We start from the raw sequence: 112,145 nt of genomic DNA, 5'->3' as shown, positions 1-112,145 counted from the left end.
CCAGCGGCGATCTGCAGCCTCTGGTGACCCAGGCCGAGCTGATTGTGCTGGGCACGCCGATGGCGGCGTTGCGCGGCGGCCTGACGATGCTGCGCGATTGCCAGGTGCCGGTGGCCTGGCTCAGCAAGGGTTTTGAAGCCGTGCCCCCTGGCGCGCCCGCCGGCAGCCATGGCCTGCTGGGCAATGAGGTCTGCGCCCAGGTGGCACCCGCGCTGCATGCCGGCGTGCTGAGCGGCCCCAGCTTTGCGCAGGAAGTGGCCCAGCACCAGCCCACGGCCTTGGTGGCAGCCAGCCGCCATGCCGATGTGCGCGATGCGCTGGTAGCGGCCTTCCATGGCGACAACCTGCGCGTCTATGCCAATGAGGACATCAGCGGGGTCGAAGTCGGCGGCGCCGTCAAGAATGTGCTGGCGATTGCCACCGGTCTCTGCGATGGCCTGAATTTGGGTCTGAATGCCCGCGCCGCCCTGGTGACGCGCGGTTTGGCCGAGATGACGCGCCTGGGCGTGGCGCTGGGCGCGCACACCGATACCTTCATGGGTCTGTCGGGCCTGGGCGATCTGGTGCTGACGGCCACAGGGGATCTGTCGCGCAACCGCAAGATCGGCCTGTTGCTGGCCCAGGGCCAGAGCCTGGAGCAGGCGGTGCAGTCGCTCGGCCATGTGGCCGAAGGGGTATACAGCGCCCGCACAGTGCTGCAGCGCGCCCAGAAGCTGGGCGTGGAGATGCCGATCACGGCCGCCGTCGTCGCCTTGCTCGATGGCAGCCTGTCGGCCCCCGATGTGGTGCAGGCTCTGATGGGGCGCGAGCCCCGCGCCGAATAAAAACTCCCGGACTGCTCTTCAGGACTTGGCCAACAGTCCGATCAGCGCCGGCAGCATCGCATCGCCATGCCGGGCCTCGACCTGGTTCTGCAAGGTCGTGGCGGCCGCATCGGCAATCAGGCTCGCGGCTTCGGCATCGTGGGCCATCGTCGCGTAGTAGCTCAAATCCTTGGCCGCGTTGGCGATCGAGAACGCAATGCCCGAGGGGTCGTCCGCCAGGATGTAGGACTGCAGACGGTCCAGCGCCACACCGGCGCCGCCCCCTGCGGCCAGCACGCTGTGGAAGGCCTGCATGTCCATGCCCTGCTTGCGCGCGCAGGCGGTGGCCTCGGCCAGCAGGCTCATCTGGCCCACCGAGACAAAGTTGTGCAGCAGCTTCATGCGGTGGCCGTCGCCCAGCGCACCCACATGGGTCACCTGGCTGGTGAAGGTGGCCAGCACCGGCTGCACCTGGGCCAGCACGGCGGCATCGCCGCCGACCAGCAGATTGAGCTGGCCGTCGTGCGCCTGCTTGGAGGTCTTGGTCATCGGCGCATCGATGAACTGGCCGCCCGCAGCCTGCACCGCCTGCGCCATGCGCACCGTCGATGCGGGCACAGCGGTCGAGCAATCGATCACGATGGTGCCGGGGCGCAAGGCCGACAGCAGGCCCTGCGCGCCGGTCAGCACGGCTTCGACCTGGGGCGAGCCGGTCACGCAGAGGATGACAACGTCGCAGTGGCTGGCCAGCTCGGCCGGGGTCTGGCAGGTGCGGGTGCCCAGGCTCAGCAGCTCCGTCAGCGGCTGGTTGCCGGGGTGCTCCAGCACATAGAGTTGAAAGCCTTTGGCCGCGACGTTGCGGGCAATGCCGTGGCCCATCAGGCCGACCCCAATCAGGCCGACGACCGGCTGGGAAGTTTGCGATGGCATGGAAATCTCCTGGCGATGTGCACAAGTAAGCGATGTCCCGAGCGTACCGCAAGGCCTTTGGGCCATGGCGGCCGCATGCGTGGCCGCAGTCAACTTGGCGACCGGCTGCCGCGTCCCTCTGTGCCAGACCAGACAGACACAAGCCTCGTACCACCTGCGGGGCAGTACGAGGCCTGGCGGCGGCGGGGTGGCCCGCTATCAGCGTTGTGGGCGGCCCCGCTGGCGCCTGCGGGCCTGGGTCCACACCAGCGCGATCGTCAGCGCCGACAGGATTGCCATCGCCCAGTTGCCAAGGGTGGGCACCTTTTCCGGGGTGGGCTGGGGCTCTGGATCCAGCGGGATGACTTCGGTGGTGATCTCGGCCTCTGCGGTGGCCGTGCAGCCCGTGCTGGCGTCGCAGATCGCACCCGGGCCGGGCTCGATGGTGGCGACGCTCGCCAGGCTGCCCGATGCGGCCACCGTGCCGGAGAGGCCAAATACCAACTCGCCGCCTGGAGGCAGGTCAAAGCTGAAAGGCGCATTGCCCAGATCGCCGGGGCAGACCGCACCGTTGGCGGCGCTGCAGGACCAGGCTGCTTCGCTCAGGGCCGTGGGCATCTCGTTGCTGAGCGTCACCAGGCTGGCATCGGAGGGGCCCGGGTTGCGCACGGTGATCGTGTAGTTCGCCGTCTGTCCTGGGGTGTAGCTGGGCTTGTCGATGGTCTTCTGAATGGTCAATGAGGTTTCGCACATCAGGCTGTCTGACTTCAGGTGCGCCAGCAAGCCCGATCCCCAGCCACCATCGACCACGGAGAAGATCAGCGTGTTGAGGCCGGTGACCCACTGGCCGTTGAGCGGGGCCGTCCCGCCGGTGCCAGGGGCATAGCTCCCGATGGGCAGCGGTTGAAAAACACCGTTGATGGACACACCGAGCATGCCGTCATCTGCGTAGTAGTCCATGCTCAGCTTCAGCGCGCTCGGCGGAATGCCGGCAGGCAAGTTGAACTGCATGCGGTAGTAGTTGGTGACCAGCGGGTTGAACGGATAGGGGCGAGGGCGGGTCGTGGCGTTGGCCAGCGGCGAGATCCAGTTGGTCTGGCCGCCCAGGGCGCTGCCCGACACCCAGTCGGCAGGTATCGCCGCAGTGTTGGGGACGGTGGTGGGTTTCCAAACCGCCGTGGGGCTGGGGCCGAGGGCGCCCGTCGGATCCGACTGGCTGGATGACACCCACCACTGCAGGTCCTCGCCGCCGTTGGGGACCAGCGCCCCCGCTTCAAAGTCATAACCGGTGTTCAGGATGGCATTGCTCGATTGGCAACTGAACGTCGGAATATAGGGAACAGGCTGCGCGCTCACCCATTGGCAGGCCAACAGCGTGGCGGCCGTAGCCATCCATTTTGCAAACATATGAACTCTTTCTACAGTCGAAGGGAGGGTTTGAGTTTATTTGTATTGCAAAAATGGATTCAATAAAAAATACCAATAATATTAAGAACTGTATTTGTATGTAAATCACCGCTCAGCTACGCAAGATGTTTACAACGTTGCTAGTCGATTGTTGCGGAATACAAGTGAATACCCGCTGATCCCTGCCCGCACGCCGGCAGGCACTGTGTCTGCATGCGAAGCCGTTTGTCTCCCCCGCTTCACCGCAGCGGCTTAACTTGCATCAAGCTGTATGTATTTCCGCACTATTTAGATGTGTACATAGAAAGCGACTGTGTATTGCGGCGCGGAGCAAGCGGTGCCCCGCGGTCCACCGTCTCAGCGCTGGCGCAACTCGGCCAGCACTTCCAGCGCACGGTCGGTGCGCACATCGTGCTCGGCGGCGAGGCGCTTGGCGACCTGGTCGATCTCCTCACCGACAGCCCCTGCCACCAGCGCGATATTGCGCGCATGCAAAGCCATGTGGCCGCGCTGGATGCCTTCGGTGGCCAGCGCGCGCAAGGCGCCCAGATTCTGCGCGAGGCCCACGGCGGCAGCGATCTCGCCCAGCTCCTGGGCAGATTTGACGTCCATGATCTTCAGCGCCAGGCGGGCCAGCGGATGGGTCTTGGTGGCGCCACCGACCAGGCCCACCGGCATCGGCAGCTCAATGGTGCCGACCAGCGCGCCGGTTCCGTCTTTCTCCCAGGTGGTGAGCGAGGTGTAGCGACCGTGGCGGCTGGCATAGGCATGGGCGCCGGCCTCCACCGCACGCCAGTCGTTGCCGGTGGCGACGATGACCGGGTCGATGCCGTTCATGATGCCCTTGTTGTGGGTCGCGGCGCGGTAGGGGTCGATGGCGGCAAAGGTGTAGGCATCGAGCACGCCTTCGATGATTTCCTCGCCGCTGCGCTCGGCGGTCTTCAGGGTCTGGGGCGTCAGGCGCACGCGGGCGCGGGCCAGGCGCAGATCGGCCAGGTTGGACAGGATGCGCAGCCGCACCGAGCCGCCGGTGATCTGCTCGACCAGCGGCGAGACCGACTCGGCCATGGTGTTGACGGTGTTGGCGCCCATCGCATCGCGTACATCGACGATCAGGTGCATGACCACCATGGGGCCACGGGGTGAATCGGGGAACACATGGACCTCGATGTCCTTGCAGCCGCCGCCCAGGCCGATCAGCACCTTGTCGCGGCTGTTGGCCAGCTCCAGGATCTGGGCACGCGCCTGGTACAGCGCCAGCCGCACGCCATAGGGGTCCTGGATGCCGACGATCTGCACCTGGGCGCGCATCAGCGGCTGGGTGCTGGAGGTCTGAAACCCCCCGTCCTCGCGCGCCAGCTTGGCCATGTACGAGGCTGCGGCGATGATCGAGGGCTCTTCGACGGCCAGCGGCACCAGCACATCGCGGCCATTGATCTGGAAATTGCCGGCCACGCCCAGCGGCAGCTCAAAGGTGCCGATCACGTTTTCGATCATGCCGTCGGCCACGCTGGAGGGCAGGGCACCGGGCTGGGTCAGCAGCGCGCGGTCTTCGTCGCTCAGTTGGCAGGCCTTGGCGATGACATCCCAGCGCTGGGCGGGGCTGAGGGCGCGGAACTGCGGCAGGCGGGAATCGGTGGCCATGGTGTCTCCTGGTAATTTTTGAGGGGGATGCGATAGGTCCAGCCCGCAATCTACCTAAACTGTACCGCTATAGACAGGTACAGTTTACCGGGACAGTGCTGCTGCAACGCAGCATCGCGGCCCCGGTTTTTTCCCCTTGGAGCACCTATGCCCACCCCCTCTGGCCGCAAGGCCTCGATTGCGGAAAACCTGGCCGCCATGCTGGGCCGGCAGATTGCGGGCGGCGTGCTGCGCGCCGGTGACAAGCTGCCCTCCTTGCGCGCGCTGGCGCAGCTGCATGGCTATGCGAAGAACACCGTGGTGGCGGCCTTTGAGTTGCTGGTATCGCGCGGCCTGGTCGAGGCGCGGCGCGGCTCGGGCTTTTATGTGCTGGACCAGCGGCCGGTGGTGGCCGTGCCTGCAGGCGATGACAGCGCGCCACTGCAGCGCGCGATGGATGTGGTCTGGCTGATGCGCGAGCAACTCAAGACCCAGCCCGACGCGCTGGCGCTGGGCGATGGTTTTCCGCCCATCGGCTGGCTGGCCGATATGCGCCTGGACCGCTACCACCAGAAGGTGGTGCGCACAGGGCTGGGTGCGCTGTTCCGCTACGGCAGCCGCATGGGCTATGCGCCCTTGCGCGACAGCCTGGTGCGCAAGCTGGGCATGTTCGGTCTGGGCGTGACCTCCCAGCAGCTGCTGCTGACCCAGGGCGCCAATGACGCGCTCGACCTGGTCATCCGCCACTGGGTGACACCCGGCACCACCGTGCTGGTGGACGACCCCGGCTACTACCTGCTGTTTGGCAAGCTCAAGCTCGCTGGCGCGCGGGTGCTGGGCGTGCCGCGCCAGCCCGATGGCCCCGATGTGCAGGCGCTCGAGCGCCTGCTGCAGACCGAGCGCCCGCGGCTGTTCTTCACCCAATCGCTGGCGCACAACCCGACGGGCTCGGACCTGAGTGCCGCCAAGGCCTACCGCATCCTGCAACTGGCGGGCCAGCAGCAGATGCTGGTCGTTGAAAACGACCCGCTGGCCGATTTCAAACCGACCACGGCCACGCGCCTGTCGGTGCTGGACCAGCTGGCGCGCACGATCTACATCGGGAGCTTTTCCAAGTCATTCTCTGCGGCGCTGCGGGTGGGCTTCATCGCCTGCCACCCCGATCTGGCCAGCGACCTGGCCGATCTGCGCAGCCTCATCCATGTGAGCGGCTCGGAGTACTGCGAGCGCATGGTCGATGTGATGCTGCGCGAGGGCCAGTATGAGCGGCACCTGGTGCGCCTGCGCGGGCGACTGGGCCAGGCCACGGCGCAGGCGCTGGACTGGATGGACCGCCAGGGCTGCGAGGTGTTTGCGCGCAGCGCGCAGTCGCTCTACCTGTGGGCGGCCTTCCCCGGTTGCGAGGATTCGGCCCAACTGGCCAGCGAGTTGCTGGCCCGGCAGGTGACGATGGCGCCGGGCCGGGTGTTCAGCCTCGACAGCAGCCTGGTATCGCGCTGGTCACGCTGCAATGTCGGCGCCATGCAATCGCCGCGCCTGGACGCGGCGGTGGCGCAATGGCGCGCGGCGCCGCGCTGATCAGAGGCCGAGCTCCAGCGCCAGCAGTTCTTCGACGGTCTGGCGGCGGCGGATGAGACGCGCCTTGCCGTCTTCGACCAGCACCTCGGCGGCCAGCGGGCGGCTGTTGTAGTTGCTGGACATCGAGGCGCCGTAGGCACCGGTGTCGTGGATCACCAGCAGATCGCCCACCTGCGCATTACCGAGCGGACGGGGCAGCACCACGCCGGACTCGCCCTGGGTGAAGACATCGCCCGATTCGCACAGCGGACCGGCGACGACGGCATTGCCCTGCGCAGGCAGCACACCGACGCCACGGCGCTGCACATGCATGCCGTGGTAGCTGCCGTACATCGACGGGCGCATCAGCTCGTTGAAGCCGGTATCGACCAGCACAAAGTGGTTGCTGCCGGCATCCTTGGTGGCGCGCACCGTGCCCAGCAGTACGCCCGATTCGGCCACCAGGTAGCGGCCCGGCTCCAGCTCCAGCCCCAGGTGGTGGCCCACCAGCGCCTCGGCCTGCTTGCGCGCCGCATCCCAGAGGCCAAAGTAGTGCTGGGTGTCGATGGTGGCATCGCCCTCCTTGTAGGGGATGGACAGGCCGCCGCCGGCCGAGATGGCCTGCAGGCGGTGGCCGGCCGCGTGGGTGCGCTGCACCAGCTGCACCATCGCGCCGCAGACTTCCTGCAGGTGGCCATAGTCCACGCCCGAGCCGATGTGCATGTGCAGACCCACCAGCTGCAGGCCGCGCTCGGCGATGACTGCCAGCGCCATCGTCAGGTCGCTGTGCCAAATGCCGTGCTTGCTGTGCTCGCCGCCGGTATTGGTCTTGTTGCTGTGGCCATGGCCGAAGCCGGGGTTGATGCGCAGCCAGACCGCATGGCCGGGCGATGCCTGGCCCAGCTGGTGCAGCATGTCGATGGAGCCGGCATTGACGGGGATTTTGTGCTCGACCACGGTGGCCAACGTGGCCTCGTCCATCACATCGGCGGTGAACACGATGTCGGACGGCTCGCCAAAACCGCCCTGGTAGCCGGCCGCCAGCGCGCGCAGCACTTCGCCGCGCGAGACCGCATCGACCTTGACGCCTTGCGCACGCATCAGCTGCAGCACATGGATGTTGGAGCAGGCCTTTTGGGCAAAGCGCACCGTATCAAAAGCCTGCAGCTGTGCGATGCGCTGGCGGATGGTGTCCGCGTCATACACCCACAGCGGGGTGTTGAAGTCATCGGCCAGCTGCCACAGCAGATCGGGGGTAAAGGGGTTGCTCATAGTCGGTATGCCGGACGGCGTGGAATCAGGGAAACGGGGAATCGGGGGATGGGAGAAATCAGCTGCCCAGTGTGCCCGGGGTGAGGTATTTGGTCTAATGCTTATTTATCGGCATGTCATTCATAATGGATATGTCTTTGTCGTCGTGCCGCCTGCCCATGCCCCGTTCGCCCAGCCCCGCTCCGTCCGCTTCCGATCCATCCCAGGAGCCCAGCCCATCAGCGGCCCGGCTGCAGCACCGCCATATCGAGGTGTTCCGCGCCGTCATGCTGGCGGGCGGGGTGACCGGCGCGGCAGGCCTGCTGTTCAGCTCCCAGCCCACGGTGAGCCGCGATCTGGCGCGCATGGAGCAGCTGCTCGGCTACCCGCTGTTTGAGAGGGTGCAAGGCAGGCTGCGGCCCAATGCACGCGCGTTGGCGCTGTGGGAAGAGGTGCAGCGCAGCTGGCAGGGGCTGGACCGGGTCATCGACCGGGCAGTAGCACTGTCGCGCCCCCAAGCGGCGCGTATCAGCGTGCTGAGCATGCCGGCACTCAGCCACGCGCTGCTGCCGGCGGCGCTGGCGCGGATGCAGCAGGCGCAAGGGCCGGTCGCAGTCAGCGTCGCCACGCAGGAGGCCCCGCTGTTGCAGCAGTGGATGGCCGCCCAGCGCTATGACCTGGGCTTGACCGAGCACGGCGAGGCGCCGGCTGGCACGCGTGCCGTGGCCTTGCCGGCGCTGGACGAAGTCGCAGTGCTGCCTGCCGGCCACCCGCTGGCGCGCAAGCGCGCGTTGCAGCCCGCTGACTTTGCGGGCCAGGCCTTTATCAGCCTGGCCGAGGGCGACCCCTACCGCACCCAGATCGACCAGGTGTTTGCCGATGCCAGCGTGGGCCGGCAAATGCTGCTGGAGACGCACAGCGCCGTGGCGGTCTGCGCGATGGTGCAAAACGGGCTGGGCCTGGCGATCGTGAACCCGTTCACCGCGCAGGCCTGCATGGGCCAGGGCCTGGTGCAGCGGCCACTGGCCTTTTCGATTCCGTTCCGCACCCAGGTGCTGCTGCCGCTGCACCGGGCGGCGGTTCCGGAGGTCGATGCCTTGGTGACAGCGCTGGGCCAGGCCGCAGCCAGGCTGCCGACCTACAATGCGCAGCACGCCGGATCGCGCTGAGATACCGGTGGTCTGACCAGGAGAAATATCCCATGTCCCGTGCCCCGCTTCGCTCTCTCGCCCGGCCGCTGTGCGCCAGCGCGCTGTTGCTGGCGCTGCTGTCCGGTTGCGCCAGCACCGGCAGCCAGCCGCCCAGGACGGCCCAAGTGGCCCAGGCTGCGCCTCCGGTCCAGGTCAAGGTGTTCGTTGCGGCCATGTTCGAGATCGGTGCCAATACCGGCGACCGGGCCGGCGAGTTCCAGCACTGGTATGAGCGCTATTTCCGCGATGCCCAGCCGATCCAGGTGCCGGGCGCGCTGGGGCCGGTGTTCTGCAATGCCGATGGCGTGTGCGGCAGCGTGCTGGGCATGGGCAAGGTCAATGCCTCGGCCTCGATCCAGGCCATCGTGCTGAACCCGCGGTTCAATTTTGACCAGGCCTACTATGTGATCAGCGGCGTGGCCGGCACCCCGCCATCGCGCGGCACCATTGGCGATGTGACCTGGGGCAGCTGGCTGGTCGACTACGACCTGGGCCACCGCTGGGCGCCGGAAGAGGGCCAGGCCGGCGCGCCGGTGTTCATGCCGCGCAAGGGCTATGAGGACTACCGCCGCTTTGCGCTGAATCCGGCCTTGACCCAGGCCGCCTATGCGATGACCCGCGCCGTGCCGCTGCAGGACAGCGAATCGGCCCAGCGCTACCGCATGCGCTACCCCGATGCCGCCGCCCGCCAGGCGCCCAGCGTGCATGTGGGCACGCATATCACCGGCGATACCTTCTTCCACGGCCCGGGCCTGTCCAGGGAGGCGCAGTACATCGCCAAGCTCTACGGCGCGGACGACTATGTCGCCACCGAGATGGAGGCCGCCGCCATTGCGCTGGTGCTCCAGCGCAGCCATGGGACGGACCGGATTCTGAGCCTGCGCGGCTCGGTCAATTTTGACCAGGGCAACCCGCAGGAAACGACCCAGGCCCACCTGGACCCCAAGCCCGGCGAAACCGCAGGCGGCTTTGCCGAAACGGTGGCCAATGTGGCAGCCGTGGGCGGCGTCTTTGTCGACACGGTCGTCAAGAACTGGCCGCAGTGGAAGGATGGCGTGCCGGCGCAGCGCTGAGCTAAACCGCTACGCACAGCAGGCCCCCAGTTGGGGGCCTTTTTTGGGGCTTATTTCCAGGGCTGGCTCAGGATGGATGCCAGGCTCTTGACGCCATCGAAGTAGTTGCCCAGGCGCATGTTCTCGTTCTTGCTGTGCTGGTTGTTGTCGGCATTGACCATCGGCACGATCACAAACGGCACCTTCAGCGCCTGCACCGCAGCGCCGGTGGGCACTGTGCCGCCCATCATGCGGATCTGCACAGGTGCCTGGCCCCAGGCCTGCTGCATGCCCTGGCGCAGCCAGTCGCCAATGGGGGCGTTCAGATCGGTGCGCACGGCGCTGGACGAGGCCGACACGCCGCCCATCTTCAGGCTCGCCATCTTGGGGTACTGGGCGCGCTGCTCGGCGCTGGGCTCGCCGTCAATCAGCGTGAAACCCTGGCCTTCGATATGGGTCTTGAGCAGCTGCAGCAGGCGCTCGGGCGGGGTCTCGGGGACGGTGCGCAGGTCCAGCTCGGCGATCGCCTGGGCGGGCACCACGGTGCGGGCCTTGGCGCCGACGTCCGCACTTTGCAGCCCGCGCACATTGAGCGAGGGGTACTGCATCGCTTCCTGGTAGTTGTTGCCCACCTTCTCGGTCTGGGCAATGCCCAGGCGCTTGCGCAGCGCGGTCTCGTCATCGGGCACGGCCTTCATCACCGCCTGGGTCTGCGCATCAAAGCGGATGCCGTCGTAGTAGCCCTTGACGAGCACGCGGCCATCGGGCGCCTTCATCGAGGCGAGCAGCTGCGCCATCGTGAACGCGGGGTTGGCGGCGTAGTTGCCATAGTGGCCGCTGTGCAGATCCTGGCTGGGGCCGTACACGGTCAGGGTGGCCTGGGCCACGCCCCGGTTGCCAAACACCAGGGTGGGGCGGTTGCTGGCATGCATCGGGCCATCGAGCACCAGCAGCGCATCGGCCTTCAGGGCCTCGAGGTTGGCGTCGATGACGCCGCCCAGCGATGGGGAGCCCTTTTCCTCTTCGGAGTCGAGCAGGATCTTGATATTGGTGCTGGGCGCCAGGCCCTGCTGCTGGAGCGCATCGATGGCGGCCATCAGCATGATGATGGGGGCCTTGTCATCGGACGACGAGCGGCCAAACACGCGCCACTCGGGGTTGGGCTGGGCGCCGTAGAGCTGATCCAGTGCAATCTCTTTCCAGGTGCCATCGGCCTGGCGTTCCTTCAGCACCGGCTTCCAGGGGCTTTCCTGCTGCCATTCCGACGGGGTCACCGCCTGGCCATCCATATGGGCGTAGAACAGCACCGTCTTGGTGGCGCCGGGCACCGGGGGCAGGGTGGCCAGCACCATCGGCTTGCCCTGGTTGGGCAGCAGCTGGGTCTGGAAGCCGCGCTTGTCCAGCGCCGCCTTGAACCACTGCGCATTCTTCTCGATGTCGGCTGCCACGTTCGAGTCATTGGGCAAGGCCAGCACCTCGATCCATTCACGCAGGCTGGCGCTGCTGGCTTGTTGCACGGCGGCATCGGAGGGGGCGGCGGCCTGGGCCAGGCCGGCGGCGCACAGCGCGGCGCTGAGCAGGGTGAGGGTCGAGAACTTCATGCAAGGGCTCCGTCAGTCAAAGGAAAACAGGTTCAAGGCAATGGCCTGGAGTATCCCCGAGTGCGCGCTCACCCCCGGGCGCGCAGGCGGGCGCATTGTCGCCAGGGCGCCAATCGCTCAGTGGGCGCTGCGCAGGCGTTCGTACTGCGCGATCAGCCCGTCAAAGGACTGCTGCAGCGCCTGCAGCGGCGGCGCGCCATCGGGCCAGGCCTCCAGCTGTTGCAGTGCCAGCGCAGCCGCCTCCAGGGTCGAGAGCTGGCCTGCGCGGGGTGCCTTGCGGATGCGGTAGCCGGCTGGCCCGGTGTCCGTCAGCGCCAGGCGGGGCAACCGGGCCAGCAGCGGGTTGGCATAGAGCATCTTGCGGCTTTTGCGCCAGGTGCCGTCGATCAGCACCAGGCGCCGGACGGGTGCTGGCGCGTCGCGGTCCGTCAGCGCCATCAGGGCGGCGGGCTGGTCGGGTGTCTGGGGGTAGAGCAACAGCGTTTGCTGGGGGGCTTCTGCGCCGGGCCAGGCGCCATACAGCCATTGCTCCAGCTGTGCCGGGTCAAAGGCTTCGCCTACCTCCAGCCGGCTGCCCGGCAGGCACAGGTGCAGCAGGCGCGCGGTGCCCTTGGCTTCCTGCAGCTCCAGCGGGTGCTGCAGGACCAGGACCTGGGTAGCAGCCTGCAGCGGCTGCGCCAGCGCACAGATGCAGGCAGTTTGCGGACGGAGGCAGCGGGGGCATTGGGCGCGGCGCGGGGCAGAGGACACGGGGGCTGTAAGGGAGCAGACAGAGGGCTATTGTGCTGCAAGGACAAGGCGCCGCCGCTATGCTGGCGCCCCTATGACAGCGCACATGTCCTTTTCTGCCCGCATCGATATGGGCCAGCCTCTGGCCGGTGAGCAGCAGCGCCTGCGCCTGGCCCTGTCCGGCCCGGACCGGGTGCTGGAGGCGCAGGACGCGCCATCCTTGCACGCCTTGCTGGATGCCGTGGAGCAGGCCGCGCGCGCCGGGGCCTTTTGCGTGGGCGGCTTGCGCTATGAAGCCGCCTCGGCGTTGAACCCCTATTTGCCGACCCAGGCAGCGCCCAGCGGCGAGCCCCTGGCCTGGTTTGCGGTGTGGGATGCGCCACCGGCTGACATGGCGCAGCTGCCCGAGGCCGAAGCGCCCGCCGTGCAACTGCAGTGGCGCAGCACGCTGAGCCGCCCGCAGTTCGATGCGCAGATGGCGCGCATCCATGCCGATATCCGCAACGGCGCCTACTACCAGATCAACTACACCCAGCAGCTGCAGGGCCACAGCGCCTTGCCCGGCGGCGGGGTGGACGGCGCCGCGCTGTTTGCCGCGTTGCAGCAGGCCCAGCCCGGCGGCTATGCACTGCATATCGACCGGGGCGATGAGCAGCTGCTGTCGGTATCGCCCGAGCTGTTTTTTGACTGGCACCAACCGGCCAGCGGCGCGGGCGATATCTTGACCCGCCCGATGAAGGGCACGGCCGCACGGGGGAGCAGCCCCGCGCAGGACGAGGCCCAGGCCCAGGCCTTGCGCGCATCGGCCAAGGAGCGGGCCGAAAACGTGATGGTCGTCGACCTGCTGCGCAATGACCTGGCGCGCATTGCGCAACTGGGCAGCGTGCAGGTGCCGCAGCTGTTTGCGCTGCAGGCGCTGCCCACGGTATGGCAGATGACCTCGGACGTGCGGGCCAAGCTGCCCCAGGGCACCGGCCTGGCCGACGTGATGCAGGCCTTGTTTCCCTGCGGCTCGGTCACCGGCGCGCCCAAGCGGGCGGCGATGCAGGCGATTGCCGAGTTGGAGCTTGGGCCGCGCGGCTGGTACTGCGGCGCCTTGGGCGTTGTGCGCTCCGATGGCGCAGGCGGCCTACGCGCGACCTTCAACGTCCCGATCCGCACCGTGGCCTTGCGCGGCGCGCAACTGCAATGCGGCATTGGCAGCGGCATCACCGCCGATGCAACCGCTGACGGCGAGTGGCGCGAGTGGCTGCACAAGCGTGCCTTTCTGGAGCGGGCCAGCATGCCCTTTGCGCTGATCGAAACCCTGGCGCTGGACGATGGCCAGCTGCGCCATGCTGCGCTGCACCTGGAGCGCATGGCCGCTGCGGCCGCGCATTTTGGCTACCGCTGGGATGGCGTGGCCGCGCAAGCGGCATTGGACGCGGTGGCCCAGGCCCAGCCCCATGGCCTGTGGCGCCTGCGCCTGTTGCTCCATGCCCAGGGCAGGTTCCAGGCCGAGGCCTTTGCCTGTCCGCCATCGCCTGCGCAGGTCCGGCTGCAATGGGCGGCCGCGCCGCTGGCCGAGGCCCACGGCGAGTTTGTGCGCTTCAAGACCAGCCGCCGTGCGCACTACGAGCGCTGGGCGCCGCAGGACAGCAGCGTGTTTGACACCCTGCTGTGGAACGAGGCCGGCGAGATCACCGAGACCACCCGGGGCAATATCGCCATGCAGCTCGATGGCCGCTGGATCACGCCGGCGCTGCACTGCGGCCTGCTGCCCGGCGTGGGGCGCCGGCTGGCGCTGGAGGCGGGTCAGCTGGAGGAAGGCGTGGTGACGTTGAGCGATGTACCGCGTGTGCAGGCCTGGGCTTTTGTCAACAGCCTGCGCGGCTGGATACCGGCGCAGGTGCAGGGTGCGGTGCCGGTCTGGCCGCAGCCAGCGATGGAGCGCTGAGTCTGCCGGGGACCGTGCTTGCCGCGTTGGGGCGTGCGGCTACCGCGACGAATGGGCCAGAGGCCAGGGGTTTTTGTGCTGCACGTTAGGATGGAGGCTGTTTAGCAACCCTTCGGAATGTATGCCCGACAACCCGGACCCTGAGCCTCTTCCGTGTGCGACCACCTTGTCGCTGTCCTTCAGTTCTTGCCCCAGTACACCGCTGACGGTGTCTTTGCCCGTTGAAGGGAGCGCCGCATGATCGAGCTGCTCTCGGACCCGCAGATCTGGATTGGTCTCATTACCCTGGTGGTGCTCGAGATCGTTCTGGGCATAGACAATCTCATCTTTATCGCGATCCTTGCCGACAAGTTGCCGCCCCACCAGCGGGACAAGGCACGTGTCATCGGCCTGTCCCTGGCCCTGGTGATGCGCCTGGGTCTGCTCACCGCCATCTCCTGGCTGGTGACCCTCACGCAACCGCTGTTTTCTGTTGGACCGCTCAGTTTCTCCAGGCGCGATCTTATCTTGCTGCTGGGCGGTCTGTTCCTGCTGTTCAAGGCCACGACCGAGCTGCATGAGCGCATGGAAGGCGTGAGCCTGAGCAAGTCGAGCAGCACGGTCTACGCCAGCTTCTCGGCCGTGGTCGCGCAGATCGTGGTGCTCGATGCGGTTTTCTCGCTCGATGCCGTGATCACCGCCGTCGGCATGGTCAACAACCTGGGCGTGATGATGGCGGCGGTCGTCATCTCGATCGGTGTGATGCTGTTTGCCTCCAAGCCGCTGACCCGCTTTGTCAATGCGCACCCGACCATCGTCATCCTCTGCCTGAGCTTCCTGCTGATGATCGGCTTCAGCCTGGTGGCCGAAGGCCTGGGCTTCCATGTGCCCAAGGGTTATCTGTATGCCGCCATTGGATTCTCGATCCTGATCGAGACCTTCAACCAGGTGTCCTCGCGCAACGCGATCCGCCACGAGCAGCGCGTGCCGCTGCGCGAGCGCACGGCGCTGAAAGTGCTGTCGCTGATGGCAGGCCGCAGCGGCCAGGGCCAGACCGAGCATGCGCAGAACGACCCGGGCGCTGCCGAGGCCGAGCTGACCTTTGCGCCGGAAGAGCGCATCATGGTCAGCGGCGTGCTGTCGCTGGGTGACCGCAAGGTGCGCTCGATCATGACCCCCGTCTCGGATGTGGACTGGGTGGACCTGAGCGACGATGCCGAGGCCATCCAGCGTTCGCTCAACGACAACCCGCACAGCCACTTGCCGGTGTGCATGGGCCAGGTGGACCAGCTCCAGGGTGTTGCCCGTGCAAAGGACATGCTGATGGACCTGATGCAGCATGGCGCCATCCAGCCGGCCACCATCCGCAAGCCGCTGATGGTGCCCGAAGGCGCCGGCGTGATCGCGCTGATCAACGACCTGCGCCAGTCCAAGGGCCATATGGTGATCGTCATCAATGAGTTCCATGTGATGAGTGGCGTCGTGACGCCGGTCGATGTGCTCGAAGCGATTGCCGGCGAGTTCCCCGACGAGGACGAGAGCTTCACGATCCAGGCGGTGGACGGCGAGCCCGACACCTGGATGGCCAGCGGCGCCGCCGATGTGCACATGGTGCAGCAGCTGCTGGGCTCCAATGAGCTGGTCTCGTCTGCCGATGCCTTCACCACCTTGGGCGGTCTGCTCACCGAGTTCAATGGGGCGCTGCCCCGGCAGGGCGATGTGGTGGTGATCGACGGCTGGCAGTTTGCCGTCACCGAGGCCACCGATGGCGTGATGCGCAAGATCCGCATCGAGAGGGAGAACAAGGGCCAGATGCCTGTGGAGCACTGAGCGCCGCATCTTCGCCTCGGCCCGCAATGAAAAAGGCCTGCCCTCTCGCAAGAGTCGGCAGGCCTTGTATGTTTGGGGCCGCGAATGCGGCGGCCGCTGAATGCTGCTTACAGCGAGCCCTTGTAGTAAGCGCCCCGGTCCATGTCGACAATGTCCACGCTCAGCTGCACCAGCATGCCCTCGGGGTGGGGTGTGAACTCGCGCAGCACGGCGGCGATGCGGTCGGACAGGTCGCGCTTGGCCTCGGGCGTGCGGCCGGCCAGCAGGCGCAGCTCGGCATGCACAAAGCCGCGCAGTGCGGTGGGGTCCGCGCCAATGACGAACTGCTCGGTGCGCACGACGCGGCTCTTGAGGTCCTGCTCGTTTTGCACCTGGCCGCTGGCGATCACCGCAGCGTTGAGGGCATCGAGCAGATGGGCTTCGGGGAAGTTCTCGAGGTTGTTGGTGTATTCGATGACGAGATGCGGCATGGTGGTCTCCGTTGGAATAAAGGCAGGGAAATAAGGGGCTCGGGCGGCAGCAGGGTCAGGCCTGGAGCGGCTCAGACGGGTGTGTACGACAGCCGCACATAGATGGGCGCAAAGGCTTCGGCCTGGGTGATCTCGATCAAGGTTTCCTTGGCCAGCTCCAGCAGCGCGATAAAGGTCACCACCAGCACGGTGCTGCCTTTCTCGGGCTCGAAGATGTCCTCGAACTCGACAAAGCGCCGGCCTTGCAGGCGCTTGAGAATGGCGCTCATGTACTCCCGCACCGAGAGCTCTTCGCGGGTGATCTTGTGGGTCTGCACCAGCTTGGCGCGCTTGAGGATGTCGCGCCAGGCCTCTTGCAGCTCGGACATCTCCACATCCGGAAAGCGCGGCTGCAGCGCCTGCTCGATGAAGACCTGGGCCTTGATGAAATCGCGCCCGTACTGCGGCACGGCGCCCAGGCCCTGGGCGGCCAGCTTCATCTGTTCGTACTCCAGCAGGCGGCGCACCAGCTCGGCCCGGGGGTCTTCGGCTTCTTCACCCTCGGCCTGCTTCTTGGGCGGCAGCAGCATGCGCGACTTGATCTCGATCAGCATCGCGGCCATCAGCAGGTATTCGGCGGCCAGCTCCAGGTTGCGGCTGCGGATCTCGTCCACATAGCTCAGGTACTGGCGGGTGACGCTCAGCATCGGAATGTCGAGGATGTTGAAGTTCTGCTTGCGGATCAGGTAGAGCAGCAAGTCCAGCGGGCCTTCAAAAGCCTCGAGGAACACCTCCAGCGCATCGGGCGGGATGTACAGGTCGGTGGGCATCGCGAACAGCGGCTCGCCGTACAGGCGGGCGAGCGCCACCTGGTCCACCACTTCGGGCATGGCAGCGGCACCTGCGGCGGGGCGTGCGTCGTCCTCAGCCGTGGTCAGGTTGCCGGGGGTTGCCATGCGCGGGGGCTATGCGGGATCGAAAGCCGCTGCGGAGCCAGGCGGCCGGCAGCGGGCAGGGCGATCAATCGTGGTTGGTTTGGTACACGTAGGGCTTTTGCGCCACACGTGCGGTCTGGTACTCGGCTTGCTGCTGGCGGTCCAGATCCTTGTCCCACAGCAGGGCGCGGCCTTCGCGCTGGCCTTGTTCCAGCTCGGGCTTGTCGGCCTTGAGCTTCAGCAGGAACTGGGTGGTGTCGGATTGGTAGTCGGGGCGGCGGAAGAAAGACATAGCGTATATTTACCTCTTGTGCCTGGATTCTACCGAACCTGACCATGTCCTTCCTTACCAAATTTGCAATCGCCGCCTCCGCGCTGGCCGTTTCCGTGTTTTTGGCGGGCTGCGACCAGCAGCGCATCAAGGAACTGGAGGAGCACGTCTCGACCGAGCAGGACGTGCGCGACCGTTTTGGCGAACCCAACCAGATCTGGGACGAGGCCGATGGCTCGCACACCTTGGAGTACACGCGCCAGCCCGCCGGTGCGCAGAACTACATGATCACCATTGGCACCGATGGCAAGATGAGCGCGCTGCGCCAGGTGCTGGCCCCGGCTTACTTTGCGAAGGTGCAGCCGGGCATGGACCAGCAGGAGATCCGCCGGCTGCTGGGCCAGCCTGCCAAGCGCACCAGCTACCCGCTGAAGAACGAAGCCGAATGGGACTGGGGCTGGATCGATCCGCCCAACACCAAGATGCTGTTCACCGTGGTGTTTGATGCCCAGGGCAAGGTGCTGCGCAGCAACAGCACCCAGGTGCTGCCCAGCCGCTGAGCGCGGCCTCCATCCGCCGTGATAGGCCCCCAACTGTTGCGGATATGCCTCAGGACCTTCTGCAAAACTCCCTGCCGTGGTCTGAACGCGGGCTCGGGCGATCCGCTGCGTGGTCTTCCTTGTCAATAGCTACGGCTATTGACCGCGAAAGACGCCTTGCGTCTCATCCCGATCCGCGCCCATCCCGCTTGGCGAGGGTCTTGCAGAAGATCCTTTACCGTAACGGGCTGAAACTCTTTAAAATTCGGGTTTATACCTAGCATTACCCCTGCCAGGCTGCCCCGCGCACCATCCTTGTGCGGGCATGAAACTTGCTGTCCACCCGACATGTCCTCACCGCTATCCCGCCCCACCGCGCCCACGGGCCTGCCCGGAACCGTGGCCGTTGCCCCTGCTGCGCTGCCGGGGCCTGCCATGCGCCATGGCCGCTTTGAAGATGCCCAGGCGCTGTTCACCGGCTCGCTGTTTGTCTCGATCACCTTGGGCCTGTTTGCGCAGGCGGGTTTGCTGACGGGCAGCACCGCTGGGCTGGCGTTTTTGCTGCACTACGCCACGGGGCTGTCGTTTGGTGCGATTTTCTTCGCGATCAATCTGCCCTTTTACTGGTTTGCCTGGACGCGCATGGGGCCGGAGTTCACCGTCAAGACCTTTATCTCGGTAGCGATGCTGGCGCTGCTGGTCGATATCGGCCCGCGTTTCATCCATATCGACTACCTGAATCCGCTGTATGCCGCCATCGCCGGTGGCCTGCTGATGGGCACCGGCTGCCTCTTTTTGGCGCGCCACCGCTCCAGCCTGGGCGGCGCCACCATCGTGTCGCTCTACCTGCAGGACCGCTATGGCATCCGCGCCGGCAAGGTGCAGATGGTCATCGACTGCACGGTGGTGCTGCTGGCGCTGTGGGTCGTGCCATTCGAGCGCGTGGCCTACTCGGTGCTGGCCGCCGTTGTGATGAGCGTGTTCCTGTGGATCAGCCACCGGCCCGGTCGCTACGCCGGTAACTGAGCGCTCTCAAAACCGGGTGATTCAGGGCCCGTTGGGGATGGCGGTTTCTGCTGCCGCAGCAGGCCTGGCTGGCGGCATTGGAGGGGTAGGTGCGGGCGCTTGCGTTGCCAGCGGCGCGGTGGGCTGCGGCGGCGGGAAGGTTTCGCCCGGTCTGCGCTCCCGGTAGCGCACTGTTATTCCGCTGTTGTCCTGTTCTTCGCCTGTCGCCATGTCATAGGCCTTGCCTACACCTTTGCCCACCACCTTGGCGGTGCCCACCGCCGCATCGGCGGCCAGCCCCACCGCCGTGGCGGTCACGCTGACGGCGGCGGCTCCGACTGCCACAACGCTGCAGCCGCCCAGCAGCAGGGCCGAGGCGCAGTAAAAAGCCCCTGCGGCTACGGAGCGCAGGGGCTTGGGGAGGCGGCGGTCAGCGGCCATCGAGATCAATGGATGCGCATGCCTGGCTGCGCGCCGGGGAAGGGCTCCAGCACATAGATGCCAGGGTGGGCCTTCTCGTCGGCATGGCTGGCGGCCAGCACCATGCCTTCGGAGATGCCGAACTTCATCTTGCGGGGCGCCAGATTGGCGACCAGCACGGTGAGCTTGCCTTGCAGCTGCTCCGGCGTGTACATGCTGCTGATGCCGCTGAACACATTGCGGGTCTTGGGCTTGCCGTCTTCACCCTTTTCACCAACGTCCAGGGTCAGCTGCAGCAGCTTGGTCGAGCCTTCCACGGCCTTGCATTCGACAATCCTGGCAATGCGCAGGTCGATGCGGGCAAAGTCGTCGATGCCGATGGTCTCGGCCAGCGGCTCGCCACCGGGGGCGTTCGGGTCCACCACGGCTTCGGCTTTCTTCTCGGCCTTCTTGGCCTTGGCAGGCGCTGCAGCGGCAGCGGTCTTTTCCTGGCTGGCAGGGGTTTCGAACAGCGCTTCGAGCTGCAGCGGGTCCACCCGTTGCATCAGGTGCTGGTATACGCCAATCTGGTGGCCAGCGCCCAGCGGCTTGTCCACGTCGGCAAATTGCTCGGGCGGCACGATCAGGAAGTTCGCCACTTCGGCAGCCACACCCGGCAGGATCGGCTTGAGGTAGATGGTCAAGATGCGGAACGCCTCGATGCAGACCGTGCAGACATCGTGCAGGCGCTGCTCCATGCCGTCCTTCTTGGCCAGCTCCCAGGGCTTGTTGGCATCGACATAGCTGTTGACCTTGTCGCACAGCTGCATGATCTCGCGGGCCGCGCGGGCGGTGTCGCGTACCTCGTAGGCGGCCACAATCGCCTCCTTTTGCGCGCGCAGCACGGCCAGCAGTTCCTGGCCGTCGGCGCTCACCTCGCCCAGGCGGCCTTCAAAGCGCTTGCTGATAAAGCCGGCGGCGCGCGAGGCGATGTTCACATACTTGCCGATCAGGTCGGAGTTGACGCGCAGCATGAAGTCTTCAGCGGTGAAGTCGACGTCTTCGTTCTTGCCGTTGAGCTTGGCGCCCAGGTAGTAGCGCAGCCACTCGGGGTTCATCTTGAGGGCCAGGTACTTGAGCGGATCGAGGCCGGTGCCACGGCTCTTGCTCATCTTCTCGCCGTTGTTCACGGTCAGGAAGCCATGCACGCAGATCTTGGTGGGGGTCTTGCGGCCGCTGAACTTCAGCATCGCCGGCCAGAACAGGGTGTGGAAGGTGATGATGTCCTTGCCGATGAAGTGGTACTGCTCCAGCGCCGGATCGGCCATGTAGGCGTCGTAGTCCTCGCCACGCTGGGCCAGCAGGTTCTTCAGCGAGGCCAGGTAGCCCACCGGCGCATCCAGCCAGACATAGAAGTACTTGCCTGGTGCATCCGGGATCTCGATGCCAAAGTAGGGCGCATCGCGCGAGATGTCCCAGTCGTCCAGGCCTTCGCTGGTCGAGCCATCGGGGTTGGTGCGCACGCCGAACCATTCCTTGATCTTGGCGGCCACCTCGGGCTGCACATGCTGGCCGTCCTGGGTCCACTGGGTCAGGAACTCGACCGCGCGCGGGTCGGACAGCTTGAAGAAGAAATGCTCCGAGCTCTTCATCACCGGCTTGGCGCCGGACAGCGCCGAGTAGGGGTTGACCAGATCGGTGGGCGCATAGACGGAGCTGCAGACTTCGCAGTTGTCGCCGTACTGGTCCTTGGCGTGGCAGCGCGGGCATTCGCCCTTGATGAAACGGTCAGGCAGGAACATGTTCTTCTCAGGGTCGAAGAACTGCTCGATGGTGCGCGTCTCGATAAAGCCGGCGGCCTTCAGGTCCAGGTAGATCTGCTTGGACAGCTCGTGGTTCTCGGGGCTGTCGGTATTGCTCCAGTTGTCAAAACCGATGTGGAAGCCGTCGAGGTACTGCTTGCGGCCGGCGGCGATGTCGGCGACAAACTGCTGGGGCGTCTTGCCGGCTTTTTCGGCGGCAATCATGATCGGCGCGCCATGGGCGTCATCGGCGCCGACAAAGTTGACCGCATTGCCCTGCATTCGCTGCGCACGCACCCAGGTATCGGCCTGGATGTATTCCATGATGTGGCCGATGTGGAAGTTGCCGTTGGCATACGGCAGGGCGGTGGTGACGAAAATCTTTCGTTGAGACATAGGGTTGCGGAACTTTCTAATCACAGAGAGGACGCAGGCCGGTGGCCGTTGCGGATTCTGGTCACAGGGAGGGCGGCATGGCCAGCCCTCGCGCCCGCAGGCGCTCCAGAACCGGCCAATTCTAGGCGCTTACCGGGCCAGATGGCGCGACCAGGGGATTGGCAGGGCCTGCCTGCCGGCTGCCCCAGCCGAAAAAGGCGCAGACCTCGTCGCGCCGCGCCATCGTGTCGGCCCGGCCCAGCGCCATCAGCGCCCGGGTGTAGCCCGGCTCGAACAGCAGGTAGCTGGCCAGCGCAGCGCTGCCGACGTTCTGGCTGTGCACCGACACGCCCATTGCACCCAGCAGCGCCCGCACCGGCGTGGGCAGCTCCTGCAGGTGCGCCAGCGCCAGCGCATCCAGCGACTGCGATGGCGTGATCACCAGCAGATCGAGCGGCCGCAGTGCGCTGCGGGCACGCTCGGCCTCGGGGATCAGGCTCAAGGTGTGGTTGATGCGCTGGGCCCGCTCCACATCGACCGACAGTGCATCGAGAAAGATCGTGGACAGTGCATGGCCGGCCACCTGGGCCAGCGACGGGAACGGCGGGTGCTCACCCTGGGGCAGGTTCAGCACCTCGTGCGAGCGGCCCACACCGACCACCACAATGCGCTGGGCGCCCAGATGCACCGCAGGGGCCAGCGGGGCGGTCTGGCGCATCGCGCCGTCGCCCAGGTAGTTGTACTGGCCGCGCAGCATCAGCTCGGCGGGCGGGAAGATGAAGGGGATCGACGACGAGGCCATCAGGTGCTGGTGGCTGATGCGGTCCTGGATGGCACGGCGCTGCGTGCGCGACCAGCTGGGGACATGGGGGCCGGCTTCGTAGAAGGTGATGTGCTCGCCGGTGGTGTAGCTCGATGCGGTGATGGCCAACGCCGACAGCGTGCCTTTGCGCAGCAAATGGGGGATTTTCTCCAGGGGCAGCTCGGCCTGCAGCAGCTCCAGCAGCGGGGCGTTGTCCAGCAGCGAGCGGGGTTTGCTGTGGTGCCAGCGGGTCAGCGCCCAGCCCAGGGTCAGCAGGCTGAGCCAGCGCGCCCCGCTGCGCATGACCCCAAAGGCATCGGCGCGGTAGACCTGGCTGGTGGAGAAGTTGCGCCACACCCGCGAGAGGCGCTGCACCGCCAGGTCGAAATGCTCAGCGCCACAGGCCAGGCCGGCCGCATTGATCGCGCCGGCCGAGGTGCCTACTGCTATAGGGAAGGGCGTGGGTTCATGGTCAGCCCCGGCGTTCTGGCGCAGGCGGGACAGCGCCTGCAACACCCCCACCTGGTAGGCGGCGCGCGCGCCGCCCCCCGACAGCACGATGGCGGTGGCAGCGGAATGGGGGCTGTAGTGCAGAGCGGCAGACATGGGCAGCACCATAGCCGAAACGGGGGTGCTGCGCCAAGTGGCGCTGTCGCTGCGCTATCCGCAATGCCCCATCGTCAGGCTTTCGCCGCCGCCTTTTTCAGCAAGGTCGCCAGTTCCAGGTTCTGCAGCAGCACGATTTTCTGGTCACGGGCAAACGTGCGCGCGTTGTCACTGAGCTCGCCTTGCAGCAGCACATAGACGCTGGCGGCGCCCGCCTGGCTGGCGGTCTCATGCAGCGCGCGCAGCGGCTCGATGCCATGTACGCCGGCCTTGCTGCGCTTGGTTTGCACCAGCGTGGTCTGGCCGTTGCGCGCCAGCTGCAGATCGGCGGCGCCTTGCTGCACCGGGGTGACGGTATAGCCTTCGGCCTGCCAGGCGCGGCTCAGCCAGGCCTGCATGTCGCGGCTGGACAGGGCGCTGGCCTGCGCCAGCAGCGCCTGGCTGGCCGCCGCGCTGGGCTGGTTCCACTGGCGCTTGGCGGCCATGGCGCCGATCACGAAGAATGGCAGGCTGCCAGCTGCGCCGACAAAGCGGATGTCCTTGGGCAGCAGCGCCAGGCACAGCACCACGATGATGGCTCCGACCACCACACTGATCCACCACGACGAGCGCAGCAAGATCGCAAACACGGAGTTCTCGGCCATTTTCAGTTTCACGGGTGCAGGTCTTTCAAGAGGTGCAGGGGAAAAGCCCAGATTGTCGCTGGTTCGCAAGGGCAAGCGCGGTTCGCTAGACTTATTGCTGTCTCAGGAATAGAAAACACGATGACAGTGACCGAAACCGCGCTACTGGCCGCGCTGGCCAGCGTTCAAGACCCGCATACGGGCAAAGATTTTGTCAGCACGCGTGCCGTGCGCAACCTCCAGATCCATGGCGGCGATGTCGCCTTTGATGTAGAGATGGGCTATCCCGCCAAAAGCCTAGTGCCGCAGTTGCGCAGCCAGTTCGTGGCGGCTGCCAAGGCGGTGCCGGGCGTCGAAAACGTCTCGGTGACCATCAGCAACAAGGTGATCACGCATGCCGTGCAGCGCGGTGTGCCGCTGATCCCCGGTGTGAAGAACATCATTGCCGTGGCATCGGGCAAGGGTGGCGTGGGCAAGAGCACCACCACCGCCAACCTGGCGCTGGCGCTGGCGGCCGAGGGCGCAAGCGTCGGCGTGCTGGATGCCGATATCTACGGCCCCAGCCAGACGATGATGATGGGCGTGGACGGCAAGCCCGAGAGCAGCGATGGCAAGACCATGGAGCCCAAGCTCAACCATGGCGTGCAGGTGATGTCGATCGGCCTGCTGGTCGACCAGGACCAGGCGATGATCTGGCGCGGCCCGATGGCCGTGCAGGCGCTGGAGCAGATGCTGCGCCAGACCAACTGGGCCGGCCTCGACTACCTGTTGATCGACATGCCACCGGGCACCGGCGACATCCAGCTGACCCTGAGCCAGCGCGTGCCGCTGACCGGTGCGGTGATCGTCACCACGCCGCAGGACATCGCGTTGCTCGACGCGCGCAAGGGCATCAAGATGTTCGAGAAGGTGGGTGTGCCGCTCCTGGGCGTGATCGAGAACATGGCGATGCATGTCTGCACCCACTGCGGCCATGTGGAACATATCTTTGGCGCCGATGGCGGCAAGCATATGGCGGCCGACTACCAGCTCGACTACCTCGGTGCGCTGCCGCTGTCGATGCAGATCCGCGAGCAGGCGGACAGTGGTACCCCCACCGTGGTGGCGGCGCCTGACAGCGAAGTGGCGGCCATCTACAAGCAGGTGGCCCGCAGCATCGCGGTCAAGATCGCGCAGCAGGCCAAGGACTTCTCGTCGAAGTTCCCGACCATCTCCGTCAGCAGCAACACCTGATGAACCTGCTCGCTGCCATGCGCTATCTGGCCGCGCTCCATGCGCACGGCCATTTCGCAAGGGCAGCCCAGGCCTGCCATATCACCCAGCCGGCACTGTCCAACGCGCTGCGCGCGCTGGAGGCCGAGTTTGGCGTCGCCATCGTGCGCCGGGGCCGGGTGTTTGCCGGCTTCACGCCCGAGGGCGAGCAGGTGCTGCAGACCGGCCTGGAGATGCTGCAAAGCGAGGCGCGCCTGCGCCAGCGCCTGAGCGCCCAGGCGGGCCAGTTGCAAGGGCAGCTACGCATGGCGGCCGTGCCTACGGCCATGCCGATGCTGCTGCGCTTTGCCAGCCTGCTGCGCCGCCAGCATCCGGGCCTGGTGCCGGCGCTGCATGCGATGAGTTCCCCCGATATTGAACGTGGCTTGGAAGAGCTGAGCCTGGACTTGGCGCTGGGCTACAGCGACCGCATCCGCCGCCCGCGCACCTATTGCGCGCCCCAGTACCAGGAACACTACTACCTGTTGCAAGCGGCGCCGCACCCGGCCTGTGTGGGCGATACCCTGCATGCCGCCGAGCCGCTGCGCTGGGCCCAGGCCGCGCAGCAGCCGCTGTGCCTGCTGACGCCCGACATGCACAACCGCCAGATCGTCGAGCGCAGCTTTTTGGCCGTGGGCGTGCTGGTGCAGCCGGCGATGGAGACCAATTCCGTCCAGGCTTTGCTGCAGGCCGTGGGCGAGGGCCAGGTGGCCAGCATCGTTCCGGGCGCCGTGTTGGCCACCGTGCGGCACACACCTGGCCTGCGCGCCTGGCCGCTGGTGGAGCCGGTGGTCGAGAGCGAGGTCGCCTTTCTCTACCAGCAATCTCAGCAGGGCATGCCCGCGATGGAGGCGGCGCGCGCGCTGATGGCGCAGGACGAATGGCAGCAGCAGTGCCTGCAGCATGCCGGCGCCTTGGCAGCGGCCCCGCCGGACCAAGCATAGTTTTGCGAATGCCGGCATTGCGGCATTGAATTTGACGCAGGGCGGGTCGCGGGTTGAAATGCAGGGCTGAGAACGTGTTCACGATCTCTACGCAGCCGCGTTGGAGTGCAATCGGGATGAGTTCGAAGGGCTGGTCCGCAGCTTGCACCGGGGTGCAAGCAAGGGCCAGCGCGCAGAAATCGCCCGATTTCACTCCAACCCGTAGGGACAGCGGTTTTGCGGGCGCCCGGCTAGCCCGGCTAGGGGCGGTCTGCATCGTTGCAAATCCTCGCAATAGCATGGCTATTGCTGCGGTATTGCGCGGCTGGGCGCCCCCCTCGCCTCCCATCCCGCAAAACCACTGTCGCGGCGCGAGGAGATCGTAAACACGTTCTAACCAGTCCTGCCATGCAAGAACAAAAAATCGCCTTCTACAAAGGCCCAGCCGGTGGCTGGGGTGCTTTAAACAGTGTCAAGAACACGCTGCTGCACCACGATATCGCGGTCAAGGGCGCGAAAACGCTGCTGTCCGCCAACCAGCCCGACGGCTTTGACTGCCCGGGCTGCGCCTGGCCCGACCGCAACCATGCCTCGACCTTCGAGTTCTGCGAGAACGGCGTCAAGGCCGTTGCCGCCGAGGCCACCGCCCGCCGTGCAGGCCCCGAGCTGTTTGCCCGCTACAGCGTGCGCGAGCTCGCCGAGCACAGCGATTTCTGGCTGGAGGACCAGGGCCGTCTGACGCACCCGATGGTCTACGATCCGGCCAGCGACCACTACCTGCCGATCGCCTGGGACGATGCCTTTGCGCTGATTGCCCGGCATCTGAACGCGCTGCCCAGCCCGGACCAGGCGGTGTTCTACACCTCGGGGCGGGCCAGCAACGAGGCGGCCTTCCTCTACCAGCTGTTTGTGCGCGAATACGGCACCAACAATTTCCCCGATTGCTCCAACATGTGCCACGAGCCCAGCGGCACGGCGATGCGCGAGCAGATCGGTGTGGGCAAGGGCACGGTAACCCTGGCGGATTTTGAAGAGGCCGATGCGATCTTCATCTTTGGCCAGAACCCGGGCACCAACCACCCGCGCATGCTCGGCGAGCTGCGCGAGGCGCACAAGCGCGGCGTGCGCATCGTCAGCTTCAATCCGCTGCGCGAACGCGGGCTGGAGCGCTTTGCCGACCCGCAGGACAAGCTGGAGATGGCGACCCTGGGCTCCACCCCCATCAGCACGCATTATTTTCAGTTGCGCGTGGGTGGCGACCTGGCGGCGCTGCGGGGCATGCTCAAGCATGTGCTGGAGCAGGAGGCGGACCGGGGCGGTGTGCTGGACCATGGCTTTATCGCCGCGCACACCACCGGTTTTGAGGCGCTGGCGCAGAGCCTGCACGAGGAAGACTGGGCGCTGCTGGCGCAGGAGTCGGGCCTGAGCGAGGCGCAGATGCGGGCGGCGGCCGATGTCTACCTGGGCGCGGACAAGGTGATTGCCTGCTGGGGCATGGGCATCACCCAGCATGCGCATTCGGTCGCCACGATCCAGATGATTCTGAACCTGCTGCTGCTGCGCGGCCATATCGGCCGGCCAGGAGCGGGGCCTTGCCCGGTGCGCGGCCACAGCAATGTGCAGGGCGACCGCAGCATGGGCATCTGGGAAAAGCCGCCTGCAGCCCTGCTGGACCGGCTGCAGGAGGTCTATGGCTTTGCGCCACCCCGCGCGCACGGCATGGATACCGTGGAGGCCATTGCCAGCATGCGCGATGGCCAGGCCCAGGTGTTTTTTGCGCTGGGGGGCAATTTTGCCGCTGCCACGCCCGATACCTATGAGACCTGGAAAGGCCTGCAGCGCTGCGCGCTGACGGTGCAGGTCACCACCAAGCTCAACCGCAGCCATGTGGTGCATGGCCGCGAGGCCCTGCTGCTGCCCTGCCTGGGCCGCACCGAGATCGACCTGCAAAACGGCCAGCCCCAGGGCGTGACGGTCGAGGACTCGATGAGCATGGTGCACTTGTCGATGGGCATGAACCCACCGGCCTCGGCCCATCTGCTGTCCGAGCCGGCGATTGTGGCGCGCCTGGCCCACGCCACCCTGGGCGCGCGCAGCCGGGTGGACTGGCTGGCGCTGGCCGCTGACTACGCACTGATCCGCGACGAGATCGCCAAGGTCTTCCCCGACTTTGCCGACTTCAACCAGCGCGTGGCCGTGCCCGGTGGCTTTCGGCTGCGCAACACCGCCAGCGAGCGCATCTGGGCCACGGCCAGTGGCAAGGCCAGCTTCCACGCCCATGCGGTGCCGGTGGCCACCCCCACGCACCGGGCGCGCGCACGCCTGCATGACCAGCGCGTGTTCACGTTGCTGACCACCCGCTCGCACGACCAGTACAACACCACGATCTATGGCATGGACGACCGCTACCGGGGCGTGTTTGGCCAGCGCCGGGTGGTCTTCATCCATGCCGATGACATTCGCGATCTGGGCCTGGCCGATGGTGACTGGGTCAATATCCGCACCGTCTGGGACGATGGCCAGCAGCGCTGCGTGGAAGGCTTCAAGCTGGTGGCCTATGACATTCCGCGCGGCAACCTGGCGGCCTACTACCCGGAGACCAACCCGCTGGTGCCACTGTCGGCAGTGGCGGCACATGCGGGCACGCCAACGTCCAAATCCATTCCGGTGGTGCTGGAGCCAGGCCAGGCGCCGCAGTGATGGAGTGGCGCACCGCTCTGCCGGAGCTCTCGCCGCTGGCGCAGCGCATGGTGCAGGTCTTGGCGCAGGAGCAGCAGGCCCGCGCCGGGCAGCCGGTGGCGCTGGTGCGCATCGCCAAATGTCTGGATGCCCCTGCCAGCAGCGTGTTGCGCGAGCTGGCCATGCTCAACGGGCGCCTGCAGCAAGCCCAGCAACCCGCTTGGGTGGTGGCTGACGCATCGGAAGGGCGCTGGATGCTGGCCTTGACGGCCGCTGGCGCCGTGGCCGCGGCGCAGATCGCCGAGGCTTGACCAGCGTCTCGCAATGTCCGCTGGCCTGGGCGCCGTCTCAGCACTCAGGCAACGACCGCATTGCGCGCTTTGCGGGCCTGCTTGGTCTGGTACATCGCCAGGTCGGCTTGCTGTAGCGCACTGTCCGCATCGGTGTCCGGCGTCACCGCCACCAGGCCCACACTGGCACCCTGGTAGTTCAGGCTCACGCCCTGGCCCAGGCACAGGGCCTCGGCGCGGGTGCTGGCAAACAGGCGCGCCTGCGTTTCGTTGAGGGCCGGTGCGACGGGCTCGCTCAGAAACGGGCCCAGACCGGCAAAGGCGAATTCATCGCCGCCCTGGCGCGCAACCAGGTCCGAGCCGCGCATCGCTTCGCGCATCTGGTCGGCCAGCAGTTGCAAGAAACGGTCACCCGCCTCATGGCCGTAGCCGTCGTTGATGGCCTTGAAGCCATCCATGTCGATCATGCCGACGAGTACATAGCGCTCCTGGCGGCGGGCTATGGCCTGCAGCTGGCCGAGCTGCTCGATCAATGCGCGGCGGTTGGGCAGGCCGGTCAACGCATCGGTGCGGGCCAGCCGTTGCAGCTCCTCGTTCTGCACCTGGATCTGGACCAGCAGCTGCTCGCGCTCGACCTGCTGGCCCAGGAACTGGGCAAACAGGCGCATGACGTCCTGGGTGTCGCGCTGCAGCGGTTGGCGCTTCGCACTGGCCCCGCACAGCGTGCCGTACAGCGCACCGTCCGACAGGTGCACGGGGGTGCTGGCGTAGGTCTGGATTCCCAGTGCCCGCGCGGCTTGCGAGTCGCCCCAGATCGTGCCCACATCATCGGTGTAGAGGCGGTTCTCGTCGATGGCACGTTTGCACAGGGTGTCTTCCCAGGGCACGCTCAGGTTCTCGGGAATCTGCAGGCTCTGGGTATTGCGCGCGAACAGCACCTGCTGGACGCGCTGGCCCAGATCAATGCGGGTGAGGTAGGTGGATTCCAGACTGGTGACTTTTTGCAGCATCTCCAGCAGGGGGCGCGTCAGCTCCTCCAAACTGCGAGCTTTGGCAAAGGTCTGGCCCAATTGTGAAATCAAGGCTTGCATAGGGTTGGCTCGTTGAGAGAACGTTGTTTCATATCGTAACTCGCAATCGCCGTGTTGGGGATCATCTCTTTCAATGGAGCCATTGGAGGCCGTCTACGAAATCTCCGTTGCCCGGGGCGAGTGGTTGCCAGCGCGCGTTTGCGCGCGCAATTCCGGCCTGGGCTGGGGGTAAACGCGCATCAGTTATGTTTGCTGCATGAAACACAACTTTTTTGCGCTGGGCTGGCGCCAATTGCTGCGCGACTGGCGCGCCGGTGAGCTGCGCCTGCTGTTGGTGGCGGTGGCGTTGGCCGTGGCGGCGCTGACGTCCGTGAGCTTTTTCTCCGACCGCCTGCAGGCAGGGCTGCAGCGCGATGCCAGCCAGCTGCTGGGCGGCGATGTCGTGGTGGTGAGCGACAATCGCACACCAGCGGCGTTCAGCGACAAGGCCCAGGCGCTGGGGCTGCAGGGCGTCACGACGGTGACCTTTCCGACGATGGCCCGCGCGGACGATGCCGATGGCGGTGAATCCCGCCTCGTTGGCCTCAAGGCGGTGCAGGCCGGCTACCCGTTGCGCGGCAGCCTGCGCACCGCAGCGGCTGCCGGCCAGCCCGATGGCGCCACCCGCGACCTTCCGGCGCCTGGCGAAGTCTGGGTGGACCCGAGCTTGCTGGAGGCGCTGGCGCTCAAGACCGGATCGGTGCTGTGGCTCGGAGACAAGCGCTTCACGATTGGCCGGGTGCTGACGATCGAGCCGGACCGGGGGGCGGGATTTCTGGGCTTTTCTCCGCGCGTGATGCTGGACTGGAGCGACCTGGCTGCCACCGGTCTGGTGCAACCCGCCAGCCGTTTGCTGTACCGCTTTGCGGTGGCCGGTGAGCCCGCAGCAGCAGCGCAGTTTCTGCAATGGGCCGAGACCGAAGTGGCCCAGCCGCATACGCATGGCGTGCGCATCGAGTCGCTGCAAAGCGGCCGGCCCGAGATGGAGCAGACCCTGGAGCGGGCGCAGAAATTCCTGAACCTGGTGGCCTTGCTGGCCGCGCTGCTGTCGGCCGTGGCCGTAGCGCTGGCGGCGCGCACCTTTGCCAGTGCCCACCTCAACGGCGCGGCACTGCTGCGGGTGCTGGGCCTGGGCCAGCGCGCCATTGCCGGCGCCTATGTGGTCGAGTTCGTCATTGTCGGCATGGCGGCCAGCCTGCTGGGCGTCGCGCTGGGCTATTTGATGCACTACCTGTTTGTCTGGCTGATGGCGGGCTTGTTGGCCGTGACCTTGCCCGCTGCCAGCGGCTGGCCCCTGGTGATGGGCGTGGGCATGGGCATGACCTTGCTGCTGGCCTTTGGCCTGCCACCGGTGCTGCAGCTGGCCCAGGTGCCACCGCTGCGCGTGCTGCGGCGTGACCTGGGTGCCCTGCGCCCGGCGTCGGCCTCGGTGCTGCTGCTGGGGGTGCTGGGCTTTGCGGCCCTGCTGCTGCTGGTCAGTGGCGATGCCAAGCTCGGCGGCATTGCGGTCGGTGGTTTTGCGATGGCCATCGTCCTGTTTGGCCTGCTCAGCGCGGCGGCGATTGCGCTGCTGCGCCGTGGGGTGAATGAGCGCACGGCGCCACGCTGGCTGTTGCTGGCCACCCGCCAGGTGGCCGCCCGGCCCTGGTTTGCCGTGGTCCAGGTCAGCAGCCTGGCCGTCGGCCTGATGGCCTTGGTGCTGCTGGTGCTGCTGCGCACCGACCTGATCCAGACCTGGCGGCAGACGACGCCGCCCGATGCAATGAACCGCTTTGTCATCAACATCCTGCCGGACCAGGCGGACGCCTTCCAGCAGCGGCTGCGCCAGGCCGGCATCGACAAATGGGACTGGTACCCGATGGTGCGCGGCCGCCTCATCCAGATCAATGGCAAGGACGTGGGCCCGGGCGACTACAGCGAAGACCGCGCCAAGCGCCTGGTCGACCGCGAGTTCAACATCTCCCACAGCGATGTGCTACAGGAGCACAACCAGATCGTGCAGGGCCGGTGGACGCCGGGCGAGGCGGGGGGCGTCAGTGTCGAAGAAGGTATTGCCGAAACGCTGGGCCTGAAAATCGGCGACCGCCTGCTGTTTGACATGGGCGGCGTGCAGCACGAGAGCAGGATCACCAGCCTGCGCAAGGTGGACTGGGGATCGATGCGCGCGAACTTCTTCGTGATGTACCCGGTCGCGAAGATGGATGATGTCGCCGTGACCTACCTGGCCGCCTACCGCGCGCCAGACGCCCCGGGCTTTGACAATGCGCTGGTGCGCGAGTTTCCCAACATCACCAACGTCGACCTGCGCGCCACCGTGGCCCAGCTCCAGCAGGTGCTGGGCCAGGTCATCCGCGCGGTGGAGTTCCTGTTCGGATTCACGCTGGCCGCAGGCCTGGTGGTGCTGTTTGCCGCAATCACCGCGACGCGCGAGGAGCGCGCCCGTGAGTACGCGATCATGCGGGCCGTGGGCGCACGCAGCCAGTTGCTGCAGCAGGTGCAACGGGCCGAGCTGGCCGGCGTCGGGCTGCTGGCCGGTGTGCTGGCCAGCGTGGTGGCCATGGCCATCGGCTGGGCGCTGGCCCGGTTCGTGTTCGACTTTGTCTGGGTGCCACGCTGGTGGGTGCCGCTGGCCGGCGGTGTCAGCGGTGCGTTGCTGGCGCTGGTGGCCGGCTGGTGGGGCCTGCGCGAGGTGCTGCGCCGCCCGGTCGTCGTGACCTTGCGCGAGGCCGTGTGACGCCGTCCAAAAGCGGTAATATCGCGGGCCCGGTAGCACGGGCGCTGTGCTGGCACAGCGCCCGCTCCCCCGGATGGTCTGCCCCCGTGTACCCTGAGAGCCCGTTATGCAAATCGAAGAAAAACCCCCCTTTGACACCCCGTTCGAATGGATCGGTGGCGAGGAAAAAGTGCGGGCGCTGGTGGACCGCTTCTATGACCTGATGGACCTGGAGCCCGGCTACCAGGAACTGCGCCAGGCCCATGGCAGCAGCCTGCAGGATGCGCGCGACAAGCTGTTCTGGTTTCTCTGCGGCTGGCTGGGCGGCCCTGACCACTACCAGCAGCGCTTTGGCCACCCGCGCCTGCGCATGCGCCATATGCCGTTCTCGATCGGCATCCTGGAGCGCGACCAGTGGCTGGCCTGCATGGACCAGGCCATGGGCGATGTCGGGGTGGACGAGAAACTGCGCAGCCGCCTGGGCCAGAGCTTTTTCCAGACCGCCGACTGGATGCGCAACCGCTGACAAGGCCCGCTCCCCCGCGATGCCTGCGCGGGTGGGTGCTGATCCCCGCGCTGTGGCGGCGAGCCCGCAGCCCAATACCTGATTTCTTGACATCTGTCATGCAGAAGGTTCACAAAATGCAACGGCCACCCTGGTTTGCATTCCCTATTGGGGCCCGGCGACGCTTTGGCCCATAATCAGGCCACTAAAAACAATGAGGGTGGATGAGGGTTATGAATACCAATTTGATGGTGGTCTCGGCGCTGGCCGCCGCCGTGCTGGTCTGGGGCGTGCTGGTCTACAACCGCTTGATGACCTTGCGCAACCGCACCAGCAATGCGCTGGCGCAGATCGATGTGCAGCTCAAGCGGCGCTATGACCTGGTGCCCAACCTGGTTGCGGTGGCCAAGAAATACCTGGAGCACGAGTCCCAGACCTTGGAGGCGGTGATCCGCGCGCGCGGCCAGGCCCAGGCAGCGGCCAGTGCGCTGCGTGCCGCGCCCGGCAAGCCCGAGGTGGCCGAGGCGATGGTGGCTGCGGAGGGCGCGCTGGGGGGCGCGCTGGGCCGGCTGATGGTGCTGACCGAGAGCTATCCTGATCTGAAGGCCGATGACACGATGCGCTCGCTGAGCGAAGAGCTGGGCAGCACCGAAAACCGCATCGGCTATGCGCGCCAGGCCTATAACGACCAGGTGCTGGAGTTCAACAACGCCTCCCGCGCCTTCCCGGCGATTGTCGTGGCCTCGATCCTCGGCTTCCATGCGATGCCGATGCTGCAGTCGACGCAAAGCGCCCAGGAACGCGAAGCCGTTCGTGTGCAGTTCTAAGGGCCATGGCCCGGTGCGCTGCCAAGCCGTAGCCGCCACCGCATGAAATTCTGGGATTTCCAAACCAGCGCAAGGCGCCGCACCTGGGGCCTGCTGGCCGCCTTTGCGCTGCTGGTGCTGGGCATTGCCGTGGGTGTGCACCTGGTGCTGGCGCTGGTGTTCTGGACGCCTGCTCTGGTGGCGGTGGCTTTCAGCCCACTGCGGCTGGAGCAGGTGGCGGTGCACTACCCGGCCGGTTTTCTGGCCACCAATATCGGCATTGTCACGTTGATGGTGCTGGGCGGCGCCTGGATCAAGCGCAGCAATCTGCGCCAGGGCGGGCTGCACCTGGCCAGGCAACTGGGTGCGCGGGCGCTGCGCCCCTCGGTATCGCATGCCGAGCAGCAGTACCAAAACATCGTTGACGAGCTTTGCATTGCCGCCGGCGCCCGGCGTCCCCAGGCCATGGTGCTGCCGCGTGACCTGTCACTGAACGCCTTTGCCGCCGCCTGGGAGGCCGAGGATGCGGTGATCGTCGTGTCGATGGGCGCGCTGGAGTACCTCAGCCGCGATGAGCTTAAGGCGGTAGTGGCGCATGAGCTGTCCCATCTGCACGAGGGCGATACCCGGCTCAACATGGAGTTGGCCGGCTATGTGTTCGGGCTGGAGATGCTGTTCAACTACGGGCGCGATTGGGTCGAGCGCGGCGTGTCGCTGTTTGGCAGGCCGTTGATGGCCGTAGGCTGGCTGGGCTGGTTGGCGGCGCAGGCGCTCAAGGCGGCGGTATCGCGCCAGCGCGAGTACCTGGCCGATGCCCGGGCCGTGCAGTGGACGCGCAACCCCGATGGCCTGGGCCGCGTACTGCGCGAGGCGCTGTGGCAGCAGGACTACCCGATGCAGGCCGGTGCGCTGCAATCCCGGGGCGGGGCAGTCGGCGCCTATGCGCCGCTGGTGGAGCACATGCTGCTGGTGGAGGTGCACAGCACCGAAGAGATGCACGACTTCTGGCACCTGGGCGGCGCGCGCTGGCTGGCCAGCCATCCCCGCCTGGAAGAGCGCATCGCCCGCATCTATGGCGAAGAAGATGCGCGCGAGGCGCTGCCGCTGCAGGACCCGGACAAGCGCTGGGTGAACCCCTTCACGGCCCCTTTGCCGCTGGGCAAGCCCGAGGCATCCTGAAAACGCGCGGTCAGCGCTTGGGCTTGGCGCTGCGGTACTGCGCCGCCCAGGATGCCACCTGCTGGGCCACCGGGTCAGGGGCGGGCACGGCGGCGGCCTGCCCGGCCAGTGCCTGCATCTCCAGCAGCGCATCGGCCACGTTGACGGCACTGGCCGTCATCGTGGCGGCACGCAGCAGGACCACCAGTGCGCCGGCGCCGCCTTCGGCCGGGCGCGCCTGCACAAAGGCCAGCACCTCGTTTTTCTGCACCAGCCAGCTATGCACCCGGCCTTTGAGCACCGGCATGCGCCCGGGCGAGCCCAGGCCCTTGCCATGCACCACGCGCACGCAGCGCAGCCCCTGGCGTTGGGACTGGCGGATAAACGTACCCAGCGCCTGGCGCGCCTCGTCGGTGCGCAGACCATGCAGATCGATCTGGCGCTGGATGGTCCAGTGCCCGGCACGCAGCTTGTGGACCACATCGCGGCCAATGCCTTTGCGTCTGAAGCTCAACTGGTCATCGGTATCGAGCAGGGTGCTGGCGTCGAACTCGTCGCTCATCGCTTCGAGCAGCACGCGTTTTTCATCAGCCCAATGCTGCAGCGGCAGCGGATCGGGCAGCGCCATCTCGGCGTGGATCTGGCCACTGCTGGGCAGCGGGCGCACGGCGCCCACGGTCTGCCGGAACAGCAGGCGGTCGCGTTCGGTCTGGCGCAGCGCCTGTTGGCGGGCGGCTTCCTGCAACTGGCGCTGGGCCGCCTGCTCGGCCTGCAAGGCCGTCAGCGCCTTGCGCAGCTGCTTGAGCTCGCGCAACGATGAAGCGCCTCGGGCTTTGTCCTGTTTACTCACATCTCACCTTCCTCGGCCATCGACAGTGCAGCCCCGGGGCCCACAATGATATGGTCCAGCACACGCACATCGACCAGGGACAGGGCGGCCCGCAGGCTCTGCGTCAGTTGCCTGTCCGCCTGGCTGGGCGTGACCTGGCCGCTGGGGTGATTGTGCGCCAATATGACGGCGCCAGCGTGGTGGTGCAGCGCCCGTATGACCACTTCGCGGGGGTAGACGCAGGCCTGGCCCAAGGTGCCCCGGAACAATTCCTCCAGCGCAATCAGCTGGTGCTGGCTGTCGAGAAACAGCACGGCAAACACCTCATGCTGCTTGTGGGCCAGGTGCAGCTGCACATAGGCTTTGACGGTGGCGGCACTGTCCAGCAGCCGGCGTTGTTGCAACTGCTGGGCCATCGCGCGGCGGGCCAGCTCCAGCACCGCGATCAGTTCAGCGCGCTTGGCAGGTCCCAGGCCCTTGACCTGGGAGAGCTCGGCGCTGCTGGCCTGCAGCAGGCCATTGATGCCGCCAAAGCTGCCAACACTGCCAAGAGCATCGGGCTGGCGCGGCGCCAGCAGCTCGGCCGCCCATTGCAGCACGCTTTTGCCGGCCATGCCGGTGCGCAGCAGGATGGCCAGCAGCTCGGCATCGGTGAGCGTGCCGGCACCTTTGGCGAGCAGTTTCTCGCGCGGCTGGCAGTCGGCGGGGAGGTCTTTGAGGGGCATGCAGTCCTTTCAATCGGGCTGGCCTGGCCCCGGGGGCGCGCCAGACCGGCGGGGCAGGGGTGGGGCATGCCATGCGCAGGCAGGGGCAAGGCAGCAACGATGGGTGTTCACGGGCACTCCTGGCGGTTCGCTGTCGGCCGGTGGCCTTTTGTCCGGGCAAAACTCCCCATTGGATCGGGTTCTGCCGGGCATCTTTTGATATAGGTTGCATGCAGGGGTTTCACCCTACAACCTACAATACACCCCAGTTTATAGGGATTTGCATGACTACTCCGATGGCCCCCGTGACGCCGCTGCCTGTTGATGCGCCAGTGGTACAACCCGGATCGTTTCTGACCTTGCACTACCGCCTGGCTGGCCCGGCGGGCGATGTGATCAACACCTTTGAAGGCAAGCCCGCGACCCTGTCGCTGGGCATGGGCGAGCTCTCGCCTGCGGTCGAAAACCTGCTGCTGGGTCTGCCCGAGGGCACGCATGCGACTTTCCACGTGCCCGCTGGCGAGGCCTTTGGCGAGCGCAACCCCGAGATGGTGCAATGGGTGGCACGGCGCCTGCTCAATGAGCTGGGCGATCCGATGGAGCAGTACACGCTGGGCGATGTGGTGCAGTTCCCCACGCCTGATAGTGCCAGCACCTACGCCGGTGTGGCGATGCAGGTGCGCGACGATGGCGCCGTGCAATTCGACTTCAACCACCCGCTGGCCAGCCAGCCGGTGACCTTTGAAGTCCAGCTGATCGGAGTGCTCTGAGCATGTTGCGGCCCCAGGAAATCGTATTGGCTGAGCCGCGCGGCTTTTGCGCCGGTGTGGACCGGGCGATCGAGATCGTCGAGCGCGCGATCGAAAAGTTTGGCGCGCCCATCTATGTGCGCCACGAGATCGTGCACAACACCTATGTGGTCAACGACCTCAAGTCCAAGGGTGCGATCTTCATCGAAGAGCTCGATGATGTGCCCCCGGGCGCGACCTTGATCTTCTCGGCCCATGGCGTGAGCAAGGCCGTGCAGCTGGAGGCCGAGCGCCGCGGTTTCAGCATCTTCGATGCCACCTGCCCGCTGGTGACCAAGGTCCATGTGGAAGTGGCCAAGCTGGCCAAGGAGGGTTATGAGTTCATCATGATCGGCCACAAGGGGCATCCCGAGGTCGAGGGCACGATGGGCCAGCTGTCCGAAGGTATCCACCTGGTCGAAGAAGTGGGCGATGTGGCCCATGTCAACCCCGGCCAGACCGACAAACTGGCGGTGGTGACGCAGACCACGCTGAGCGTGGACGATGCCGCCGAGATCACTGCGGCCGTCAAGCGGCGCTTTCCGCAGATCCGCGAGCCCAAGCAGCAGGACATTTGCTACGCGACGCAGAACCGCCAGGATGCCGTCAAGGTGATGAGCAGCCAGGTGGATCTCGTCATCGTCGTGGGCAGCCCCACCAGCTCCAACAGCAACCGCCTGCGCGAGCTGGCCGTCAAGCTGGGCACGCCGGGCTATATGGTGGACAACGCCGACGAGCTCAAGCCCGAATGGTTTGACGGCATCGCCCGCGTGGGCCTGACCGCGGGCGCCTCGGCCCCCGAGGTGCTGGTCAAGCAGGTGATCGAGCGCATCAAGGTGCTGGGTGCCACATCAGTGCGCAAGATGGATGGCATCGAGGAGACGGTGAAATTTCCGCTGCCCAAGGGCCTGAAAATCGATGTCGGCGGGCTGGAGATTTCTGCACGATCTCCGGAGACGGGTCGCTGAACAAGGCCTGGTGGCCTGGCGGCTCGTCCACTTCCCTTTGATCGCGGTGGGCGGCGCCCACCTCACCCCCTTTCATGGGCAGGCCTCGGCGCTGCCCCACCCCAAGAGGTTATTCATGCTTGATATTTTGTTGCTTCGCAAAGACCTGGACTCGGTCATCGCCCGCTTGCAGACCCGCAAGAGCCCCCAGCAGTTTCTGAATGTCGAGGCCTTCAAGGCGCTGGAAGCCGAGCGCAAGACCATCCAGACCCGCACCGAAGAGCTGCAGGCCAAGCGCAACCAGCTGTCCAAGCAAATCGGCATGCTGATGGGCAAGGGCGAGAAGGACGCTGCCGAAGCCGCCAAGGCCGATGTGGCCGCGATGAAGACCGAGCTGGAGCAGTCGGCCACGCGGCTGGATGAACTGCAGGCCGAGCTGCAGGCGATGCTGGTGGCCGTGCCCAACCTGCCGCACGAGAGCGTGCCGGTGGGCGAGGACGAATCGGCCAATGTTGAAGTGCGCCGCTGGGGCACGCCCCGCAGCTTTGATTTCGAGATCAAGGACCATGTCGATGTGGGCACGCCACTGGGTCTGGACTTTGAGGCCGGTGTCAAGCTGACCGGCTCGCGCTTCACGGTGATGAAGGGCCCGATCGCCCGCCTGCACCGCGCGCTGGCGCAGTTCATGATCGACCTGCAGACCGAGCAGCATGGCTACACCGAGTGCTATGTGCCCTACATCGTCAACAGCGACTCGCTCAAGGGCACGGGCCAGCTGCCCAAGTTCGAGCAGGACCTGTTCGCCGCCAACAAGGGCGGCCAGGATGCCGAGCCGGTGCCCGATACCGCAGCGCTCTACCTGATCCCGACCTCGGAAGTGCCGCTGACCAACCTGGTGCGCGACGAAGTGCTGAGCGAAGACCAGCTGCCGATCAAGCTGACTGCGCACAGCCCCTGCTTCCGCTCGGAAGCGGGCTCGGCCGGCCGCGACACGCGTGGTCTGATCCGCCAGCACCAGTTCGACAAGGTCGAGATGGTGCAGGTGGTGCACCCCGACAAGAGCTACGAGGCGCTGGAAGAGATGACGCGCCATGCCGAAGATGTGCTGCAGCGCCTGGGCCTGCCGTACCGCGTGCTGGCACTGTCGACCGGTGACATGGGCTTTGGCGCTGCCAAGACCTATGACCTCGAAGTCTGGCTGCCCGCGCAGAACACCTACCGCGAAATCAGCTCGGTGAGCAACTGCGAAGCCTTCCAGGCCCGCCGCATGCAGGCCCGCTTCAAGAACGCGCAAGGCAAAAACGAGCTGGTCCACACCTTGAACGGCTCGGGCCTGGCCGTGGGCCGCACCTTGGTGGCCGTGCTGGAGAACTACCAGAACGCCGACGGCTCGGTGACCGTGCCCGAAGCGCTGCAGCCCTACCTGGGCGGCGTGGCCGTGCTGAAGGTCTAAGCGTTCAGACCCTGCGTTCTACCAAGCCGGTGCAGCGATGCACCGGCTTTTTTGATGGTGCCGGCTCATGCCAGCGCCAGGCGCGCCTCTCCCCAGACGGGCAGGTAGAACAGGCGTGGGCGCGGCAGCTGGGCCGTCCAGGCGCTGTAGGTGCGCGCGGCGATCTGGTGCAGCTGGCGGATATGCCAGGGCAATTGCGCCAGGATCTGCGCCTGGCTTTGCACGGCAGGGCCTGCAGCGCTGCGCAGCTCGGGCGCGCCTTCGTCGCACCAGTCGCGCACGCTCTGGGCGGTGACCTCCAGATGGCCCTGGAAAGCCCAGTGCGGCCCATGCACAAAGCCCTTGTTCAGGCAGTGGCGGCCGTACATGCTACGGCGAGCGCCGTGCGGAATCTCAAAGCTGTCGTAGTGCCAGTTGAAGAGGGTGGCCTCGGCGGGCAGATCCATGCAGGCCTGCGCGTCGGGGGTGATCCAGACACGGCTCCAGCCGATATTGGCGCAGGGGTTGCGCCATACGCGGGCCCCCATCGCGCGGGCCAGCATCTGCGCGCCAAAGCAGTGGCCGAGCACGGGCACCTCCGCCGCCAGGGCGCTTTGCAGCAGGCAGCGTTCCTGCTCGATCCAGCGCAACTGCTCATTGGCACAGTGGTTGCTGCCGAGCACGACGATGCCCCGGTAGTCGCGCGCCCGCATGGCCGCGATGCCCTTGTCGCAGGGCGTGATCAATGCATAGGTGATGCCGTGCTGCTGCAGGTGCGCGAGCAGCACGCCCGGGCCCTGCGAGGTTTCATGCTGGAGGATGGCGACAGGTTTCATGGAGGGTGGCTTGCGCTTCAAGCCCTGGGTGGAGAGGCCCCCACTGTAGAAAGCCCGGCATTGAGCGCATGTCTAGACTGTGCGGCCCGCCATCAAGATGGCATCAAGCTGCTGCCAACCTGCGTTGTGGTCTTTCACGGCGCCGCTGCAGTGCGCCGGGCTCCTCTCTATGATCGGCAGCAGGTGGCCCCCAGCACGCGCCAGCACCCTGCCGGGCCGCAGCGATGGGCCCCAGCCATGTACAGAAAGCTGAGGTAAAGCATGTCGGATCAACCGTACCAACCGCCCAAGGTCTGGACCTGGGACAAAGGCAATGGAGGCGCCTTCGCCCATATCAACCGCCCCGAAGCGGGCGCCACGCACGACAAGGTACTGCCGGTGGGTGAGCACCCCTTGCAGCTGTATTCGCTGGGAACGCCCAATGGCATCAAGGTGACGATCATGCTCGAAGAGCTGCTGGAGCTGGGCATTGCCGAGGCCGAGTACGACGCCTGGCTGATCAATATCGGCGAGGGTGACCAGTTTGGCAGCGGCTTTGTCGAGGTCAACCCGAACTCCAAGATCCCCGCGCTGCTGGACCGCAGTGGCAGCACGCCCGTGCGGGTGTTCGAGTCGGGCTCCATCCTGCTGCACCTGGCCGAGAAGTTTGGCCAGTTCCTGCCCAAGGAGGCAGCGGCCCGCACCGAGGTGCTGAACTGGCTGTTCTGGCAGGTGGGCAGCGCGGCATTTCTGGGCGGCGGCTTTGGCCACTTCTATGCCTATGCGCCCGAGAAGATGGCCTACCCGATCAACCGCTATGCGATGGAAGTCAAGCGCCAGCTCGATGTGCTCGACCGCCAGCTCGCCGAGCACCGCTTTATCGCTGGACAGGACTACAGCATTGCCGACATGGCTGCCTGGCCCTGGTATGGCGCGCTGCTGAACAACGAGGTCTACAGTGCAGCCGAGTTTCTGGATGTGGGCACCTATACCCATGTGCGCCGCTGGACCGATGAGATCGCGCAGCGCCCTGCGGTGCAACGCGGCAAGCGGGTCAACCGCATCCGGGGCGATGCACCGATGCCCGAGCGGCACAGTGCAGCAGACTTTGAGCGCTGACGCTTAGGCGGCCGGACTGCCGCGCGCTGACGCGCAGCGCAGCCCGGCGGTCTGCCGATCAGGCGCGCCAGAAGTACCAGCCCGCCAGCAGCAGAACCAGCACCACGGCGAAAACCGCCGTCCAGGCGCCCGAGCTGCGCACCCGGCCCGGCTCATGGTCCGGTGCCATCCACGCTGCAGCAGCGGGTGCGGCCGGCGTGCTGCCGGGGCTCGTGGCGGCGTTGGGCTGCGGCAACCACTGCTGGGGGTCGCCGGATTCGATGCGGTCCTTGGCTTCTTTCAAGCCGATGCCGGTGGCATCCTTGAGCAGCTTGATGGCGACGATCTTGTCGCCCCGCGCCAGCGCCGCTTCAATTGCGGGGCGCAATGCCTCTGCACCGCCGGGCAGCTCCCGTCCATCGTCACCATCGAGCTGCGTCTCCAATGCGCTCTTGGCCTCCGCCAGGCCCATGCCGGTAGCTTCGCGCAGCCGCTTGATCGCGGCGATCTTGTCGTTATTGCGCCAGAGAGCGGCGATAGGGGCAGGGATAGGCGTGGACATGGCGGGTCTCGGCAGAGGGTGGAACAGCAGTCTTTGTACCCATTTTGCGCTGCGGCGGGCATAGGACAAGGGCTGACATCGCAGCCTCCGGGATCAGCCCCTCAACCGGGTGTCCAGCCCTTGGGCACGCGCGGCTTGTCGATGCCTGCCAGGCCGCAGAGCACATCGGCCATGCCGGAGAAATCGAGGCCGCCGTGCTGGCTGGCGCGGGCGAGGCTGTACGACTCATGCACCGCAGCGGCCACCGGCATCGGCACCTTGCTCGCATGGGCGGCGGCGATGACCAGCGACATGTCCTTGTGGGCCAGGTCGATCGTGAAGCCCGGCGTGGTGTCGCCCAGCAGCACCTTGTTGGCAAAGTTCATGCGCAGCTGACCATTGGTGGCCGAGGTGCCCAGCAGCACCTGCAAGGTCTTGCCGATGTCCAGGCCAAAGCGCTGCGACAGCGCCAGCGCCTCGGCATTCACCTGGGTCAGGGTGACGGCCAGGTAGTTGTTGACCAGCTTGGTGCGCCCGCCCGTGCCCACCGGGCCGCAGTGGTGGGTGGTGGTGCCCATCGCGTTCAGCAGGGGTTGCACGCGGGCCAGGTCGGCATCGCTGGCGCCGACCATGAAGAGCGATTCGCCCCGGTCGGCATGTTCGGCCAGCCGGCCCACCGGCGCATCCACCATCGACAGGCCCTTGGCAGCGGCCTGCTGCGCCAGCCGGTCGGTGGCCAGCGGATCGATGGTGCTCATGTCCATCAGGATGCTGCCGGGCTGGGCATGTGCAAAGATGCCGCCCTCGCCCAGCGCCGTTTGCTCCACCTCCACCGACGAGGGCAGCATCGTGACGATGATGCTGCAGTCGCGCGCCAGTTCGGGCACCTCGGCACTTTGTGCACCCATCGCGACCAGGTCCTTGACGGCCGTCTGGTTCAGGTCATGGACGACCAGTGCGAAACCCTTCTTGACGAGGTTGGCAGCCATGGGTTTGCCCATGCGGCCCAGGCCGATAAAACCGATCTTGTCTGCCATGCATGTCTCCTTGTTGGTATCCATCCATGATGGCAGGCGCGGGGCCCTGGCCCCTGTCAAACACAGGACATCAGCCGGGCAGCGCAAAAGCGGCCAGCACCGCCAGCACCGCAGCGGCTGCCGGGTTGTGGCTGCCATCGCGGCGGTGGGCCACGGCCATCGGGCGCATCAGGCGGGGCCAGAGATGGCGCACCTGCACGCCGGGCAGTTGCAGCTGGTCTTCGACCTCTTCGAGCGGCAGGATGACCGCGCTCTGGCTGGCGGCGGCCAGGCTTTTGAGGGCGCCGGGGTAGCTCAGGGTCAGAAAGGGCCGGGGGTGGTGGCCGGCCTGCCCGAACCAGCCGGCAATCAGCCCATGCATTTGCGTGGCTGGTGCAAACGAGGCCCAGCGCTTGCCGGCCAGCCAGTCCGGCGTTACCCGCTTGGGCGCCTTCCAGGCGGCGGGCAGCAGCACCACCATCGGGTCATTGCGCCAGGGTGTCAGCACGATCTCGGCGCTGCTGGGCTGGGGGCTGGCCACAATGGCCACATCCAGCGAGCCGGTGCGCAGGCGCTGCATCGCATCGGCCGAACCCACCGCTTCGAGCTTGACCTCCACCCCCGGGCTGCGGCTGCTCAGCTGTTCGAGCATCATCGGCAGCAAGCGGGTGCTGACCCCTGCCGACACGCCCACCTTGACCAGTCCTTCGCGGCCGCTGGCACGGCGCTGCACCAGGTCGATCAGCTCATCGCTGGCGTCGAGCAGCTTGCGGCCATGGGCCACCAGCAGCTCGCCCGCCGCCGTGAGCACCGCCTGGCGCCGGCCGCGCACCAGCAAGGCCGTGTCCATGCGCGTTTCCAGCTCCTTGATATGCAGGCTGATGGCCGGTGGCGACAGGTGCAGCGCCTGCGCGGCCGCCGCAAAGGTGCCCAGGTCGGCAATGGCGACCAGGGTCTGCACCTGGTCGAGGTTGAGGTTGCGCATCAGTTTTTCTGAAGTGAATGCATAGGAAATTCAACTTTACAGAAGTCTGGACGAGGCCGAGCATCGGTGGCCATGCAAAACCCTCGACCACTGCCTGAACCCTTACCCCATCCGCCACCGCCAGCGGCCCCGCTGCCGCGCAGCTGGCTGGCCCGGCAATGGCAACGCTGGCTGGGCCTGTGCCAAGGTGCCGAGCGGCGTATCAGCGAGAACTTCCGGATGCCACCAGGCGGAGGCTAGGACTGCGTACCCCTTCTCCATGGCGCCAACTCCCAGCGGTCACCGTCGAATGCCAGCCGGTGCGTCAAGGCCAGCGCATCGAGCAGCGCCTCATCGTGCGAGACGACGACCAGGCAGCCAGGGTAGCTGCGCAGCATGTGCTCCAGCGCTTGCAGCGCCGGCAGGTCCAGGTGGTTGTCGGGCTCGTCCAGCAGCAGCAGCTGCGCGGGCGCATCGCGGTACAGCGCGCAGGCCATGGCGGCTTTGAGCCGCTCGCCACCGCTCAGCTGGCCGCTGGGCTGCAGAATGCAGCGCGCATCCAGCCCCAGCTGCGCCAGGCGCATGCGCAGTACGCCTTCCGGCGTCTGCTGGTTGCCTTGCTGCAGCTGGGCCAGCAGGCTGCGCGCGGGGTCGAGCAGGCTTTGCTGCTGGTCCAGCATGGCCCAGGGCACATGCAGCTGGCGCTGGCCTGCATTTGGCGCCAGCTGGCCGGCGAGGATCTGCAGCAGGCTGCTTTTGCCGCAGCCGTTGGGCCCGGTGATGGCCAGGCGCTGGCCTGCACGCAGCTGCAGGTTCAGCGGCTGCCTGCCCGCCAGGCGGGGGGACAGCAGGTCCTGCAGCTCGGCGACGAGGGCATCGCTGCTGCGGCCTTGCTCAAAGGCCTCGGGCGGCAGCTGCCAGTGGATGGGGCCGGCCTGCCAGTCGATCGCCTGGGCCGCTTCGCTGACGCGGGCGTTCAAGGCCTCGCGGGCAGCGGCATGCTGGGCTACGAGCTTGCCCGAGCTGGCCTCGGCGCGCTGCTTGGCGCGGCCCAGCAGGATCTTGGCCTGGTTGGCCTGCTTGCCCTGTTGGTGGCCTCTGGCCTGTTTGCGTTGCTGGCGCTCCTGCTGGCCCTGTAGCGCCTGCTCGCTGCGCTTGCGCTCCAGCTTGCTGCGGGCCAGTGCATCCGCCGCATGCTGCGCGCGCTGCTGCTGCGCCTGCTGGTAGCCGCCAAAGGAGCCGCTGTACATGCGCAGCCCCTGGCTGCTCAGCTCGGCGATCACCTCCATCTGGGCGAGCAGGCGCCGGTCATGGCTGATCAGCAGCAGGCCGCCGGGCCAGTGCTGCAGGCGCTGCGCCAGTGCCGCGCGGCCAGCGGCATCCAGGTGGTTGCTGGGCTCGTCCAGAATCAGAAAATCGGCCTGGGCCAGTTGCGCGCCCAACAGCGCCACGCGCATCGCCTGGCCGCCGCTCAAGGTGTGGGCCGGGGTCTCGGCGGGCAGCGCGGGCAAGCCGCTGTCCTGCAGCAGGGTCTGGAACTGCTGGCGCAGATCCCAGCGCTCTGCCAGCAGCGCAAAGTCCTGCGGGTCGCTGCTGCCTTGCTCGATGCGCTGCAACGCTGCCAGCGCAGGTGCCAGGCCAGCCAGCTCGGCAATGCTTTGCGCGGGGTGCTGCACCAGCAGGTCCTGCGCCAGGTAATGGATGCGGCCTGCACGGCTGATGCGGCCGCTGGTGGGCTCCAGCGCGCCGGCCAGCAGCTGGGCCAGCACCGTTTTGCCCACGCCATTGCGGCCGACCAGCGCGGTGTGCTGGCGGTCAAAGCGGGCGTGGAGATCGGAGAAAAGCTGCCGGCCTTGCGGCAGCGAATAGGAGACGCCATGCAGCGTCAAATGCGTGTCTGTCATACCACCCGTGCGATTCATCGATGCCGAACATCCCCGAGCCATGGCTGGTGAGCCTGCAGCTTTGGCCATCGTGAGAGATAGGGCAGCCGCTGCGATCAAGGGGCGGGACGTGGGGCCGTCAGAAAGACGGCAGCATCAATAGCGCATGGGTAGAAGACCTCGCACAGGTAAGAAAGCGGCCCATTGTAGGCCGCATGGCGCGGCGGTCAAGGGCCGCCGCTGCCCGACCCTCAGCCCATCATGGATGCAAAAGCCTGCTGGTACTGCTGCAGCTTGTGCGGGAAATGGGCCGCGCCGGTGTCGAACACCCAGTGCTCGATGGCGGGCGCGGCTGCCAGCCCCAGGCTGTGGAGCTGGTGCTGGGCATCGAGCTGGGTTTTGAAGCCATGCAGCATGGGGCCGTTGACGTCCTCATCGGAGTGGATGCCGGTGTCCAGAATGCTGGGCGCGATCGCCACGCTGCGCGCACCGCGCAGGTGACCGACCCGCAATGCGCAGGCCACCGCAGCGGCGCTGGTCGCGGGGCTCCAATCCTCGGGGTGGCCCATGCCGATCACCACAATGGCGGGGGCTTGCACGGCGCCTGCTGGGGGTGTGATCAGCAGCGTCTCCAACGGTTGGGCGCGGAACGCGCCATCGCGCCGGGCCTGGGCCAACTGGCCGCCCAGGGCGGCATCCAGGTGGGCCAGGCCGCCTGCCATGGGCTGGTGGTCCACTTCATGCGTGAACATGCAGGCGCAGGACAGATCGACCCGCGCGCCAGTGGCATCCACCGTCACCAGCTCCAGCCGCACCCCTCGGTACTGCCCGATATCGCTACGTTCTACTGCTGCTGCTTCTGCTGCCCTTGGGGGAATCTCCTGTCAGAGGGGGTTGCGCGGCGGCTGGATGCCGCCCAGGGTGTCGGCCCATCCTAACAAGCGCGTCAACCGGCTGCTGCCGGAGGGCCTCCGGCTTTGGCGTCTTGCTGCGCCAGCTGCTCTTGCAGCAGCTCGACAAAGGCGCGCACCTTCACCGGGCGAAAGCGCGCGGCGGGAAACACGGCATGGATGCCACCCGAGGGCAGTTTCCAGTCGGGCAGCACCTGCAGCAGCCGGCCGCTGTGCAGGTCGTCGGCGACGGCATAGTCGGGCAGCACCGACAGGCCTGCGCCGTGGCGCACCGCCTCGCGCACGGCCATTGTGGCGTTGAGCGACAGCACCGACGGCATGCTGACGTTCTGGCGCTCCAGAGCCGTGCGCGAAAAGCTCCAGTGCAGCGGATCGCGCAGCGCCGTATTGGCCACAAAGGGCAGGGCGGCCAGTTGCTGCGGCTCCTCCATGCTGGCCAGCTGTGGCTTCCAGGCAGGCGAAGCCACCAGCAACTGGCGAAAGCTGCCGATCTGGCGCGCCTGCAGGTGCAGCTCGGTCAGCCAGCCTACGCGGATGGCCAGCTCCACCTGCCCGTCCATCAGGTCCAGCGACTGGTCGCTGAGCGAGGCGTCGACCTTGCACTGCGGGTAGCGGCGGCAGAAGGCGGTGATGGCCGGCACGATGGCGGCGATGCCGTAATCGAGCGGTGCCGTCAGCCGCAAGGTGCCCGAGGGCGCCTCGGCCCCCTGGGCCAGCTCGTCAAAGGCGTCGGCTGCTTCCTTGAGGATCAGCGCGCAGCGCTGGTAGAAGGCCTGGCCCGCATCGGTGGGCACCACCTTGCGGGTGCTGCGCGTCAGCAGGCTGGTGCGGAAGTCGGCCTCCAGCCGCGCCACCTGCTGGCTGACCACCGCCTTGGTGATGCCCAGGCGCGCGGCGGCGGCGGTGAAGCTGCCGGTTTCCACCACGGCACTGAAATAGGCCAGGCGCTTGAGGTTGGAGAAGTGGCCCATCGCCGCATCATCAAGATTGTTTGCTTTTTGCATACGAGTTATCTATTTGATTGCGGTTTATTTGTCAATCCAAATTGACTACTATGGCGCCATCGCATTCGATAAGCAATGGATATGAAACGCCTCTATTACCTCTTTGATCCTCTTTGCGGCTGGTGCTATGGCGCAGGACCGGTGCTGGAAAGCCTGGCGCAGCAAGGCGGCGAGCAGCTGCAATTGCTGCCCAGCGGACTTTTCTCGGGCGAAGGCGCCCGCCCGATGGACGAGGCCTTTGCCGCCTATGCCTGGAACAATGACCAGCGCATCGAGCGCCTGACCGGCCAGCCTTTCAGCCAGCGCTACCGCAGCGAGGTGCTGGAGAAGCCGCAACAGATGTTTGACAGCGGCCCGGCCACGGTGGCGCTGACGGCCGTGCACCTGACAGCACCAGAGCGCGAGGCCGAGGCGCTCAAGGCCATCCAGCATGCGCGCTATGTGGATGGGCTGGACAACACGGCCATTCCCGTGCTGCTTGATCTGCTGCGCGGCCTGGGCCTGAACGACGCTGCCGCCCGGCTGGCGCAACCCGATGCCGCGCTGATGGACGCCAACAACGCCCGAATGGCCCAGGCCCGGCAGCTGATGCGTGCGCTGGGTGCGCAAGGTGTGCCCAGCTTTGTGCTGGAGCGCGATGGCCAGCGCCAGCTGCTGAACGCCAGCGCCGCTTTCTCCAACCCCCAGGCCTTTGTGGCGCAGTGCCTGGCTGCCTGAATCTGTACGGAGACTCTCAATGACCACCCGCAACCTGGACACCATTCGTGCCACCTATGAAGGCAGCCCCGAGGACAACGCCCGCCATTTGATGGCGGCGCTGGCGCCCGATGTGCGCTGGATCGAGGCGGCCGGATCGCCCTATGCCGGCGAGTATGTGGGTGCCGCGCAGATCGTGGAGGGTGTGTTTGCGCGGCTGGGCAGCGACTGGGCAGACTTCCGCGTCTACGTGCACAGCTACCTGGCCGATGGCGACCGGGTGGCCGCCTTTGGCCGCTACACCGGCACCCACCGCGCCAGCGGCCGGGCGATGGAGGCGGGCTTTTCGCACCTGTACCAGCTGCGCGGTGGCCAGATCATCCGCATGGAGCAGGTGGTGGACAGCGCTGCGATGCGCCAGGCGATGCAGCCATGACGGCCATGCATACGCCGGACGAACTGCGCCAGTTGCAGGGGCTGGCGGCCCAGTTGCAAGCGGGTGACTGGCATGCCGCCCACGATGGCGTGCAGCGCATTCCCGGCCTGCTGGCCGCCTGGTTGCACGGCATCGTGCATTTGCAGGAAGGCGATCTGGAAGACGCCGAGAACTGGTACGAGCGCGCCGGCAAGCGTTTTCGCCAGCGCGAAAGCCTGGCGCAGGAACTGGCCCAGTTCCACGCAGCCCTGGCGCAAGCGATGGCAGACGGCGCTGCTGCCAGAGCCTGAATCACCGGGTTGCAGCCTGGCCTGCGCCCACCTTTGTTGAATCCCTTTTTGAAAGCAAACCAGACTATGAAACAACGCTACTACACCCTGTCCGCCTGTGCGCTGGCCGCTGCCCTGTTGGTGGGCTGTGAGCGCAGCAGCACCCAGCCGGCGCCCGCTGCGCCGGCCGCCAGCGCGCCTGCGGCCCCCGCGCCGGCCGATACCCAACAGGCGACCCTGACCACCGAGGTCTTCAATCCTGGCGAACAAGCCATCTTTGCCGTCTCCTCGGTGCTGGTGCAGGGCAAGACCGAGGCGGTGTTGATCGATGCGCAGTTCTCGGCCGAGCAGGCGCGCAAGCTGGCCGACAAGATCAAGGCCAGCGGCAAGCGCCTGACGACCATCTACATCAGCCATGGCGACCCGGACTTCTACTTTGGTCTGGACACCTTGCAAGCCGCGTTCCCAGAAGCCAGGATTGTGGCGACCCCGCAGACCATTGCCCATATCGAGGCCACGAAGGACGAGAAGCTCAAGGTCTGGGGCCCGAAGCTGGGCGAGAACGCGCCCAAGCAGCTGGTGGTGCCGCAGCCGCTGCAGGGCGACAGCCTGCAGGTGGATGGCCAGGCCTTGCAGCTGATTGGCCTGGACGGCCCGACGCCGGACCGCACGGTGGTCTGGATTCCGTCGATCAAGACGGTGGCCGGTGGCATCCCGGTGATGGCCGGTGAGCATGTCTGGATGGCCGATACCCAGACGCCGCAGTCGCACAGCGACTGGCTGGCGACGCTGGCGCGCATCAAGGCGCTGGGCCCCGATGTGGTGATCCCCGGCCACTTTGCCGGCACGATGCCCGCGGGCACGGCGGCCGTGGACTTTACCGCCGATTACATCCGCGCCTTTGACGAAGAAACGGCCAAGGCCAAGGACGGCGCTGCGCTGGAAGCGGCGATGAAGCAGCGCTTTCCCCACCTGGGCGGTCTGGAAGGCTTGGCGCTGAGCGCCAAGGTGGCCAAGGGCGAGATGCAGTGGCATTGATGAAGGGCTGATACGGCCCACAGCACGGCACCCCGGCGGGATCGGCTATCCCCGCTGGGGTGCATTGCTTTTTGCCTACAATGCGTGTTTTGGCTGGAATCTCCAGCCCCCTTTGGCGTGCGCGCCCGATTCCAGGCCTTTTTCCGTTGTTTGTTAATGCAGCACATTCGTAATTTTTCCATCATTGCCCATATTGACCATGGCAAGTCGACCTTGGCGGACCGCCTGATCCAATATTGCGGAGGCCTGGCCGAGCGCGACATGGAGGCACAGGTGCTGGACTCGATGGACATCGAGAAAGAGCGCGGTATCACCATCAAGGCGCAGACGGCGGCCCTGCACTACAAGGCCAAGGACGGCCAGGTCTACAACCTGAACCTGATCGACACCCCCGGCCACGTGGACTTCTCCTATGAAGTCTCGCGTTCGCTGTCGGCCTGCGAAGGTGCGCTGCTGGTGGTCGATGCGTCGCAAGGCGTGGAAGCCCAGACGGTGGCCAATTGCTACACCGCGCTGGACCTGGGCGTGGAAGTGTTCGCGGTGCTCAACAAGATGGATCTGCCCAATGCAGACCCGGACAATGCCAAGGCCGAGATCGAAGATGTGATCGGCATTGATGCCAGCGACGCGATTCCCTGCTCGGCCAAGACCGGCATGGGCATTGAAGACATTCTGGAAGCCGTGGTGGCCAAGGTGCCGCCACCCAAGGGCGAGCCCGAAGCGCCCCTGCGCGCGATGATCGTGGACAGCTGGTTTGACCCCTATGTGGGCGTCGTGATGCTGGTGCGCGTGGTCGATGGCCAGCTCAAGAAGAACGAGCGCTTCAAGATGATGGCCACCGGCGCGGCCTATGAGGCCAACAGCCTGGGCGTGTTCACGCCCGCCAATGAGCCGCGCGATGTGCTCAAGGCCGGAGAGGTGGGCTACATCATTGCCGGCATCAAGGAGCTGAAGGCCGCCAAGGTGGGTGACACCATCACGTTGGAAAAGAAGCTGCCCAACAACCTGGGCCCCGCCAGCGCGCCGCTGCCGGGCTTCAAGGAAGTCAAATCCCAGGTGTTCGCCGGTCTGTACCCGACCGAGGCCTCCGAATACGACCAGCTGCGTGACGCGCTGGAAAAACTGCAGCTCAACGATGCAGCACTGCATTACGAGCCCGAGGTGTCGCAGGCGCTGGGCTTTGGCTTCCGCTGCGGCTTCCTGGGCCTGCTGCACATGGAAATCGTGCAGGAGCGCCTGGAGCGCGAGTTCGACCAGGACCTGATCACCACCGCGCCCAGCGTGGTCTACCAGGTGCTCAAAGCCGATGGCGAACTCATCGATGTGGAAAACCCCTCGAAGATGCCCGATGCCGGCCGTCTGGAAGAGGTGCGGGAACCGATTGTGACCGTGCACCTCTATATGCCCCAGGACTATGTAGGCCCGGTGATGACCCTGGCCAACCAGAAGCGCGGCGTACAGATGGACATGGCCTACCACGGCCGCCAGGTGATGCTCACCTACGAAATGCCGCTGGGCGAAATCGTGCTGGACTTCTTTGACAAGCTCAAATCGGTCTCGCGCGGCTATGCCTCGATGGACTACGAGTTCAAGGAATACCGGGCCTCCGACGTGGTCAAGGTCGACATTCTGCTCAACGGCGAGAAGGTGGACGCGCTGTCCATCATCGTGCACCGTTCGCAGTCGGTCTACCGGGGCCGTGCGGTGGTGGCCAAGATGCGCGAAATCATCAGCCGCCAGATGTTCGACGTGGCGATCCAGGCGGCCATTGGTGCCAACATCATCGCCCGCGAAACCGTCAAGGCGATGCGCAAGAACGTGCTGGCCAAGTGCTATGGTGGCGACATCACGCGTAAGCGCAAGCTGCTGGAAAAGCAGAAGGCCGGCAAGAAGCGCATGAAACAGATCGGCTCGGTCGAAGTGCCCCAAGAGGCGTTCCTGGCGATTCTGCAAGTGGACGATTAAGAAGAGAAGAAGCCAAAAGCAAAGCTATGCAACTCCTGACAACACTGATTCTGGCCGCCTTTGTGGCCTATATGGGCGCCTGGTACAGCGGCGCCATCGAAGGCAATTTTGCACTGCTGCTGTTTTTGGCCACGGTGATCACCGGCGCCTACTGGCTGGCGGAGCGCTTTTACTTCTTCCCCCGGCGCCAGGCGGCCGCCGCGCAGCTGGAAGTGTCGGCGGCCGAGCGGCGCCGGCAGCTCGATGCCCAGGGGATCGACAAGGTCGATGGCATCGACGTGCAAGAGGGCAAGACGCGCCTGCTGATGCAGCCCTGGTGGCTGGACTGGACCGCAGGCCTGTTCCCCGTGATCGCCGTGGTCTTCATCCTGCGCTCCTTCCTGTTCGAGCCGTTCAAGATCCCGTCGGGCTCGATGATCCCGACCTTGCAGGTGGGCGACCTGATCCTGGTCAACAAGTTCACCTATGGCGTGCGCCTGCCGGTGATCAACAAGAAGATCACCGAGGGCACGGCGCCCAAGCGCGGTGATGTGATGGTGTTCCGCTACCCGCCGCAGCCCAGCATGGACTACATCAAGCGTGTGGTGGGCGTGCCCGGTGACGAGGTGGCCTACATCAACAAGCGCCTGACGATCAATGGCAAGGTGGTGCCGACGACCAACCAGCCCGATTATTTCGAGCAGGATGCGATGCGCTACTTCAAGCAGATCGAGGAGCAGCTGGGTGACAAGACGCACCGCGCCATCATCAACCCGGATGTGCCTAATTTTGTCCAGGGCGTGACGGATTTCAAGTACAAGGACAACTGCCGCTACAGCGTCGAAGGCGTGACCTGCAAGGTGCCTGAAGGCCATTACTTCATGATGGGCGACAACCGCGACAACTCGCTGGATTCCCGTTACTGGGGCTTTGTGCCGGATGCCAACATTGTGGGCCGGGCCTTCTTTGTCTGGATGAATTTCGGTAACATCAAGCGTATCGGACCGTTTAACTAAAAAAGTTTTCTAAGAGGGATTGGCTATGCAGACTATGAAACAAGCACCAAGGCACCGCCAGCGCGGCATGTCGTTCATCGGTGTGGTGCTCTGGGGTTTCATCATCGTGGCCTTGGCCATTGTGGGCAGCAAGGCCGTCCCGATCGTGATCGAGAACATGAACATCAAGAAGGCCGCGGTCAAGGCCGCGCGCCAGGGCACTACGGTGCAGGAAGTGCGCGCCATCTATGAGCGCTCGCAGGCCATTGATGACATGACCTCGGTCAATGCCAATGATCTGGAAGTGACCAAGGACACGGACGGCAAGATTGTGGTGTCGTACAGCTACGAGCGCGATATCCCGCTGTACGGGCCGGCCTATCTGGTCTTCCGTTTTAACGATAGTGTGAAGTAGGTGGAATCAGAACTCAGCCGATTGCAGGAACGCCTGCAGTATTCCTTTGCGAACGGTGCGTTGCTGCAGCGAGCGGTAACGCACCGTAGTTTTTGTGCGGATCACAATGAGCGCCTGGAGTTTCTGGGTGACTCGGTGCTGGGCCTGGCGGTATCGACGATGCTGTTCCAGAAGCTCAAGGGCACCCCGGAAGGCGAGCTCTCGCGCATGCGTGCCAACCTGGTCAAGCAGGACACCTTGCACCAGATTGCGCTGCGCCTGCAGCTGGCCAAGGTGCTGCGTCTGGGGGAGGGCGAGTCCAAATCGGGCGGACGCGAGCGTCCTTCGATCCTGGCCGATGCGGTCGAGGCGATTATTGGAGCGGTTTACTTGGATGCCGGCTATACGCAGGCCGAGGCGATCGTGCATCATCTCTATGAGCGTGTCGAGATCTCGCAGCACATGCCCGCCGCGTCCAAGGATGCCAAGACGGCGCTGCAGGAGTGGCTGCAGGCACGCAAGAAATCGGTGCCGGAGTATGTGGTGACCGGCACCACCGGTGCTGCGCATGCGCAGACTTTCCATGTCGACTGTGTGGTGCCGGCCTTCCAGGCCCGCAGCGAAGGCGCTGGCGCATCGCGCCGCGCGGCCGAGCAGGCGGCAGCCGCCATCATGTTGCAACAACTGCAGACCCAGCATCGCTAAGCTTTTATGACCTCGAAAAAATCTCCTTCTTCAAGCGCTGCTGGCCAAGCCCCTGCAGAGCTGTTGCCTTCGGGCCAGACCCTCTCCGACCTGGACGCGATGCTGGCCGCCGCCAAGCCCGGTGCGACCGTGGCGCGCGTCAGCGCCCCCGATGCCTGCCGGGCCGAGGCGCCTGCCGCGCCAACCGGCCCGCAGCGCTGCGGCCTGATCGCCATCGTTGGCAAGCCCAATGTGGGCAAGTCCACGTTGATGAATGCGCTGGTCGGCCAGAAGATCTCGATCACCTCGCGCAAGGCGCAGACCACACGCCACCGCATCACCGGTATCCGCACGCAGGACAACACCCAGTTCGTGTTCGTCGATACGCCCGGCTTCCAGACCCGCCATTCGCGCGCGTTGAACAAGTCGCTCAACAAGACGGTGATGGGCGCCATCGGTGATGTGGACCTGATCCTGTTTGTGGTGGAAGCGGGCAGCTTTACGCTGGCCGATGCCAAGGTGCTGTCGCTGTTCAAGCCCGGCATTCCGACCTTGCTGATCGCCAACAAGCTCGACACCGTGCACCGCCGCCACGAGATTGCGCCCTGGCTGCGTGACATGCAGGAGCGCCACCCCTTTGCCGAGTTCGTGCCGATGTCGGCCAAGAACAAGGGCGATATCGAGCGCCTGTTCGGCATCTGCGAAAAATACCTGCCCGAGCAGGCCTGGTTCTACGGTCCCGAAGAGCTGACCGACCGCAGCGAGAAGTTCCTGGCGTCCGAGACGGTGCGCGAAAAGCTCTTCCGCTTTACCGGCGATGAGCTGCCCTACACCTCGACCGTTGTCATCGACAAGTTCGACGAAGAGCCCAGCAAGACGCATGGCCGCTTCATGCGCATTGCCGCGACCATCGTCGTCGAGCGCGATGGCCACAAGGCGATGGTGATTGGCGAGAAGGGTGAAAAGCTCAAGCGCATTAGCACCGAAGCGCGCCAGGAGCTGGAAAAGCTGCTGGACGCCAAGGTGTTCCTGGAGGTCTGGGTCAAGGTCAAGTCCGGCTGGGCCGATGACGAGGCCCGGGTCAAGTCCTTCGGCTACGAATAAGCGCAACCCTGGCGCACCGTCTGCTATGCACCGGTTGCGCGCCCCGTGCGTGATACCGACCTCTTCTGTGGCCCCGCGCGGGCCACGCAATGCAACCCCCTGAGCCATGGCTGTCAAGCGCGTCAACGAGGAACCGGCCTATATCCTGCACCGGTATGACTGGAGTGAATCCAGCCTGGTGCTGGAGTGCTTTACCCGCCACCGGGGGCGCGTGGCGCTGGTTGCCAAGGGCGTCAAGAAACCCACTTCCAACTTTCGTCCGGTGCTGCTGGCCTTGCAGCCGCTGCGCCTGTCCTGGGGCATCGCGGGCGAGGGCGGCTCGGACATCCACACGCTCAAAAGCGCTGAATGGGTGGGCGGCCACACGATGCCGGTGGGCGGTGGCCTGCTGTCGGGACTCTACCTCAATGAACTGCTGATGCGGCTGCTGGCGCGCGAGGACCCCTTTGCCAACCTGTTCGACATCTATGCCGGTGTGGTGCGCGTGCTGGCCACCGACCATGGCGATGTGCTCGAACCCGTGCTGCGCGCCTTCGAGCTGCTGCTGCTGCGCGAGCTGGGGCTGCTGCCCTCGCTGGCCGCGCAGACGCTGTCGCTGCAGCCGCTCCAACCCGCCACGCGCTATGTGCTGGTGCCCGATGCCGGCCTGCGCGAGGCCCATGGGCAGGACAGGGCGGGCCTGACCGGTGCACAATGGGAGGCGCTGGAGGAAGCGCTGTCGGCGGCAAATCCCTATCCGGCTGTTCTGAGGGCTTGCGTGTTGTGTGCCGGCGAGTTAAAAGTTCAGTTGCGTACGCTGCTGCAACACCACTGTGGTCAGCCGGTATTGCGTACGCGCCAGTTGATGATGGATATCCAATCGCTATGACTACCCCCGTGAAAACTGCCCTGTCTATCAACCTCAACAAGGTGGCACTGGTACGTAACACCCGCCACCTGGAGATTCCCAGCGTGACGCGTGCGGCACGGCTGTGCCTGGAAGCGGGCGCGCAGGGGATCACCGTGCACCCCCGGCCGGACGAGCGCCACATCCGCCCCGGCGATGTGGAAAAGCTCGCAGGCGTGATCGCCACCTGGCCGGTCAAGCGCGAGTACAACATCGAAGGCAATCCCTTCCAGAATCTGATGGACTATGTGCGCAAGTACCGTCCGCACCAGGCCACCTTTGTGCCCGATGGCGAGGACCAGTTCACCAGCGACCATGGCTGGAGCTTTCCGCAGGATGCCGAGCGCCTCAAGCCGCTGATTGACGAGTGCAAGGCCTTGGGTGTGCGCGTGAGCCTGTTCATGGACCCGATCCCGGAGCAGATGGCCGCTGCCAAGGCTGTGGGCGCCGACCGGGTCGAGCTGTACACCGAGCCCTATGCGGCCGCCTTCGGCACGCCCGAGCAAAGCACGCAGCTGGCGCGCTACGTGGCAGCCGCCAAGGCCGCGCAGGCGGTGGGCCTGGGCGTCAATGCCGGCCATGACCTGAGCCTGCGCAACCTGACCCCCTTTGTGACCCATGTGCCCCAGGTGCTGGAAGTGTCGATCGGCCACGCCTTTGTGACCGATGCGCTGGAGATGGGTTACGCCGAGGCCGTGCGTGCCTACCGCCGCTCGCTCGACGCCCGCGCCGATGGCGTGCTGCTGTAACCGCCCGCCCAGGTCTGTGACAGCATGATTTACGGTATTGGCACCGACATCTGTGATATCCGCCGCATCCGTGCGACCCTGGAGCGCCAGGGCGAGCGCTTTGCCCACAAGGTGCTGGCCGAGGGGGAGCTGGCTGTCTGGCGCCGCCGCAGCGAGCGCTGGCCCGACCGGGGCGTGCGCTACATGGCGACGCGCTTTTCGGCCAAGGAGGCCTTCAGCAAGGCCGTGGGCCTGGGCATGCGCATGCCGATGACCTGGCGCCACTGCGAGGTCATCAACCTGCCCAGCGGCAAGCCCGGCATCCGGCTGCATGGCGAGCTGGCCACCTGGTTCGAGGCGCAAGGCCTGACAGCGCATATCACCGTGACCGACGAGGTCGACTACGCCGCCAGCTTTTGCGTGGTCGAGAAGCTCTGATTTCCGATCCTCCGGGCCCTGCCAGGGCCCGTTTCTGACTCTTTCGCATCCATCCATGCACGCTCCTCTGATCATTGATATCGCCGGCACGGCCCTGACCGATGCCGACCGCGCCCGTCTCGCACACCCGCTGGTGGGCGGCATCATCCTGTTTGCCCGCAACTGGGAGAGCCGCTCGGCGCTGGTGCAGCTGTGCGCGCAGATCAAGGCCATCAAGCCCGACCTGCTGATCTGTGTGGACCACGAGGGCGGGCGCGTGCAGCGTTTTCGCACCGATGGCTTCACACACCTGCCATCGATGCGGCATTTCGGCCAGATGTGGATGGACGACGGCCAGGGCAGCCGCCAACGTGAGGGCAGTGGTGCGATGCGGGCGATGAATGCCGCCACCGCTGCCGGCTATGTGCTGGGCGCCGAGCTGCGGGCCTGCGCGGTGGATTTCAGCTTCACGCCGGTGCTGGATCTGGACTACGGCGAAAGCTCGGTCATCGGTGACCGCAGCTTTCACCGCGACCCGCGCGTGGTGGCGATGCTGGCCAAGAGCCTGATGCATGGCCTGCTGCAGGCCGGCATGGGCAACTGCGGCAAGCATTTCCCCGGCCATGGCTTTGTCAAGGCGGATTCGCATGTTGCCATCCCCGTCGATGGGCGCAGCTTGAGCGCCATCCTCGCCGAGGATGCCGCGCCTTACCCCTGGCTGAGCAGCGTGCTGACGGCGGTGATGCCCGCCCATGTCATCTACCCCAAGGTGGACAAGCGCCCGGCCGGCTTCAGCGAGAAATGGCTCAAGGACGTACTGCGCACGCGCCTGCGCTATGACGGCGCGATCTTCAGCGATGACCTGAGCATGGAAGGCGCGCGCCGCATCAATGGCAGCGTGATCAGCTATACCGAGGCCGCGCTGGCCGCGTTGTCTGCCGGCTGCGACATGGTGCTGCTGTGCAACCAGAGCCTGGGCCTGGGCGCCCATGTGGACGAGTTGCTCGACGGCATGGACGATGCGCTGCGCAGCGGCCGCTGGCAGCCGGACGAAGATTCGGAATCGCGCCGCCTGGCGCTGTTGCCCGGGACGGTGCCCCAGCCCTGGGATGAGCTGATGCGCCAGCCGGCCTACCAGGACGCGCTGGACCTGCTGGGCTGAACCTGCTGGGCTGAACCGCTTGTTGACTGAGGCGGCGGTTTAAGCCTCGCCTCAGCCCCGTCCTCTAGATTGCTCTCGTCCCCCTAGCTGGCAGAGAGCGATGCCCCTTCACCACCCTTTGCGCCGTGTGGCGCTGGCCGGCCGCGAGGCCCTGGCGCTGACCCGGCCGTATTTTGTTTCCGAGGACAAGGTCCGCGCCTGGGGCCTGCTGGCAGCCATCGTCGCGCTCAACCTGGCGGCCGTGTTCATGCTGGTGCAGATCAACAGCTGGAACCGGGTGTTCTACGATGCGCTGCAGAACAAGCAGGCCGATGTGTTCTGGCACCAGCTCTGGCGCTTTCTGTGGCTGGCGCTGGTCTACATCGTCATTGCGGTCTACAAGTTCTACCTCACCCAGCTGCTGCAGTGGCACTGGCGCCGCTGGCTGACCGAGCACCTGCAAGGCCGCTGGCTGGCCCACAAGGCCTTCTACCACATGGAGCTGGGCCGCTACAGCGGCAGCCAGCAGATGCCGGACAACCCCGACCAGCGCATCCAGGAAGACATCAACCTGTTCAGCAGCTACACGGTGGCGCTCAGCATGGGGCTGCTCAACGCCCTGGTCACCTTTGTCAGCTTTGTCGGCATCCTCTGGGGGCTGAGCGCGGCGATGGACCTGGATCTGCCTGCCATGCTGGGCGGCGGCAGCCTGCATATTCCCGGCTTTATGGTCTGGATGGCCGTCGTGTACTGCCTGGTCGGCAGTGCGGTATCGCTGTGGCTGGGCAAGCCGCAGGTGGGTCTGAATATCCAGCAACAGCGCCTGGAGGCCAACTACCGCCACCACATGGTCCGGGTGCGTGAGCATGCCGAAGCCATTGCGATGGATGGCGGCGAGCGGGTAGAGGGCGAGCAGCTGCGCCTGCGCTTTGGCGATGTGCTGGGCAACTACCTGCTGCTGATCCGCCAGCAAAAGAAGCTCGCCTGGTTCACCAATTTCTTTGGCCAGGCCGCCGTGGTGTTTCCCTTCATCATTGCCGCGCCGCGCTTTTTCAGCGGTGCCATCCAGCTGGGCCAGCTGATGCAGATTGCCTCGGCATTCAACCAGGTGCAGGATTCGCTCAGCTGGATCGTCAACAACTACAGCGATATAGCGGCCTGGCGGGCCACCACGCGGCGGCTGGCGAGCTTTGACGCCGGTCTGCGCGCCCAGGCCCAAGCCCAGGGCCCGACGCTGGAGGCCGCTGACCATCTGCAAACCCAGGGGCTGCAGGTGGCGCTGCCCGATGGCCGGGTCGTGATCGACAATGCGGCATTGCAGCTGGCGGCCGGCGAGGACGTGCTGATCAGCGGACGCTCGGGCAGCGGCAAATCCACGTTGCTGCGCAGCCTGGCCGGCATCTGGCCGTTTGCGCATGGACGGGTGCAGCGGCCGATGGACAGCATGTTCATTGCGCAGCGCCCTTATTTCCCCGATGGCAGCCTGCGCCAGGCCCTGGCCTACCCGCAGCCCGCTGCGGACTATGACGATGCCCAGCTGCAGGCAGCCTTGCGCGCCGCGCAGCTGGCACCGTTGGTGGAGCGGCTGGATGAGACTGCCGCCTGGAACGCCATGCTCTCGGGCGGGGAGCAGCAGCGCCTGGCGATTGCGCGGGTGCTGCTCCAACGCCCGGCCTGGGTGTTTGCCGACGAGGCCACCAGCGCGCTGGACCAGGCGACCGAGGCCGAGGTCTATGCGGCGCTGGTAGCGCTGGTGCGTGCGCGCGGCGGATCGCTGGTGTCCGTCGCCCACCGGGACAGCGTGCAGGCCTTCCACAGCGGGCGCTGGCAGCTCGATGCGGAGCAGCATGCGGTGCGGCCCGGGACGGGCAGGCGCTAGCCCGTGCCCTGGGCCGCCGCAAGGCGACCCGGCTGCGGCGGACCAAAAAAATGCCTGCACGGGGCAGGCATTCGTCAGCGATGGCTGGTAAAGGCGGAGGTCAGGCGACGGCGCCGACACCCAGCAGGGCGATCACCAGGAAGATCACCGTGATGGCGATGAAGATGAAGAAAAGGATCTTCGCGATTCCGGCTGCGCCAGAGGCTACACCGGTAAAGCCGAACACACCGGCCAGCAACGAGATCACCGCAAAAATAATGGCCCACTTAAGCATCGAACACCTCCTGTTGTCATGTGATGGTTGATCTTAAGCAGGGGGGCGAATCAGCGCCGTGGGCCGAAGAGGCAAGTACCGGTAGGCTGGCGCTGACAGCCGCCTGGAATGCGCGGTGTCACGGCACGGCGGGCGTATCGGCTGGCGCAGCCGGGCTGGCCTCTGGCGGCTGCTGGGGCGGGGGATCATCGGTCCAGCGGCGCACCACCTTCTGGAAGATGTGGGTGTTGGGGATTTGCAGAACCACGCTTTGGCTGCGGTCCGCCACAAAGTCTTCGAGTGTCGTGTAGAGCATGTTGATATCGACCACCCGGCCCTTGGCACCGGGCTTGTCCAGACCGTCCAGCACCTCGATGTAGTCGCCCAGCCGGTAGGGCCGCACGGTGAAGATCAGCACCGCGCAGAAGAAGTTGGACAGCACGCTCCAGGCAGCGAAGAAGGCCACGGCGCCGACCGCGGCAAAGCCGGAGAACGCCGTCCACAGCACCGTGGCGCTGACCCCCAGGCGCTCCAGAATCAACAGGCAGGTGCCGCCAATGATGAGCCAGCGCACCAAGCCCTTGACGGGCACGGCCAGCTCCAGCGGCCAGTGGTAGTGCTGGGCCACGCGGGTGATGAGCTTGCGGGTGACGTAGTTGAGTGTGATGGCCAGCAGCAGGATCAAGGTGATCTGTATCGCAGGCACGATGATGTCCACCCATTCGGTGGCCCATTCGGGAATCAGAAGTTTGAGTCGGTTCATGGCGGGAGCAGGGCGCGCAACGGGCGCCAGATGGGCCCGTGGTGGGGGATGCGCTGATTATCGATGACGATGGAGCGGGCTTCAGGCCAGCGGCAGCTGGCTTTGCTGGGCGCGGCAGGCTTCGTCATGCCAGTCGACCAGGGCCTGGATGTCCATGCCCATGCGGGACTGGCCCAGCTGCGCAATGAACTGGCAGGCGCTGTACCGCGCTGCCTGCTGGTCGTAGACATGCGTCCATTCAGCGCGTGCTGCCAGTTGGCTGGCAGCCACCGGCCAGCGCCGCACCTGCGGGCTGGGGCCGGACAGGCCCATGCGCCAGGGCTTGCCGGTCACGCGGGCGCGAAAGCACTGCTGCTGCAGGCACAGGCGCTGGTAGACCGGATCGACCTGCAACGCAGAGAACAGATCCTGCACCGCGCTGTCGCCGGGCCGCAAGGCCTCGTGGGTGACGATGATGCGCAGCCCCTTGGGCGTGCTGTAGACGCGCAGACCCCATTCGGGGTGCTGCTGGCTGAAGGCGGTGACCCGCTCCAGCGCCAACTGCCGGGGATCGGCGCTGCCGGCCTGTTTTTGGCGCAGGTTCAACCAGCGCCGCAGCCACAGCACCAGGACCACGGCCCCGCCCGCCAGCACCGCCATCGCGGGTAGCACGCCACCCTGCGCAAAGATGACCAGGCCTGCAGCCAGCGCAATGACGGCCGCAATCAGCAGCGGTGCCGCGCTGGGTGGCTTCGGCTGTGGTGGGAAGTCCATGTCGGCGATGGCGACATCGGGGGTGTTGAGGCAGTGCGCGCCGTAGCTGTTGCGCGTCATCACGGTCTGGCCGCGCTGGCCCAGGATCTCCTCGCGGATGGGGGTCTGGCCATTCAGGCCGTATTCACCGAGCCGTTCCATGCGCTGAAAGCTGGCGTCGAGATGGCGCAGTTGCGGGGCGCTGAGCACCTGGTCGAGCGCAGCCTGGGCGCGCTGTTGGGCATGGGCTTGTGCGGCTTCGGGGCTGTGGTCGGACCAGCCCCAGCGTTGCACGGTGGCGCCATGGCGCGGGCTGGTTTCATGGCGCAGGCGTGCTTGCGCCCAGTAACGGGGTATCTGCATGCAGGCCAGTATATCGGCGGCGGCAAGCCAAGAAAAAAGCGGCACAGGCTCTGGGCAGAGCCTGTGCCGCTGGGCGCTGCTGGCAGGCCAGGGGCCTGCCGCGCGCTTTATTGCTCCCGGCGCAGCGCGGGGAACAGGATGATGTCGCGGATGCTGGCGCTGTCGGTCAGCAGCATCATGAAGCGGTCGATACCGATGCCGCAACCGCCGGTGGGTGGCATGCCGTACTCGAGCGCGCGCACAAAGTCGTGGTCGTAGTACATGGCTTCGTCATCGCCGCCATCCTTGGCAGCGACCTGGGCATTGAAGCGCGCGGCCTGGTCTTCGGCATCGTTCAGCTCCGAGAAGCCGTTGCCGAACTCGCGGCCGGTGATGTAGAGCTCAAAGCGCTCGGTCACTTCGGGGCGGTCATCGTTGGCGCGGGCCAGCGGGCTGATCTCGGTCGGGTGCTCCATGATGAAGGTGGGGTTCCAGAGCTTGTCCTCGACCACTTCCTCAAAGTACAGCACCTGCAGGCTGGCCAGGGTGCGGCCTGCCAGCTTGTCCTTCTCTTCCTTCATGCCCAGCTTCTTCAAGGCATTGGTGAGCCATTCGCGGTTGCCCACGTTCTCGCCGGCATCGGTGTACTTGACGATGGCTTCGGTGATGGTCAGGCGCTCGAAGGGCTGGGTCAGGTCCACCGGCTTGCCGCCATAGCTCAACTCCAAGGTGCCCACGGCCTTCATCGCGGCGTCGCGGATCAGCGCTTCGGTGTAGTCCATCACATCGCGGTAGTTCCAGTAGGCCGCGTAGAACTCCATCATCGTGAACTCAGGGTTGTGGCGTACAGACACCCCTTCGTTGCGGAAGTTGCGGTTGATCTCGAACACGCGCTCGAAGCCACCGACGATCAGGCGCTTGAGGTAGAGCTCCGGAGCGATGCGCAGGTACATCTCCTGGTCCAGCGCATTGTGGTGGGTGATGAAGGGCTTGGCATTGGCGCCACCGGGGATCGGGTGCAGCATCGGGGTCTCGACTTCGAGGAAGCCGTGCTCGACCATGAACTCACGGATGCCGGAGACTGCCTTGGAGCGGGCCACAAAGCGCTTGCGCGCGTCTTCGTCGGTCATCAGGTCGACATAGCGCTGGCGCACCTTCTGCTCCAGATCGGCCATGCCGTGGAACTTGTCGGGCATGGGGCGCAGGCTCTTGGTGAGCATGCGGATCTTGGTCACCTTGATCGACAGCTCGCCGGTCTTGGTCTTCATCAGCTGGCCTTCGGCACCGATGATGTCGCCCAGATCCCATTTCTTGAAATCGGCGTACAGCTCCTCGCCCACCGCATCGCGGGTAACGTAGAGCTGGATGCGGCCGGTGGCATCCTGCACGGTGGCAAAGCTGGCCTTGCCCATCACGCGCTTGAGCATCATGCGGCCGCCGACGCTGACCGTCAGTGCGGCAGCGTCCAGGTCGGCGGCGTCCTGCTCGGCGTGGGCCGCAATCAGGTCGGCTGCGCGGTCGGCGGGCTTGAAGTCGTTGGGGAAAGCCACACCTTTGCCTTGGCGCTGTGCTTCGCGCAGGGCTTTGAGTTTTTCGCGGCGCTCGGCAATCAGTTGGTTTTCGTCGTGCGCAACCGGCGCGGTCTCGGGAGTGGTGTGGTTTTCAGACATGAAGAGGCCAGCATTGCGCTGGTAAACGGCCAAAACCTGTCATTTTAAGATTTTTAGCGTGCCCTGTGCCGGCAAAAGCCGTAGTGTCCGACTGCTGCACCGCTTTTCGTCCCTGGCGCGCTGGGGGATTTGGTGACACGGGACCCGGCAGCGGCCCTAGAATAACAGCTTGAAGCCCTTTGTCATTGGTCTGTTAGCTTCGTTTTTAATAGCAAATTTCGCATTCTCGGGATCGCTCCCGACTGGAAACACCGATGCTTTTTCAAATCCTGTCCCTGCTGCTCAATATTGCAGGTGGTCTGCTGACCGGTGCCTGCCTGCTGCGCTGGTACATGCAGTACCAGCGCGTCTCCTTCAACAACCCGCTGGGGCAGCTGGTGCTGGCGCTGACCAGCTGGCTGGTACTGCCGCTGCGCAGGATCACCAAGGGCTTGCCCGGCGGCGACTGGGCCAGCATCCTGGGCGCCTGGTTGGTGCAGGTGGTCCAGTTTGTGCTGCTGTGGCTGGCGGCAGGGGGCCTGTCATCGCTGCTGTCGGTGCTGGTGGTCGCCACCATTGGCGTGGCCAATATCGGCATCTCCACGATGGTCGTCGTGACCCTGGTGCATGTCGTGCTGTCCTGGCTGTCGCCGGGCAACGCGGTGATGAATGCCGTGTTCTACCAGTTGACCGCACCGCTGCTGCGCCCGCTGCGCAAGATCATCCCGCTGGTTGGCGGTGTGGACCTGTCGCCCATCGTGCTGCTGGTGGGGTTGCAGATCATCTCCATCATGCTCGCGCACCTGCAGTCGCGGCTGCTGCTGGCCGTTTGATGTAATGCTGGGGGCGCAAGCCCGGACGCGAAAAAACCGCCTAGGGCGGTTTTTTTGTGGGGGTAGCGGCCCTGAGTAGGCCGCTGGGGTATCGGGGCCGATCAGGCCACGGCGTCAGCGGGCAGGCGCTGCAGCATGGCCAGGCTGCTGGCGATGCGGTCGCGCAGCTCGCGGCGGTCAACGATCATGTCCACGCCACCCTTTTGCTGCAGGAACTCGGCGCGCTGGAAGCCTTCGGGCAGCTTCACGCGCACGGTGTTCTCGATCACGCGCGGGCCGGCAAAGCCGATCAGCGCCTTGGGCTCGGCCATGACGATATCGCCCATGAAGGCAAAACCGGCGGACACGCCGCCCATCGTGGGGTCGGTCAGCACGCTGATGTAGGGCAGGCCCTTCTTGGCAAAGCGGGTCAGCGCGGCATTGGTCTTGGCCATCTGCATCAGGCTGAGCAGGCCTTCCTGCATGCGCGCACCACCGGTGGCGGTGAAGCACACAAACGGCACCTTTTGCTCGATGGCGGTTTCGACGCCGCGCACAAAGCGCTCGCCGACGACCGAACCCATCGAGCCGCCCATGAATTCAAACTCGAAGCAGGCGACCACCAGGTTGACGCTCTTGACCGAGCCCCCCATCACCACCAGCGCATCGGTCTCGCCGGTGTTTTCCAGCGCTTCCTTGAGGCGTTCTGGGTACTTGCGGCTGTCCTTGAACTTCAGCGCATCGACGGGCAGCACTTCCTGGCCAATCTCGTAGCGGCCTTCGGCATCCAGAAACTGGTTCAGGCGCGCGCGCGCCGACATGCGGTGGTGGTGGCTGCACTTGGGGCAGACATTGAAGTTGTGCTCCAGGTCGGCCTTGTACAGCACGGCTTCGCAGGCTGGACACTTGATCCACAGACCTTCGGGCATCTGGCGACGCTCGGCCGGGTCGGTGTGCTGGATCTTGGCGGGTAACAGTTTCTCTAGCCAGGACATGGTTGTTTTCCTTTGCTTTCGCACTCGTCGGGCTGCGCACGGCGCAGCCCAGGAGGCGCATTATGCGTCAAGCGCCTTGCGGATGCCACGCAAAAAATCGGAGACCAGCGCCACGACTTTCTCGTGCGGCTGGTTTTCGATCAGCTGGATGATGCGGGTGCCGATCACCACGGCATCGGCCACCTTGCCGATGGCCTGGGCCGTCTGCGCATCGCGAATGCCAAAGCCTACGCCCACAGGGATGTGCACATGCTGGCGGATTTGCGGCAGCATCGCTTCGACGGCGCCGGTATCGAGCGTGCCCGCACCGGTAACGCCCTTGAGCGAGACGTAGTACACATAGCCGCTGGCCACGCGCGCCACTTGCTGCATGCGCTCCGGCGTCGAGGTGGGCGCCAGCAGGAAGATCAGGTCCATGCCATGCGCACGCAGATCGGCCGCAAAGGCTTCGCATTCTTCGGGCGGGTAGTCTACCACCAGCAGGCCATCGACTCCGGCGGCAGCGGCATCGCGCACAAAAGCGCCTTTGCCGTGCACCTGTTCGTAGCGCTCGACCGGGTTGGCATAACCCATCAGCACCACCGGCGTGGTGTTGTCCTTCACGCGGAACTCGGCCACCATCGCCAGCACCTGCTTCATGCCAATGCCCAGTGACAGGGCCTTCTCCCCGGCCTTCTGGATGACGATGCCGTCGGCCATCGGGTCCGAGAAGGGCACGCCCAGCTCGATCACATTGGCGCCTGCATCGACCATGCCATGCATCAGCGCAGGCGTGATGTCGGCAAACGGAAAGCCGGCGGTGACATAAGGAATCAAGGCCTTGCGGCCGGCCAGCTTCAGCTGGTCAAAGGTTGCGGCGATGCGGCTCATTTGGTATAGCTCCCCTTGACGGCCACGCCGCGGCTGGAGGGTTGGGCATAAAAGTCGACGCCCGAGAGATCGGCCACCGTGCCAATGTCCTTGTCGCCCCGGCCCGACAGGCTCACGAGGATGGACTGGTCCTGGCGCATGGTCTTGGCCAGCTTCATCGCATAGGCCACGGCGTGGCTGGATTCCAGCGCCGGGATGATGCCTTCGGTGTGGCACAGGTAGTGGAAGGCATCGAGCGCCTCCTGGTCGGTGATGCCGACATACTGGGCACGGCCGATTTCCTGCAACCAGGCATGCTCGGGGCCGACGCCGGGGTAGTCCAGGCCGGCGCTGATGGAATGGGTTTCGGTGATCTGGCCGTTGTCGTCCTGCAGGATATAGGTGCGGTTGCCATGCAGCACACCGGAAGAGCCGCGCTGCAGCGATGCGGAGTGCTTGCCGCTGTCCAGGCCTTCGCCAGCCGCTTCGACGCCGATCAGGCGCGTGTTCTCATAGGGGATATAGGGGTAGAAGATACCCATGGCATTGCTGCCGCCCCCGACGCAGGCAATCACCGCATCGGGCTGCTCAGCAGCCATGTTCTGCTCCTTGAACAGCGCCGGCATCTGGGTCAGGCACTCGTTGCCGATCACGCTCTGGAAATCGCGCACCATCATCGGGTAGGGGTGGGGGCCGGCTACGGTGCCGATGATGTAGAAGGTGTTGTCCACATTGGCCACCCAGTCGCGCATGGCCTCGTTGAGCGCGTCCTTCAAGGTCTTGTTGCCCGACTCGACCGGCACCACGGTGGCGCCCAGCAGCTTCATGCGGTAGACGTTGGGGCTTTGGCGGCGCACGTCTTCGCTGCCCATGTAGACCACGCATTCGAGGCCATAGCGGGCGCAGATGGTGGCAGTGGCCACACCGTGCTGGCCGGCGCCGGTCTCGGCAATGATGCGCGGCTTGCCCATGCGCTTGGCCAGCATGGCCTGACCGATCACATTGTTGATCTTGTGGGCGCCGGTGTGGTTGAGGTCCTCGCGCTTGAGGTAGATCTGCGCGCCACCCATCTCGCGCGACATGCGCGCAGCGTGGTAGACGGGCGAGGGGCGGCCGACATAGTGGGCCAGCTCGTACTGGAATTCGCGCAGGAACTCCGGATCGTTCTGGTACTTGTCATAGGCCTCGCGCAGCTCGACCAGGGCGTGGGTCAGGGTTTCGCTGGCAAAGCTGCCGCCATAGGGGCCGAAATGGCCCGCAGTATCGGGTTGCTGGTATTCAAACATGGAAGGGATTCTTGGCAAGTAGTGTGTCAGCGGCACGCACGGCTGCGACAAACTGTTGGATTTTTTCGGCGTCCTTGGTGCCCTTGATGGCCTTGCCATCGGCACCGGTCCTCTCAACGCCGGAACTCACATCCACCGCGAGCGAGAGGCAGCGCGGTCTGACTTGCACAATGCCATCGGTCACGTTTGCAGGCGTGAGTCCACCAGACAAAACGAGATGAGAGGCTACGTTTGTTGGAAGCAGTGACCAATTGAATGCTTTGCCGCCACCGCCGAACCCCTCGACATGGGCGTCGAGCAGGATGGCCTTAGCGTGTGAATATTGATGGGCATATTCTACGAGGTCGAACTGCACCGCAGCGTCGCCAAGGGGTATGCGTGCGGCGCGCAAAAAGCTGCGCTCGCCGCCGCCGGTCGATGCCAGGCATTGCTCTGGGGTTTCATCGCCATGGAACTGCGCGATCGCGCCGGGCACCTTGCCACAGGCGGCCATCACCTGGGCAGGCGGTTCATTGACAAACAGCAGCACCGGCGTCACAAAGGCCGGCAGGCGGCGCGCCAGCTCGGCGGCGCGCTCGGCGGTCACGGCCCGGGGGCTGGCGGGGTAGAGCACAAAGCCGATCGCATCGGCCCCGGCGGCCACGGCCGCGTCCACGTCCTGTTCATGCGTCAGGCCACAGATCTTGATGCGGGTGCGGCCCGCAGTTGCTTGCATCGCAGTCAATGGAACTCCTTGTTCAGGCAAACCAGTCAAAAGAAATGGCCTCGGTGGGCAGGCCCCAGTGCGCATCGTACTGGGGGCCCAGAAAGTACAGGCCGTCGGGCGAGAAGGTGGGGGCGGCGGTCTCGCGGCTGCGGGCCTGCAGCACCTCCTGCATCCATTCCGGCGGCTTGGTGCCCTGGCCAATCACGACCAGGCAGCCCATGATGTTGCGGATCATGTGGTGCAGAAAGGCGCTGCCCTGGAAGTCAAAGCGCCAGTAGCACGAAGGCACGCCGTCGCGGGAGGCACTGGGGCGTTGGGCGCTGCGGCCAATGTGGATCGCGTACAAGGTCTTGACCGGCGACTTGGCCTGGCAGCCGGCAGCGCGAAACGACGAGAAATCATGCTCGCCCAGCAGGTACTGCACCGCGCGCTCCATGGCCTGCAGGTCGAGCGGCTGGAACACCCAGCCGACCCGGCCAGCCTCGACGCTGGGGCGCACCGGCGACTGCAGCAAGGCATAGCCATAGCGGCGCGATGTGGCACAGGCCCGGCTGTGAAACGCGTCCGGCACGGTCCGCGCCCACTGGACGGCGATGTCCTTGGGCAGAAAGGTGTTGGTGCCGCGCACCCAGGAGGCCTCGGTGCGCTCCACAGGGGCATCGAAATGCACCACCTGCATGAGGCCGTGCACACCGGCATCGGTGCGGCCTGCGCAAATGGTGGAGATGGGGGAGGCGGCAAAGCGGCTCAGCGCCGCTTCAAGATGGTCTTGGACAGTGTTGCCGCTGGGCTGGCTTTGCCAGCCCTGGTAGGCCTGTCCGTTATAGGTGATGCCCAGGGCGATTCGCATGGCGCCATCATAAAGCGGCTGGCGCACCCGGCCATGAAAAAGCCCCGCAGAGCGGGGCTTGCCGGAGAGGGCCTGCCGCTCAGCGGCTTTGGTCCAGCAGGCGCTGGGCCTGGGCCTTGACCGTGGCGCTGGACGATTCAGCCATGACTTCCTCGGCCAGCGAACGGGCGCCTTCCTTGTCACCGATGGCCAGGAATTCCTGGGCCAGGGTCAGCTTGGTGGCCAGCGGGTCGCTGTCATCGATCTCCAGACCGGCCATGTCATCGGCCAAGGTGACCGGATGCGTATGGTCTGGCTCGCCGGAGCCGGGCAGATCCAGCGACAGTGAGGTCATGTCGAAGTCCATCGTCGGCATGCTCTTGTCGCTGATGGGCATCTGCGCGGTGCTCTGGCTGTCGAAGTCGCTCAGCTGGAAGTCCAGTGCGCCGGGCTGGGTCTCCAGACTCTGGGCGGCGCTGTGGCTTGCGCTGGGCGACAGCTCCGACGGAATGCTCAGCGCTTCGGCCAGCTGGCGGTCAAAGTCTTCCATCGACAGCGCGGGCTTGCCAGCGGCAGGCGCCAATGCCTCGAAGGCCAGACCGGCATCGGCTGCAGGCGCTGCAACCGGGGCTGCAGGTGCCGCCGCCTGGAACTGAGGGGCCGCATCCGGGGTTTCGGTCAGCTGGCTGCTCATCGCGAAATCCAGACCGGTGGACGGGCTGAATGCGCTGGCAGGGCTGCTGGACGGTGCGATCGCAGTGGGTGGCAGCGTGTTCTCGAACGGGATCGGTTCGGCGCGTGCAGCAGCGGCAGCGGCGGCCAGTGCGGCAGGCGTGGCGATCTCGGTAGCAGACGGCACCGCAGCGGTGTTGTTCTGGTAGACCGGGTTGGCGGCGTCCAGCTCCTGGCCGAGCGCGGCAATGCGCAGCCAGTCAGGGCCGGCGCCACCCGTGATCTGGCGGGCATCCTTGGCAATGCTCTCCAGCGCCAGGCGGTCCTTGCGCTTGGCATAGATCTCGGCCAGCTTTGCATGCAGGGCGCTGCGGGTCGGGCTGGTGCGCAGCGCTTCCTTGAGGATTTCCTCGGCCTGCAGATCACGGCCATAGGCCAGATAGACATCGGCCTCGGCCACCGGGTCCACATCGCCAGCGTCGAGCTGGCTGGGCGTGTAGGCGAGCGAGGAGTTGCCGGTGGTCATCGCGCTTACCGAGGTGTCGATGTGCTGGCCGCCGCTGGCGCCAAAGAACGAGTCCTGGGCCAGGCTGCTCTCGAGCACGGAATCGGTGGCCGCATGGACCCCTTCCTTGCGCTTTTTGTTGCGGTACCACAGGCCGCCCAGCAGCGCCAGGATGGCCAGGCCGCCCGCTGCTGGCAGCAGCGGGTTGTCCAGCAGCTCATCGACAAAGCTGGGCTCTTCGACGGGCGCAGGTGCTGGTGCAGGCGCGGGCTTGGGGACAGGGGCAGGAGCCGGTGCAGGCGCTGCAGAGTCGCTGGCAGCCGCAGCAGGCGCGGGCGCGGTGGCTGCTGGGGTGGCAGGTGCTGCCGGTGCTCCCGGTGCAGGCGCGGATGCAGCAGGGGCCGGAGCCGCAGGCGTGGCAGCAGGCGCTGCAGCCGCAGCGGTCGTGCCCGCAGCAGGGACAGTCGCCGTACCGGCGGGCTTGCTGTCTGCGGGCGCAGCAGCGGATGCCCCGGCGGCGGCAGAGCCTGCAGCGGCTTGCTTGAGCTTGTTGAGCTCCTCGATGTTCTTGTTCAGCTCGGAGGTGCGCTCCTGGGCGGCATTGGCCTGCTGGGCACTGGCAACGCTCGCTTCTGCGGACTTGGTGCCCTTGGCGGCTTCCTTGCTGAGCTTGAGCTGGTCCGGTGCCACGCTCTGGGGCTTCTTGTCGTCGACCGAGGCTTCCACCTTGCCGCTGGCGGCACGGGTATCGGTGGCGACATGGGCCGGTGCTGCCTTGGCGGCGAGCTGGCTGCGGTAGCTGTTGAAATCGCGGCTTTGTGCGGCCACCATCTGGCGTGCCTGGCGTGGCGAGACGGCGCGGGCCTGTTCGGCCGATGGCATCGTCAGGGTTACGCCGGCCTTCATGCGGTTGACGTTGCCGCCAACAAAGGCATGGGGGTTGCTTTGGACCACCGCAATCAGCATCTGGTCCAGCGAGATATCGGCGGGCTTGTTCTGGGCCGCAATGCGACCTAGCGTGTCACCCCGCTGGGTGCGCACGGAGTCGCCGCCGGCATTGTTGCTGGCGGTGGCAGGAACATTGGCGCGCGCCGGGGCCGCAGGGCGCGGTGCGGCGGCGGTGCGTGCGGCCGCCGCAGGCGCTGGCGTGGCAGAGGCCAGCGGCTCCTCGATCACCCGCACGGGAGGCGTGGGCGGGCGGGCAGCTGGCGCGGCGGCAGCGCTGAGCTGCGGGGCCACGGTGACGGCTGGTTCAGACTTGCGCAGGTTGGGTGGATCGAACAGCATCGTGTAGCTGCGCACCACCTGGCCGGAGTTCCAGTTGGCGTCGATCACATAGTCGACAAAGGGGTCGTTGACGGGGCGCTGGGTAGTCAGCACGATGACGGCCGTGCCATTGGCGCGGCGCTGCAGCTGGGCGCGCACGGCGCTGGCGGTGCCTGAGTAGTCCATGCCCTGGGTGCGGAACACGGCCGACGAGGCCGTCTTGACCTGCAAGGTGTCGGCCTCGGCGTCCGTGATCTGCGGCACTTCGATTTCCGCGCGCAGCGGTTCGCCCAGTGCAGATTTCACATTGATCTTGCCCAGCGCGAGTGCTGATGCTTCCCCTGTGTACAGGCCAAAGGCTGCCATGGCGGCGGCAAGCGCAGTGATTTTCCAGCGATGCATAGTGCTATTTGATTGAATAGTAGAAGCGTGCGGGGTTGTTTTTGTACCCATGAGAAAGCCCTCCCCCTAAGACGCGAAATCGGTAATTATCAGTAAAAAGAACCTTAACAGTAATGTCTTGGGGTGACAAGTTAAGGAGCGGGCTTGCCTTTTGATAGGCAGCCTGGGCTGGCCCCGGCCTGCATGAATGTTGTGCTGGAGCAACTTTTCAGAGGGCGGCGCCTGCACACCCCGATCCCTGGGTCTTAAGCCAGACCACCAGAAAAAACACCTTCCGGCTGCATCGGGCAGATCCGGAAGGTGTGGTGTGGGTTGGCGGGGAATCAGCCGGCCATCAAGCGGCGAGCAGGATGCGCAGCATGCGGCGCAGGGGCTCGGCAGCGCCCCAGAGCAGCTGGTCGCCGATCACAAAGGCCGACAGGTACTCGGGGCCCATGTTCAGCTTGCGCACACGGCCGACAGCGACTTCCAGGCCGCCGGTCACGGCTGCGGGGGTCAGCTCCTTGACCGTCACGGCACGCTCGTTGGGCACCCATTTGACCCAGTCGTTGCCGCCCTTGATCAGCGCTTCGATCTCGGCGAGCGGCAGGTCCTTGTTCAGCTTCAGGGTCAGCGCCAGGCTGTGGCAGCGCATCGCGCCAATGCGCACGCACAGGCCATCGACGGGGATCGTGGCATCGGTGCCCAGGATCTTGTTGACCTCGGCCTGGCCCTTCCACTCTTCCTTGGACTGGCCGTTGTCGAGCTGGGCATCGATCCAGGGAATCAGGCCGCCGGCCAATGGTGCGCCGAAGAATTCGGTGGGCACATCGCTGCGGATGGTCTGCGCGACCTTGCGGTCGATGTCCAGAATGGCCGAAGCGGGCGTGGCCAGCTCATCGGCCACGGCGGCATGCACGACGCCCATGCCCTTGAGCAGCTCGCGCATGTGGTTGGCACCGCCGCCCGACGCGGCCTGGTAGGTCATCGACGAGACCCATTCAACCAGACCGGCGTTGAACAGGCCCGACAGGCCCATCAGCAAGATGGAGTTGGTGCAGTTGCCGCCGATCCAGTTCTTGCCGCCTGCGGCCAGCTTGCGCTGGATCAGTGCGTCATTGACAGGGTCCAGCACGATGACGGCGTCGTCTTGCATGCGCAGCGACGAGGCGGCATCGATCCAGTGGCCGTTCCAGCCGGCAGCGCGGATCTTGGGGAAGACTTCCTTGGTGTAGTCGCCGCCTTGGCAGGTGATGATGATGTCGCACTTGGACAGCTCGGCGATGTCATTGGCATCCTTGAGCTGGGTGTGCACGGTGGCCATCGCCGGTGCCTTGCCACCGGCGTTGGAGGTCGAGAAAAACACCGGCTCGATCAGCGCGAAGTCACCCTCGGCCTGCATGCGGTCCATCAACACCGAGCCGACCATGCCGCGCCAGCCCACCAAACCTACCAATTGCTTGCTCATAAAACGCCCTTGTCTACCTAAACGAAAGGAAATGCCACGGGGGCTGAGGGCCTGGCTCGTCGGCCAGTTGGAGGCGCACGACGAACCAGGCTGGATCAGCCGGTAATCTTCGTGGTGGTTGTGAATGTGTATGCGCGCGCAGCCATACCCGCCTCAATGGGGGTGATGGTGTTCAGCCAAGAAATAGGGCGGTGCGCAGACATGGGAAGCTATTCTAGCGTCAATTTTTAAAACCTGTGCAAGAAATTTTATAAATTTCGAGTGCTGGCGCATCGAAGCGCATGCATATATGACGTTAAAAACTATTTTTCGACCATTTATGGTTTTTTAATTCGTCGAAATGACCAAAGTCGAAAGCGAGCCGTGCTTCTGTCGTCGTTTTGTTGCTGAATCGGGGCAGGGGTTTGCGCGGTGGATGCGGATCGTTCTTGCGCCGGCGCAAAAAAGCGACCCGCAGGTCGCTGTCAGAGACGCAAGCTGAAGACCGCTGCTTACAGCGCGGCCACCACGGCATCGCCCATCTGCTGGGTGCCGACCTTGGTCGTGCCTTCGCTGTAGATGTCGGGCGTGCGCAGGCCCTGGGCCAGCACCTTTTGCACAGCGGCCTCGATCTTCTGGGCAGCGGCTTCCTGGCCCAGGCTGAAGCGCAGCATCATCGCGGCCGACAGGATGGTGGCCAGCGGGTTGGCGACGCCCTTGCCGGCGATGTCCGGTGCCGAGCCGTGGCTGGGCTCATACAGGCCTTGCTTCTTGTCGTTGAGGCTGGCCGAGGGCAGCATGCCGATCGAGCCGGTCAGCATCGAGGCTTCGTCGCTCAGGATGTCACCAAACATATTGCCGGTGACGACGACGTCGAAACGCTTGGGTTCCTTGACCAGCTGCATCGCGGCGTTGTCGACATACATGTGGTCCAACTGCACATCGGGGTACTGCTTGCCCACTTCGGTCATCACGTCCTTCCACAGCTGGAAGGTCTCCAGCACATTGGCCTTGTCGACGCTGGTCACGCGCTTGCTGCGCTTTTGCGCGGCCTGGAAGGCCACATGGCCGATGCGCTCGATCTCGGGGCGGGTGTAGCGCATCGTGTCGAACGCTTCTTCGGCGCCGGGGAAGTGGCCGTCCGGTGCGCTGCGGCGGCCGCGTGGCTGGCCGAAGTAGATGTCGCCCGTCAGCTCGCGGATGATCAGGATATCGAGGCCGGACACCAGCTCAGGCTTCAGGCTGGAGGCGTGGGTCAGTTCCTTGTAGCAGATCGCGGGGCGGAAGTTGGCAAACAGGCCCAGTGCCTTGCGCAGGCCCAGAATCGCTTGCTCGGGGCGCAGTGCGCGCTCCAGCGTGTCGTACTTCCAGTCGCCCACGGCGCCAAACAGGATGGCGTCCGATGCCTGGGCCAGCTCCAGCGTGGCAGGTGGCAGCGGGTGGCCGGAGGCCTCGTAGGCGGCGCCACCGACGGGTGCGCTTTGCAGGTGCAGGTCCAGCTTCAGGGCGTCGAGCACCTTGACGGCTTCTGCAACGATTTCTGGACCAATGCCGTCTCCGGGCAATACAGCGATTTTCATGGTTTTTTCTCAGTCAGGATGGCAGGGCCGCGCCCGGTGGGGCGCAGCGGGGATGGCGGTGAGCCGCCTCTCGCGGCGCTCAGGCCTTGGCTTGCACCAGGCTGTGCGCCAGCCAAGGCTTGGTCGCGAGGCGGTTGGCTTCATAGGCCTGGATCTTGTCCTTGTGGCGCAGGGTCAGGCCAATGTCGTCAAAGCCGTTGAGCAGGCAGTACTTGCGGAAGGCGATCACATCGAAGGGGATGGTTTCGCCGCCGGGACGCAGGATGACCTGCTGGTCCAGGTCGATGGTCAGGCTGTAGCCGGGGTGCACTGCGACTTCGTTGAACAGCATGTCGATCGTGGCCTCGGGCAGCACAATGGGCAGCAGGCCGTTCTTGAAGCAGTTGTTGAAGAAGATGTCGGCAAAGCTGGGCGCCAGAATGGCGCGGAAGCCGAACTGGTCCAGCGCCCAGGGGGCGTGCTCACGGCTGGAGCCGCAGCCAAAGTTCTTGCGGGCGATCAGGATGCTGGCACCCTGGTAGCGCTGCTGGTTGAGCACGAAGTCCGGGTTGGGCTTGCGCGCGGACTCGGGCACGCCGGGCTGGCCGGGCTGGTCCAGATAGCGCCATTCGTCGAAGGCGTTGACGCCAAAGCCGGTCTTCTTGATCGACTTGAGAAACTGCTTGGGAATGATGGCGTCGGTGTCGACGTTCTCGCGGTCCATGGGTGCCACGAGGCCGGTGTGGATGGTGAATTTCTGCATGTTCTAGCCTTTGGGCTGCTCGCATTCATGGACTGAGCGCGGGCAGCGGTATGAGTGATGGTTTAGCGTGCTGCGCGAGAGATGGCGTTGCCCGCCCCCTGCACATCCTGGCCAATGCCGTGGACGGTGTTGCAGCCCGACAGCAGCGCGGCGAGCACGATGGTGATGAAGGCAAAACGGGTTTTCATCGCAGGGCTCCTGGGGTCATGCAAAACGGCGGATATCCACAAAGTGGCCGTGCACCGCAGCGGCTGCAGCCATCGCGGGGCTGACCAGATGGGTGCGGCCACCGGCGCCCTGGCGGCCTTCGAAGTTGCGGTTGCTGGTCGATGCACAGCGCTCGCCGGGCTCCAGGCGGTCGGCGTTCATCGCCAGGCACATCGAGCAACCGGGCTCGCGCCACTCAAAACCGGCGGCGGTGAAGATCTGGTCCAGGCCTTCGGCCTCGGCCTGGGCCTTGACCAGGCCCGATCCGGGAACCACCATCGCGAGCTTCACATTCTTGGCCACTTTCTGGCCCAGCTTCTTGATGACGGCTGCGGCTTCGCGCATGTCCTCGATGCGGCTGTTGGTGCAGCTGCCGATGAACACCTTGTCGACGAAGATGTCGTTGATCGGCTTGCCTGGCTCCAGGTTCATATAGGTCAGTGCCCGCTCGATGGCGCCGCGCTTGTTCGGGTCCTTTTCCTTGTCTGGATCGGGCACGGTCGCATCGACGCCCAGCACCATCTCGGGGCTGGTGCCCCAGGTGACCTGGGGAACAATGTCTTCGGCGCGCAAGGTGACCACGGTGTCGAACTTGGCATCGACATCGGAGTGCAAGGTCTTCCAGTAGCTGACGGCCTGGTCCCATTCCACGCCGGTGGGCGCCAGCGGGCGGCCCTTGACGTAGTCGATGGTCTTGCTGTCCACGGCCACGAGGCCGGCGCGGGCACCAGCTTCAATCGCCATGTTGCAGACCGTCATGCGGCCTTCGATGGACAGGTCACGGATGGCCGAGCCGGCGAACTCGATCGTGTAGCCGGTGCCGCCTGCGGTGCCGATGCGACCGATGATGGCCAGCACAATGTCCTTGGCGGTCACGCCGGGGGCGACCTTGCCATCGACCTTGATCAGCATGTTCTTGGCCTTTTTGGCCAGCAGGGTCTGGGTGGCCATCACGTGCTCGACCTCGGAGGTGCCGATGCCGTGGGCCAGCGCGCCGAAGGCGCCATGGGTGCTGGTGTGGCTGTCGCCGCAGACGACGGTCATGCCGGGCAGGGTGGCGCCTTGCTCGGGCCCCATCACGTGGACGATGCCCTGGCCCTTGTCCATGAACGGGAAGAAGGCGGCTGCGCCGAATTCGCCGATGTTGTCGTTCAAGGTGACGATCTGCTCCTTGCTGATCGGGTCCTCGATGCCGTCATAGCCGCGCTCCCAGCCGGTGGTGGGGGTGTTGTGGTCGGCGGTGGCGACCACGGAGCTGACACGCCAGAGCTTGCGGCCCGCCATGCGCAGCCCTTCGAACGCCTGGGGGCTGGTGACTTCGTGCACCAGATGGCGGTCGATATACAGCACGGCGGTGCCATCCTCTTCGGTGTGGATGGTGTGCTCGTCAAAAATCTTGTCGTAGAGGGTGCGTCCGGTCATCGTGGTTCTCTTTGGGTCAAGGGTCTCATCAAGGGGCTAATACGAAATATCAGAGATGGGCAAAGGTCTGCAGGTGTGCGGCCATGTCGGCGTCCTGCTGCTCGGCGGCCTGGGTCGCGTCGGCGGGCCGGGGGCTCAGGTGCTCGACCAGCAGGCGGGCAGTCACCGGCAGCGCCTCAAAATCGCGGGCCATCAGGCGCAGCTCGCGGTGCGCCCAGGCGTCGGCCAGGCGGATGCCGCGCAGGTTGCCCACGCCGTGCATCAATGCAAAGGCGCGGTCCGGCAGCAGGCCTATGCCCAGGCCGTTGTCGATCATGCGGCACATGGCATCCAGGCTGGTGACCTGGATGCGCTGGCGCAGTGGCCGGCGCAGCTGGGCCGATGCCGTGCGCATTGCCTGGCTGATGCTGCTGCCCGATTGCAGGCCGACGATGTCCCACTCCAGCGCTTCTTCAAAGCTGATCGTGTTGCGCTGGGCCAGCGCATGGTCCAGTGGTACGACCAGCATCAGGTGGTCGCTGCGGTAGGGGCGCGACTGCAGATCAAGCTCGGCGGTGTTGGCGACGGCATCGGGGTTGCAGATGCCCAGATCGGCCGTGCCTTCGTGCACGGCCTGGATCACCTGCGCGCTCAGGTGCTCCTGCAGGTCGATCTTGATCTGGCTGTGTGCGCGCGCAAAGCGGCCCAGGTCCTCTGGCAGAAACTGCACAATCGCGGAAATATTGGCATGGATGCGCACATGGCCGCGCACGCCATCGGCGTACTCACTCAGCTCGCCTTGCATGCGCTCCAGCCCGAACAGCACATTGCGGGCATGGTGCAGCAGGCTCTCTCCGGCCGGCGTCAAGGTGACGCCACGGCTGTGGCGGTACAGCAGCTGGGTGTCGACGGCCGTTTCCAGGTCCGACAGCCGCTTGCTGACAGCCGACGCTGCAATGAACTCCCGCTCCGCCGCCCGGCCAATGCTGCCCAGCTCGCACACCGCCACAAACAGCTGGAGCGAGGTCAGGTCAATGCGGCGCGCAAAACTGCGCTCTGAGCTTTTCATGGCGGGGAGGTATCGTGTTTTTAGAAATCAGCAGCCATTTTATAGGCAAATAGCGCAACTGGTATCGCGAATGACGATGGCTGATGTGTCATTTGCATGAAAACGTAGCCAGGCCCCCAACCAGGATTTTTCGCCAGCTGGCGCGGAAGATGTTCGTTTTTGTAAAGCCTTGACCCCATTCGGCAGGCCTACAGCGATTGAGCAGACATCGCAAGCAGCGATGCTCTAGAAACGGAATGACCGATGTTTTCTCGCTCCCCTTCTTCTGGCCTGTTCAATGCGCGTTCTGGTGGCCTGGCGGCCATTGCCATCGCGGTGGCCGCCTTGCTGGCCGGCTGCTCGCCAGATGCCGGGCAGAGCGCGCCGCCCGCTGAAGTGCAGCTGGCGGCGCCGGCTGCACCTGCACCGGCAGCGCCGATGGCAGCGCGCTCCATGGCCAAGATGGCGAGCATGGAGACCGCGCCCGCCGCCGATAGGGCCATGGGGCAGGGCGGTGCGGCCGCGCCCAGCGCGCGCTTTTTGGCGATCAGCCACCGCATCCAGGTGGAGACGCCTGCTGCCGATCTGGCGGGGTTGTGGGAAGAGGTCAAGGCGCGCTGCGAGCGGCTGGACTGCTATGTCGAGGGCTCGCAACTGCGGCGCGAAACCCCGCAGTCGGCCGCCGAGGCCATGCTGGCGATGCGGGTCAGCCCCCAGGATTTTGCCGCGCTGACCTCGTCGCTGGGCGCCGGCGCCCGGGTGCTCAACCACCAGACCACGACCGAGGACAAGACCTATGAAGTCGTGGATGTAGAGGCGCAGATCAAGAACCGCACCGAATACCGGGACAGCCTGCGCGCGCTGATGCTGGAGAAGAATGTCAAACGCAGCCTGCAGGATCTGATGGCCATCCGCGATACGCTCTCGCAGGTGCAGGCCGAGATCGATGCGGCCAACACCCACCGTGCGCTGCTGCAGCGCGATACGGCCAAGCAGTTCGTGCAGATGCGGTTCCAGCCCGCACGCGCCATCGTCAGTGGCACCTACAGCCCCTGGCAGCAAACCTGGCAACGCAGCTGGGATGGCCTGACGCGCAGCGTGCAGTCACTGATTCTGACTGCCGCGCAAGCGCTGCCCTGGTTGCTGGCGCTGGCCCTGGTGGTGCTGCTGCCGCTGCGCTTCGCCATCCGGCGCTGGATGCGCCGCAGCGCTGCCCGGGCGCAGGCTGCAAACCAGGCAGCAACCCAGGACTAAGAAGCGCAGCGGCCATGAAAAAAGCACCAGCCATGCTGGTGCTTGGCACAAGAGACGCCGCATCGGAGAGACGCGGCGTTTTGCTTGATCAGGTGAACAGGTTCTTCAGGCGGTCGGCCCAGGACTGGTTATTGGGCGTGTGCTTGGCGCCGCCCTTTTTCAGCGACTCATCGAGCTCCTTGAGCAGCTTGCGCTGGTGCTCGGTGAGCTTGACGGGCGTCTCGACGACGATGTGCACATACAAGTCACCGGGGTAGCTGGCGCGCACGCCCTTGATGCCCTTGCCGCGCAGGCGGAACTGCTTGCCGGTCTGGGTGCCCTCGGGGATGTCGATCGCAGCCTTGCCGCTCAAGGTGGGCACTTCAATCTCGCCGCCCAAGGCGGCAGTGACCATGCTGACGGGCACCTCGCAGTGCAGGTCATCACCATCGCGCTCGAACACCTCGTGCTTGCGCACGCGGATCTCGATGTACAGGTCGCCGGGCGGGCCGCCATTCTGGCCGGGTTCGCCATCGCCGGTCGAGCGGATGCGCATGCCGTCGTCGATACCGGCGGGGATGCTCACTTCCAAGGTCTTTTGCGACTTGGTGCGGCCCTGGCCGTGGCAGCTGGTGCAAGGCTCAGGAATGATCTTGCCGGTGCCTCGGCAGTGCGGGCAGGTTTGCTGCACCGCGAAAAAGCCCTGGCGCATCTGCACCTGGCCGCTGCCGTGGCAGGTGCTGCAGGTCTTGACCTGGGTGCCGGGCTTGGCGCCGCTGCCGTGGCAGGTGTCGCACTCGTCCCACGAAGGAATCTTGATCTGGGCGTTCTTGCCCGCTGCCGCCTCTTCAAGGCTGATGTCCATCGCGTAGGACAGGTCGTTGCCCCGGTAGACCTGGGGGCCTCCACCACCACGGCGCCCGCCGCCGAACATTTCGCCAAAGATGTCGCCAAACGATTCGGCAAAACCACCAAAGCCCTCGCCGCCCATGCCCGAACGCATGTTGGGGTCGACACCGGCGTGCCCGTACTGGTCGTAGGCACTGCGCTTCTGGCTGTCGGAGAGCATTTCGTAGGCTTCTTTGCACTCCTTGAACTTTTCCTCCGCTTCCTTGGCCTTGTCGCCCTGGTTGCGGTCGGGGTGGTATTTCATGGCCATCTTGCGGTAGGCCGTCTTGATGTCGACTTCCGTGGCGGATTTGCTCACGCCGAGGACTTCGTAGTAATCGCGTTTGGACATGGTGTTCTTCAATTCTGTGGGTAATTAACCAGCGGCGTTCAGGTACGCCCGGGCATGTGTGCCCACAAAGCTGCGGCCGGGATTGTCGCCGTCAATCCATTGCTGCGGTGGAAATAGCTCAAACAACCCCACCTTGAACAGCGTGGGGATCGCCATCTTCAGCTCTGCTTCGACGGCACCGCGCTCGCCGGCATTGTAGAGAGCGATGTTGTAGAGCATCGTGGCCACGGTGCCGGTCTGCACCCGGCTGCCGTCCTTGAGCGTGACGGCGGGCAGGTCTGCCGCGCCATCGGTGATCTTCTGGTTGACACGGCTGAGCTCTGCAACATGCAGTGCGTCGGTCGCAGGTGCTGTGGTAGATGTCATCGTGTGCCTTTGGATGCTTGCATGAATGAGAGACGGGGTCTGCGTTGACCCGGCCGCGGTTGCGGGCGGCCGGGGAAAGAGCGAAGCTGCAGAAAAGCCATGCCGGAGTGCGGCGATGCGAACTCCGGCATGGGTGCTTGGCAGCGGCTGGCTCCAGGCCCGTCTGAAGGCGTTTAGTCCTTCTTCACTTCCTTGACTTCGGCATCGACGACATTGTCATCGGCTGCCGCAGCACCGGCTGCGCCACCCGCTGCTGCACCGGCGGCGCCCGCCTGTGCGGCCTGGGCGTCGGCATACACCTTCTCGCCCAGCTTCTGGCTGGCGGTCATCAAGGCCGTGGTCTTGGCTTCGATGGCGTCCTTGTCCTCGGTCTTCAGCGCTTCTTCCAGCGCCTGCACTGCGGTGTCGATGGCCGACTTCTCAGCGGCATCGAGCTTGTCGCCATGCTCGCCCAGGCTCTTCTTGACGCTGTGCACGGCAGCTTCGCCCTGGTTGCGCGCCTGCACCAGCTCCAGCTTCTTCTTGTCGTCGGCCGCGTTCAGCTCGGCGTCCTTGACCATCTTCTGGATCTCGTCCTCGGACAGACCGGAGCTGGCCTTGATGGTGATCTTGTTTTCCTTGCCGGTGCCCTTGTCCTTGGCAGAAACGTTCAAGATACCGTTGGCATCGATGTCGAAGGTCACCTCGATCTGTGGCGTGCCACGGGGTGCAGCAGGGATGCCTTCGAGGTTGAACTCACCCAGCAGCTTGTTGGCGCTGGCGATTTCACGCTCACCCTGGAACACCTTGATGGTCACCGCAGGCTGGTTGTCCTCGGCGGTCGAGTAGGTCTGCGCGAACTTGGTCGGGATCGTCGTGTTCTTTGTGATCATCTTGGTCATCACGCCGCCCAGGGTTTCGATACCCAGGGACAGTGGCGTCACGTCCAGCAGCAGCACGTCGGAACGGTCACCGCCCAGCACCTGGCCCTGCACGGCAGCGCCCACGGCCACGGCTTCGTCAGGGTTCACGTCCTTGCGGGGATCCTTGCCGAAGAATTCTTTGACCTTCTCCTGCACCTTGGGCATACGGCTCATGCCGCCCACCAGGATCACGTCGTCGATATCGGACACAGCGATGCCAGCGTCCTTGATCGCGGTGCGGCAAGGGGCGATGGTGCGCTCGATCAGCTCGTCCACCAGGCTTTCGAGCTTGGCGCGGGTGAGCTTGATGTTCAGGTGCTTGGGACCCGACGCGTCAGCAGTGATGTAGGGCAGGTTGATGTCGGTCGCCGCCGAGCTCGACAGCTCGATCTTGGCCTTTTCAGCCGCTTCCTTCAGGCGCTGCAGGGCCAGCACGTCCTTGGACAGGTCCACGCCTTGCTCTTTCTTGAACTCGGCAATGATGTATTCGATCACGCGTTGGTCGAAGTCTTCGCCGCCCAGGAAGGTGTCGCCATTGGTCGACAGCACTTCGAACTGCTTTTCGCCGTCCACATCGGCAATTTCGATGATGGACACGTCAAAGGTACCGCCGCCCAGGTCATACACGGCGATCTTGCGGTCACCCTTGCCGCCCTTGTCCAGGCCGAAGGCCAGGGCTGCAGCGGTAGGCTCGTTGATGATGCGCTTGACTTCCAGACCGGCGATGCGGCCAGCGTCCTTGGTGGCCTGGCGCTGTGCGTCGTTGAAGTACGCAGGCACGGTGATCACAGCTTCGGTGACGGGCTCGCCCAGGAAGTCCTCGGCGGTCTTCTTCATCTTACGCAGCACTTCTGCGGAGATCTGTGGCGGGGCCAGCTTCTGGTCGCGCACTTGTACCCAGGCGTCGCCGTTGTCGGCCTTGACGATCTGGAACGGCATCAGGTCGATGTCCTTTTGCACTTCCTTCTCGTCGAATTTGCGGCCGATCAGACGCTTGGCAGCGTAAATCGTGTTCTTGGGGTTGGTGACGGCCTGGCGCTTGGCAGAAGCGCCCACCAGGATTTCACCGTCTTCCTGGTATGCAACGATCGACGGCGTGGTGCGTGCACCTTCGCTGTTTTCGATCACACGGGTGGTGTTGCCTTCCATCACGGCCACGCAGCTGTTGGTCGTGCCCAAATCAATACCGATAATCTTTCCCATTTCTCTACTCCTGTATTCTTGAGGCGGCGTTGCGCCCTAATTGACTGTTATTTGTGGCTTTTTTGGTGTTGTTCAAGTGCGCAACGCAAAAAAGCCGGGAGGTGCGTTTTATTGTGGTGCGGCAACGGTCACCAGGGCCGGACGCAGCACGCGCTCGGCAATGGCATACCCCTTTTGCAGCACCGCCACCACGGTGTTGGGATCCTGGGCCGCGGGGACGGCAGAGATCGCCTGGTGGTGGTGGGGGTCGAACTTGTCGCCGGCCGCCGGGTTGATGGCAACCACCTTGTTGCGTTCCAGCGCGGAGACGAGCTGGCGCAAGGTGGCATCCGAGCCTTCGCGCAGTTGCTCGGGGCTGGCATTCTGGATCGCCAATGCGGCGTCCAGGCTGTCGATCACCGGCAACAGGCTTTCGGCAAAGCTTTCAACGCCGAACTTGCGGGCCTTGGCCACTTCATCATCGGCGCGGCGGCGGGCGTTCTCGACTTCGGCCTTGGCGCGCAGGTACTGGTCGGCCAGTTCGGCATTCTTGGCCTTCAACTCCGCCAGCTCTGCTTCCAGTTGCGACTGGTTGGCAGCGGCAGCGGCTTCCAGCTCTTCGGCGGACATGGGATTTTGGCCTTCGGGGTGGAGCTTGTCTGACATGGTGCTGTTCGTATTTCGTTAACAAAAAGGACTCTTGTGGCCGCACCTGGGGGCATTTCCTTGCTTTTCAAGGGGCTTATTTGCGGTTTGGGCCGGAGCCCTCGCTCCCGGGTGCTTTGGTGGCTGCCGGGGCCCGTGTTTATAAACCATGTTTGACGGTTTTTGAATTGGTTTGTATAATCCCTGGTTTCCCTTGCCACACCGTGCTGCGTTCTTTGCGAAAAGGTGCACTAGCGGGTGGCGCAATCCACAAGGAGTTTGCATGCGTCACTATGAGATCGTGCTGCTGATCCACCCCGATCAGAGCGAACAAGTTCCAGCTATGCTGGAGCGTTACAAAGGCATGATTACCGCCGGCGGCGGTAAGATCCACCGCGTTGAAGACTGGGGCCGCCGTCAACTGGCCTACATGATCAACAAGCTGGCCAAGGCCCACTATCTGTGCCTGAATATCGAAGCCGACCAGGCTGTGATGGCTGAACTGGAACACGCGTTCAAGTTCAACGACGCTGTGCTGCGCCAACTGACTGTGCAGAAGAAGAAGGCTGAAACCGCTCCTTCCGCCATGATGAAGACCGTGGAACGCGAAGAAGCGCGCAAGGCCAACCAGGCTGAGCACGCCGCTGCAGAGCGTTAATCACACAGGAGGTGGAGAACCGCGTACTTGTCACCGCCGTCATCGCTGAAATCAAGATTTTGCGATACACGCCGGCCGGGCTACCTGCTGTAGATGTCGTGCTGGAGCACCGCTCCACCCAGACCGAAGCAGCCCAACCCCGACAAGTCAATGCCGTGCTCAAGGCGGTTGCCTTTGGTGCACTGGCAGAGCGAATCGCTCGGCAGGCTGTAGGGAGCACCTGGACATTCCAGGGTTTTCTGGCCACGCCGCGCAACAGCAAATCGCTGGTTCTGCACATCCAGGATATTCAACAAGATACTTATTGAGAGGTCCGAAAATGGCCACGTTCAAGAAATTCAACAAAGACAAGCGCCCAAAGCGCAACACCCAGTCGCTGCTGTTCAAGCGCAAGCGTTTCTGCCGCTTCACCGTGGCTGGCGTCGAAGAAATCGACTACAAGGATGTCGACACCCTGCGTGACTTCGTTGCTGAAAACGGCAAGATCATCCCAGCACGTCTGACCGGCACCCGTGCCATCTACCAACGTCAGTTGAACACTGCCATCAAGCGCGCTCGCTTCCTGGCCATGGTTCCTTACTCTGACCAACACAAGATCTAAGGAGCACGAACATGCAAATCATTCTGCTCGACAAGGTCGTGAACCTGGGCAACCTGGGTGAAATCGTCAAGGTCAAGGACGGCTACGCACGTAACTTCCTGATCCCTTCGGGCCGCGCACGCCGCGCTACCGAAGCTGCCAAGGCTGAGTTCGAAGCCAAGCGCGCTGAGCTGGAAAAGGCTGCTGCTGAGAAGCTGGCTGCTGCACAAGCCCAAGGCGAGAAGCTGGCCGGCCAGACCGTGAAGCTGACCCAAAAGGCAGGTGTCGATGGCCGTCTGTTCGGCTCCGTCACCAACCACGACATCGCTGATGAACTGGGCAAGATGGGCTTCCAAGTGGTCAAGTCGCAAGTGCGTCTGCCTAACGGTCCTATCAAGACCGTGAGCGAGACCGCTGTGGAAGTGGCTCTGCACACCGACGTGGTGGTGGAAGTGACCGTGTCCGTCTACGGCGAACACGTGTAATTTCTCACGCTTTGCGTTGGAAGCCGCCTTCGGGCGGCTTTTTCGTTCCCGGCCGCAGCGTCTCGCCGGGATGCGGGTTTTGCGCGCCGCTGCCAGCCTTGCGCGGCATCTGCGCTATTCTTGTGGATTGCTGGCTGCCAAGCTGGTGTTTGCTCATTTGGATTCCCCATGTCAGAGACCTTTCCTCCCCTGGATGACGCTGCCTTCATCACCCCCGACAAGCAGGTGGCACAGCTGCGCATACCGCCGCATTCGATCGAATCGGAGTCCAGCGTGCTCGGTGGCCTGCTGCTGGACAACAATGCCTGGGACCGCGTCGGCGATGTGCTGGCCGAGGACAACTTCTACCGCCATGAGCACAAGCTGATCTTTGCGGCGATGGCCAGCATGATCAATGCCGGCAAGCCCGCCGATGTGATCACGGTCTATGAGCACCTGCAAAGCATCGGCAAGGCCGAGGAAGTGGGCGGGCTGGCCTACCTGAACCAGCTGGCCCAGTATGTGCCCAGCGCCACCAATATCCGCCGCTATGGCGAGATCGTGCGCGAGCGCTCGATTCTGCGCAAGCTGGTCACCGCCAGCGACGAGATCGCCACCAATGCCTTCAACCAGCAGGGCAAGACGGTGGACCGCATTCTGGACGAAGCCGAGCAGAAGATCTTTGCCATCGGCGAAGAAGGCTCGCGCATGAAGCAGGGCTTCCAGTCGCTGGACAACCTGGTCGTGGACTTGCTCGACCGGGTGCAGGAGATGGCGGACAACCCGGTCGACGTGACGGGTGTGCCCACCGGCTTTGCCGACCTGGACCGCATGACCAGTGGCCTGCAGGCCGGTGACCTGGTGGTGCTGGCCGCGCGCCCTTCGATGGGCAAGACCTCGTTTGCGGTGAACATTGCCGAGCATGTGGCGCTCAACGAAGGCCTGCCGGTGGCCATCTTCTCGATGGAAATGGGCGCCGCCCAATTGGCGGTGCGTATCGTGGGCTCGATCGGCCGGGTGAACCAGGGCAATCTGCGTACCGGCAAGCTGACCGATGAAGAGTGGCCGCGGCTGTCCGAGGCCATCGAGCGGCTGCGCACCGTCTCGCTGCACATCGATGAGACCCCGGGCCTGACGCCGTCGGAGCTGCGTGCCAACTCGCGCCGCCTGGCCCGCCAGTGCGGCAAGCTCGGCCTGATCGTCGTCGACTACCTGCAGCTGATGAGTGGCTCGGGCTCCGCGGCCAGCTCGGACAACCGGGCGACCGAGCTGGGCGAAATCTCGCGGGGTTTGAAGATGCTGGCCAAGGAGCTGCAATGCCCGGTGATTGCGCTGTCGCAGCTCAACCGCTCGGTGGAGCAGCGCACCGACAAGCGCCCGATGATGTCCGACTTGCGGGAATCGGGCGCCATCGAACAGGACGCGGACATCATCATGTTCATCTACCGCGACGACTACTACAACAAAGAGAGCAACGAGCCCAATGTGGCCGAGGTCATCATCGGCAAGCAGCGTAACGGCCCGACTGGCACGGTCAAGCTGTTCTTCCAGAAGAACCAGACCCGCTTTGAAAACCTGGCGGTGGGCGGCGACGACTATTGATGCCGGTCAGGGCCGGGCAGGCTGGCGCAGCGCTCAGTCCTGCTGCCCCTGGCTTTGCTGGATCACCCACTGCTCGAAGGCCTGCAGCGCCGGCGAAGGCTCGCGGTAGGTCGGGTAGCTGAACCAGTAGCTCTGCGTGCCCGGCAAGGTCTGGGTATGGGCGGGAATCACCTGGCCGGCGTCCAGCGCGGTTTGCACCAGCACCTCAGGCACCAGGCCCACGCCCAGGCCAGCGGCAGCGGCCATGATGACCATCGAGAACAGCTCATAGCGCGGACCGCGCGAGGCCTGTACCGAGTAATCCCAGCCCAGGCCGCTGTACCAGTCGCGCCAGGCGGCGGGGCGGCTTTCCAGGCCGATGTGCACCAGTTGCTGCCAGTCCTCCTGCGTGGCCAGCGCATGCTGCGCCGCAAAGGCGGGGCTGCAGATGGGGATGCAGGCACCATCGCGTGCAATGCGCTGGCCCTGGGTCTTGGACCAGAGGCCGTCGCCCGAGTAGATGGCGCCGTCAAAGCCGCTTTCCTCGAACGCAAACGGCTCGGAGCGCACCGACAGGTGGACGTGGATGTCCGGGTGCTGCTGCGCAAAGGCCGGCAGGCGCGGCACCAGCCACTGCGTGGCAAAGCTGGAGACGACGGCCAGGTGGATCGCATAGCCTTGTGCGCGGCTGTTGGCGATCTCTTGCGTATCGCGCTCCAGACCATTGAGGTGCACGCGCACGCGCTGCGCATATCGTTTACCCGCATCCGTCAGCATGACGCGGCGTTTGTGGCGCACAAAAAGCGGCACGCCCAGCCGGTCCTCCAGCGCCGCCACATGGCGGCTGACGGCACTGGCGGTCAACGCTAACTCATTGGCAGCGCGGGAGAAATTGCCGTGCCGGGCCGAGGCTTCAAAAGCCATCAACAGGCCGATATTGGGAATCGCGTTGCGCATGGATGGAGACTTTGTTCAAAAAACGCACTATGTCTCACCATTTTCTCATTTTGTTGTTCCTGATAGTTCACATAGTATTTTTAAGTTCGGCACTTCAGCCCCGCGCGCCGTGCCTGCTGACTGCCGCATGCCCCGATGTGCAGCCCTGTCACCGGCGGGGTGTACCAAGGGCTGTGCCTGCGTCTGTGCCTGCCGCGCCTTAAGCTGCAGGGCAGCGCCCCCCATCATGGTCCGGGCCCGCCGAGTGGACCGGACAGTTTCTGTTGTGATAGTGAATAGGAAAGACGAGCGATGACGCAATCCACCCAACGTTTGAACGATATCCTGAAGGCGCTTGCGCTCGACTTGAAGCCATTGGCAGGCCAGGACATCACCAGCCGCTCGCCTGCCGATGGCGCCACCCTGGCTGTGTTGAAGGCCCACAGCGCGCAGCAGGCGCAGGACGCCATCGCCGCAGCCCACCAGGCCTACCTGCAGTGGCGCACCGTGCCCGCACCGGTGCGTGGTGAGCTGGTGCGCCGCTTTGGCCAGACGCTGCGCCAGCACAAGGCCGCGCTGGGCGCGCTGGTGTCGATCGAGGCGGGCAAGATCACCTCCGAAGGCCTGGGCGAAGTCCAGGAAATGATCGATATCTGCGACTTTGCCGTTGGCCTGTCGCGCCAGCTCCATGGCCTGACGATTGCCAGCGAGCGCCCCGGCCACCGCATGATGGAAACCTGGCACCCGATGGGCGTTGTGGGCATCATCTCGGCCTTCAACTTCCCGGTGGCCGTCTGGTGCTGGAACAGCGCGCTGGCGCTGGTCTGCGGCGACGCGGTGGTCTGGAAGCCTTCCGAGAAGACCCCGCTGACCGCCGTGGCCTGCCAGCACCTGCTGGAGCAGACCATTGCCGCCTTCAACCAGGAGCAGCCCGGCGCCGTGCCGGCCGGCCTGGCCCAGCTGCTGATTGGTGCCCGTGAAGTGGGCGAAGTGCTGGTGGACAGCCCCCTGGTGCCCGTGGTCAGCGCCACCGGTTCGACCCGCATGGGCCGCCAGGTCGGCGTCAAGGTCGCCGAGCGCTTTGGCCGTTCCATCCTGGAGCTGGGTGGCAACAACGCGATGATCGTCACACCGTCGGCCGACCTGGAACTGGCCGCCCGCGCCATCACCTTTGCGGCGGTGGGTACCGCTGGCCAGCGCTGCACCACATTGCGCCGCCTGATCGTGCACAAATCGGTGGCCGACCAGCTGGTGGCCCGCCTGGAAAAGATCTATGGCAGCGTCACCGTCGGTGACCCGCTGACCGACGGCACCCTGGTGGGTCCGCTGATCGATAAGGCCTCGTTCGACGGCATGCAGGCCGCACTGGCCCAGGCCAAGGAAGAGGGCGGCACCGTCATCGGCGGCCAGCGCGAGCGCGAAGACCTGGGCCAGGACGCCTACTACGTGCGTCCCGCGCTGGTGAAGATGCCTGCGCAGACCAAGGTGATGGAGCACGAAACCTTCGCCCCCATCCTCTACATCGTCACCTACGAAGGCAGCGCCGACGATGCGATCGCCGTGCAGAACGCCGTGCCCCAGGGCCTGTCGTCGGCCATTTTCACCAGCGACCTGCGCGACGCCGAGCGCTTCATGTCGCCGGCCGGCAGTGACTGCGGCATTGCCAACGTCAATATCGGCACCTCGGGTGCGGAAATTGGTGGCGCCTTCGGCGGCGAGAAGGAAACCGGCGGTGGCCGCGAATCCGGCTCGGACGCCTGGAAGGGCTATATGCGCCGTGCCACCAACACCATCAACTACAGTGGCGCGCTGCCACTGGCGCAAGGCGTACGCTTTGACGTGTGATGGGCGGGCAGCTGCCGTCTGGCACAGCGGGCATGCAGCCCGCTGCCCGGGCTGGCAGCGCTCCCAACCGGGGCGGCCGCTGCGCCGCCGGGTATGTGCTGCCAGCGCAGGCCACTGATATGCCTGTGCCCGGTGCGGCCTCCCGCCCAGACAGGGGCTCGGCGCTCCTGCCTCCTACCACTCCAGCATCCGCCAAGGGCTGGCCTGCCACTGCTGCAGGCCAGCCCTTGGTGCATCCGATGCTGCCGTTTTTTGCGGCGCTGCGCAGCCTTTTGCTGCGCTGGCGCAATGTGTAGCCAGGCCAGATGCGGTCCAATCCCCCGCTTCTGGCGCATCGATGACAAGACCAAGGAGACAAGACATGGCAGACAAGCAACAAGCACGCACTGGTGGCCAGCTGGTGGTGGACCAGCTGCTGATCCACGGCGTGCAGCAGATTTTCACGGTGCCGGGCGAGAGCTTTCTGGCGGTGCTCGATGCGCTCTATGACGCGCCCATCGAAACGACGATCTGCCGCCAGGAAGGCGGCGCCGCGATGATGGCCGAAGCGCAAGGCAAGCTCACCGGCCAGCCCGGGATCTGCATGGTCACGCGGGGGCCTGGCGCGACGAACGCCTCGGCCGGGCTGCATATCGCGATGCAGGACTCGACCCCAATGGTCCTCTTCGTTGGCCAGATCGAGCGCTCGGCGCGCGGGCGCGAGGCCTTCCAGGAGCTGGACTACCGCGCCGTGTTTGGCAGCATGGTCAAGTGGGCCACCGAGATCGATGATGCGGCGCGCATCCCCGAGACCATTGCCCGCGCGTTTGCGGTGGCCACCAGCGGCCGCCCCGGCCCGGTGGTGATTGCGCTGCCCGAGGACATGCTGCGCGATGCCGTCATGGTGCCCGATGCCCGCCGCTACCAGCCCGCGCCCGCGCACGCCGCCGATGCCGATGTGGCCGCCGTGGTGGCCCAGCTGGCCGCTGCGCACAACCCCATCATCATTGCCGGTGGCTCACGCTGGAGCGCGCAGGCCCATGCGGATATCGCCGCCTTTGCCGCGGCCCATGCGGTGCCGGTGGCCTGCTCGTTCCGCCGCCAGATGGTGTTTCCCGCGCTGCACGGCAACTATGCCGGTGATGTGGGCCTGGGCGTCAATCCCAAGCTGATCGAGCGCGTCAAGAAGGCCGATCTGGTGCTGCTGCTGGGCGGGCGCATGTCCGAGGTGCCATCGCAGGGCTACAGCCTGCTGGGCATTCCGGCCAGCAGCGGCCAGCGGCTCATCCATGTGCATCCGGATCCGGACGAGCTGGGCCGGGTCTACCAGGCCGACCAGGCGGTCGTGGCCGCGCCCGACTCCTTCTGCGCGGCGCTGGCACGCCAGCCCGCCGCTGCCCCGCGCGCCGAGCGCCAGGCGCTGGTGCAGCAGGCCCATGCCGACTACCTGGCCTGGAGCAACCCCGCGCCGATCCAGGTGCCCGGCGCGCTGCAGATGGGCCAGCTGATGGCCCATCTGCGCGAGGTGCTGCCGGCCGATACGGTCTGGTGCAATGGCGCTGGCAACTTTGCCACCTGGGTGCACCGCTTCTGGCCGTTTACCCACTACGGCAGCCAGCTGGCCCCCACCAGCGGCAGCATGGGCTATGGTCTGCCGGCCGCTGTGGGCGCCAAACGGCTGAACAAGCAGCGCAGTGTCGTCTGCATTGCCGGCGATGGCGACTTTCTGATGCATGGCCAGGAGTTTGCAACCGCCGTGCAGTACCAGCTGCCCGTCATTGTGCTGCTGATCGACAACGGCATGTACGGCACCATCCGCATGCACCAGGAGCGCGACTATCCGAACCGGGTCAGCGCGACCGAGCTGCGCAACCCCGACTTTGTCGCCTATGCCAAGGCCTTTGGCGGCAATGCGGCCCTGGTCGAGAAGACCGAAGACTTTGCACCTGCGCTGGCTGCCATGCGCAGTTGGGCGGATGCGCACCAGCTGCCGGTGATCCTGCACTGCAAGCTCGATCCGCAGGCCATCACTCCGGCCCGCAGCCTGGACCAGATCCGCGGCACTGGCGTTTAAGCGCCGGCCGAACGCACAAAAAAAGGCACCGAGCTAAAACTCGGTGCCTTTTTGTTGGGCTTTTGGCCTGGGCGTTGGCGGAGACTGTGACGCCTCCGCTGCAGCTTAGATAGGCTTACAGCACATCGCTGGCAAAGTCGGCCAGGCGCGAGCGCTCACCGCGTGCCAAGGTGATGTGGCCGCTGTGGGGCCAGCCCTTGAAGCGGTCCACCACATAGGTGAGGCCCGAGGAGCCTTCGGTCAGGTAGGGCGTATCGATCTGCGCCAGATTGCCCATGCAGATGATCTTGGTGCCGGGGCCGGCTCGGGTGATCAAGGTCTTCATCTGCTTGGGTGTCAGGTTCTGTGCCTCGTCGATGATCACGTACTTGTTCAGGAAGGTACGACCGCGCATGAAGTTCATGCTCTTGATCTTGATGCGGCTGCGGATCAGGTCATTGGTGGCAGAGCGCCCCCACTCACCCGGGTTGCCGCCGTCGCCCTTGGCCAGGAACTCCAGGTTGTCGTCCAGCGCGCCCATCCAGGGGCCCATCTTCTCTTCTTCGGTGCCTGGCAGAAAGCCGATGTCCTCGCCCACGCTGACAGTGGCACGGGTCATGATGATCTCGGTGTAGCGGCGCTCGTCCAGTACCTGGTTCAGACCTGCGGCCAAGGCCATCAAGGTCTTGCCGGTACCCGCCGTACCGGCCAGCGTGACAAAGTCCACATCCGGGTCCATCAGCAGGTTCATCGCGAAGTTCTGCTCGCGGTTGCGTGTGGTCACGCCCCACACATTGTTCTTCTGGTGGCCGTAGTCCTTCAAGGTCTCCAGCACTGCGGTCTTGTCGCGGATCTCGATCACACGGGCGAACAGGCTGTTCTCGCCGGGTGCCTCGTAGTAGACGAACTGGTTGATGTGCAACTGCTGGGTGATGGCGCCGCTGATGCGGTAGCAGGTGGAAGCGCCCGATTGCCAGCTCTCGACCTTCTTGCCGACCTTGGCCCAGAAATCCAGCGGCAGCTGCAGCATGCCGGTGTAGAGCAGGTCGCCGTCTTCCAAGGTCTTGTCGTTCTGGTAGTCCTCTGCCTCCAGGCCCAGCGCACGCGCCTTGACGCGCATGTTGATGTCCTTGGAGACGAGCACCACAGGGCGGTCCGGATGGCGCTGGCGCAGTGCCTCCACGACGCCGAGGATCTGGTTGTCTGCCTTGCCCTGGGGCAGGCTCTCGGGCAGTTGGTAAGTCAGCGGCTCGGTCTGGAAGAACAGGCAGCCGCTGGCGCCCTTCTGGCCGGTGGCATCGAGGCGAATGCCCTGGGCCAGATGGGCCTCCTGGCTGGCGACCAGCGCATCGAGCGTGCGGCTGGCCTGGCGGCCATTGCGGGCCACTTCGGTCATGCCCTTCTTGTGGCCATCGAGCTCTTCGAGCACGATCATTGGCAGGTAGATGTCGTGCTCTTCAAAGCGGAACAGGCTGCTGGGGTCATGCAGCAGCACATTGGTGTCGAGCACGAAAAGCTTGGCCTTGTCGCTGCGCGGCTTGGCGGCCTTGGCAGGCTTGCTGGCCGGCACGGGGCTGGATTCCGCCACGGCAGGGCTGCGCGCAGCTTGCGCAGGCTTGGCGGCAGCTGGCGCCTTGGCGTTTGCGGCCACCGGCGCAGGGGCATGCACCGGGGCAGCGGCGGCCGCCCCTTTCTTGCTGCGGCTGCCGGCCTTGGGCGCGGCAGCGGCTTGTGCGCGGCGGGGTGCGGGCGCAGGGGCCACGGCGGCGGGCGCCGGGTCCAGGTCAAAAAGATCGTCGTCTTGTTCATCGCGCGCAGCGGCGGCGGATGCACGGGATTTGGCGTTGGTCTTGGCGGAAAAGTCACCAGCGGCAAGCTGGCTGCCACGGCGGGTAGGTGCGGGAGGCAAGGGCATGGAGCTCGGGGCCTTTATCTAAACACTCGCCAAATGGGCGAACTCACTCCGAACGCCTGCCACCCGGATGCAAAAAAGGCCATCTCGCAAGCAAGACAGCCTTTTTCATGGGGGATGACAGAACAATCCGGACTCACATACATATGGAGCCCATTATGCACATTCTGGACGTCTCGGAACCAGCAATCGCCGTCAGCGATTGCGGCACCCGGCCAGAAAGACGGAAACAGCAACGGCGCGCATCCGCAGATCGCGCGCCGCCGCACTGGTTCTGACTGGCAGAAGGACTTAGGCAGCCTTCTTTTGCGCAGCCTTCATCGATTTGACGGCCTTGAGCACTTCTTCGACGTGGCCCAGTACCTTCAGACCGCGCCATTCCTGCACCAGCAGGCCATCAGGGCCGACTAGGAAGGTCGAGCGTTCGATGCCCTTGACCTTCTTGCCGTACATGATCTTGTTCTTGACGACGCCGAACATGTGGCACAGCTTTTCTTCGGTATCAGCGATCAGCTCGAACGGCAGCTCGAGCTTCTCCTTGAAGTCGTCGTGCGACTTCATGTTGTCGCGCGACACGCCGAAGACGGCTGCACCGGCCTTGACGAAGTCCGCGTACTTGTCGCGGAACTGCATGGCTTCGGTGGTGCAACCGGGGGTGTTATCCTTGGGGTAGAAGTACAGCACCAGAATTTGCCCCTGATGCGACGTGTTGGAGACCTTCAGGCCTCCGGTCGCTTGTGCTTCAAATTCTGGCAAGGGTTTGTTGACAACAACAGCCATAGCTCTCTATTTTCTCCGGAGTAATCGCAAAAAGGCCGCAGGAATCAAAGTATTCATCTAGTTGTTATTCAGGCCCGCGGCCGCAAGCGAGTATTTTAACCCGAATCGAAATATTTATCGAGCCCCCTTGATAAACACAGGCTATCGATTGTGGTTATAGCGCAGGCGCCTCTACAAGGGCGGCTAGTAACACCTTGCGTCCTTCGCCCGCCAATACGTTGTAGGTACGGCACGCAGCGGGCGTATCCATCGTCTCGAAGCCGATACGTTTTGCAATCAGCGGAGCCAGCCAAGCCGGCGAAGGAAAACGTAACCGATTGCCACTGCCGAAAATGATCGTTTCCACATCGGCTTCTGCGAGCTGGGCGAAATGGGCAGGCCCCAGGTCTTCGAAGCGTGTGCAGTCCCAGGGTTGCAGGCTCCCGCTGGAGCTGACGACGAGGCTGTGCGTGTAGGACTGCTTGTCCACCGCCAGCCAGCCCGGGCCGTAGCCTGTGATGGTCAAGGTGTCGGATTTGTCGGGCTGGAACTTCATGGCGCGGGCTTTCGGCAAACAGGGGGCAAACACGGGGCAGGGCGCGCTGCGGCAGGCACAGGGAGCCACTACAGGGCGATCAACGCAAGGATCTGTGGTCAAATTATAGTTTTCACCTAGTTGGATTGTGGGTTCGAGGTGTTGGCATGGTTGCCCACCGGCTGCAATCCCTTGTTTTCAGAGGTAGTGGTTTCTGTCATGAAGACGATTCAAAAATCCGCCAAGCTGGCCAATGTGTGTTACGACATTCGAGGGCCGATCATGGACGCGGCGAAGCGGATGGAGGACGAAGGACAGAAGATCACCAAGCTCAACATCGGCAACCTGGCGGTGTTCGGCTTCGATGCCCCTGAAGAGGTGCAGCAGGACATGATCCGCAACCTGCCCAATTCGGCAGGCTACTCAGACAGCAAGGGCATCTTTGCGGCGCGCAAGGCGGTGATGCACGAAACCCAGCGCCTGGGCATCAAGGGTGTGGGTCTGGACGACATCTACCTGGGCAATGGCGCGTCTGAGCTGATCAGCCTGGCCACCAATGCCTTGCTCGATACCGGCGACGAAATGCTGCTGCCGGCCCCTGATTACCCGCTGTGGACCGCTGCCACCAGCCTGTCCGGCGGCACGCCGGTGCACTACATGTGCGACGAAGAAAACGGCTGGATGCCCAACCTGGCGGACATCCGCGCCAAGATCACGCCCCGCACCAAGGGCATCGTCGTCATCAACCCCAACAACCCCACGGGCGCGCTGTACTCCGACGCACTGCTGCGCGACATCGTGCAGATCGCGCGTGAGCATGGCCTGGTCATCTTTGCCGATGAGGTCTATGACAAGGTGCTGTACGAAGACGCCAAGCACACGCCGATGGCCTCGCTGTCGCAGGATGTGCTGACCATCACCTTCAATTCGCTGTCCAAGGCCTACCGCAGCTGCGGCTACCGCGCCGGCTGGATGGTGATCTCCGGCGACAAGAGTGGTGCTGCCGACTATATCGAGGGCCTGAACATGCTCTCGAACATGCGCCTGTGCGCCAATGTGCCGGGCCAGTGGGCCGTGCAGACCGCGCTGGGCGGGCACCAGAGCATCGACGAGCTGGTGCAGGAGGGCGGCCGCCTGCGCAAGCAGCGCGACCTGGCCTGGGAGCTGATCAATGCCATCCCCGGTGTCAGCTGTGTCAAGCCCCAGGGCGCGCTGTACATGTTCCCCAAGCTCGACCCTGCGATCTACCCGATCGAGGACGACCAGGAGTTTTTCCTGCAGGTGCTCAAGGAGACCCGCGTGATGCTGGTCCAGGGCACCGGCTTCAACTGGCCACGGCCTGACCACTTCCGCATCGTGTTCCTGCCCCATGAGGCGGACCTGCGCGAAGCGATCAACCGCCTGGCCGCGTTCCTGGCCAAGTACCGCCTTCGCCATGGAACCGATCAGCTGGCGCAGGCCCATAAGGCCGATATCAAGCTGGTCAAGACCAAGGCAGAAAAATCCGCCGCCTGAGTCGACCCCTTCCCTGTCTGACAACAACGGGCGTCCTGCTGGGCGCCTTGTTGGTTATTCAACGTATCCAAGAGAATTTATGAAACCGATCCAAGTAGGCTTGTTGGGCATCGGCACCGTCGGTAGCGGTGTGTTCAACGTGTTGCAACGTAACCATGACGAAATTCGCCGCCGCGCGGGCCGCGATATTGCCGTGACCATGGTGGCCGACCTGGACGAAACCCGTGCCCGTGCCGTGGTGGGTGACCAGGTGGCCGTGGTCAAGGACGCCCGCGAGGTCATCGCCCATCCCGATATCGATGTGGTCATCGAGTTGATCGGCGGCTACGGCGTGGCCAAGACGCTGGTGCTGGAGGCGATTGCCGCTGGCAAGCATGTGGTGACGGCCAACAAGGCCTTGCTGGCGGTGCATGGCTCCGAGATTTTCAAGGCTGCCGCCGACAAGGGCGTGATGGTCGCCTACGAAGCGGCCGTGGCAGGCGGCATCCCGATCATCAAGGCGCTGCGCGAAGGCCTGACCGCCAACCAGATCCAGTGGATCGCCGGCATCATCAACGGCACCACCAACTTCATCCTGTCCGAGATGCGCGACAAGGGCCTGGACTTTGACGTGGTGCTGAAAGAAGCGCAACGCCTGGGCTATGCCGAAGCCGACCCGACCTTCGATATCGAAGGCGTCGATGCGGCCCACAAGGCCACGTTGATGAGCGCCATCGCCTTTGGTGTGCCCGTGCAATTCGACAAGGCCTACGTCGAGGGCATCACCAAGCTGTCGTCGATCGATATCCGCTACGCCGAGCAGCTGGGCTACCGCATCAAGCTTCTGGGCATCACCAAGCGCACCGACAAGGGTATCGAGCTGCGCGTGCATCCGTCGCTGGTGCCCGCCAAGCGCCTGATTGCCAACGTCGAAGGCGCGATGAATGCGGTGGTGGTGCATGGCGATGCCGTCGGCACGACCCTGTACTACGGCAAGGGCGCGGGCTCCGAGCCCACCGCCTCGGCCGTGATTGCCGACCTGGTCGACATCGCCCGCCTGGAAGGCGCCGATGTGGCCCACCGCGTGCCGCCGCTGGCCTTCCAGAGCAGCACCCTGCGCGAAGCGGGCCAGGAGCTGCCGGTGCTGCCGATGGCCGACATCACCACCAGCTACTACCTGCGCATGCGGGTTGCCGATGAGGCGGGCGTGCTGGCCAAGGTCACCGGCCTGCTGGCGGGTGCGGGCATCAGCATCGATGCCGTGCTGCAGCGCGAAGCCGATGAAATCGGTGGTGAGGGCTCGACCCAGACCGACCTGATCATCCTGACGCACGAGACGCGCGAAGGCGACATGGACAAGGCGCTGGCACAAATCCAGGGCCTGCCGACCGTGCTGGCGCCGATCACCCGTATCCGCAAGGAAGAGTTGAACTAGACCTGCAGTGCGACGCTGCGGCCGCAAGGCCTCGCGTCTGCCGCTCCCTGAACCGCCTGTGGCCTCTCCGGCCCTGGCGGTTCTCTTTTTTCTGCCTCCCGCTGCCGTAGCGGGACGCGCATCATTCTGTTACTTGTCGGTTTGTTTACATCATTATTTTTATAAATAATTGCCGCTCACAAATGCAGTGCCTCGGGCCCGGTCCCGCAGACGCTGTCCATCGATAACAAAAGGAAGTTGCACTATGTCGGAGACCGACAAGAAATGGATGGCGCTTGCCAAGCGCTGGGGGGTGTTGTTCGGGATTCCGTTGCTGATGCTGGCCATCGGCATCTGGCAGTGGTCGCGGGCGGATACGCCGGTCTCCGATGTGGGCGCGCAGATCGCCGAGTACCAGCAGGTGGTGCGCCAGCTCGAGGCGATCGAGGCCGAAAAACCGGGGCGCCGCGCAACGGTGCGGGACAGTGAGGGCAAGGAGCACCCGGTCTGGAAGGTGAAGAACGACTACCTGATGGCGATCAAGGACCTGCAAAACCAGGGTTTGAATGTCACTACCCGTAACTTGCAGCCGGTGCTGGCGGGCTGCACCATCGCGTTCAGCGTGTTGGCGCTGCTGTGGTCGGCACTGGGCATGGTCTACCAGCGGGGCATGGGCGCCAAGGCGATGCAGTCGCGCGAGCAGCTGCTCGCCACGTTCCAGAAGGGCCGCAAGCTCCTGCCTACCTATATGGTGGTCATGGTGCTGCTGCTGTTTGGTGCAGCCATCCCGCTGCTGGTCTACGAGATGATGCCCATCCTGCGCCACCGCAACTACAGCAAGGGTGACATGAAGCTGATGTTCATCCTCGGCGGCCTGGCGCTGTTCCTGCTGTACTCGGGCTGCAAGGTGCTGGTCGATGTCTGGAAGGCATCGCGCAAGCCGCTGGAGAACGAGCCCATCGACGTGATGGGCCAGACCGTCAGCCGCCAGCAGGCGCCCGAGCTGTGGGCCTTTGTCGACAGCGTGGCGGCCAAGACCGGCGCAGGCCTGCCCGATACCTTGGTGGTGGGTTTGAACGAGGGCTTTTTTGTGACCGAGCATCCGGTGCAACTGGCCAGCGGCGCCTTGCTGCCCCAGGGGCGGGTGTTGTATTTGCCGTTGCCGTACCTGGCCTTTCTCAATGCCGGCGAAGTTGCGGCGGTGATCGGCCACGAACTGGGTCACTTCATCGGCGAAGACACGCTCTACAGCCAGCGCTTCTCGCCAATCTACAGCGCCACCATCCACCACCTGGTGGCCATCAGTGGCGGCGAGCGTTATGAGGAGTCCTGGATGGACATCCTGCGCCGGCCTGCCACCTTGTTTGGCGAGATGTTTCTGGACAGCTTCCACGAAGCGGTGCGCTACTGGAGCCGCAAGCGCGAGCTGGCCGCCGATGCCGTGGGGGCGCAGGTAGTCAGCCCGCAGGCCGTTGCCTCATCGCTGCTGCGCATCAGCGCACTGGCTCCGCTGGTGGAGGAGGCGTTGCAGGCCAATTGGGACCGGGGTGAGACGGTCGAAGGCGGCGTGCTAGGCCATGTGCGCCAGCTGGTCGCTGCCAAGGGCATGACCGACCCCAGCGAGCACCTGGACCAGCGCCAGGCCCACCCTACCGACACCCATCCCGAGTTGGCCGAGCGCCTGGCGGCGCTGGGAGTGCCCGTCAGCCCCGAGCTGCTGGCCCGCGCGATGGACGCCCAGGGCAGCCCGCTGCTGCAGGAGTTTGGGCTGGAGCAGGGCGCGCCTGCGGCTGGCAGCCGCACCTTGGCCGGCGCGGTGGCGCCCGCTGCCGTGGTCGATATGAATGCCGCATTGCAAAATGAGCTCAGCAGTGCGGCAGCGGCCAACCGCAGCGCCAAGCTGGTGGAGCTGCGCGAGATCGCGGCCCTGGCGACGCCCGAGACGGTGATCCATGAGCGCTCGGTCTTCATGATGGGTTTGTTCTGCTTTCTGGCCCTGGCCTGCTTTGGCGGGGCGGTGGCCTTGTTCATCGCGGGCCTGCATACCGCCATTGGTGCCGGGGTGCTGGCCGGTGGTGTTGTCTGCCTGTGGGTCGCGCGGCTGTTCTGGCGCGATGGCCAGAGCCCGGCGATGGTGCTGCAGCCCGCAGGTGTGCGCCTTTTCAACGCGCAGCAGTTGCTGCCTTGGTCGGCGATCGATGACTTTCAGTTCAACCAGGCCAACCATATGCTCACCGTCATCATGGCCCTGGAGCCCGGAGTGCAGCCGCCTGCCATGGGTGTGGGCAAGCGCCGCGCCCAGTTCCAGAAGAAAAAGCAGCGGGTCGTGGTGATGCTCAAGGGCGTCAAGAAGATGAAGAACCAGGCTTTTGCCGAGCTGCTGGTGAACCAGTGGCGCGCCTACTACGCCCGCCAGGAGCTGGCGCGCATGGGTGAGCGGGTCTAGGAATCTGCAAGACGCCCCGCCATGGTCAGAAAACGGACTCGGTCGATCCGCGTCCAGCCCATTGGGCGAGGGTTGTGCAGCGCATCCCTGACGGCTGCGCCACCACCGAGCCAGGCCCCGGACCTTGTCCGGGGTTTTTTATGCCGGCGGCTGCCATCAGGATCGCAGCCTGGCCGCTGCTCCGCGCTGCAGTGGCCCACATTCCTGCGCAAGCTGTGCCGGTACTGGCGACTGCAGGATAATAGGTGGTTGCTCCTTGCCCGCGAGCGGGCTGTGTCCACTTATATCGCACCCTCCATGCTGTATCTCTCCACGCGCGGCCATGCCGAACAAAAACGTTTTTGCGACATTTTGCTCGAGGGCCTGGCGCCCGATGGCGGTCTGTACATGCCGGTGCAGTACCCGCAGATTGACGATGCCAAGCTGACGGCGCTGCGCGAGACGCTGCAGAACAAAGGCTATGCCGCGCTGGCGTTTGAGATCCTGTCGCTGTACATCGACGACATCCCGGCCGAGGACCTGCGCGCGCTGTGCAACAAGACCTATACCGAAGCGGTGTTCGGCACGGCGGCGATTGTGCCGGTGCGCCAGCTCGAAGGCCAGCTGATGATCGAGGCGCTCTCCAATGGGCCCACCTTGGCCTTCAAGGACATGGCCATGCAGCTGCTGGGCAACCTGTTCGAGTACGAACTGGCGCGCCGTGGCGAAGAGCTCAATATTCTGGGTGCCACCAGTGGCGACACCGGCAGCGCGGCGGAATACGCGATGCGCGGCAAAAAGGGCGTGCGTGTGTTCATGACCAGCCCGCACGGCCGCATGAGCCCCTTCCAGCAGGCACAGATGTTCAGCCTGCAGGACGAGAACATCCACAACATCGCCATCGAAGGCGTGTTTGACGACTGCCAGGACATCGTCAAGGCGGTCAGCAATGACCACGCCTTCAAGGCGCAGTACAAGATCGGCACCGTCAACTCGATCAACTGGGCGCGCCTGCTGGCCCAGGTGGTCTACTACTTTGCCGGCTACCTGCAGGTCACCACCCAGAACAGCGAGAAGGTGAGCTTCACGGTGCCGAGCGGCAATTTCGGCAATGTCTGCGCCGGCCATGTGGCGCGCCAGATGGGCCTGCCGATTGCCAAGCTGGTGGTGGCCACCAACGAAAACGACGTTTTGGACGAATTCTTCCGCACCGGTGTCTACCAGGTGCGAGGCGCTGCCCACACCTTCGAGACCTCCAGCCCGTCGATGGACATCTCCAAGGCCAGCAACTTCGAGCGCTTTGTGTTCGACCTGGTCGGCCGCGATGGCGCCCGCCTGCAGCAGCTGTTCTCGCAAGGCGTGGCCCAAGAGGGCCGCTTTGACCTGCAGGCCGATCCGGCCTTCAAGGATGCGGCAGGCCGCTATGGCTTTGTCAGCGGCAAGAGCAGCCATGCCGACCGCCTGGCCACCATCCAGGACACCTACCAGCGCCTGGGCCAGATGATCGACACCCACACCGCCGACGGCGTGAAGGTGGCGCGTGAGCACCTGGGGGCCGAGCCGATGATCGTGCTGGAAACTGCGTTGCCGATCAAGTTCGCCGCCACCATCGAAGAGGCGCTGGGCCGCCTGCCCGAACGCCCCGCCAAGTTCGACGGCATCGAAGCGCTGCCCAAGCGCGTGGTGGTGATGCCTGCCGATGTGGACCAGGTCAAGACCTATATCCAGGACCACTGCCGCTGAGCAGGCTGCGCTTTTGCTGCCGCCGCGTGCCTGGGTGCCGGGCGGGCGGTGGGATCATCAAGGAGGGTCGGTATGCAGGTGGTGTGTTTTGCGGGCTATTCCGGCAGTGGCAAGACGACCTTGATCGAGCAGGTCATCCCGGTGCTGATCGCGCAGGGCCAGCGGGTGTCGGTCATCAAGCATGCCCACCACCGCTTTGACATCGACACGCCCGGCAAGGACACCTGGCGCCACCGCCAGGCGGGCGCCTACGAGGTGCTGGCCGCCTCCGACCAGCGCGTGGTGCTGATGCGCGAGCTGCCCCGGACACAGGAGCCCGATGTGCATGCGCTGATCGCCCAGCTCGACCGCCAGGTGGACTGGGTGCTGGTGGAAGGCTTCAAGGACTGTGACCTGCCCAAGCTGGAAGTGCTGGCCAATGCGCCGGAAGCCAGTGGCAAGGCGCCGCTTTACCCGCAGGATGCGGCCGTGCAGGCCGTGGTGCTGTCGGCGGCCCGGCAACTGCTGCCCGCCACGGCCTTGCCGCAGCTGCCCCGCGATGCGCCCGGCGCCGTGGCACAGTGGCTGCTGGCACACCGCGACCGCTTTGCCTACACGCCGCGCTGTGTCTTTGCGATCAATAGCGCCGGCTGAGCGGGCCGTATCGATGTTCGGCCTGCCTGAAGGCGGCCGCCAACCCAAGGAATGATTGAGATGAACAGCCAGCCCCGTCCCCCGTTGAAATCGCTCGATGCCGCGCTGGCCGAGCTGCTGGCGCATGCCCAGCCGCTGGAAGGCCATGAGCTGCTGAATACCTTCGATGCCGACGGTCGCGTGCTGGCGCAGGACCTGGTCGCTGCGCTGCAGGTGCCGCCTTTCGACAACAGCGCGATGGATGGCTATGCGCTGCGCGCCGCCGACCTGAGCGGGCCAGAACAGGCCTTGCCGGTCAGCCAGCGCATCGCGGCAGGCAGCCTCAGCCAGCCGCTGGCTGCCGGCACCGCCGCCCGTATCTTTACCGGGGCGGCCGTGCCAGAGGGCGCCGATGCGGTGGTGATGCAGGAAGAGTGCAGCGTGCTGGACGATGGCCGGGTGCAGATCCATGCGCCGGTCAAAGCAGGGCAGAACATCCGCAAAAGCGGCGAGGACATGCAACTGGGCAGCACGGTGCTGACTGCCGGCACGCGCCTGGGCCCTGCCGAGCTGGGCCTGGCCGCCAGCATGGGCTGTGCCCGCTTGCCGCTGGCGCGCCGCCCGCGCGTGGCCCTGTTCTCCACCGGTGATGAGCTCGTCATGCCCGGCGATGTGGCACCCCAGGACCTGCCCGCCGGCAGCATCTACAACAGCAACCGCTTCTTCTTACGTGCCATGCTGCAGCGCCTGGGCTGCGAAGTGCGAGACATGGGCATCGTGCCCGACAGCTACGAGGCGACGGTGGCAGCGCTGCAGGATGCGGCGCAGCACAGCGACCTGGTGCTGACCAGCGGGGGCGTGTCCGTTGGTGAGGAAGACCATGTCAAGCCGGCCGTGCAAGCGCTGGGCAGCCTCGATCTGTGGGCGATCGCGATCAAGCCGGGCAAACCCTTTGCGTATGGACGCGTGGGCCAGACCCATGTCATCGGCCTGCCGGGCAACCCGGTCTCCAGCTTGGTGACCTTTGCGCTCCTGGTGCGGCCTTTTCTGCTGCGCTTGCAGGGTGTGCAGGCGCTGGCGCCGCAGGCGATCGATATGCGCGCCGACTTTGACTGGCCACGTGCCGACAAGCGCCGCGAGTTCTTGCGGGTGCGCATCAATGCGCAAGGGGGGCTGGACCGGTTTGCCAACCAGGGCTCGGGCGTGCTGACCTCGGCCGTCTGGGCCGATGGCCTGGTCGACAACCCGCCCGGCCAGACGATTGCGCAGGGCGACACGGTGCGCTTTGTGCCCTTTGCCCAGCTGCTGGGCTGAGCCCAGGCCTGCCCACGGGGAGAACGCGATGACCATGAAAACCGTACAGCTGCGCTATTTTGCAAGCATCCGCGAGGCCATTGGCAGCGGCAGCGAGGCCTTTGTCACCGGCGCCAGCACCGTCGCCGAGCTGCGCGAGGCCCTGCTGGCGCGGGGCGAGCCCTATGCCAGCTGCCTGGCCCGGGGGCGCGCCGTGCGCACCGCCGTCAACCAGGTGCTCAGCGACGAAAGCGCGGTACTGGAAGCGGGTGCCGAGGTGGCGTTTTTTCCGCCGGTGACCGGCGGTTAAGAAACCTCAAGCAGCGCCATCTTCTGCGGGGCTGGGCAGCAGCAACTCGGGCGCTTTCCATTCCAGCAGTTCGGACAGGCGCAGTACCACCCAGCGGGCTTCCTCGGCGCTGATGCCGGCGTCCGGTGTCTGCAGACCGCTGTAGATGGTCTGCAAAATGGCGCTCTCGGACGGCGCGCTTTGGTGGTAGAGGATCTGCGCCTGCTCGACCAGCATCTGCGCCAGGTCTTCGCAGAGCTCATAGCGCTGGGCGATCTCGTCGAGCGGCTGGCGCAGGCGCTGGTTGCGGCCCTGGAACAGGGCGATGAAGGAATCAGGGACAAAGATCTGGCTGCCGTCTTGCATGGGTGTCCGTGTGGTGGGTGGTGGGCGCGCCGGCGCGTTCTCAGGGCGTGAAACGCTTTTCAAAACGGGCCACGTCCTCCAGCAGTTCGAAGGTCACGACCTGGCCCATCTTCTGATCGCTCTCTCGGCAGGCGGCATAGACGCTGGTCTTGCCGACCAGGTCCATCGCGGGAATGTCGATGATCGCGTAAGGGTAGGGCACGAACACATGGTGCTCGAACACGATACGGTGCTGGTTGCGCGGATTGGGGTAGAGCAGGAAGCCGTGGGCCTGCAGGGTCTGACTGGGCATGGAAACCATCCAAATAAAAAACGGGCCTTGCACCATGGCGGGCCGGGAGCGGACCAGGGAATCTGTCCAAGCCATGCCGGGTGCAAAAGCATTAGTGTGCCGCAATCGCAAAGCGGCCGTCGCCTGCGCTGGTTTGTGCAAGGCGCCGGATGGCCGTGCTAGGCTTGGGTCCTGTTGCCTTTTTTGCCGAGACGCTGCCATGCTGCACACCCATATCGCCGTACAGACCGCTGACTTTGATGTGAGCGAGGAGTTGCGGCTGCTGCGCGCCGCCGATGGCCGCATCGGCGCGGTCTGCAGCTTTGTCGGCACCGTGCGCGACCGCAATGCCGGCAGCCAGGTGGCGGCGATGGAGCTGGAGCACTACCCCGGCATGACGGAAAAATCGATTGCCCAGATGGTCGAGGCCGCCAGCCAGCGCTTTGACATCTTTGGCGCCCGCGTCATCCACCGCGTGGGGCTGCTGGCGCCAGGTGACCAGATTGTGCTGGTTGCCGTCTCCTCCGCGCACCGGGGCGAGAGCTTCCAGGCCTGCGAGTTCTTGATGGACTACCTCAAGACCGAGGCGCCGTTCTGGAAGAAGGAAGACACGCCCGAGGGCGCACGCTGGGTTGATGCCCGCGTCAGCGATGAGGCCGCGATGGCGCGCTGGGGTTGGCCCCAGCGCTGACAGCGACCGGCCTGTTTGCGCCGGTCTTGACCGGGCGCAAGCAATTAGGGGCACATTGCTGCTGCAATGGATGCGGGGAGCAGGGCCGCCATGGGTACCGTTGCTGCCGTAGGAGCAGGCGTACAGCATCTGGCGATGTGCGCTGGCACGACCTATATGTGCGGCGAGGTTCTTGAAAATTCGAGGTCCAGCGCAAAATATTCCCCAGTAACAATTGTTGAGTGGGAACATTCATGCGAATCGACAAACTGACAACCAAATTTCAAGAAGCGCTGGCCGACGCCCAATCGTTGGCCCTGGGCAATGACAATGCCTATATCGAACCGGTCCATGTGCTGGCGGCCATGCTGCGCCAGCCCGATGGCCCCAAATCGCTGCTGGCGCGCGCAGGCGCCAATGCCACGGCGATGAGCACAGCGGCAGAAAACGCGATCAAGCGCCTGCCGCAGGTGCAAGGCCAGGACCAGGTCACCGTGGGTCCCGATCTGCAGCGCGTGCTGCAGGCCACCGAGAAGGAGGCCATCAAGCGTGGCGACCAGTTCTATGCCAGCGAGCTGTTTTTGCTCGCGCTCACCGATGACAAGGGGGAGGCGGGCCGCATCGTCAAGGAAGGCGGCCTGAGCCGCAAGGCGCTGGAAGCGGCGATCGACGCCGTGCGCGGCGGCCAGGCCATGGACAGTGCCGATGGCGAGAGCCAGCGCGAAGCCCTGAAGAAATACACGCTGGACCTGACCGAGCGCGCCAAGCTGGGCAAGCTTGACCCGGTCATTGGCCGCGATGACGAGATCCGCCGCACCATCCAGGTGCTGCAGCGCCGCAGCAAGAACAATCCGGTGCTGATCGGTGAGCCTGGCGTGGGCAAGACGGCCATCGTCGAAGGCCTGGCCCAGCGCATTGTGGCCGGTGAAGTGCCGGACACCTTGCGCGACAAGAAGGTGCTGGTGCTGGACATGGCCGGCCTGCTGGCCGGTGCCAAGTACCGGGGCGATTTCGAAGAGCGCCTCAAATCCGTGCTCAAGGAAGTCGCGCAGGAAGAGGGCCGGGTGATTCTCTTCATCGACGAGATCCACACGATGGTGGGCGCCGGCAAGGCCGATGGCGCGATGGATGCCGGCAATATGCTCAAGCCTGCGCTGTCGCGTGGCGAGCTGCACTGCATTGGCGCCACCACCCTGGACGAGTACCGCAAATACATCGAGAAGGATGCGGCGCTGGAGCGGCGCTTCCAGAAGGTGCTGGTCAACGAGCCCTCGGTGGAAGACACCATTGCGATTCTGCGCGGCCTGCAGGAAAAGTACGAGGCCCACCATGGTGTGGACATCACCGACCCGGCCATCGTGGCGGCGGCCGAGCTGTCTGCGCGCTATATCACCGACCGCTTCCTGCCCGACAAGGCGATCGACCTGATCGACGAGGCTGCGGCCAAGATCAAGATCGAGATCGACTCCAAGCCCGAGGTCATGGACAAGCTCGAGCGCCGCACGATCCAGCTCAAGATCGAGCGTGAGGCGATGAAGAAGGAAAAGGACGAGGCCTCGCAAAAGCGCCTGTCGCTGATTGAAGAGGACCTGTCGAAGATCGAGCGCGAATACGCCGACATGGAAGAGATCTGGAAAGCCGAGAAGGCCGACGCGATGGGCTCGGAGCAGCTGCGCAAGGAGTTGGACCAAGTGCGCTTCCAGATCCAGGAAGCCACCCGCAGCGGTGACTTCAACAAGGTCGCCGAGTTGCAATACGGCAAGCTGCCCGCGCTGGAAAAGCAGCTGGCTGAAGTACAGGCCGATGAGAAGAGCGAAGGGGCCAAGGACAAGGGCCACAAGCTGCTGCGCACGCAGGTGGGTGCCGAAGAGATTGCCGAAGTGGTCAGCCGCGCCACGGGGATTCCTGTGTCGAAGATGATGCAGGGCGAGCGTGACAAGCTGCTGCGCATGGAAGACAAGCTCCATGAGCGCGTGGTGGGCCAGGACGAGGCGATCTCCGCCGTCTCCAACGCGATCCGCCGTTCGCGCTCGGGCCTGTCCGATCCGAACCGCCCCACCGGCTCCTTCCTGTTCCTGGGCCCCACCGGCGTGGGCAAGACCGAGCTGTGCAAGGCGCTGGCAGGCTTCCTGTTTGACAGCGAAGACCACCTGATCCGCATCGACATGAGCGAGTTCATGGAAAAGCACTCGGTCTCGCGCCTCATCGGTGCGCCTCCGGGGTATGTCGGCTATGACGAAGGCGGTTACCTGACCGAGGCCGTACGCCGCAAGCCTTACAGCGTGATCTTGCTCGACGAGGTGGAAAAGGCCCATCCGGACGTGTTCAATATCCTGCTGCAGGTGCTGGACGACGGCCGCCTGACCGATGGCCAGGGCCGCACGGTGGACTTCAAGAACACCGTCATCGTGATGACCAGCAATATCGGCTCGCAACTGATCCAGGCGATGGTCGGCGAATCGTATGAGGATGTAAAAGACGCGGTCTGGGGGGAACTGAAAAACCATTTCCGTCCCGAATTCCTCAACCGCATCGATGAGACCGTGGTGTTCCATGGCCTCGACGCCCAGCACATCGAGTCGATTGCACGCATCCAGCTGAAGCAACTCGAAAATCGCCTGGCGAAGATGGACCTGCATCTGCAGGTCTCCGATGCGGCGATGGCGGAACTGGCCAAGGTGGGCTTCGATCCGGTGTTTGGTGCCCGGCCGCTCAAGCGGGCGATCCAGCAGCGCATTGAGAATCCGTTGTCCCGGCTGCTGCTCGAGGGGGTTTACCCGCCCAAGAGCAATATCCCGGTGACCGTGGATCCGGTGCAGGCACCTGGCGAGTTCCATTTTGGCAAGGCGCAAGTGCAGTAATGCGCTGAGTCAGGGGCCATGCATAACCATGCATGGCCCAGCATCTTTACGCTGCGATATGCTTGTTGACAGTGCGGCGGGCTTGAAAAAGCCCGGCATCGGCATAACATGGATAGCATGCGCTGTCATACGGCGATGAAAGGAAGTGCGTTGAACGAGTTGTTGGCAACTGTGGTGAGCTGGACTTTGCGGATTGCGATGGTGCTGGCGGGTCTGGTGTTTTTTGCCAGTCTGATGGTGGTGGCCGCGATCGCCGCCATGCTGTGGGCCGTGCGCCTGCTGTGGGCCAAGGTCACCGGCAAGCCGGTGGTGCCGTTCGCGTTCAAGATGAACCCTGCCTCGGGCTGGACCACGGTCTACCGCAGCACGGCGCGCTGGTCGGCCAACAAGGGCGCGCGCGCCGCTGAGCCCGCTGCCAGCCCTGCGGGCATGCGCGCTTCCGTGATCGATGTCACGGACGTGGAGCCCCGCGAAATCCGTTCACAGCACTGACTGACCTGATGCAGGCGTTGGCCTGCTGGTGTGCAAAGCCCGGTTGTGCCTGATGCAGACCGGGTTTTTTTATGGGGCCAAGCTATGGATGTGAGCGAGTTGCACAGCCGCTTTGAGGCCATGCGTGCTGCCAGCCGCGCGCAGGCCGATACACCGCTGCTGCTGCGGCGCGAGCGCTTGCTGCGCCTGCAAAAGCTGTTGCAGGACAACGAAGCGAGGCTGTGCGCCAGTGTGCAGGCCGATTTTGGCCAGCGCTCGGCCCGGGTGACCACGTTGACGGAGCTGCTGCCGCTGCACAGCCAGTTGCGGCAGGCACTGGGCGCACTGCGGCGCTGGGCAGCGCCCCGGCCCGAGGCCACGCCCTGGCATTTCTGGCCCGCGCGCGCCTGGGTGCAGGCCATGCCGCTGGGGGTTGTGGGGGTGATTGCCCCTTGGAACTACCCTTTGCTGCTGTCGTTGGGCCCGCTGGTGAGCGCGCTGGCCGCCGGCAACCGCGTGATTCTCAAGCCCAGCGAGTACACCCCGGAGACCATGCACCTGCTCGCCGAGCTGGTGCCCAGCTATTTTGCCGATGACGAGGTGGCTTTGCTCGCCGGGGATGCCGGGGCGTCCGCCGAGCTGGCTGCGTTGCCGCTGGACCACCTGCTGTTTACCGGCTCGGCCGCTACCGGCCGCAAGGTGGCGCTGGCCGCCGCCAACCAGCTGGTGCCCACGACCTTGGAGTTGGGCGGCAAATCGCCCTGCCTGCTGGAGCAAAGCTGCGATATCCAGGATGCGGCGCGCAAGATTGCCCATGCCAAGCTGCTCAATGCCGGCCAGACCTGCATTGCGCCAGATTATGTGTTGCTGCCGCGCGGCAGCGCTGCCGCCTTTGTCGAGGCCTATGCCCAGGCGGTGCAGCACATGTACCCGCAGCAGCAGGGCAATCCCGACTACACCTCGGTCATCCATGCCGCCCATGCGAGCCGTTTGTTGGGCATGCTGGCCCAAGCCGAGCAGGCGGGTGCCCAGGTGATCCGGCTCGAAAGTGGCGGAGCAGAGGTCTCCCAAAGCCGCATCGGCGATGGCATCAGCCGCCAGCTGGTGCCATCACTGGTGCTGGGCGTCAGCGCGCAGATGCAGCTGATGCAGGAGGAGATCTTTGGGCCGGTGCTGCCGATGCTGCAGTACGACGACCGCGAGGAAGCAGTGGCCGCGATCAACCAGGGCGAGATACCGCTGGCGCTGTACTGGTTTGGCCAGGACCGCCGCCAGGGCCGGGAGGTGGCCCAGCGCGTGCGCGCCGCTGGCATGTGCATGAACGACTGCCTGCTGCAGTTTGCCCATGGCGGGCTGCCGTTTGGCGGATGGGGCAGGAGCGGTTGGGGTGCATTGCATGGCTACCATGGATTCATGCGCTTTTCGCATGCCAAACCTGTCTTGCGTCAAGGCGGCTGGTCGGCCGCTGCCTGGCTGTACCCGCCTTATGGCAGGCGCTTTGATCTGCTGGTGCGTTGGCTGAGTCGCAGCTTTATGCGCTAAGCCGTTGATGGATATGGGGTGTTGAGGTTCGGGTAAACGCCTAGCGCAAATGCAGCCATTTGCAAACCCCTGCACAAATTGACCTACAAGCGGGTTGTGGGGCTACCCAAATGATGTCAGGAGTGAGACAATGGCGGGCTTTCGCGCACCATATCTCTGCAGCGCGCTGTTCACGCGCTGACTCTTCCATATGCCCTTAAAAAAGCCCTCAGCAGTGCCTTGTTGCCTGCTGATGCTGCGTGAGCCATGGTGTGTTGCAGGTGGGAGGATGTTGAGCCTCAGGGTGCTCCATCTCCACTTGACACCCGGCCGGGCGTGATGGTCGCAGTGTACGACGAGATATGCGTGCTTTTTGGTTAATTCATTGATTTTTGTTTTCGGTTATCCATGTCTGAAACTATCCAGGTTCGTCCCGCAACTCTCCGTGATGCCAAAGCCATTGCCCAAATCCATGCCGCCGCTTCGGTGGAGAGCTATCGCGGCGTTTTGCCCGATGACCAGCTGAAGTCCATCTCTTCCGTCGAAAAGCGCCAGGCTTACTGGCGCGAAGCCATCGAATACTGCGAGCCGCAGGTGCAAGTGGCCGTTGAAAACGACAAGATCGTCGGTTTCATCGGTTTTGACCGTTCGCGCGATGCCAAGACCCGTCCCACCACCGGTGAGATCTGGGCGATCTATGCAGCCCCCACCCACTGGGACCAGGGTGTGGGCGTAGCGCTGTGGGATGCGGCGCGTGATGGCCTGTCCG

Annotated in this window: 103 protein-coding genes and 2 pseudogenes (2 of these 105 running past the window's edge); 55 read left to right on the top strand and 50 right to left on the bottom strand. The window is 65.1% G+C overall.

Annotated features, from left to right (window positions below; genetic code table 11):
* Positions 1–824 carry the 3' portion of an NAD(P)H-dependent glycerol-3-phosphate dehydrogenase gene (locus tag ACCQ08_RS12880; protein ID WP_312412921.1) on the top strand. Its footprint begins 178 nt before the window's first position, so only the last 824 of its 1,002 coding nucleotides appear in the window; the start codon falls outside the window, past its left edge; the stop codon is at positions 822–824.
* Positions 825–842: 18 nt separating this feature from the next.
* On the opposite strand, the gene ACCQ08_RS12875 is transcribed toward ACCQ08_RS12880, so the two are convergent.
* From ACCQ08_RS12875 to ACCQ08_RS12865, 3 genes are all read right to left on the bottom strand, one after another.
* Complete coding sequence (locus ACCQ08_RS12875) at positions 843–1,733, bottom strand: NAD(P)-dependent oxidoreductase (protein WP_373450006.1); 891 nt, start codon at positions 1,731–1,733, stop codon at positions 843–845.
* Positions 1,734–1,931: 198 nt separating this feature from the next.
* On the bottom strand, positions 1,932–3,119 hold the full coding sequence (locus tag ACCQ08_RS12870) for a DUF11 domain-containing protein (protein WP_312412930.1): 1,188 nt from the start codon (positions 3,117–3,119) through the stop codon (positions 1,932–1,934).
* Positions 3,120–3,476: 357 nt separating this feature from the next.
* The gene (locus tag ACCQ08_RS12865; RefSeq protein ID WP_373450005.1) at positions 3,477–4,763 is read right to left on the bottom strand and encodes a hydroxymethylglutaryl-CoA reductase, degradative; all 1,287 of its coding nucleotides are present in this window, start codon (positions 4,761–4,763) and stop codon (positions 3,477–3,479) included.
* A 147-nt stretch (positions 4,764–4,910) separates the two neighbouring features.
* Here ACCQ08_RS12865 and ACCQ08_RS12860 point away from each other — a divergent pair, with 147 nt between their 5' ends.
* Entirely contained in the window at positions 4,911–6,320 is a 1,410-nt protein-coding gene (locus tag ACCQ08_RS12860; protein WP_373450004.1) for a PLP-dependent aminotransferase family protein, read from the top strand.
* Here the strand turns inward: ACCQ08_RS12860 and lysA are convergent, their stop codons facing one another.
* A complete protein-coding gene (lysA, locus tag ACCQ08_RS12855) occupies positions 6,321–7,571 on the bottom strand; it encodes a diaminopimelate decarboxylase (protein WP_373450003.1) in 1,251 nt (416 codons plus the stop codon).
* Between the two features lie 158 nt (positions 7,572–7,729).
* On the opposite strand from lysA, the gene ACCQ08_RS12850 reads away from it, so the two are divergent.
* Positions 7,730–8,719 (top strand): LysR family transcriptional regulator, encoded by a 990-nt coding sequence (locus ACCQ08_RS12850; RefSeq protein WP_373450002.1) that lies wholly within the window; start codon positions 7,730–7,732, stop codon positions 8,717–8,719.
* Positions 8,720–8,751: 32 nt separating this feature from the next.
* Positions 8,752–9,813, top strand: coding sequence for a purine nucleoside permease (locus ACCQ08_RS12845; protein ID WP_373450001.1), 1,062 nt, complete (start codon positions 8,752–8,754; stop codon positions 9,811–9,813).
* Positions 9,814–9,863: 50 nt separating this feature from the next.
* Here ACCQ08_RS12845 and ACCQ08_RS12840 read toward each other — a convergent pair whose 3' ends face one another.
* On the bottom strand, positions 9,864–11,393 hold the full coding sequence (locus ACCQ08_RS12840) for a M20/M25/M40 family metallo-hydrolase (RefSeq protein ID WP_373450000.1): 1,530 nt from the start codon (positions 11,391–11,393) through the stop codon (positions 9,864–9,866).
* 117 nt (positions 11,394–11,510) lie between these two features.
* Positions 11,511–12,143, bottom strand: coding sequence for a tRNA-uridine aminocarboxypropyltransferase (locus ACCQ08_RS12835; protein ID WP_373449999.1), 633 nt, complete (start codon positions 12,141–12,143; stop codon positions 11,511–11,513).
* A gap of 85 nt (positions 12,144–12,228) precedes the next feature.
* Here ACCQ08_RS12835 and ACCQ08_RS12830 point away from each other — a divergent pair, with 85 nt between their 5' ends.
* Positions 12,229–14,058 carry a chorismate-binding protein gene (locus tag ACCQ08_RS12830; protein WP_373449998.1) on the top strand — a complete coding sequence of 610 codons (1,830 nt, stop codon included), beginning with the start codon at positions 12,229–12,231 and terminating at the stop codon, positions 14,056–14,058.
* Positions 14,059–14,298: 240 nt separating this feature from the next.
* On the top strand, positions 14,299–15,867 hold the full coding sequence (locus ACCQ08_RS12825) for a transporter associated domain-containing protein (protein WP_373450044.1): 1,569 nt from the start codon (positions 14,299–14,301) through the stop codon (positions 15,865–15,867).
* A gap of 107 nt (positions 15,868–15,974) precedes the next feature.
* Here ACCQ08_RS12825 and ACCQ08_RS12820 read toward each other — a convergent pair whose 3' ends face one another.
* From ACCQ08_RS12820 to ACCQ08_RS12810, 3 genes are all read right to left on the bottom strand, one after another.
* Positions 15,975–16,337, bottom strand: a complete 363-nt coding sequence (locus tag ACCQ08_RS12820) for a 5-carboxymethyl-2-hydroxymuconate Delta-isomerase (protein ID WP_239809226.1) — start codon at positions 16,335–16,337, stop codon at positions 15,975–15,977.
* Between the two features lie 71 nt (positions 16,338–16,408).
* On the bottom strand, positions 16,409–17,206 hold the full coding sequence (locus ACCQ08_RS12815; RefSeq protein WP_230775496.1) for a ScpA family protein: 798 nt from the start codon (positions 17,204–17,206) through the stop codon (positions 16,409–16,411).
* Positions 17,207–17,336: 130 nt separating this feature from the next.
* On the bottom strand, positions 17,337–17,543 hold the full coding sequence (locus tag ACCQ08_RS12810) for a DUF3460 family protein (RefSeq protein ID WP_021026491.1): 207 nt from the start codon (positions 17,541–17,543) through the stop codon (positions 17,337–17,339).
* A gap of 44 nt (positions 17,544–17,587) precedes the next feature.
* On the opposite strand from ACCQ08_RS12810, the gene ACCQ08_RS12805 reads away from it, so the two are divergent.
* Positions 17,588–18,082: an outer membrane protein assembly factor BamE gene (locus tag ACCQ08_RS12805; protein WP_312412967.1), complete on the top strand. Its 495-nt coding sequence runs from the start codon at positions 17,588–17,590 to the stop codon at positions 18,080–18,082.
* Between the two features lie 327 nt (positions 18,083–18,409).
* A complete protein-coding gene (locus tag ACCQ08_RS12800; protein WP_373449997.1) occupies positions 18,410–19,087 on the top strand; it encodes a YitT family protein in 678 nt (225 codons plus the stop codon).
* Between the two features lie 21 nt (positions 19,088–19,108).
* On the opposite strand, the gene ACCQ08_RS12795 is transcribed toward ACCQ08_RS12800, so the two are convergent.
* From ACCQ08_RS12795 to ACCQ08_RS12780, 4 genes are all read right to left on the bottom strand, one after another.
* Positions 19,109–19,507, bottom strand: a complete 399-nt coding sequence (locus ACCQ08_RS12795) for a hypothetical protein (RefSeq protein WP_373449996.1) — start codon at positions 19,505–19,507, stop codon at positions 19,109–19,111.
* 5 nt (positions 19,508–19,512) lie between these two features.
* Positions 19,513–21,663 carry a methionine--tRNA ligase gene (gene metG / locus ACCQ08_RS12790; protein ID WP_373449995.1) on the bottom strand — a complete coding sequence of 717 codons (2,151 nt, stop codon included), beginning with the start codon at positions 21,661–21,663 and terminating at the stop codon, positions 19,513–19,515.
* Positions 21,664–21,784: 121 nt separating this feature from the next.
* Positions 21,785–23,050 (bottom strand): patatin-like phospholipase family protein, encoded by a 1,266-nt coding sequence (locus ACCQ08_RS12785; protein ID WP_373449994.1) that lies wholly within the window; start codon positions 23,048–23,050, stop codon positions 21,785–21,787.
* A gap of 74 nt (positions 23,051–23,124) precedes the next feature.
* Positions 23,125–23,706 carry a restriction endonuclease gene (locus ACCQ08_RS12780; protein ID WP_373449993.1) on the bottom strand — a complete coding sequence of 194 codons (582 nt, stop codon included), beginning with the start codon at positions 23,704–23,706 and terminating at the stop codon, positions 23,125–23,127.
* A gap of 108 nt (positions 23,707–23,814) precedes the next feature.
* Here ACCQ08_RS12780 and apbC point away from each other — a divergent pair, with 108 nt between their 5' ends.
* From apbC to ACCQ08_RS12760, 4 genes are all read left to right on the top strand, one after another.
* Positions 23,815–24,906, top strand: coding sequence for an iron-sulfur cluster carrier protein ApbC (gene apbC, locus ACCQ08_RS12775; RefSeq protein ID WP_312453015.1), 1,092 nt, complete (start codon positions 23,815–23,817; stop codon positions 24,904–24,906).
* Complete coding sequence (locus tag ACCQ08_RS12770; RefSeq protein WP_373449992.1) at positions 24,906–25,868, top strand: LysR family transcriptional regulator; 963 nt, start codon at positions 24,906–24,908, stop codon at positions 25,866–25,868. Before apbC ends, ACCQ08_RS12770 begins: the two co-directional genes overlap by 1 nt.
* A 387-nt stretch (positions 25,869–26,255) precedes the next feature.
* Positions 26,256–28,547, top strand: a complete 2,292-nt coding sequence (locus tag ACCQ08_RS12765; RefSeq protein ID WP_373449991.1) for an FdhF/YdeP family oxidoreductase — start codon at positions 26,256–26,258, stop codon at positions 28,545–28,547.
* A complete protein-coding gene (locus tag ACCQ08_RS12760) occupies positions 28,547–28,837 on the top strand; it encodes a hypothetical protein (RefSeq protein ID WP_373449990.1) in 291 nt (96 codons plus the stop codon). The genes ACCQ08_RS12765 and ACCQ08_RS12760 overlap by 1 nt, the downstream gene beginning before the upstream one ends.
* A 44-nt stretch (positions 28,838–28,881) precedes the next feature.
* Here the strand turns inward: ACCQ08_RS12760 and ACCQ08_RS12755 are convergent, their stop codons facing one another.
* Entirely contained in the window at positions 28,882–29,907 is a 1,026-nt protein-coding gene (locus tag ACCQ08_RS12755; protein ID WP_369460785.1) for a diguanylate cyclase domain-containing protein, read from the bottom strand.
* 196 nt (positions 29,908–30,103) lie between these two features.
* Here ACCQ08_RS12755 and ACCQ08_RS12750 point away from each other — a divergent pair, with 196 nt between their 5' ends.
* From ACCQ08_RS12750 to ACCQ08_RS12735, 4 genes are all read left to right on the top strand, one after another.
* Positions 30,104–32,620, top strand: a complete 2,517-nt coding sequence (locus ACCQ08_RS12750) for an ABC transporter permease (RefSeq protein ID WP_373449989.1) — start codon at positions 30,104–30,106, stop codon at positions 32,618–32,620.
* A gap of 106 nt (positions 32,621–32,726) precedes the next feature.
* Positions 32,727–33,125 (top strand): group II truncated hemoglobin, encoded by a 399-nt coding sequence (locus ACCQ08_RS12745; protein ID WP_239809213.1) that lies wholly within the window; start codon positions 32,727–32,729, stop codon positions 33,123–33,125.
* A gap of 212 nt (positions 33,126–33,337) precedes the next feature.
* On the top strand, positions 33,338–33,931 hold the full coding sequence (locus tag ACCQ08_RS12740) for a LemA family protein (RefSeq protein WP_239809212.1): 594 nt from the start codon (positions 33,338–33,340) through the stop codon (positions 33,929–33,931).
* 42 nt (positions 33,932–33,973) lie between these two features.
* Positions 33,974–35,089 (top strand): M48 family metalloprotease, encoded by a 1,116-nt coding sequence (locus ACCQ08_RS12735; protein WP_373449988.1) that lies wholly within the window; start codon positions 33,974–33,976, stop codon positions 35,087–35,089.
* 169 nt (positions 35,090–35,258) lie between these two features.
* Here ACCQ08_RS12735 and ACCQ08_RS12730 read toward each other — a convergent pair.
* Together ACCQ08_RS12730 and radC are read right to left on the bottom strand one after the other, a co-directional pair.
* Positions 35,259–35,918: pseudogene (locus ACCQ08_RS12730) on the bottom strand (Smr/MutS family protein); the annotation flags it as partial.
* Complete coding sequence (gene radC, locus ACCQ08_RS12725) at positions 35,915–36,622, bottom strand: DNA repair protein RadC (protein ID WP_312453065.1); 708 nt, start codon at positions 36,620–36,622, stop codon at positions 35,915–35,917. The gene radC and the pseudogene ACCQ08_RS12730, both read right to left, overlap by 4 nt.
* A 263-nt stretch (positions 36,623–36,885) precedes the next feature.
* Here radC and ACCQ08_RS12720 point away from each other — a divergent pair, with 263 nt between their 5' ends.
* The 3 genes from ACCQ08_RS12720 (at position 36,886) to serS (ending at position 39,789) form a co-directional block, all read left to right on the top strand.
* The gene (locus ACCQ08_RS12720) at positions 36,886–37,371 is read left to right on the top strand and encodes a peptidylprolyl isomerase (protein ID WP_373449987.1); all 486 of its coding nucleotides are present in this window, start codon (positions 36,886–36,888) and stop codon (positions 37,369–37,371) included.
* A gap of 2 nt (positions 37,372–37,373) precedes the next feature.
* Complete coding sequence (gene ispH, locus ACCQ08_RS12715) at positions 37,374–38,357, top strand: 4-hydroxy-3-methylbut-2-enyl diphosphate reductase (RefSeq protein ID WP_239809210.1); 984 nt, start codon at positions 37,374–37,376, stop codon at positions 38,355–38,357.
* Between the two features lie 115 nt (positions 38,358–38,472).
* On the top strand, positions 38,473–39,789 hold the full coding sequence (serS, locus tag ACCQ08_RS12710; protein WP_312413021.1) for a serine--tRNA ligase: 1,317 nt from the start codon (positions 38,473–38,475) through the stop codon (positions 39,787–39,789).
* Between the two features lie 65 nt (positions 39,790–39,854).
* Here serS and ACCQ08_RS12705 read toward each other — a convergent pair whose 3' ends face one another.
* The gene (locus ACCQ08_RS12705; protein WP_373449986.1) at positions 39,855–40,604 is read right to left on the bottom strand and encodes a type 1 glutamine amidotransferase; all 750 of its coding nucleotides are present in this window, start codon (positions 40,602–40,604) and stop codon (positions 39,855–39,857) included.
* A 261-nt stretch (positions 40,605–40,865) separates the two neighbouring features.
* On the opposite strand from ACCQ08_RS12705, the gene yghU reads away from it, so the two are divergent.
* Positions 40,866–41,702 carry a glutathione-dependent disulfide-bond oxidoreductase gene (yghU, locus tag ACCQ08_RS12700; protein WP_373449985.1) on the top strand — a complete coding sequence of 279 codons (837 nt, stop codon included), beginning with the start codon at positions 40,866–40,868 and terminating at the stop codon, positions 41,700–41,702.
* 58 nt (positions 41,703–41,760) lie between these two features.
* On the opposite strand, the gene ACCQ08_RS12695 is transcribed toward yghU, so the two are convergent.
* From ACCQ08_RS12695 to ACCQ08_RS12670, 6 genes are all read right to left on the bottom strand, one after another.
* A complete protein-coding gene (locus tag ACCQ08_RS12695; RefSeq protein ID WP_369460790.1) occupies positions 41,761–42,243 on the bottom strand; it encodes a hypothetical protein in 483 nt (160 codons plus the stop codon).
* A gap of 101 nt (positions 42,244–42,344) precedes the next feature.
* Positions 42,345–43,259: an NAD(P)-dependent oxidoreductase gene (locus ACCQ08_RS12690; protein WP_239809205.1), complete on the bottom strand. Its 915-nt coding sequence runs from the start codon at positions 43,257–43,259 to the stop codon at positions 42,345–42,347.
* Between the two features lie 70 nt (positions 43,260–43,329).
* Positions 43,330–44,223 carry a LysR family transcriptional regulator gene (locus tag ACCQ08_RS12685; RefSeq protein WP_312413036.1) on the bottom strand — a complete coding sequence of 298 codons (894 nt, stop codon included), beginning with the start codon at positions 44,221–44,223 and terminating at the stop codon, positions 43,330–43,332.
* 236 nt (positions 44,224–44,459) lie between these two features.
* Positions 44,460–46,106 carry an ABC-F family ATP-binding cassette domain-containing protein gene (locus ACCQ08_RS12680; RefSeq protein WP_373449984.1) on the bottom strand — a complete coding sequence of 549 codons (1,647 nt, stop codon included), beginning with the start codon at positions 46,104–46,106 and terminating at the stop codon, positions 44,460–44,462.
* 230 nt (positions 46,107–46,336) lie between these two features.
* Complete coding sequence (locus tag ACCQ08_RS12675) at positions 46,337–46,900, bottom strand: M17 family peptidase N-terminal domain-containing protein (protein WP_373449983.1); 564 nt, start codon at positions 46,898–46,900, stop codon at positions 46,337–46,339.
* A gap of 131 nt (positions 46,901–47,031) precedes the next feature.
* The gene (locus ACCQ08_RS12670; RefSeq protein WP_373449982.1) at positions 47,032–48,000 is read right to left on the bottom strand and encodes a LysR family transcriptional regulator; all 969 of its coding nucleotides are present in this window, start codon (positions 47,998–48,000) and stop codon (positions 47,032–47,034) included.
* Between the two features lie 75 nt (positions 48,001–48,075).
* Between ACCQ08_RS12670 and ACCQ08_RS12665 the strand changes: the two genes are divergently transcribed.
* From ACCQ08_RS12665 to ACCQ08_RS12600, 14 genes are all read left to right on the top strand, one after another.
* Positions 48,076–48,717, top strand: coding sequence for a DsbA family protein (locus tag ACCQ08_RS12665; RefSeq protein WP_373449981.1), 642 nt, complete (start codon positions 48,076–48,078; stop codon positions 48,715–48,717).
* A 19-nt stretch (positions 48,718–48,736) separates the two neighbouring features.
* Complete coding sequence (locus ACCQ08_RS12660) at positions 48,737–49,132, top strand: nuclear transport factor 2 family protein (protein WP_312527682.1); 396 nt, start codon at positions 48,737–48,739, stop codon at positions 49,130–49,132.
* Between the two features lie 5 nt (positions 49,133–49,137).
* A complete protein-coding gene (locus ACCQ08_RS12655; RefSeq protein ID WP_373450043.1) occupies positions 49,138–49,422 on the top strand; it encodes a hypothetical protein in 285 nt (94 codons plus the stop codon).
* A gap of 66 nt (positions 49,423–49,488) precedes the next feature.
* Entirely contained in the window at positions 49,489–50,439 is a 951-nt protein-coding gene (locus ACCQ08_RS12650) for an MBL fold metallo-hydrolase (RefSeq protein ID WP_373449980.1), read from the top strand.
* A gap of 156 nt (positions 50,440–50,595) precedes the next feature.
* Positions 50,596–52,404: a translation elongation factor 4 gene (lepA, locus tag ACCQ08_RS12645; RefSeq protein ID WP_312833853.1), complete on the top strand. Its 1,809-nt coding sequence runs from the start codon at positions 50,596–50,598 to the stop codon at positions 52,402–52,404.
* Between the two features lie 26 nt (positions 52,405–52,430).
* Positions 52,431–53,399 (top strand): signal peptidase I, encoded by a 969-nt coding sequence (gene lepB / locus ACCQ08_RS12640; protein WP_239809194.1) that lies wholly within the window; start codon positions 52,431–52,433, stop codon positions 53,397–53,399.
* 25 nt (positions 53,400–53,424) lie between these two features.
* Positions 53,425–53,793, top strand: coding sequence for a DUF4845 domain-containing protein (locus ACCQ08_RS12635; protein WP_373449979.1), 369 nt, complete (start codon positions 53,425–53,427; stop codon positions 53,791–53,793).
* Entirely contained in the window at positions 53,794–54,477 is a 684-nt protein-coding gene (gene rnc / locus ACCQ08_RS12630; RefSeq protein ID WP_027010793.1) for a ribonuclease III, read from the top strand.
* A 99-nt stretch (positions 54,478–54,576) separates the two neighbouring features.
* Positions 54,577–55,560, top strand: coding sequence for a GTPase Era (era, locus tag ACCQ08_RS12625; protein WP_373450042.1), 984 nt, complete (start codon positions 54,577–54,579; stop codon positions 55,558–55,560).
* A gap of 106 nt (positions 55,561–55,666) precedes the next feature.
* Positions 55,667–56,428, top strand: coding sequence for a DNA repair protein RecO (gene recO, locus ACCQ08_RS12620; protein WP_230775147.1), 762 nt, complete (start codon positions 55,667–55,669; stop codon positions 56,426–56,428).
* Complete coding sequence (locus ACCQ08_RS12615; protein ID WP_239809192.1) at positions 56,425–57,195, top strand: pyridoxine 5'-phosphate synthase; 771 nt, start codon at positions 56,425–56,427, stop codon at positions 57,193–57,195. The genes recO and ACCQ08_RS12615 overlap by 4 nt, the downstream gene beginning before the upstream one ends.
* 24 nt (positions 57,196–57,219) lie before the next feature.
* The gene (gene acpS / locus ACCQ08_RS12610) at positions 57,220–57,612 is read left to right on the top strand and encodes a holo-ACP synthase (protein ID WP_230775142.1); all 393 of its coding nucleotides are present in this window, start codon (positions 57,220–57,222) and stop codon (positions 57,610–57,612) included.
* 55 nt (positions 57,613–57,667) lie between these two features.
* The gene (nagZ, locus tag ACCQ08_RS12605; RefSeq protein ID WP_312413070.1) at positions 57,668–58,753 is read left to right on the top strand and encodes a beta-N-acetylhexosaminidase; all 1,086 of its coding nucleotides are present in this window, start codon (positions 57,668–57,670) and stop codon (positions 58,751–58,753) included.
* 100 nt (positions 58,754–58,853) lie between these two features.
* Positions 58,854–60,611, top strand: a complete 1,758-nt coding sequence (locus ACCQ08_RS12600) for an ABC transporter ATP-binding protein/permease (RefSeq protein WP_373449978.1) — start codon at positions 58,854–58,856, stop codon at positions 60,609–60,611.
* 100 nt (positions 60,612–60,711) lie between these two features.
* Here ACCQ08_RS12600 and ACCQ08_RS12595 read toward each other — a convergent pair whose 3' ends face one another.
* The 4 genes from ACCQ08_RS12595 to lysS form a co-directional block, all read right to left on the bottom strand.
* Positions 60,712–60,885: a DUF1328 domain-containing protein gene (locus ACCQ08_RS12595; RefSeq protein WP_021026435.1), complete on the bottom strand. Its 174-nt coding sequence runs from the start codon at positions 60,883–60,885 to the stop codon at positions 60,712–60,714.
* Positions 60,886–61,003: 118 nt separating this feature from the next.
* Complete coding sequence (locus ACCQ08_RS12590; RefSeq protein WP_239809188.1) at positions 61,004–61,627, bottom strand: mechanosensitive ion channel family protein; 624 nt, start codon at positions 61,625–61,627, stop codon at positions 61,004–61,006.
* An 81-nt stretch (positions 61,628–61,708) separates the two neighbouring features.
* Complete coding sequence (locus ACCQ08_RS12585) at positions 61,709–62,722, bottom strand: hypothetical protein (RefSeq protein WP_373449977.1); 1,014 nt, start codon at positions 62,720–62,722, stop codon at positions 61,709–61,711.
* Positions 62,723–62,829: 107 nt separating this feature from the next.
* Positions 62,830–64,371: a lysine--tRNA ligase gene (gene lysS, locus ACCQ08_RS12580; RefSeq protein WP_312463269.1), complete on the bottom strand. Its 1,542-nt coding sequence runs from the start codon at positions 64,369–64,371 to the stop codon at positions 62,830–62,832.
* 254 nt (positions 64,372–64,625) lie between these two features.
* Between lysS and ACCQ08_RS12575 the strand changes: the two genes are divergently transcribed.
* Entirely contained in the window at positions 64,626–65,183 is a 558-nt protein-coding gene (locus tag ACCQ08_RS12575) for a YggT family protein (protein ID WP_373449976.1), read from the top strand.
* Positions 65,184–65,284: 101 nt separating this feature from the next.
* On the opposite strand, the gene accD is transcribed toward ACCQ08_RS12575, so the two are convergent.
* The 12 genes from accD to ACCQ08_RS12515 all read right to left on the bottom strand — a co-directional run bounded on the left by accD (position 65,285) and on the right by ACCQ08_RS12515 (position 79,097).
* Positions 65,285–66,157, bottom strand: coding sequence for an acetyl-CoA carboxylase, carboxyltransferase subunit beta (gene accD / locus ACCQ08_RS12570; protein WP_133855407.1), 873 nt, complete (start codon positions 66,155–66,157; stop codon positions 65,285–65,287).
* A gap of 60 nt (positions 66,158–66,217) precedes the next feature.
* Positions 66,218–67,027 carry a tryptophan synthase subunit alpha gene (gene trpA / locus ACCQ08_RS12565; protein WP_312413093.1) on the bottom strand — a complete coding sequence of 270 codons (810 nt, stop codon included), beginning with the start codon at positions 67,025–67,027 and terminating at the stop codon, positions 66,218–66,220.
* Entirely contained in the window at positions 67,024–68,292 is a 1,269-nt protein-coding gene (gene trpB / locus ACCQ08_RS12560) for a tryptophan synthase subunit beta (protein WP_373449975.1), read from the bottom strand. Before trpB ends, trpA begins: the two co-directional genes overlap by 4 nt.
* Complete coding sequence (locus ACCQ08_RS12555; RefSeq protein WP_373450041.1) at positions 68,285–69,007, bottom strand: phosphoribosylanthranilate isomerase; 723 nt, start codon at positions 69,005–69,007, stop codon at positions 68,285–68,287. Before ACCQ08_RS12555 ends, trpB begins: the two co-directional genes overlap by 8 nt.
* A gap of 22 nt (positions 69,008–69,029) precedes the next feature.
* On the bottom strand, positions 69,030–69,848 hold the full coding sequence (truA, locus tag ACCQ08_RS12550; RefSeq protein WP_313335195.1) for a tRNA pseudouridine(38-40) synthase TruA: 819 nt from the start codon (positions 69,846–69,848) through the stop codon (positions 69,030–69,032).
* A 79-nt stretch (positions 69,849–69,927) separates the two neighbouring features.
* Positions 69,928–72,672, bottom strand: coding sequence for a FimV/HubP family polar landmark protein (locus ACCQ08_RS12545; RefSeq protein WP_373449974.1), 2,745 nt, complete (start codon positions 72,670–72,672; stop codon positions 69,928–69,930).
* A 334-nt stretch (positions 72,673–73,006) separates the two neighbouring features.
* A complete protein-coding gene (asd, locus tag ACCQ08_RS12540; RefSeq protein WP_239809180.1) occupies positions 73,007–74,119 on the bottom strand; it encodes an aspartate-semialdehyde dehydrogenase in 1,113 nt (370 codons plus the stop codon).
* Between the two features lie 491 nt (positions 74,120–74,610).
* Positions 74,611–75,678 (bottom strand): 3-isopropylmalate dehydrogenase, encoded by a 1,068-nt coding sequence (gene leuB, locus ACCQ08_RS12535; RefSeq protein ID WP_312413107.1) that lies wholly within the window; start codon positions 75,676–75,678, stop codon positions 74,611–74,613.
* 79 nt (positions 75,679–75,757) lie between these two features.
* Positions 75,758–76,420, bottom strand: coding sequence for a 3-isopropylmalate dehydratase small subunit (gene leuD, locus ACCQ08_RS12530; RefSeq protein WP_116924768.1), 663 nt, complete (start codon positions 76,418–76,420; stop codon positions 75,758–75,760).
* A gap of 62 nt (positions 76,421–76,482) precedes the next feature.
* Positions 76,483–76,608 (bottom strand): entericidin A/B family lipoprotein, encoded by a 126-nt coding sequence (locus ACCQ08_RS12525; protein WP_239809178.1) that lies wholly within the window; start codon positions 76,606–76,608, stop codon positions 76,483–76,485.
* A 16-nt stretch (positions 76,609–76,624) separates the two neighbouring features.
* Positions 76,625–78,049, bottom strand: coding sequence for a 3-isopropylmalate dehydratase large subunit (gene leuC, locus ACCQ08_RS12520; RefSeq protein ID WP_239809177.1), 1,425 nt, complete (start codon positions 78,047–78,049; stop codon positions 76,625–76,627).
* 49 nt (positions 78,050–78,098) lie between these two features.
* A complete protein-coding gene (locus ACCQ08_RS12515) occupies positions 78,099–79,097 on the bottom strand; it encodes a LysR family transcriptional regulator (protein WP_312527701.1) in 999 nt (332 codons plus the stop codon).
* Between the two features lie 243 nt (positions 79,098–79,340).
* Between ACCQ08_RS12515 and ACCQ08_RS12510 the strand changes: the two genes are divergently transcribed.
* On the top strand, positions 79,341–80,330 hold the full coding sequence (locus ACCQ08_RS12510) for a DUF4349 domain-containing protein (RefSeq protein WP_373449973.1): 990 nt from the start codon (positions 79,341–79,343) through the stop codon (positions 80,328–80,330).
* An 88-nt stretch (positions 80,331–80,418) separates the two neighbouring features.
* Here the strand turns inward: ACCQ08_RS12510 and dnaJ are convergent, their stop codons facing one another.
* The 4 genes and pseudogenes from dnaJ to grpE all read right to left on the bottom strand — a co-directional run bounded on the left by dnaJ (position 80,419) and on the right by grpE (position 84,665).
* On the bottom strand, positions 80,419–81,549 hold the full coding sequence (gene dnaJ / locus ACCQ08_RS12505; protein WP_239809174.1) for a molecular chaperone DnaJ: 1,131 nt from the start codon (positions 81,547–81,549) through the stop codon (positions 80,419–80,421).
* A 24-nt stretch (positions 81,550–81,573) separates the two neighbouring features.
* Positions 81,574–81,915, bottom strand: coding sequence for a hypothetical protein (locus ACCQ08_RS12500; protein WP_239809173.1), 342 nt, complete (start codon positions 81,913–81,915; stop codon positions 81,574–81,576).
* Between the two features lie 173 nt (positions 81,916–82,088).
* Positions 82,089–84,026, bottom strand: a pseudogene (dnaK, locus tag ACCQ08_RS12495) (molecular chaperone DnaK); the annotation flags it as partial.
* Positions 84,027–84,128: 102 nt separating this feature from the next.
* Entirely contained in the window at positions 84,129–84,665 is a 537-nt protein-coding gene (gene grpE, locus ACCQ08_RS12490) for a nucleotide exchange factor GrpE (protein WP_239809171.1), read from the bottom strand.
* Between the two features lie 262 nt (positions 84,666–84,927).
* Here grpE and rpsF point away from each other — a divergent pair, with 262 nt between their 5' ends.
* From rpsF to rplI, 4 genes are read left to right on the top strand one after another with little or no spacing between them, the layout of a single operon-like run.
* Entirely contained in the window at positions 84,928–85,302 is a 375-nt protein-coding gene (gene rpsF, locus ACCQ08_RS12485; RefSeq protein WP_230775490.1) for a 30S ribosomal protein S6, read from the top strand.
* 11 nt (positions 85,303–85,313) lie between these two features.
* Positions 85,314–85,610 carry a primosomal replication protein N gene (gene priB / locus ACCQ08_RS12480; protein ID WP_230775098.1) on the top strand — a complete coding sequence of 99 codons (297 nt, stop codon included), beginning with the start codon at positions 85,314–85,316 and terminating at the stop codon, positions 85,608–85,610.
* Positions 85,611–85,621: 11 nt separating this feature from the next.
* Positions 85,622–85,903, top strand: coding sequence for a 30S ribosomal protein S18 (rpsR, locus tag ACCQ08_RS12475; protein WP_021028346.1), 282 nt, complete (start codon positions 85,622–85,624; stop codon positions 85,901–85,903).
* A gap of 11 nt (positions 85,904–85,914) precedes the next feature.
* Entirely contained in the window at positions 85,915–86,367 is a 453-nt protein-coding gene (gene rplI / locus ACCQ08_RS12470) for a 50S ribosomal protein L9 (protein ID WP_239809169.1), read from the top strand.
* A 4-nt stretch (positions 86,368–86,371) separates the two neighbouring features.
* Here rplI and ACCQ08_RS12465 read toward each other — a convergent pair whose 3' ends face one another.
* Positions 86,372–86,524: a hypothetical protein gene (locus ACCQ08_RS12465; RefSeq protein WP_373449972.1), complete on the bottom strand. Its 153-nt coding sequence runs from the start codon at positions 86,522–86,524 to the stop codon at positions 86,372–86,374.
* A gap of 11 nt (positions 86,525–86,535) precedes the next feature.
* Between ACCQ08_RS12465 and dnaB the strand changes: the two genes are divergently transcribed.
* Positions 86,536–87,948, top strand: coding sequence for a replicative DNA helicase (gene dnaB, locus ACCQ08_RS12460; protein WP_133855424.1), 1,413 nt, complete (start codon positions 86,536–86,538; stop codon positions 87,946–87,948).
* A gap of 33 nt (positions 87,949–87,981) precedes the next feature.
* Here dnaB and ACCQ08_RS12455 read toward each other — a convergent pair whose 3' ends face one another.
* Positions 87,982–88,884 (bottom strand): LysR substrate-binding domain-containing protein, encoded by a 903-nt coding sequence (locus tag ACCQ08_RS12455; protein WP_230775087.1) that lies wholly within the window; start codon positions 88,882–88,884, stop codon positions 87,982–87,984.
* A 291-nt stretch (positions 88,885–89,175) separates the two neighbouring features.
* On the opposite strand from ACCQ08_RS12455, the gene ACCQ08_RS12450 reads away from it, so the two are divergent.
* Together ACCQ08_RS12450 and ACCQ08_RS12445 are read left to right on the top strand one after the other, a co-directional pair.
* Complete coding sequence (locus ACCQ08_RS12450; protein ID WP_239809166.1) at positions 89,176–90,708, top strand: aldehyde dehydrogenase family protein; 1,533 nt, start codon at positions 89,176–89,178, stop codon at positions 90,706–90,708.
* A gap of 361 nt (positions 90,709–91,069) precedes the next feature.
* Positions 91,070–92,761 (top strand): thiamine pyrophosphate-binding protein, encoded by a 1,692-nt coding sequence (locus tag ACCQ08_RS12445; RefSeq protein WP_373449971.1) that lies wholly within the window; start codon positions 91,070–91,072, stop codon positions 92,759–92,761.
* 115 nt (positions 92,762–92,876) lie between these two features.
* On the opposite strand, the gene ACCQ08_RS12440 is transcribed toward ACCQ08_RS12445, so the two are convergent.
* The 3 genes from ACCQ08_RS12440 to ACCQ08_RS12430 all read right to left on the bottom strand — a co-directional run bounded on the left by ACCQ08_RS12440 (position 92,877) and on the right by ACCQ08_RS12430 (position 95,967).
* Positions 92,877–94,655 (bottom strand): PhoH family protein, encoded by a 1,779-nt coding sequence (locus ACCQ08_RS12440; protein ID WP_373449970.1) that lies wholly within the window; start codon positions 94,653–94,655, stop codon positions 92,877–92,879.
* Positions 94,656–94,943: 288 nt separating this feature from the next.
* The gene (locus ACCQ08_RS12435; protein WP_239809163.1) at positions 94,944–95,432 is read right to left on the bottom strand and encodes a peroxiredoxin; all 489 of its coding nucleotides are present in this window, start codon (positions 95,430–95,432) and stop codon (positions 94,944–94,946) included.
* Positions 95,433–95,586: 154 nt separating this feature from the next.
* Positions 95,587–95,967, bottom strand: a complete 381-nt coding sequence (locus ACCQ08_RS12430; RefSeq protein WP_312835349.1) for an Mth938-like domain-containing protein — start codon at positions 95,965–95,967, stop codon at positions 95,587–95,589.
* A gap of 198 nt (positions 95,968–96,165) precedes the next feature.
* On the opposite strand from ACCQ08_RS12430, the gene ACCQ08_RS12425 reads away from it, so the two are divergent.
* The 7 genes from ACCQ08_RS12425 (at position 96,166) to ACCQ08_RS12395 (ending at position 105,237) form a co-directional block, all read left to right on the top strand.
* Complete coding sequence (locus tag ACCQ08_RS12425; RefSeq protein ID WP_239809161.1) at positions 96,166–97,461, top strand: pyridoxal phosphate-dependent aminotransferase; 1,296 nt, start codon at positions 96,166–96,168, stop codon at positions 97,459–97,461.
* 79 nt (positions 97,462–97,540) lie between these two features.
* A complete protein-coding gene (locus tag ACCQ08_RS12420; protein ID WP_239809160.1) occupies positions 97,541–98,875 on the top strand; it encodes a homoserine dehydrogenase in 1,335 nt (444 codons plus the stop codon).
* A gap of 244 nt (positions 98,876–99,119) precedes the next feature.
* The gene (locus ACCQ08_RS12415) at positions 99,120–101,300 is read left to right on the top strand and encodes a M48 family metalloprotease (RefSeq protein WP_373449969.1); all 2,181 of its coding nucleotides are present in this window, start codon (positions 99,120–99,122) and stop codon (positions 101,298–101,300) included.
* A gap of 297 nt (positions 101,301–101,597) precedes the next feature.
* Positions 101,598–103,022, top strand: a complete 1,425-nt coding sequence (thrC, locus tag ACCQ08_RS12410; protein ID WP_373449968.1) for a threonine synthase — start codon at positions 101,598–101,600, stop codon at positions 103,020–103,022.
* 72 nt (positions 103,023–103,094) lie between these two features.
* Entirely contained in the window at positions 103,095–103,655 is a 561-nt protein-coding gene (mobB, locus tag ACCQ08_RS12405) for a molybdopterin-guanine dinucleotide biosynthesis protein B (RefSeq protein ID WP_373449967.1), read from the top strand.
* A 60-nt stretch (positions 103,656–103,715) separates the two neighbouring features.
* Positions 103,716–104,948, top strand: a complete 1,233-nt coding sequence (glp, locus tag ACCQ08_RS12400) for a gephyrin-like molybdotransferase Glp (RefSeq protein ID WP_373449966.1) — start codon at positions 103,716–103,718, stop codon at positions 104,946–104,948.
* A gap of 28 nt (positions 104,949–104,976) precedes the next feature.
* On the top strand, positions 104,977–105,237 hold the full coding sequence (locus ACCQ08_RS12395) for a MoaD/ThiS family protein (protein ID WP_373449965.1): 261 nt from the start codon (positions 104,977–104,979) through the stop codon (positions 105,235–105,237).
* A 6-nt stretch (positions 105,238–105,243) separates the two neighbouring features.
* Here the strand turns inward: ACCQ08_RS12395 and ACCQ08_RS12390 are convergent, their stop codons facing one another.
* Together ACCQ08_RS12390 and ACCQ08_RS12385 are read right to left on the bottom strand one after the other, a co-directional pair.
* Entirely contained in the window at positions 105,244–105,582 is a 339-nt protein-coding gene (locus ACCQ08_RS12390; protein ID WP_239809155.1) for a hypothetical protein, read from the bottom strand.
* A 40-nt stretch (positions 105,583–105,622) separates the two neighbouring features.
* Positions 105,623–105,874, bottom strand: a complete 252-nt coding sequence (locus tag ACCQ08_RS12385; protein ID WP_239809154.1) for a hypothetical protein — start codon at positions 105,872–105,874, stop codon at positions 105,623–105,625.
* 199 nt (positions 105,875–106,073) lie between these two features.
* On the opposite strand from ACCQ08_RS12385, the gene moaE reads away from it, so the two are divergent.
* The 5 genes from moaE to ACCQ08_RS12360 form a co-directional block, all read left to right on the top strand.
* A complete protein-coding gene (gene moaE / locus ACCQ08_RS12380; RefSeq protein WP_312413176.1) occupies positions 106,074–106,544 on the top strand; it encodes a molybdopterin synthase catalytic subunit MoaE in 471 nt (156 codons plus the stop codon).
* A 233-nt stretch (positions 106,545–106,777) separates the two neighbouring features.
* Positions 106,778–109,384 carry an ATP-dependent chaperone ClpB gene (gene clpB, locus ACCQ08_RS12375; RefSeq protein ID WP_373449964.1) on the top strand — a complete coding sequence of 869 codons (2,607 nt, stop codon included), beginning with the start codon at positions 106,778–106,780 and terminating at the stop codon, positions 109,382–109,384.
* 150 nt (positions 109,385–109,534) lie between these two features.
* Entirely contained in the window at positions 109,535–109,876 is a 342-nt protein-coding gene (locus ACCQ08_RS12370; protein ID WP_239809151.1) for a hypothetical protein, read from the top strand.
* A gap of 45 nt (positions 109,877–109,921) precedes the next feature.
* A complete protein-coding gene (locus ACCQ08_RS12365; RefSeq protein ID WP_373449963.1) occupies positions 109,922–111,397 on the top strand; it encodes an aldehyde dehydrogenase family protein in 1,476 nt (491 codons plus the stop codon).
* A 387-nt stretch (positions 111,398–111,784) separates the two neighbouring features.
* Positions 111,785–112,145: the 5' portion of a GNAT family N-acetyltransferase gene (locus ACCQ08_RS12360; RefSeq protein WP_021025922.1), read on the top strand. Its footprint extends 170 nt past the window's final position; only the first 361 of its 531 coding nucleotides appear in the window; its start codon is at positions 111,785–111,787; the stop codon falls past the right edge of the window.

The organism is Comamonas sp. SY3 (assembly GCF_041730275.1).
GTDB classification, from domain to species: Bacteria; Pseudomonadota; Gammaproteobacteria; order Burkholderiales; family Burkholderiaceae_C; genus Comamonas; species Comamonas sediminis.
The sequence above is the reverse complement of the archived record's forward strand: the minus strand, read 5'-3'. Positions and strand labels throughout refer to the sequence as shown.

Coding starts and splice junctions, on each gene's coding strand:
- ACCQ08_RS12875 (WP_373450006.1), bottom strand. CDS start 1,733: ATGCCATCGCAAACTTCCCAGCCGGTCGTCGGCCTGATTGGGGTCGGC.
- ACCQ08_RS12870 (WP_312412930.1), bottom strand. CDS start 3,119: ATGTTTGCAAAATGGATGGCTACGGCCGCCACGCTGTTGGCCTGCCAA.
- ACCQ08_RS12865 (WP_373450005.1), bottom strand. CDS start 4,763: ATGGCCACCGATTCCCGCCTGCCGCAGTTCCGCGCCCTCAGCCCCGCC.
- ACCQ08_RS12860 (WP_373450004.1), top strand. CDS start 4,911: ATGCCCACCCCCTCTGGCCGCAAGGCCTCGATTGCGGAAAACCTGGCC.
- lysA (WP_373450003.1), bottom strand. CDS start 7,571: ATGAGCAACCCCTTTACCCCCGATCTGCTGTGGCAGCTGGCCGATGAC.
- ACCQ08_RS12850 (WP_373450002.1), top strand. CDS start 7,730: ATGCCCCGTTCGCCCAGCCCCGCTCCGTCCGCTTCCGATCCATCCCAG.
- ACCQ08_RS12845 (WP_373450001.1), top strand. CDS start 8,752: ATGTCCCGTGCCCCGCTTCGCTCTCTCGCCCGGCCGCTGTGCGCCAGC.
- ACCQ08_RS12840 (WP_373450000.1), bottom strand. CDS start 11,393: ATGAAGTTCTCGACCCTCACCCTGCTCAGCGCCGCGCTGTGCGCCGCC.
- ACCQ08_RS12830 (WP_373449998.1), top strand. CDS start 12,229: ATGTCCTTTTCTGCCCGCATCGATATGGGCCAGCCTCTGGCCGGTGAG.
- ACCQ08_RS12820 (WP_239809226.1), bottom strand. CDS start 16,337: ATGCCGCATCTCGTCATCGAATACACCAACAACCTCGAGAACTTCCCC.
- ACCQ08_RS12815 (WP_230775496.1), bottom strand. CDS start 17,206: ATGCCCGAAGTGGTGGACCAGGTGGCGCTCGCCCGCCTGTACGGCGAG.
- ACCQ08_RS12810 (WP_021026491.1), bottom strand. CDS start 17,543: ATGTCTTTCTTCCGCCGCCCCGACTACCAATCCGACACCACCCAGTTC.
- ACCQ08_RS12805 (WP_312412967.1), top strand. CDS start 17,588: ATGTCCTTCCTTACCAAATTTGCAATCGCCGCCTCCGCGCTGGCCGTT.
- ACCQ08_RS12800 (WP_373449997.1), top strand. CDS start 18,410: ATGTCCTCACCGCTATCCCGCCCCACCGCGCCCACGGGCCTGCCCGGA.
- ACCQ08_RS12795 (WP_373449996.1), bottom strand. CDS start 19,507: ATGGCCGCTGACCGCCGCCTCCCCAAGCCCCTGCGCTCCGTAGCCGCA.
- metG (WP_373449995.1), bottom strand. CDS start 21,663: ATGTCTCAACGAAAGATTTTCGTCACCACCGCCCTGCCGTATGCCAAC.
- ACCQ08_RS12785 (WP_373449994.1), bottom strand. CDS start 23,050: ATGTCTGCCGCTCTGCACTACAGCCCCCATTCCGCTGCCACCGCCATC.
- apbC (WP_312453015.1), top strand. CDS start 23,815: ATGACAGTGACCGAAACCGCGCTACTGGCCGCGCTGGCCAGCGTTCAA.
- ACCQ08_RS12770 (WP_373449992.1), top strand. CDS start 24,906: ATGAACCTGCTCGCTGCCATGCGCTATCTGGCCGCGCTCCATGCGCAC.
- ACCQ08_RS12765 (WP_373449991.1), top strand. CDS start 26,256: ATGCAAGAACAAAAAATCGCCTTCTACAAAGGCCCAGCCGGTGGCTGG.
- ACCQ08_RS12760 (WP_373449990.1), top strand. CDS start 28,547: ATGGAGTGGCGCACCGCTCTGCCGGAGCTCTCGCCGCTGGCGCAGCGC.
- ACCQ08_RS12755 (WP_369460785.1), bottom strand. CDS start 29,907: ATGCAAGCCTTGATTTCACAATTGGGCCAGACCTTTGCCAAAGCTCGC.
- ACCQ08_RS12750 (WP_373449989.1), top strand. CDS start 30,104: ATGAAACACAACTTTTTTGCGCTGGGCTGGCGCCAATTGCTGCGCGAC.
- ACCQ08_RS12745 (WP_239809213.1), top strand. CDS start 32,727: ATGCAAATCGAAGAAAAACCCCCCTTTGACACCCCGTTCGAATGGATC.
- ACCQ08_RS12740 (WP_239809212.1), top strand. CDS start 33,338: ATGAATACCAATTTGATGGTGGTCTCGGCGCTGGCCGCCGCCGTGCTG.
- ACCQ08_RS12735 (WP_373449988.1), top strand. CDS start 33,974: ATGAAATTCTGGGATTTCCAAACCAGCGCAAGGCGCCGCACCTGGGGC.
- radC (WP_312453065.1), bottom strand. CDS start 36,622: ATGCCCCTCAAAGACCTCCCCGCCGACTGCCAGCCGCGCGAGAAACTG.
- ACCQ08_RS12720 (WP_373449987.1), top strand. CDS start 36,886: ATGACTACTCCGATGGCCCCCGTGACGCCGCTGCCTGTTGATGCGCCA.
- ispH (WP_239809210.1), top strand. CDS start 37,374: ATGTTGCGGCCCCAGGAAATCGTATTGGCTGAGCCGCGCGGCTTTTGC.
- serS (WP_312413021.1), top strand. CDS start 38,473: ATGCTTGATATTTTGTTGCTTCGCAAAGACCTGGACTCGGTCATCGCC.
- ACCQ08_RS12705 (WP_373449986.1), bottom strand. CDS start 40,604: ATGAAACCTGTCGCCATCCTCCAGCATGAAACCTCGCAGGGCCCGGGC.
- yghU (WP_373449985.1), top strand. CDS start 40,866: ATGTCGGATCAACCGTACCAACCGCCCAAGGTCTGGACCTGGGACAAA.
- ACCQ08_RS12695 (WP_369460790.1), bottom strand. CDS start 42,243: ATGTCCACGCCTATCCCTGCCCCTATCGCCGCTCTCTGGCGCAATAAC.
- ACCQ08_RS12690 (WP_239809205.1), bottom strand. CDS start 43,259: ATGGCAGACAAGATCGGTTTTATCGGCCTGGGCCGCATGGGCAAACCC.
- ACCQ08_RS12685 (WP_312413036.1), bottom strand. CDS start 44,223: ATGCGCAACCTCAACCTCGACCAGGTGCAGACCCTGGTCGCCATTGCC.
- ACCQ08_RS12680 (WP_373449984.1), bottom strand. CDS start 46,106: ATGACAGACACGCATTTGACGCTGCATGGCGTCTCCTATTCGCTGCCG.
- ACCQ08_RS12670 (WP_373449982.1), bottom strand. CDS start 48,000: ATGCAAAAAGCAAACAATCTTGATGATGCGGCGATGGGCCACTTCTCC.
- ACCQ08_RS12665 (WP_373449981.1), top strand. CDS start 48,076: ATGGATATGAAACGCCTCTATTACCTCTTTGATCCTCTTTGCGGCTGG.
- ACCQ08_RS12660 (WP_312527682.1), top strand. CDS start 48,737: ATGACCACCCGCAACCTGGACACCATTCGTGCCACCTATGAAGGCAGC.
- ACCQ08_RS12655 (WP_373450043.1), top strand. CDS start 49,138: ATGCATACGCCGGACGAACTGCGCCAGTTGCAGGGGCTGGCGGCCCAG.
- ACCQ08_RS12650 (WP_373449980.1), top strand. CDS start 49,489: ATGAAACAACGCTACTACACCCTGTCCGCCTGTGCGCTGGCCGCTGCC.
- lepA (WP_312833853.1), top strand. CDS start 50,596: ATGCAGCACATTCGTAATTTTTCCATCATTGCCCATATTGACCATGGC.
- lepB (WP_239809194.1), top strand. CDS start 52,431: ATGCAACTCCTGACAACACTGATTCTGGCCGCCTTTGTGGCCTATATG.
- ACCQ08_RS12635 (WP_373449979.1), top strand. CDS start 53,425: ATGCAGACTATGAAACAAGCACCAAGGCACCGCCAGCGCGGCATGTCG.
- era (WP_373450042.1), top strand. CDS start 54,577: ATGCTGGCCGCCGCCAAGCCCGGTGCGACCGTGGCGCGCGTCAGCGCC.
- recO (WP_230775147.1), top strand. CDS start 55,667: ATGGCTGTCAAGCGCGTCAACGAGGAACCGGCCTATATCCTGCACCGG.
- ACCQ08_RS12615 (WP_239809192.1), top strand. CDS start 56,425: ATGACTACCCCCGTGAAAACTGCCCTGTCTATCAACCTCAACAAGGTG.
- acpS (WP_230775142.1), top strand. CDS start 57,220: ATGATTTACGGTATTGGCACCGACATCTGTGATATCCGCCGCATCCGT.
- nagZ (WP_312413070.1), top strand. CDS start 57,668: ATGCACGCTCCTCTGATCATTGATATCGCCGGCACGGCCCTGACCGAT.
- ACCQ08_RS12600 (WP_373449978.1), top strand. CDS start 58,854: ATGCCCCTTCACCACCCTTTGCGCCGTGTGGCGCTGGCCGGCCGCGAG.
- ACCQ08_RS12595 (WP_021026435.1), bottom strand. CDS start 60,885: ATGCTTAAGTGGGCCATTATTTTTGCGGTGATCTCGTTGCTGGCCGGT.
- ACCQ08_RS12590 (WP_239809188.1), bottom strand. CDS start 61,627: ATGAACCGACTCAAACTTCTGATTCCCGAATGGGCCACCGAATGGGTG.
- ACCQ08_RS12585 (WP_373449977.1), bottom strand. CDS start 62,722: ATGCAGATACCCCGTTACTGGGCGCAAGCACGCCTGCGCCATGAAACC.
- lysS (WP_312463269.1), bottom strand. CDS start 64,371: ATGTCTGAAAACCACACCACTCCCGAGACCGCGCCGGTTGCGCACGAC.
- ACCQ08_RS12575 (WP_373449976.1), top strand. CDS start 64,626: ATGCTTTTTCAAATCCTGTCCCTGCTGCTCAATATTGCAGGTGGTCTG.
- accD (WP_133855407.1), bottom strand. CDS start 66,157: ATGTCCTGGCTAGAGAAACTGTTACCCGCCAAGATCCAGCACACCGAC.
- trpA (WP_312413093.1), bottom strand. CDS start 67,027: ATGAGCCGCATCGCCGCAACCTTTGACCAGCTGAAGCTGGCCGGCCGC.
- trpB (WP_373449975.1), bottom strand. CDS start 68,292: ATGTTTGAATACCAGCAACCCGATACTGCGGGCCATTTCGGCCCCTAT.
- ACCQ08_RS12555 (WP_373450041.1), bottom strand. CDS start 69,007: ATGCAAGCAACTGCGGGCCGCACCCGCATCAAGATCTGTGGCCTGACG.
- truA (WP_313335195.1), bottom strand. CDS start 69,848: ATGCGAATCGCCCTGGGCATCACCTATAACGGACAGGCCTACCAGGGC.
- ACCQ08_RS12545 (WP_373449974.1), bottom strand. CDS start 72,672: ATGCATCGCTGGAAAATCACTGCGCTTGCCGCCGCCATGGCAGCCTTT.
- asd (WP_239809180.1), bottom strand. CDS start 74,119: ATGAGCAAGCAATTGGTAGGTTTGGTGGGCTGGCGCGGCATGGTCGGC.
- leuB (WP_312413107.1), bottom strand. CDS start 75,678: ATGAAAATCGCTGTATTGCCCGGAGACGGCATTGGTCCAGAAATCGTT.
- leuD (WP_116924768.1), bottom strand. CDS start 76,420: ATGCAGAAATTCACCATCCACACCGGCCTCGTGGCACCCATGGACCGC.
- ACCQ08_RS12525 (WP_239809178.1), bottom strand. CDS start 76,608: ATGAAAACCCGTTTTGCCTTCATCACCATCGTGCTCGCCGCGCTGCTG.
- leuC (WP_239809177.1), bottom strand. CDS start 78,049: ATGACCGGACGCACCCTCTACGACAAGATTTTTGACGAGCACACCATC.
- ACCQ08_RS12515 (WP_312527701.1), bottom strand. CDS start 79,097: ATGAAAAGCTCAGAGCGCAGTTTTGCGCGCCGCATTGACCTGACCTCG.
- ACCQ08_RS12510 (WP_373449973.1), top strand. CDS start 79,341: ATGTTTTCTCGCTCCCCTTCTTCTGGCCTGTTCAATGCGCGTTCTGGT.
- dnaJ (WP_239809174.1), bottom strand. CDS start 81,549: ATGTCCAAACGCGATTACTACGAAGTCCTCGGCGTGAGCAAATCCGCC.
- ACCQ08_RS12500 (WP_239809173.1), bottom strand. CDS start 81,915: ATGACATCTACCACAGCACCTGCGACCGACGCACTGCATGTTGCAGAG.
- grpE (WP_239809171.1), bottom strand. CDS start 84,665: ATGTCAGACAAGCTCCACCCCGAAGGCCAAAATCCCATGTCCGCCGAA.
- rpsF (WP_230775490.1), top strand. CDS start 84,928: ATGCGTCACTATGAGATCGTGCTGCTGATCCACCCCGATCAGAGCGAA.
- rpsR (WP_021028346.1), top strand. CDS start 85,622: ATGGCCACGTTCAAGAAATTCAACAAAGACAAGCGCCCAAAGCGCAAC.
- rplI (WP_239809169.1), top strand. CDS start 85,915: ATGCAAATCATTCTGCTCGACAAGGTCGTGAACCTGGGCAACCTGGGT.
- ACCQ08_RS12465 (WP_373449972.1), bottom strand. CDS start 86,524: ATGAGCAAACACCAGCTTGGCAGCCAGCAATCCACAAGAATAGCGCAG.
- dnaB (WP_133855424.1), top strand. CDS start 86,536: ATGTCAGAGACCTTTCCTCCCCTGGATGACGCTGCCTTCATCACCCCC.
- ACCQ08_RS12455 (WP_230775087.1), bottom strand. CDS start 88,884: ATGCGCAACGCGATTCCCAATATCGGCCTGTTGATGGCTTTTGAAGCC.
- ACCQ08_RS12450 (WP_239809166.1), top strand. CDS start 89,176: ATGACGCAATCCACCCAACGTTTGAACGATATCCTGAAGGCGCTTGCG.
- ACCQ08_RS12445 (WP_373449971.1), top strand. CDS start 91,070: ATGGCAGACAAGCAACAAGCACGCACTGGTGGCCAGCTGGTGGTGGAC.
- ACCQ08_RS12440 (WP_373449970.1), bottom strand. CDS start 94,655: ATGCCCTTGCCTCCCGCACCTACCCGCCGTGGCAGCCAGCTTGCCGCT.
- ACCQ08_RS12435 (WP_239809163.1), bottom strand. CDS start 95,432: ATGGCTGTTGTTGTCAACAAACCCTTGCCAGAATTTGAAGCACAAGCG.
- ACCQ08_RS12430 (WP_312835349.1), bottom strand. CDS start 95,967: ATGAAGTTCCAGCCCGACAAATCCGACACCTTGACCATCACAGGCTAC.
- ACCQ08_RS12425 (WP_239809161.1), top strand. CDS start 96,166: ATGAAGACGATTCAAAAATCCGCCAAGCTGGCCAATGTGTGTTACGAC.
- ACCQ08_RS12420 (WP_239809160.1), top strand. CDS start 97,541: ATGAAACCGATCCAAGTAGGCTTGTTGGGCATCGGCACCGTCGGTAGC.
- ACCQ08_RS12415 (WP_373449969.1), top strand. CDS start 99,120: ATGTCGGAGACCGACAAGAAATGGATGGCGCTTGCCAAGCGCTGGGGG.
- thrC (WP_373449968.1), top strand. CDS start 101,598: ATGCTGTATCTCTCCACGCGCGGCCATGCCGAACAAAAACGTTTTTGC.
- mobB (WP_373449967.1), top strand. CDS start 103,095: ATGCAGGTGGTGTGTTTTGCGGGCTATTCCGGCAGTGGCAAGACGACC.
- glp (WP_373449966.1), top strand. CDS start 103,716: ATGAACAGCCAGCCCCGTCCCCCGTTGAAATCGCTCGATGCCGCGCTG.
- ACCQ08_RS12395 (WP_373449965.1), top strand. CDS start 104,977: ATGACCATGAAAACCGTACAGCTGCGCTATTTTGCAAGCATCCGCGAG.
- ACCQ08_RS12390 (WP_239809155.1), bottom strand. CDS start 105,582: ATGCAAGACGGCAGCCAGATCTTTGTCCCTGATTCCTTCATCGCCCTG.
- ACCQ08_RS12385 (WP_239809154.1), bottom strand. CDS start 105,874: ATGCCCAGTCAGACCCTGCAGGCCCACGGCTTCCTGCTCTACCCCAAT.
- moaE (WP_312413176.1), top strand. CDS start 106,074: ATGCTGCACACCCATATCGCCGTACAGACCGCTGACTTTGATGTGAGC.
- clpB (WP_373449964.1), top strand. CDS start 106,778: ATGCGAATCGACAAACTGACAACCAAATTTCAAGAAGCGCTGGCCGAC.